Raw genomic sequence first — 115,343 nt, forward strand, 5'->3', positions numbered from 1 at the left:
CAACATGATTAATTTTACTTCAACTAGAAATTTCAAAGTAATCGTACCTGCTTTTAGGCTATGTGCACCATTTGCACTTAATTAATACTTTTCACAAGGAGCTAATCCTGCTATTCATTACAAGTTTTTTTGTGTCAAGCTAATTTTGCTAGCACTAAAAAGAGCTTCTTTGGGTCGCTTTTTTAGCACTGCAAAAATAGGCTTTCCACTTCAAAAAGCTTTTCATTACTATCAGGGCTATACCTTTCAAAGTAACACCACGAGGATTTAGATTACTTTAAAAAATGTCAAATCTTTAAAGAAACCTTTGTACTTTTGTTTAAAGTTTAAAAAACAAGACAACACTATTTTTAACCCAATAAAAACATCAATATGTTAAAAGGATTTTTTCACGTACCCAACGCAGTAAACGAACCCGTAAAAAGTTATGCACCAAACTCACCTGAGAGAACAGCAGTTTCAGCAGCATATGCCGAAATGTGGAACGCTACAGTAGACGTTCCTCTTTATATAGGAAACGAAGAAGTTAGAACTGGAGACACTAAAAATATGTCTGCACCTCATGACCACCAACATATTGTAGGGGTATATCACCAAGCTGAAAAAAAACATATAGAAGCTGCAATATCAACAGCACTTGAAGCTAAAGAAGACTGGGCAAAAATGGCTTGGGAGCAACGCGCTGGAATTTTTTTAAAAGCAGCCGAGTTACTAGCAGGACCATACAGAGCTAAGATTAACGCAGCTACTATGATTGCGCAGTCTAAAACAATATACCAAGCAGAAATTGATGCCGCTTGTGAACTTATTGACTTTTTACGTTTCAACGTACAGTACATGACACAAATTTACAACGAGCAACCCAAGTCAACATCAGACATGTGGAACCGCGTTGAATACAGACCTCTTGAAGGATTTGTATACGCTATTACTCCTTTTAACTTTACAGCAATTGCTGGAAACTTACCTACAAGTGCTGCCTTAATGGGTAACGTTGTGGTTTGGAAACCTGCAGCTACTCAAGTTTATTCTGCTAATTTATTGATGCAAATTTTCAAAGAAGCAGGTTTACCAAATGGTGTTATCAATATGGTTATGGGAGACTCAGGAATGATCACCGAAACCTTATTGGCTAGCCGTGATTTAGCTGGAGTTCACTTTACAGGATCTACTGGGGTGTTCAATGATATTTGGGCAAAAATTGGTACTAATATCAGCAAATACAAAACATATCCACGTATTGTAGGTGAAACTGGTGGTAAAGATTTCATCATTGCACACCCATCTGCTCACTCAAAACAAGTTAGCACAGGTATAGCACGTGGTGCTTTTGAGTATCAAGGTCAAAAATGTAGCGCTGCTTCACGCGTGTACATTCCGCAAAGTTTATGGCCAGCTGTACAAGCTGAATTAGAAGCTGATTTAAAATCCATGAAAATGGGATCGCCACAAGATATGAGCAACTTTATCACTGCGGTAATCTCTGAAGGTTCATTTGATAAATTGGCTAAAGCCATTGATCAAGCCAAAGCTGATGCAGATGCAGAGGTAATTATCGGTGGAAATTATGACAAATCAAAAGGATACTTTATAGAGCCAACAGTGATTCTAACTACCAATCCAAAATACGCAACAATGGAAACCGAATTATTCGGACCAGTCGTTACTATTTACGTTTACGAAGATGCTAAATGGGCAGAAGCATTGGAACTAGTAGACACTACATCAGAGTACGCTTTGACAGGTGCAGTTTTCAGTCAAGATCGTTATGCTATTGAAGAAGCTACCGTGAAACTACAAAACGCTGCTGGAAATTTCTACATCAATGATAAGCCAACAGGAGCTATTGTAGGGATGCAACCGTTTGGTGGGGCAAGAGGATCAGGAACTAATGATAAAGCAGGATCTATGCAAAATTTATTGAGATGGACTTCTGCAAGAACCATCAAAGAAACTTTTGTAACTCCAGTTGATTACAGATACCCATTTTTAGGAGAGTAGTTTTTAGTCCTAAAGTTCGAAACCCCATAAGAATCAGAATTGATTTTTGTGGGGTTTACTTTTATCGATAGAAAATCCATCATTAATTCAAAATTTACTTATTCAAATAATTTATTGAATTTAACTTTATTAATCTTTTTACATTTGGTAGAACATCAATTAAATGCGAACTATCTAAAATTAAATTTGTAATAATATACTCCTCGTTATCAATTAATTTCAATTTTACAAAATCATATTCACTTGTCAAATTTTGAGTACTCTTTGTAGAAATATTAAATTCTAAACTTTTTAAATTTTGATCATCGAAAATTTTTTCTTTCCCTGATTTAATATCTTTAATTATTATTTTGTGTAAGGAGTAATCTATATAAATTTCATTGTTTTTATCATGAATATAATATTGAAAAAATAGCTTAAAAAAAGTTCCAAAATAAAGCAAAGCATATAAAGAAAGTAGTAAATATCCAACACCAATAAATCCTTTACTCTTATCATTTCTAAAAAAACCGCTTAAAGCTTCTATCGTAACAAAAATTATTATCAATAGGATTAATAACAACAAAAGATTCAATAAGGATTTAAAAAGTAACTTCCATTTTGAAATCTTAAAAGACCTTATTGTAATATTTAAATCAGACATTGACTCCTTTTAAGATAATTTTTAATTAGTAAACTTCAACGGCAAGTGTACCACTTTCTTAGTCTCAAAAAACTCATCCTCAAAAAAATCAGCTAAGTTGTACTCGGTAGCCTTTGGGAAATCTTTTAACTCTTCGGTTAAGTCGCCTCCTTTTAGGTAGAGGATTCCGTTTTTCAATTCGTGTTTGTTGTTCTTTTTGATTTTGGTTTTTACCCAAGACACAAAATCAGGCATATTGGTTACCGCGCGACTCACGATAAAATCGAAATCACCTTTTACATTCTCAGCACGCATTTGCTCTGCTTTTACGTTTTTCAACTCTAAACCTTCGGCAACAGCCTGAACCACTTTTATTTTCTTGGCAATAACATCAATCAAATAAAATCTAGTTTCCGGAAAAAGAATCGCCAATGGAATTCCTGGAAATCCACCGCCAGTTCCCACATCTAAAACGTACGTTCCAGGTTCAAATTTCATTATTTTAGCAATTCCAAGTGAATGTAAAATATGTTTGGTATATAAAGAATCAATATCTTTTCTCGAAATCACATTGATTTTTTCGTTCCATTCGTGGTATAAAAAATCGAGCTTTTCGAACTGTTCCTTCTGAAGATCACTTAAATTAGGAAAATACTTTAGAATCTCGTCCATCTATTATTTTTTTAACAAAAGTAATACTTTATGGTTAAAATATTTATCTCAAATTTGTATACCAAAAAATTTTTAATAATTACCTTTGAACCTTATCCTCATTATATGAATAACAATGCCCCTACTTTTGCTAAGCAAGATAGCCTAAAATTTTTTAGAACACTTAACTCTCGGGTTAACAACTACTTCAAAGAGAACAACATTCAAAAAACAGGCAACTGGCAATTATACCTGAAAACGATTATTTTATTTTCTGTTTTTCTAGCACCTTACTTTTTAATTCTCACCCTTGGTATGCCATTTTGGGCACACTTATTATTGACAATCGTCATGGGAATTGGTATGGCGGGTGTTGGAATGAATGTGATGCATGATGGAAATCACGGGTCGTATTCAAACAAATCATGGGTTAACAAATTCATGGGCGGAACGATATACGTACTAGCAGGTAATGTGTACAACTGGCAAGTTCAACACAATGTTTTGCACCACACCTACACCAATATTCCGGGACATGATGAAGATTTAGATGCTGGTCGTGTTATTCGTTTTACCAAAGAAGCCAAGTGGTACAACTTTCACCGTTTTCAACAATACTACTCTATTTTCTTGTACGGTTTATTGACTTTCAATTGGGCGATTACTACCGATTTTAAGCAAATGCGCAACTACTTAAAAAGAAAATTATCTTACGGAGAAGCTAAGAGCCCAAAAATACTTTGGACAACGCTAATTATCACCAAAGTTATTTATGTTGCTATTTGGATTGTATTACCAATCGTAATTGGAATCACTTGGTGGAAAGTACTAATCGGATTTTTTGTGATGCATTACACTGCTGGTTTGATCTTGAGTGTTGTATTCCAACTAGCGCACGTAGTAGAAGAAACTACAAATCCTACACCAAACGAATTAGGCGAAATGGACAATACTTGGGCTATTCACCAATTGTTTACCACGACTAATTTTGCACCAAAAAACGCAATTGTAAACTGGTACACTGGCGGATTAAACCACCAAATTGAGCACCATATTTTCCCTAATATCAGCCACGTACATTACGGTAAAATTGCAAAAATTGTAAAAGAAACTGCTGCAGAATGCAACCTCCCTTATTACGAATACAAAACAATGAGAAGTGCCGTGATTGCTCATTTCAAACATTTAAAAGATTTAGGACAAAATCCAGCATTAACCGCATAAAAAAAGCCTTTCATGGGCTAGTAACATATTAAAACTAACTACAACTTCATACAAATGAATCCATTATCCGATAGAATAAATAATTTATCTACTTCACAAACCTTAGCCATGGCGGCTTTAGCCAGAGAATTAAAGGCGCAAGGCAAAGACATCATCAGTTTAAGCCTTGGCGAACCTGATTTTAATACGCCTGATTTTATCAAAGAAGCAGCAAAACGTGCTATTGATGAAAATTACAGCACTTATTCTCCTGTTGAAGGATACTTAGAACTTAAAGAAGCCATTTGCCGAAAGTTTAAAAGAGATAATAATTTAGACTATAAACCCACACAAATTGTGGTTTCTACCGGAGCGAAACAATCGTTGTACAACATTGCCCAAGTAATGCTAAATGATGGTGACGAAGTAATTTTACCAGCACCGTATTGGGTTTCGTATTTCGAAATTGTAAAATTATCAGGAGGTGTTCCTGTTGAAGTTCCTACATCTGTAGAAACAGATTTCAAAATAACACCAGCACAATTAGAAGCTGCCATTACACCAAAAACTAAAATGATGTGGTTTTCATCGCCATGTAACCCATCAGGATCTGTATACAGCCGTGAGGAATTAACAGCACTTGCTGCTGTATTAGAAAAATACCCACACGTATATGTAGTTGCAGATGAAATTTACGAACACATCAATTTTTCAGGAACTTTTTGCAGCATTGCATCCATCCCGGGAATGCTAGAAAGAACCATTACTGTAAATGGTGTGGCCAAAGCTTTTGCCATGACAGGTTGGAGAATTGGATACATAGGCGCTCCAGAATTCATTGCAAAAGCGTGTACAAAAATTCAAGGACAAGTAACCTCAGGAGCCAATTCTATAGCACAACGCGCTACAATTACTGCTGTTGATGCTGACCCTAGTGTTTTAAAACACATGGTAGATGCATTCCACAGCCGTAGAGATTTAGTTGTAGGATTACTGAGAGACATTCCAGGGATCAAAATCAACGTTCCAGAAGGTGCTTTTTATGTATTTCCAGACGTTTCATCGTTCTTTGGAAAAACACTTAAAGGAACTTTTATCAAAGATGCCAATGATTTTTCTATGTACCTTTTAAGCGAAGCTAATGTAGCTACTGTAACTGGTGACGCCTTTGGGAATCCAAACTGCATTCGTTTTTCTTACGCTACTAGCGAAGAATTATTAAAAGAAGCATTGCGTCGCATTAAAGAAGCAGTCGCATAAAACTAGTATTGAAATATTTAAAATACAATGCCTCAAGATTTATTTCTTGGGGCATTTTTTTATACTTTACAGTAATGAAGCTATCATAAACAACTGTAAATCAATAGCAACAGGGTCGATTTCGATAACAAAAAAGTCACAAACATTAGCTTTAATTCTGTAACAATTTACTAAGCCAATAGCGCCAACTTTGAAGTAATTATTAATAAAAAATATTTGCTATGACACACACAGATGAAACCAGAAAAGAAGCCATCGATACATTTGAAGGACTTATATCGATTCTAGAAGACGGAAAACTAGGCTACACAAATGCAGCTGAACATGTAGACAATCAGGCTGTAAAAACCGATTTACTAGGGTATGCACGAGAACGCGACCTCTTTATTGTAGCCATGCAAGATGAAATTAATAAACTTGGAAAATCTACTGATACAGCTGGCGGTGGACTTTTAGGGACCTTACATCGTACTTGGATTGACATTAAATCATCTTTAACAGCAGGTGACTCAGAGGCAATTTTGAATGCCTGCATCACAGGAGATGAAGCTGCAGTTATGAGATACCAAAAAGTATTAGAAAAAAATGGTCTTGAAGCTACGCAAATTGCTATAATTGCTAAGCAATTAAAAAGCATTCAACACACTTTGATGGAGATAAAAGCCAAAAAAGCACACTAAACACCATTCAAATTTAGATGTTAAAACCACTTTGTTCTATCGCAAAGTGGTTTTTTATTTAGTATCGAAGATTTCATATGTTATTCTAAAATAGCTCTTTTTTAGTAGGACAATTTAAATCCGAATGGACTACTTCTTTTATTTCTAAAAAATCATCTATTCATTAGAAATCTTGAATAATTTATTAGACCTTTGCTCACTTTTTTTTTGGAACCACCAAAAAGACTAAAGTGTTAAAAAACAACTAATTTATCATCAAATCGATGAAGAAAAAAATAGAAATTCTAGCACCTGCCAAAGATTTAATTCATGGTATGGCAGCTATCAATAGTGGGGCTGATGCCGTTTATATTGGTGCACCACAATTTGGAGCCCGTTCTAATGCTACCAACTCTATCGAAGATGTGGCTGCTTTAGTAGCGTATGCACACCTTTTTAATGCACAAGTTTTTGTTGTAATCAACACGATCTTGTACGATAACGAGCTAGAAACTTGCCGCCAGATGATTTGGCAATTGTATGATATTAAAGTTGATGCTTTAATTGTACAAGATATGGCCATCATGGAAATGGACTTGCCTCCTATTGTGCTACACGCGAGTACGCAAGCCAACAACCGTGACCCTCATAAGATTAAATTCTTGAAAGATGCCGGAATGAAACGCGTCGTTTTGGCTCGTGAATTGAATTTACACCAAATCAAAGAAATTGCAGATACAGCTGATGTGGAATTAGAATTTTTTGTAACTGGTGCGCTTTGCGTGGCGTTCAGCGGAAACTGTTATATGAGTGTGGCCAATGGCGAGCGTTCGGCTAACCGCGGTTCCTGCGCACAAAACTGCCGTTTGCCGTACAACTTAATTGATGGTAATGGCGAAACTTTAATCAAGAACAGTCACTTACTTTCTATAAAAGATTTTGATGTTTCGGATCAAATTCCAAATCTTGTTGAAGCCGGCGTGATGTCCTTTAAAATCGAAGGGCGTTTAAAAGATATCGTGTACGTAAAAAATAATGTTTCTTATTTACGTCAAAAATTAGATGCTTTCTTGGAAGGGAATGAAAACTACACCAAAGCTTCTTCTGGAAAATGTACTTTTACTTTTGACTCTGCTTTGAACAAAAGTTTCAATCGTGGATACACCGATTATTTTGTAAACGAAAGACATCAATCTATCGGTTCTTGGGAAAGCCCAAAATCAAAAGGGCAATACATCGGAAAACTAATTCGTACTGTAGGTAACGCTTATGAAATAGAAAACGGCGAATTACTCCACAACGGCGATGGTTTGTGTTATATCAATGAGAACAACGAGGCTGACGGAATTTATGTAAACAAAGTCGAAAATGGCTTGGCTTACCCAAATGTATTAAAAGAACTAAAAGAAGGCACTTTTATTTACCGTAACAACGACGCAGCTTTTATCAAAATTGTAGAACGTGAAGACAGTGCGGTTCGTAAAATAAGTACCACTTTGCAATTATCCGAAACAGAAAATGGATTTGAACTAAAAGCTACTGACGAAGATGGTAATGTGAGTAAGGTTCAATTGGCACACCCAAAAGAAAGAACCAAGAACAACGAGTCGATTGAAGAAAACTTCAAAATTAACTTGGCCAAAACAGGTTTCACGCCCTACATAGCCGATGAAATTACAATTGCATTTTCTGAAAATTGGTTCCTACCAATATCCAAAATCAACGAAATGCGACGAACGGTTTACGAACAGCTGTCGGAAATTCGTTTGGCTAATTACAAAGTTGAGGAACACCAATTGGTTAAAACATCGCATCCTTATCCTGAGACCAAACTGGATTTTATGTACAATGTTTCAAACAAACTAGCCCGTAAATTCTACGAGCGTCACGGCGTTACCGAAATCGAAAAAGCCTTTGAATTGCAATGGGATCCTGGGAAATCACGTGTGATGACGACGAAATATTGTATTAAATACGAATTAGAACGTTGCCCGAAATACCATCGAGAAAATATGGACAAAAAGGTAAAAGAACCTTTGGTATTAAAACAAGGCGAATTAGAATACAAACTCAAATTCAATTGCAAACCCTGCGAAATGGAAATTTGGGAAAAAGATGCTGAATTCGAAATTGAAGAAGATCATTTTCATTAAAACACAAAACCGATGCTTTATTAAAAAAAGGCATCGGTTTTTTTATTAAATTTGGGCGTGTTCGCCGCGGCGAGCGGGCTATACGCTATATCTTTTGTTCCGCTATCTCTTCACAAAAGGATGCCGCTTCTATCCCTCACGCAAAAAAACTTGTAATGAATTACTCAAACAAAATAAATTCTGAAGGTTTTGAGATTATTGACAATATTTATTCAGATTTTGAAATAAACCAAATAATTTCATTTATAGACCAAAAAACATCACAAGAACAATCCATTTCAACCTTTAGAAAATCTAAAGAATTATTTGCAATTCGACAATTTCATAAAGAAATTCCCAAAGTACTACCACACATCTTCAATCAAAACTTGATCAACATAATACATGCTACTTTTGGGAAAGATTATTTTATAACAAAATCTATATACTTTGATAAACCAGAAAAATCAAATTGGTTTGTAGCTTATCATCAAGATCTAACTATTTCTGTTGACAAAAAAATTGAAGTTGATAATTTCGAAAATTGGACTTTAAAACAAAATCAATATGCGGTTCAACCTCCTAAAGATATTCTAGAAAAAAATTTCACCATTAGAATTCATTTAGATAAAACAACCAAAGAAAATGGAGCACTAAAAGTTCTAAACAAATCACATAAAAATGGCATCGTAAGAGTTGAAAATATAGAATTTAAAAACGAAACAGAAAAGATCTGTGAAGTTGAAAAAGGCGGAATAATGATCATGAGACCTTTACTTTTTCACGCATCAAATAAAACAACTAATAACGAAAGACGCAGAGTAATTCATATTGAATTCAGTAATAAAGAATTACCAAACGAACTAGAATGGAGTGAGAAAACAAATTTGAATCTGAATTAAACTACTAACTTCTATCCAAATTACTAAACTCCTCAAATAACTAAATACCAAATTATTATTTCTGTATAGAATTAAATATACCAAATCTGCAAAAAATACTCGGGAATAAAATCCATTTTTTATCTTTACTCTCAAAACCAAATGTAAATGAAATCACAAAATAGCATTACTAGAAACTCTATAATCGCTGGTTTTTTTATTTGCTCCATTTTTCCAATATTAATCTTTACGAAAACATTATTTATTGAAATCTTAATAGCAGTAGGTGACTTTGGATTATTCGGAAATCAACTTTTTTGGGGAATTCTATTCCCCCTATTTATTATTTTTATTTTTTGGAATTCAGCCAAAAAAATAAGTTTATCAGTAAGACAAGCATCTTACTTTCAAACTTGTTCTCAATTTTCATTTCAAGTAAGTGCAAAACTTATAATAACTTTGTTCGCAACATATATAATAGGACTATTTATTAATGGCACATCTGTTGTGTTAGGGTCACAGATTTATTCTCAAATTATATTTTCAATACTAATGATTCTATTTTTATCATTCCTATTAATGATTTTGACGTTTATTAGTAGTTTAATAATTGTAAAACGGAGTCAAAATTCTCAAAAACAAACAATTTAAAAAAATGAAAATACTACTCCTCGGCTCAGGCGAATTAGGTAAAGAATTTGTAATCTCTGCACAACGCATCGGGCAAACTGTAATTGCAGTAGACAGTTATGAAAATGCACCTGCTATGCAAGTAGCGCACGGTTTTGAAGTCATTAATATGCTTGACGGCGAGGCATTAGACCGCATCGTTGCTAAACACCAACCCGATTTTATTGTTCCCGAAATAGAAGCCATTCGTACCGAACGTTTTTATGATTACGAAAAACAAGGTATAACCGTAGTGCCATCAGCAAAAGCAGCCAACTTTACGATGAACCGTAAAGCCATTCGTGATTTGGCAGCCAAAGAATTAGGACTCAAAACTGCCAACTATCGATACGCCACCACTGCCGAAGAATTGACAAAAGCAGTAGCCGAAGTTGGAATGCCATGCGTGGTAAAACCATTGATGTCTTCGTCTGGAAAAGGGCAATCCACTATCAAAACGGAATCTGATATCGAAAAAGCTTGGCAATACGCCGTTGACGGTTCTCGTGGTGATGTAGTTGAAGTAATTGTAGAAGCTTTTGTAAAATTCAATTCGGAGATTACATTATTAACCGTTACCCAAAATAATAATCCTACGCTTTTTTGTGCCCCAATTGGTCATAGACAAGAACGTGGCGATTATCAAGAAAGCTGGCAACCTGCCCTAATATCCGACAAAGACTTATACGAAGCCCAAGATATGGCTGAGAAAGTTACCGAAGCTTTGGGAGGCGCAGGACTTTTTGGAGTCGAATTTTTCTTGGCTGATGATGGTGTTTATTTCTCAGAATTATCGCCAAGACCACATGATACAGGAATGGTAACTTTGGCGGGAACGCAAAACTTTAACGAATTCGAATTGCATTTACGTGCTATTTTAAGCTTGCCTATTTTTGAAATTACACTAGAAAAAGTGGGTGCTAGTGCCGTTATTTTAGCGTCAGAAAACTCTGAAAATCCAAGTTTTACAGGAATAGAAAAAATTGCTGCTTTACCCAAAACTGATTTTAGAATCTTTGGCAAACCCACTTCAAGACCTTACCGACGTATGGGTGTGGCTTTGGTAAATGATAGTCTTGAAACACCAATTGACATTGTTGTAGAAAAAGCGAAGAAAGCGGCAGCACAAATAACGGTTCACCCATAAGTGCATGCATTAAAACGTTAGACAAAAAATCTAAATATTTGCCAATATGAAATTTAAAAACACCCTACTCTTGCTATCTAGTTGCACGCTCATAATAAACAGTACCTTATTAATCCTTGAAGTGACTTTTATAAAGCCTAATTATTTGTATTTCATTAATACTGTTTGCAGTTTGTGTATTATTTATGTGGTACTAACAAAGAAAAAACAAAACATTTCCACCAAAAACTAATTCTTGGTGGTTCTAAAATTACTTGGAGTTATTCCCGTATGTTTCTTGAACAATCGGGTAAAATACGAGTAATCTTCATATCCTAAACGTAAAGCGATTTCGTTTACCGTAAAATCTTTGTCAAACAACATGCGTTTGGCCTCGAGTAAAACTCTGTCCGTGATAACCTCAGTGGTGGTTTTTTGGAGTCTTTCGTTGCAAATTCTATTTAAATGTTTCAGCGTTATGTGAAGCTGGGCTGCATAAAAAGAGGGCGCTTTCTCTGTTTTGTAATGCTTTTCTAATTCGGTTTCAAAAGCTTTAATTTTCACATTGTAGGCATGTGCTTGATGCAAATTCGATTTTTCATACTTACGGGCAATTTGAATATGAATGCAGTCCAAAAGATTCAAAATGAAATCCTTTTGCCAAGGCTGAGTAGATTGTGACTCCTCGATAAGTCTTTCAAAATAAGGCACGATGGTCAGTGTTTCGGCAGTTTGTAAAACAAGCTCGGGTTTATTGTCCACAGCAGAATAAAAAGGATAGTCCGCAATGTCTTTTTGTCCAAAGTAAAGATTGTAAAATTCCTGCGAGTAAAAAACAACATATCCCTCGACATCCTCGGATAAATGCCAATGGTGAATTTGTCCAGGTTGCATAAAAAACATGCTTCCTGGCTTAATATCAAAAATATCAAAATCAATCTCATGCGTCCCCGAGCCTTGTGTAAAAAACACTAAAACATAAGAGTTATGACGGTGTGGCTCCTCTACAAAACTGTGCGTAATTAAATGATTTTTAAAGGTATTGATGTACAAACTACTATTGACTGCATTGCAATTAAACCGCTGAATGTTGTAAATGGGATACTTAGCCATGATTTCTAAATGTCTTTATTGTCCTAGAAGTAGCGAAGATAGAAAATACTACGCATAGCAATAAGAAATACCTTTGATAAAAATAAATATCATGTCACACGCTATCGCTCATATCCTAAATAATGATTGTCCTCAGTGTCAAAAAGGTAAGGTTTTTAATGAAAAAAGTATCTTTTTCACTTTTGGTTTCCCTAAAATGAACGAATACTGCTCGCATTGTCATTACAAGTTCGAGAAAGAACCTGGCTATTTTTTTGGAGCTATGTATGTCAATTATGGATTAACAGTTGCGCAAAGCATAGCCACTTATGGTATTGCTCAGTTTTTCTTTCAGGAAAAATTTGATTTGAGAATCATACCTATTATTGCCTTTGTGATAATCGCCTTAGCTTCGTTCAATATTCGTTTGTCGCGACTGTTGTGGATTTACATGTTCAAAAACTATTCGATGTAAAAACAGGTATCTTTGTTTTCTATAACTCTATTACCATGAAAAAAATACTTTGTTTAGCGCTTCTATTTATGGCTACACTTGCCAGCGCTCAGGATAAGAAAGAAAACCAAAAAGCTAAAATTGTGGAAGCTTCTTGTGGTCAATGTCAATTTGGAATGACGGGTCACGGATGCGATTTGGCCGTTCGCATAGACGGAAAATCCTATTTTGTAGACGGCAGTTCTATCGATTCTCACGGAGATGCACATGCCAAAGATGGCTTTTGTTCCGCTATTAGAAAGGCATCTGTACAAGGCGAAGTTGTCAACAATCGTTTCAAGGCAACTTCCTTTACACTTTTGCCAAAAGAAAAAAAGAAATCCTAAAAAAACACCCCAAAGAGTAGTGAACTTTTTGGGGTGTTTTTTACCTTAAATTATTCTTTCTATTTACCTTTTGAATTTGGCTTCAAAGTTATATTAGCGAATGTAGCCACATCAATCACTTCTTCCATATCAACATCAAAAGAAATCATAACGCTATCGCCCACCATGGTCACAGGCAGTTGATTGGATATTTGCGATGAGCCTACAAAAATATTAGGATAGTCTTTAACTTTGAAATAATAAAAGCTATTTCCATTTTTTACGTCATTTTGAATGCGCGTCACAATAGATTGTACTGATTTTTGAGTCGCAGCACTGTTGGGATTAATTTTATTGTCTGCCATATTGTAGACATTTTTAAACGAAGTCAGCGTTTCACGCATGGTATTTCCAACACCTACAATGGTATAATCAGAAATCGCAACCATAGCAAACATTTTAACTAATCCGCCTTTATCTTTCAAAGTCATCACATAGGTTGGAATGTTATTAATGTTGTAAGGAATAGGCAAAGATGCTTCATATCCTTTTTCTTGAACTTTTCCTTGGGCAGAACTCTGGGCAGCAAATTCAGTTGCACCTCCTTGTTTATAAAAAGTAGTTTCTTTTGTTCTGGTATCCACCAATACAAAACCCACAGCAGATTCGTCCTTTCCTACTGATGTCAAACCCGTATACCAGTATGATTTGTTATCGTTTCCGTAAACCAATGTCAAACCTTCGGTAATTTGAAGTTTATTCGCATTCGAAAAATTCCAATATCCATGTACGTATTCGCCCCAATCATTCAACTGATCTTCGATAAAGGCTAAAGGCTGAATTCTATCCACCCATTTTGGTGTTTTTCCAATAGTGTATTCTATAATAGCTCCAGTTTGTGCATTAACAACAGCTACACCAATAGCTTCTTTACCTGAGAAACCTATTTTTTTAGCATATTTAGTTACAATCCAAAACGGATTTCCAGCATCGTCAATTTCAAAACTAAAATCAGTCAAACCTACTGTGGCATTTCCGTTAAAATAGATATGCCTGTGAATATTACTTTGAAAAAAAGCTCCTTGCTGGTACTTAATTTTAATTGCTTTACCCGCTACGTTTTGTACCAATTTTACATCACGCTCATTGGTTGCTGAAACCATAACATATCCTGCTGTTCCTTCTTGATTGTTGAACCATTTAAAAAAACCAGAGTGTAACAAAGGTGCTACCCAATACAAACTATTATTTACTTTTTGAATACAAAAATCACCTAATTCTACTTGGCTACCTAGAGCCGGTTGCGAACCTAAGATTTTCTCACCCAGCAGATGTGCCAATTCTTCATCAACAACACGAATTTTATCTATTGCAATTGGAGCGATGTGATTGGTTATTTTGTCGCCATTTTTGACCTCTCCAAGCAACTTTTGGTACGAGTCAGAGCGAAACATTTTCAAACTAGTTACAAAGGGCAAAATCGTGCAATACCCCAAAACCACAAGAACTATATATACTAAAAAACGAGGAGGCTTCGAGACCACTTTTAACTGATTATTGGAACCTGAAACAGCAAATCCCGTCGAAAACAGCAAGGCCAAAACGGCTAGAATCAACAAAATAAAAGCGAAACCTGTAAAACCATAATTGAGAACAGGTAAATTGTTATAAAACAATAAAAACCCTAAAATCAGTAAGAAAATAAAAGTAAATGTCTTTTTCATTTTGAAAAGTTATTTGTGTACCGAATTAGTCTTCGTACATCAAAAAGCGTTACAGTACTATTCCGAAAAAAAGGAAACTATTGTCGCTTGTAAAAAAATAGTATTTTTGCAAGCTGATTGAATTAAAATTTCAATCCCTAGTAATTTTCAATCTTTAAAATAAATACATGAAAGCATACGTATTTCCCGGTCAAGGCGCACAATTTACAGGTATGGGTAAAGACTTATACGAGAGTAATCCACTTGCAAAAAAATTATTTGAAAAAGCCAATGAAATTTTAGGATTCCGCATCACCGATATCATGTTTGAAGGAACTGCCGAAGAATTAAAAGAAACCAAAGTAACTCAACCAGCTGTATTTTTACACTCTGTAATATTGGCTAAAACTCTAGAAAATTTCACTCCAGAAATGGTAGCGGGTCATTCTCTTGGCGAATTCTCTGCACTTGTTGCTAATGGAGCTTTGTCTTTTGAAGACGGTTTAAAACTAGTTTCTCAAAGAGCTTTGGCCATGCAAAAAGCTTGCGAAATTACTCCTTCAACTATGGCCGCTGTTTTAAACTTAGACGACAAAATTGTTGAAGACATTTGTGCTTCTATAGATGGAGTTGTGGTTGCTGCTAATTATAACTGTCCGGGACAATTGGTGATTTCTGGTGAATACAAAGCTGTTGAATTAGCGTGCGAAAAAATGAAAGAAGCGGGTGCCAAAAGAGCTTTGATATTACCAGTAGGTGGTGCTTTCCACTCTCCGATGATGGAGCCAGCTCGTGAAGAATTAGCAGCAGCTATTGAAGCTACAACTTTTTCAACGCCAATATGTCCAGTGTATCAAAACGTAACTGCAAGTGCCGTTTCGGATCCGAACGAAATCAAGAAAAATTTAATCATACAATTGACTGCTCCTGTAAAATGGACTCAGTCTGTACAGCAAATGATTGCTGATGGGGCAACCTTATTTACCGAAGTTGGTCCTGGAAAAGTACTTGCTGGATTAATTGGAAAAATCAATAAAGAGGCAGTAACTGCGAATGCTTAAGCTCCTATTCAATCTTAGAGAAAATCCTCATAAAACTATGTTTATGAGGATTTTTTTATATCTTTAAATCATACAAACCCATAAATTAAATGATTATGAAAAAAATAATTTTAGGAATTGCCCTATTAGCTTTAGCTACTGTTTCTTGTAAAGAGGAAACCAAAGAAAAATTAGACGAAGCTAAAGATGCCGTAGGTACTGAATTAGAAGCAGAAATAGATACTGCCACTGTAAAAATGGACAAGGCTGTAGATACCTTACAATCAAAAACTGGCAAAGTACTTGAAAAAGGTGCCGCAAAATTAGATGAAGCAGCTGCAAAGATGAAAGAAGCAGCGAAAAAATAAATTAAAAAAGGCAGTCTACAATAGACTGCCTTTTTTCAATTATGCTCTTACTTTCTTTTCCCATTTCCAGGCACTTGCCATGGCTTCTTCTAGTGTTGATTGTGCTTTCCAACCTAAAACTTCATTAGCTTTTTCGGTACTTGCGTAAGCTGATGTAATGTCTCCTTCTCGTCGACCTACAATTTTATACGGTAACTTATTTCCGCTTACTTTCTCGAAAGTTTCAATTACTTCCAGAACCGAACTTCCAGTCCCGGTACCTAAATTGAACGTCTCTACTTTGGTTTGATTTTTCTTATTCAATAAGCGCTGCAATGCAATAACATGGGCTTTCGCCAAATCGACTACGTGAATATAATCGCGAATGGCAGTACCATCAGGTGTAGGATAATCGTTGCCGTAAACTGATAATTCTGCACGCAATCCAATTCCTGTTTGCGTAATAAAAGGGACTAAGTTTTGTGGCACTCCTAGTGGCAATTCCCCAATTTCAGCTGATGGATGCGATCCAATTGGATTGAAATAACGCAATAAAATAGCGTTGATATTGGTGACTTTGGCCGTATCGGTGATAATCTCTTCCCCTATTTGTTTGGTATTCCCATAAGGAGACATGGCTGTTTGAATGGATGCGTTCTCAGTAATCGGCATCGTTTCGGCTTGACCGTAAACCGTACAAGAGGAACTAAAAATAAAATTTGCTTCCGGTTTTTGTTGTAATTCTTGCAACAAATAAATCAAAGCACTGATGTTGTTTTCATAATACAACAACGGATTTTCAACACTTTCGCCCACCGCTTTTGAAGCAGCAAAATGTATGACACCTGCAATATCATCATGTCTTTTAAAAAAATCTTGAACTTTATCTTTCTCTCTTAGATCAATTTTTTCAAATGCGGGTTTTGCTCCCGTAATGTTTTGAATTCCATCTAAAACATCCAACGAAGTGTTCGATAAATTATCTACAACCAGTACTTCAAATCCTTCATTTTGCAATTCAACAACGGTATGTGATCCTATAAATCCTAAACCTCCTGTTACTAGTATTTTCATGTGTTATTAATTTTTATAAAAAATATCTTACTGGCTCGTTTTGTTTCATAAAAAAGACGCTAATCAAAGCGTCTTTTTTACTTTATTTTAAAAATTCTAAAACACTCGATGTAATGAATTCTATTTGTTCATCGTCTAATTCTGTGTGCATTGGTAACGAAAGCACTTCTTTCACTAATTGATTGGTTACCGGAAAATCCTCTTCTTTATACCTAGCATCAGCGTACGCTTTTTGCGAATGCAATGGAATTGGGTAGTAAATGGCGCAAGGAATCCCTTTGTCTAACAAATGTTGCATTAAACCATTACGATCTGCATCTATAATTCGCAACGTGTATTGATGAAACACATGGCAGTCGCAAATATCACAAATGCTAGGTGCAATTATATTTTTGTGCCCTTCAAAAGCTGCTGAATATTTACGTGCTGCATCTTGTCTGGCTTTTCCGTATTGATCTAACAATGGTAATTTAGCATTTAAAACTGCTGCTTGTATGCTATCTAGTCTTGAGTTTACACCTACGACATCGTGGTGGTAACGCTCGTACATGCCGTGATTTACTATTCCGCGTAGTTTGTGAGCCAAAGCATCGTCATTCGTAAAAATTGCTCCACCATCACCGTAACATCCTAAATTTTTAGAAGGAAAAAATGAAGTAGCCCCTACGTGACCAATTGTTCCTGCTTTCTTTTTAGTACCATCAGAGAACTTGCAATTAGCACCAATAGCTTGTGCGTTATCCTCAATCACATACAAATTATGTTCTTTGGCAATAGCCATAATCGCTTCCATATTGGCCGCACGTCCAAATAAATGAACTGGTACAATAGCTTTTGTTTTTGGAGTTATGGCTTTGCGAATCCCATCAATTGAGATGTTCATGTTGTACATGTCTACATCTACTAATACTGGAGTTAGTTGCAATAACGCAATTACTTCAACAGTAGCTGCAAAAGTAAAATCGGCAGTGATGACCTCATCGCCAGGTTTTAAATCCAATCCCATCATTGCAATTTGCAAGGCATCAGTACCATTGGCACAAGGAATTACGTGCTTTACATCTAAATATTCCTCTAGTGATTTTTGAAATTCATGCACTTTAGGTCCGTTGATATACGTATTGGTGTCTAACACTTCCTGAATAGAAGCATCAACAACATCTTTTATTTTTTCATATTGACTTTTCAAGTCAACCATTTGGATTTTTTTCATTTCGATTTTCAGTTTAATGTTCGAAAGAGAAGCCTGCTATTGTATTCTTGTTCCTTTCTTAAAACGAAGAACAAAAATAGCTATTTATGTCTTGATACCAATACAACGTTTCTTAAAAAACAGGGAATACAATAAAATAAACTGCGCTAACTTTAAAATTAAAAAAAATGATGCGTTAGAAATTCATTTAAAGAAAACGTATTTTAGCCCAAAATTTTCAACCATGCTTTTTATCTACAATTTATTAGTTTTATTTGCGAGTTTTCTTTTGAAGATTGTGGCACTTTTTAGTCCAAAAATGAAACTTTTTGTAGACGGCAGAAAAGGTGTTTTTACGCAACTTGAACAGCAAATAAAACCAACCGATAAAACCATTTGGTTTCACGCAGCATCGCTAGGGGAATATGAACAAGGCTTGCCTGTGATTGAAAAAATCAAGCAACAGTTTCCTGGTCATAAAATAGTGCTTACTTTTTTTTCCCCATCAGGTTACGAAGTCCGAAAAAACAATGCTGTAGCTGATGTTACGGTTTATTTACCAATGGACACAAAGGATAATGCAAAACAATTTCTTGACATCATTCATCCTGAAATGGTATTTTTTATCAAGTACGAATATTGGCCGAATTACTTAAACGATCTTAAAAAACGCGACATAAAAACCTACTTGATTTCTGGGATTTTAAGAAAAAATCAAGCCTTTTTTAAATGGTATGGAGGTTTTTATAGAAAAGCGCTCGATGCTTTTACTTACTTTTTTGTTCAAAATGAAAGTTCTAAAAAACTCCTGCAGCAGTTAGGTAAAAGCAATGTTATCGTTTCTGGTGACACTCGCTTTGATCGCGTGACTACCATTTTAGAAAAAGACAATACTCTGGATTTTATTGCTCAATTTAAGGACAACACGGTAACAATTGTTGTGGGAAGTTCGTGGCCCAAGGATGAGGATTTCATTGTGAACTTCATTAATTCGACTGCTTTAAATGTGAAATTTATAATTGCTCCACACAATATTAAAGACGATCAAATTCAAAAACTCAAAAACAGCATCAGCCGAAAAACTGTTTTATTCTCTGAAAAAGAAAATAAAAACCTAGCAGATTTTGATGTTTTTGTCATTGACACTATTGGAATTTTGACCAAAATTTACAGTTATGCTGATATTGCTTATGTTGGTGGAGGCTTTGGGAATCCTGGCGTGCACAATGTTTTAGAACCTGCTACTTTTGGTGTACCAATTGTTATTGGTTCCAATTATTCACATTTTGCAGAAGCAATCGCATTAGTTAACATGGAAGCGTGTACTGCCATAAACAACCAAAAAGAACTCAATGAGGCTTTTGAAAATTTGATTCGAAATGAAGACATCCGTCACGAAAAAGGACATATGTGCAGCACTTTTGTACAGATGAACAAAGGCGCAACGCAAATGATTGTGAGTCGAATTTAAGCTCGAATTCAAACCAAAAAAAAATCGTTTTTTAATTCTGCTGAACTTGTTGCGGCTACAAACTGAGCTTGTCTTTGAAATTGCTCGCTTGTCTTCGGGAAATTTCCACTTTAATATCTTTTGGAAGTTCTGCTAAAAGATTTCCGCTAAACCAGGTTTCAATTTTACCAATGTATTGCACATTTACAATTTGGTTTCTATTGGCTCTAAAAAAATATTTCTCGGGAAGTTTTTCCTCAATTTGGTTTAATGATTTGTTGATCGTGGCTTTTTCATTTTGAAAAAATACTTTGGTGTAATTGCCATCAACTTCAAACAAAAAAATATCTGAAATTTTTACCAACCAGCATTTTTCGCCATCTCTGATAAAAATCTGATTGTCTAAAGCTAGTTTCTTCTCATTTTTTTCGGCTCTTTCGATCAAGTTGGTATTTACTTTTTCTACCGCTTGAGCAAACCTTTTTAGATTGATAGGTTTTAATAAATAATCGAGCGCATTGTATTCAAAAGACTTGATGGCATACTCATCAAAGGCGGTTGTAAAAACCGTAATAGGTACATTATCGAGCATTTCAAGCAAGGCAAAACCATCTTTTTCAGGCATGTTGATGTCCAGAAAAAGCAAGTCGGGTTGAGTGTTGTTGATGAGTTCAAAACCCAAATCTACATTTTCGGCTTCACCAATTATTTGAATTTCAGGGTGATTTTTAATTAATTCCTTTAGCTCATTTCGAGCCAAACGAGAATCTTCGACTATGACAGCTTTTATTTTTTTCATCGGTTACTAAGAAATAGGTAGTGTTATTTTAGCAATGACTTCATTTTCAACTTCATTTAGTGAAAAAGTAGCGCTTTCGCCGTAAATCAATTGCAATCTTCTTTGAATGTTTTTAAGACCTAATTGTGTAGTTCCTGTTTGTTGAGACAAATTTCCTGTATTCTTAACTTGAATATGTAAATCGGTATTTTCTTTTTTGATATTCAACAGTAAAATACCGCCGTGTTTTAGTTGCGAAATTCCGTGTTTTATGGCATTTTCAATCAACATTTGAATGACCATAGGCGGAATTGGCAATTTTAAAGTCTCCTCTTCTATTTCTGAAATAAATTGCAATCGATCTTCCAATTGAATTTTTGAAATGGCGATAAAATTTTCAACCATTTCAATTTCTTCCTCAAGTGCAATGGTATTGATTTCACTTTTTGTCAAAGAATACCGCAGCATTTCAGACAATCGCGTAATCATTTCCCTTGATTTCATTGGATTTTCCAGAATCAAACCGCGAATATTATTTAAACTGTTAAACATAAAATGCGGGTTAATTTGCCCTTTTAAAGCATTAATCTGTGACTCTTTAAGGGTCGATTCTAATAATAATTTTTCTTTATCAAAATTATTGACTTTTTCTAAAAACTCCATATTACTGTAAAAAAAATACCATACAGACAATACAAAACAATTTGTATAAAAAGTTAAAAAAATATTTGACATTTTTAACATTTCTATCCAAGCCATTTCAGTAAAATAGGTAACGGGAAAATATAAAGCTAACCACAGTGCAATAGTTACACAGCTACTTATAAATAATAATTTTAAAAAGACAACAAACAAAACCTGTCCTTTATTATTATTTAATGACAAATAGTACAAATAGTTAAAGACAACCCCGAATAAAAGCCATAATAAAAATTCAGAAACAAACAATTTGTAATGTCCAAACTTGATCATGTTTTCGATTTTACCAAAATATGTCAGCGCCAAACAAAGAAACCAAACAATTGGTATAAAGTATTTAGAATTTTTAATAATTGAATTCATTATCTTTTATGAAATTAAACTGTTTAGCAAATCTGCAAGTTGTATTACCAAAGTCAAAATTAGTTTTACCATCATTTTAGGTTTTAAATTAAACTACTCCTTTAAAACTTTTGGCGAAGTAAAACTACTCCGCCAAAAGTAAACTTTTTAAATTAATTTTTATTTTTTTAGGTATTGAGCAAAAAAGCCAAGCATTGATTTATAGAGCTCAATTTGATTTTCTTCTCTGCCAAAACCATGTCCTTCATTGTACTTGACCATATAAGGAACGTCAAATCCTTTTTTTCTTAAAGCAGTCACAATTTGATCTGATTCTGCAATATTAACCCTTGGATCATTTGCACCTTGAACCACAAATAAAGGCTTTTTGATTTTATCTACGTGATAAAAAGGCGATACTTCTTTGGCAATTTTAGCCTCTGCAGGATTGTCTAAATCATACCAAATTTTCTTTCCCGCTTCTTTATAAGGTTTCCAATATTCAGGAAAAGAACTAAAAAAAGTTTCAATGTTTGAAATTCCCACATAATCCACTCCACACGCATATAAATCAGGCGTTTTTACTAATCCCATCAAAGTAGCATACCCTCCGTGACTTGCGCCATAAATGGCAATTTTATCTTTGTTTATCCATCCTTGTGACAATACATATTGCACTCCATCCTCTAAATCATCCATCACTTTACGACCAATTTGACCATATCCTGCTTTCAAAAATTCTTTTCCGTATCCTCCAGAAATTCTAAAGTTTACATGTAAAGTTGCATAGCCGCGACTCGCAAACAATTGTGCTTCCTGATTAAATCCCCAACTGTCTCTTACCGTTTGTGGACCACCGTGTGGATTAACAATCAAAGGCACCTTTTTTCCGTCTAAAGCCTCTTTAGGCAGGGTGATGTAACCGTGAATTAAAATTCCGTCGCGACTTTTAAAAGAAATCGGCTTCATTACAGACATATCTTTTTGTTCTAGTTTTGGCATTAAATCGAACATGTAGGTCATTTTATCCAACTTTGAATCGTACTGATAATATTTCCCGTAAAATTTATCACTAGAAACAATGATCAGCATTTTTTCTTCATCATCACTTTGTGAAACAATTGAAAATTGCGCATCTTTAAATTCCTTTTGTATGTTATCATAAATCTTTTTAAAAGGTTTACTTATCGGAATGATTGTGTTTTTTTCTCCGTTAAATCCAACATAGTCCACTTCAAAATTTCTATTTTCAGAAAGCCATAGATAATTGGAATCAAAGGTCGGGTTAGAATAAATTTCCTTTATCATTTTATTCTGCTTCAAATCATACAAAACAATTTGTGTTTTATCAGATTCTAAATTTGATATTACATAAGCATCATCTGGATTAGGAGTTTGGTAATTTAAAGAAACAACACTGAAAGTTTCTGTTGATTCAAATTCTTTTAACAATTTAAAATCGCTAGCGCCTGCAGGTCTATAGTAGTACTGCATGTTAATCCCGTTAACCAGTCTTGTAAAGCCTATTAGATTGCCATCTTTATCAAAATTATAGGCCAGTATTGGGTTTTTGAGATCCGTATTGGTATATAATCTTTCTATCGCTCCTGTCTTGATATTGATTTTATAAGGCTCCTTAACTTGTTTATTCTCTTTATTCATCGTAACGATAATAAAATCCCTTTGATTTTTTAATACCGTATTAATTTCTGCCTGAACACCTTCAAAAGGAGTTAAATCAATTGGAGCAGAACCATCGATACCAGCAGAATAAACATGTATGTTTTCATTCCCTCCTTTATCCATAACATAAACTAGCCGCTCGTTATTCAACCAAAAATATGTTTTGATAAGTTCTTCTTTTTCCTCTATTACAAGCGAAACTTTGCCTGTTTTAATCTCTTTTACATACACATTGGTTTTGCCATTATCCATTTTTTGAAAATAAGACATTCGTAATCCGTCAGGTGATAATCTAAATGCCCTTGCTTTTGGTTTTGTGTAGAAATCTTCAACGGAATATTTGTAATTTCCATTGTCAAAAGAGGCTAATTTTTCTAGCGCTCCTTTTGAAGAAGGCAGCGATACATCGCCGGGTTTCTTTGTTTCTGGTTGAGCTGTTTGTGCATTCGCATTTGACAATCCCATTATTGCTAGCGCAAGCACTATGATATTTTTTTTCATGATTTAAATTTATTTGATTGATTGATAGATTTGATTGATTTGATTGATGATATATTTTTTAAGCCATTATTAATTTCATTAAGTAAACTAGTAAAAAACCTATTATAAAACCAAAAACTGCTTTTAAAATAACTAACCCTTTTTTTGAAATTTCTGTTTTCATATTTTTGATTGATTGATTGATTGATTGATGATAGAATTGCTTACGCCAATTTCAATTTAGGCAATTAACATTTTAACGTTCTGGCGCTTGGCGAGGTTGGGGATTAAAGATGTGGGATTTTTCGGTTAAACACAAATTTTCCAAACACAAATCTATCCTTAAATTCAGCCCAAAACCCCAATCACGCCAAACGGCTGTTAGCGGTTCGGGCATTTTTTGTGCTTCTTTTGTCATTTTATCCTGCTGATACAATAATTGTCATATAGTAATTTATGCAGTGCAATATTGTAAGTATTAATAATTCCTTATTGTCAAACTTGTCGAAGTTTTGGGTTGTTTCAATATTATAGTCATAGTTAAGTTTATTCCATTTAAAATCAGTTTCAGCAACCATTAACTCTCTTTTGTCTGTGTCAATTAAAACAAACTTACTACTCAAAAGTCCGTTAAGTTTTAGTAAAAAAGTATCTTCTTTGTTATCAAAAAAGGTTTTGATAATTATTCCTTTCCAACCCATTTTAAATTCTAATAAAGCTTTTGTGCCGTCTTTCAACTCAATTTTAGAGTCCCAAAAACCTTTTGGTTCAAGTTGATATTTTGCACCGTCAGACATTAAAATTTTAGCGTTGAAAGAATACCATTTTTCATAAATTAGTTCCCCAATTTTCTGATTGTCAAATGTTAAATTGAAATTTTGAGAATTTATTGAGTTTGCCTTGTATTGTCCCATAGATGTTACTTGATTGATTGATTGATTGATTGATGATAGAATTGCCTACGCCAATTTGAGTTTAGCCGATTAACATTTTAACTAGATAATACAGCGCAAAGCCTACTATAAAACCTAATACTGCTTTTACTACAACAAACCCTTTTTTTAAAATTTCTGTTCTCATTTTTATTTGTTTTAAATTGTTTTTATTTGTTTTGATGAGACAAATATAGAACGGCTTCTGCTGTTGTTTTGCCGAAAAATGACGAACGGTTGTAACGAAATGACGAACGGTTATGGCAAGACCAAATTCGATATTAACTACATTTACGCTACTAAATAGAACAATATGATTCACTTTAAACCAATAGATAAACAAGATGTAGATACTGTGAGTGCTTTGATGGTTGATTTTTACGCCATTGACGGTTATCCTATTGCTACAGAAAAGACAAAAGAATTACTAGATCAATTTATAGACAATCCAGAGTTAGGAAAAGCTTGGTTGATCTATAGCCAAGAGCAAGTGGTAGGTTACCTTATTCTAACCTTTGTGTTTAGTTTTGAATACAAAGGAAAAATTGCTTTTTTAGATGAATTATTCGTCACAGAAACAGCTCGAGGCAAAGGCATTGGCAGCAAAGCCATAGATTTTATAAAAGCCGAAAGCCCTAAATTATCGTTAAAACTGATCTATCTTGAGGTAGAACCACACAATACAAAAGCACAAAAATTGTATCTTGCCAGCGGTTTCGAAATGCATAATCGAAAATTAATGCGTCTTAAAACCGATTGAAATTGCTAATAAAATAATCAAACACGGACTTTTTAAAAGTTTTACTAAGCCGATTCGTTTTTAGAAACCTTTTCAAAGTTAGTTTTACTTTTAAAAATGAAGCGAATCTATTGAGCTAATAAAATGAAAACCAAAATATGTGAAATTTGCTCTATAGCAGCCGATACTATGTTTCGGGTTCAAATTAAAGCAGGAAAAAATTGGATTTTCGTTTGTCAATCTTGCTGCGAAAAATCAAAATCATTGCCCACTTACAGATATGGTGGCACGTGGAAAGGAAAACGCCACTAAAACACTTTTTAATTACATTATCGTTCCTATTAATAATCAATTTGTATCACACTTTTTTCAAACTAAATTATATACTAATGAAATTTTTAAAATTATTCTTATTACTATTTGTCATTCAAACACAAGCACAACAAGGCGGCATGTGGATTCCCTCTTTATTGAAAGGAATGAATGAAACCGAAATGAAGAATCTTGGCATGAAAATGTCAATAAAAGACATTTATGATGTAAATCAGTCTAGTATGAAAGACGCAGTACCGCATTTTAATGGTGGCTGTACTTCTGAAGTGATTTCCCCAAAAGGCTTATTACTTACCAATCACCACTGCGGTTATTCTCAAATTCAATCGCACTCATCAGTTGAAAAAGATTATTTAGCTGATGGATTTTGGGCCTATAAAATGGAAGACGAATTGCCAAACGAAAATTTGACTGTTACTTTTATGGTAAAAATTGAAGACGTAACTACGCAAATACTTGAAGGTACAGCAACACTAGCAAACGAAGCTGACAAACAAAAAAAGATTCAAGAAAACATCACCAAATTAAGTGCCTCTTTCCCGAAAGAATCTTGGCAAGAAAACAAAATTCGTACTTTTTATGAAGGTAATCAATACCTTCTTTTTGTAACAGAGACTTTTTCTGATGTGCGTTTGGTTGGTGCGCCGCCTACATCAATAGGGAAATTTGGGTCTGACACCGACAATTGGGTTTGGCCACGTCATACTGGCGATTTTTCATTATTCCGAATTTATGCTGATAAAAATAATCGTCCCGCAAAATACTCCAAAGACAATTTCCCTTACACTCCAAAACACTTCTTACCTATTTCTCTTGACGGTGTAGCCGAAGATGATTTTACGCTTGTTTTTGGTTACCCAGGAAAAACCAATGAATACCTACCATCTATAGCCATCGAACAAATTGTCAACGAACTTAATCCTGCAAAGATTGAAATACGCGATAAAGCCTTAAAAGTAGCCGACGGATTCATGCGTAAAGACAATGCTATTAAAATTCAGTACGCCTCTAAATATGCTAGTATTGCTAATTACTGGAAAAAATGGATTGGCGAAACCCAAGGACTTCAAAAATCGAATGCTGTAGCAGTAAAAAGAGAGGCCGAAAAAGCTTTTCAGCAAAAAATTACTAAAGCAGGTAAAGAAAAAGAATACGGTACACTCTTAGCTGATTTTGATAAAAACTATAAAGCAATTGCTCCTTACGCGCTAGCTAGAGATTACTTTATGGAAACCGTACAACGCAATACTGAACTATTGAGTACCGCCTTCAGATTGTATCAATTAGAACAAGTATACAAATCAAAAGGGGAGCAAGCCTTTACAGATCGAAAAAACAATTTAGTTATAGGCTTGACTGATTTTTATAAAAACTTCAATGCTACCGTTGACGAAAAAGTTTTTGAACAATTGATAGCATTGTACGCTACAAAATCCCCAAAACAATTTTTACCGAAAAGTTTAGAAAATATTGACGCCAAAAGTCTAGCTACATCAATATACACCGATTCAAGATTAACTAGCTTCAACGGCTTAAAAGAAGTGTTAACTGGAGACGCGCCAACCGTTTTAGCGAATTTAAATAAAGATCCTGGATATCTTTTAGCAAAAGAACTTGCAGATAGCTACAACACACTTGTAGCTCCTAAGTATGACGAAATCAACCAAACGATTACGGCATTGCAACGCATGTATATGAAGGCGCAATTAGAACTTAATACCGATAGTAGAATTTTCCCAGATGCAAACAGTACCTTACGTGTTACTTATGGAAAAGTAAAAGGCTACGAACCCAAAGATGCTACACTGTACACCCCAATAACGTATTTAGATGGTGTAATGGAAAAATACATTCCTGGTGACTACGAGTTTGATGTTCCAAAAAAACTGATCGATTTGTATCAAAAGAAAGACTATGGTGAGTATGCTGAAAACGGAAAAATACCAGTATGTTTCATAGGTACAAACCATACTACTGGAGGCAACTCAGGAAGCCCTGCTCTAGACGCTAGTGGTAACTTGATAGGTTTGAACTTTGACCGTGTTTGGGAAGGTACAATGAGTGATATCTATTACGACCCAAGTATCTGTAGAAACATCATGGTAGACATCCGCTATGTGGTCTTCATTATGGATAAATACGCTGGGGCGAAAAATCTAATCAATGAGTTGAAACTGGTACACCCAAAAAAAAGTAAAAGATTGACAACAAAAAAGTTAAACACAAAATAAAGTCAAATTTTGCTCAAAAATTAATAACAAGAAAAACACCGTTTGTTTTATTAAAATTGGCACAAAAATTGTAATCAAATACAGTGTTGGTAAAAAGTATATTATTTTTCAAAAAAAAAATAAAAAAATATTTTACATATTAAAAAATTTATATCTTTGCCACGAATTAATAATTAACCTTTATATTAAATTAAGATGAAAAAAGTATTTTTAAGTTTAGCTGCTGTTGCTGTATTAACTGTTGTTTCTTGTAAAAAAGCTGATGCTCCTGCTGAGGATGCTGCTGCTGTAGTTGATTCTGCTGCTGCTGTTGTTGATTCTGCTGCTGCTGTAGTTGATTCTGCTGCAACTGTTGTTGATTCTGCTGCTGCTACTGCTACTGAAGCTGCTGAAGTTGCTACTGAAGCTGCAAAAAAATAATTAGAACTCAATTCTAAAAATTTTAAGAGCCATCCGCCTTGCGAGATGGCTTTTTTATTGGAGTACAGTCATAATTAAAAAGAGCGCTTGGATTTGATTCCAAGCGCTCTTTTTTAGTTTACAATATTTAGTTTAATCTTCTAAAAATATCAAATCATTCGACGTAAAATCTAACGTCTCAGATACCGATGCGTAGCGTACAATTTCATCAATACCTTTCTGAAGACGCAAGGACGTGGTATACTTTCTACTTGTTGCAAAATGACTCCCCTCAAGCATGAGCTTAAAATAAAATTTACCTGACGTAGATTTGAACTTTAAAAAATCAGCAGTATCACTTTTAAGTTTAAATTGCTCAATGGTTTCCTCACATTCAAACTTCAACTCATAACTCAAACTTGTAAAAACTACCTTCCCTTTTCTAGAAGTAAAAACAAATTTATACTCCTCATTATACCGCTTACTAATTACAAAAGCACCCATACATATTATTAAAAAGATAAAAAACAATTAACCCACTAACAACTAAAACCACAGATAATCAGCAATAAAAAAAGGTCATAAAAAAAGCCCCTTCAAACGAAGGAGCTTTGTACTCAGAGCGGGACTTGAACCCGCACGAACATTGCTGTTCACTGGATTTTAAGTCCAGCGTGTCTACCAATTTCACCATCCGAGCATTAAGAGGTGTTCGAGCGAAAAACGGGGCTCGAACCCGCGACCTCGACCTTGGCAAGGTCGCGCTCTACCAACTGAGCTATTTTCGCATTTTGTATTTAAAAGAACCGCATTACTTGATTCGTATTGCGGTTGCAAATTTAACACATTTATTGAATTAAACAAGCCTTTTTTATAAAAAAATTAAACCAAAAATGTAATGCACTGATTTACTATTTTTTATAAACAAAAATAATTAATCCTGACGTATTAACCATAATGTATCTAAAGAGCGGGAAAAGTACAACTTTGTCTATTATCTAATTTATGGAGCTAAAAAATGAAATTAATGAGTTTGAACATGAAGTTACAAATACATATTGTTGTTACATTTATAAAGCTTTAGATAATCGAACTATTCTTGCAATAAAATCAGAATAATTATACCTGTATTCTTAATTTTAAGTATTTTAGCTATTATAGCCAAAGCTGTTAATTTAAAGAATACCTGTTGCAATTATAAAATTTTAAACTATCCCAATGAAAAAAGTAGTGCTAATAATCCTGTTTTTCATATCAATGCCAACGAGTTTTTCTCAAACATTGAGAGGAATTTACATCAATCAAACTCTTGAAGGTGTGGGAGACGATTCCAAATTAAGTGAAACTTCAAAAATACCAAAGGTGTATGAATATGTTTTTCATGATAACAAATCATCACAAAAATTAATTAACAGCCGTGGCACTACTGTAGATACCCTAATTCAAAAATATGAAAAATATGACATTCTAGTAGAGTCTACTATCAAAACCGTAGGGATTTCTAAGTCAACAATAATAAAAGACTTTAAAGCAAATACTTACCTAAGAAATTTTGAAAGTGATGGCACAGAAACCTATACTCAACAACCAATACCATTGTACGAGTGGACTATAACCAATGAGACAAAGATGATCAACGGTTTTAACTGTAAAAAAGCCACAACAAATATGAATACTGGAAGAAGAACATTTAATGTTGAAGCTTGGTTTTGTGAAGACGTACCTATCAATGATGGACCTATATCACTGAATGGTCTGCCTGGTTTTATATTTGAGGCTTCATCTGGAAAAATATTTAACTTTAAATTTAAAAATTTCACCTTTAGTGAAACAGAAAAAACAATCATAGAACCCATAAAAACTGTTGTAAAACTTGAAGTTTTAAAGAATTAAATTTTAAAAATGAATTACAAATCAGTATTTTACATCTTTATTTTTTGGCTTTTTTATCATACCGCGTTATTTGCACAAATTAAAATTCAAGGTACTGTTGTAGATGATACCAATCGCGTTATTGAAAATGCGAATATAATTATTAAGGAAGTGAATTCAGATGCAATTTTACAATTTACAAAATCTAACAACAATGGTGTATTTCAACTACAAAACTTAAAAAAATCAACTAATTATCTACTTAAAATAAGTCATTTAGGTTTAAAAACATTAGAAAAAAGAGTTGAAGTACAACAAGAAAATATGATCCTTCCCGTGATAACACTTTCTAGAAACGCTCAAGCACTAAATGAAATTATTTTGGAAGCAAAAAAAAGCGCTATAAAAATAAGTGGTGACACAACAAAATACAATGTAGATTATTTTAAAAACGGCACAGAAAATAATCTTAAAGATCTTCTTAATAACATTCCTGGAATTAAGACCAATAGCAAAGGTAAAATAGTTGTGAATGGTCAAGAGATTAATGAATTACTCATTGACGGAGAAAATTTATACAAAAAACAACATCAATTAGCTACCGAAAATTTAGCATCTGATGCTGTAAAATCAATAGAATTATATAAAAACCACACCTCATTTGATCAATTAAAAACCAATCATCCATCTGGTGCAACAGCCTTAAATATATTACTTAAAGATAGTTATAAAAATAAAATTAAAGGCTCTATACAAGCTGAAAGTAATTCTCGAGATCGTAAACAAATCAGTTCTAACCTTTACAGTTTTACAAAGAAAAATAAATTTTCATTAATACAAAATAGTAATAACTTAGGCAAAAAAGGAATTGGAGATGATGATTATTTCTCAATTACAGAGGGAGATGATGAACAACTAAAAACTAGAGAAAGCGGCGTTGTCTATGCAAATTCTACTGATTTACCTCAGTTTTTAAAAATTGGAGAAAATGCAGTAAAATTAAATACTAACTTTTTTAATCTCGCTAATATTTATAGTCCAACAAAGAAAACGAAAGTTTCCTTTTTTTCCATATTCAATAATTCTGATGTAACTCAAAAAATAGTTACACAACAAAGTTTCACAGATTCAAAGCTGACCTTTACTGAAAAAATAAATTCTTTTGAAAAAAATAATTTTGGCGTAGCCAATTTAAAACTTGTTCATAAAAGAAATGAAAACACTCTCTTTAAACTCGAAAACAGATTAATTCATGATGCCATACAAGGTAATAACGATATTAATAATCTAGAATCTGAAAACAGCATTAATCAAAACAATGAATCGAATAAAATTTTATTTAAAAGCAACTTTAGTCTTTTAAAAAAAATAAAGAACGATTTTCTTACCGTAAATACATTTTTTAATACTAATAACTTGTCAACTGCAGGGCAAATTTTTTCTAATCAATCTTTTCTTAATTTAAACTTTGAAGATGACTTTGTTTTTAAACAAAATGGTAACAATCGTTATCAAAAATCTGGTTATGATGCTACCTACAACCTAAACTTAAAAAAAGTTTCTATTGATTTAAAAGCGGACTATGCTATTCATAAACACAACTTTAAAACTTTGAGCACCACAAACCCTGAATATTTTAATAGTTTTAAAAATACTAGCGAACAAGCTTCTCAAGAAATAGGATTGACCTATCCTGTCTTTACAAAAGCTCGACTTTTATTCCGTTTAAACAATAATCAGATATTACATACCATCAATGATAATGAAAAATTATCTAATAATTTCATAGGCTATTCTACGTCATTTAAACTAAAATTCAATAGTAATTCTACCTTAGAACTGTCTAACTCATTTAACAATAGCGTTACAAATCAGGAAAATATTATACCTGACTACATTATAAAAGACTATCGAAGCATCCTAGAAAATGAAAACCTAAAACCTAACACCTTATTCCCTTCAAACAAATTTAATATCAACTTTTTTAAGTTTAATGTTAGTAAAAACACAGCCCTAATTTTAAACGCAAGTCACACCTACAGTAACAAAGCGTTAAGTTCTAATTTGATTTATAAAAATAATTACACCATATCTCAATTTACAACAAGTCCAAAAGACAAATTAACAACAGTAATGCTATTTTTTGACAGAAAAATTAAAACTTTTCATGTAGATTTCAATATCAATTTTACAAGTGTAGAAAAAGAATTTTTTATAAATTCTATTCTTTCAAAATATAGCTCAAACTATTTTTCTAATTCTGTTAACTTAAAATCTAATTTCAAACATTCACCTATTCATTTAAAAATAGGCTGTAATTATTCCTTTTCAGATTTTACTAATAACGGTTTAAAAAACAAACAATACACTTTACAAAATTACATAGGTTTAAATGGTATGTTTAAAAAAGACTTTTATTGGAATTTAGCAGCTACAAATACAATATTTAAATTAGATAGTTCTGAAAGAAGAATGCTTCAAATATCACCTAACATACGATATTCTAGTAAAAATTCAAATTGGGAATTCTACTGTAATGCTCATAATATATTAAATATCAACAATGCGGAAATACTTACTAATAGCAACAATATAGGATTCAACACAGAAACTATCGTTTCAACATTAGCCGGTTATATCAATATTGGTGCTAAATATAAATTTTAATTGCTACCTACTCAACATTCTTTTAATTTCATTGAGTTTCATTAACGCCTCCATAGGCGTTATGGTATTAATATCAAGACTAATGATCTCTTCTTTTATTTCTTCAAGTAAAGGATCGTCAAGATTAAAGAAACTCATTTGCATTGGCTCCTCTGGTTCTCCTTTTAGTATTGATCCCTTCTTTGAGGTTTTAGTACCATTTAAGGCATCACTAGAATGGTTGCGCTCTAATTTCTTGAGTAATTTTTGGGCTTTTAAAATGACTATTTGAGGCATTCCAGCCATTTTGGCTACATGAATCCCAAAACTGTGTGCACTTCCTCCTTTTACTAATTTTCGAATAAAAAGAACATTGTCTTTTAATTCTTTGACAGCCACATTGTAATTTTGTATACGTGTTAATGATTCACTCATTTCATTCAATTCATGGTAATGCGTAGCAAATAAGGTTTTGGGCTGAGATGGGTGTTCGTGTAAAAATTCGGCTATGGCCCAAGCAATCGAAATTCCGTCATAGGTGCTGGTTCCTCGACCAATTTCATCTAATAGAACTAAACTTCGATCTGAAATATTATTCAAGATAGATGCCGTTTCATTCATTTCAACCATAAAAGTAGACTCACCCATAGAGATGTTATCACTTGCCCCTACTCTTGTAAAAATTTTATCTACAATTCCCATTCGTAAACTTTCGGCAGGGACAAAACTTCCCATTTGCGCCAAAAGTACAATTAAGGCGGTTTGTCTTAATATTGCTGATTTACCAGACATGTTAGGCCCAGTGATCATTATTAATTGCTGTGTCTCTCTATCCAAAAAAACATCATTTGCAATATAAGGCGTACCTACAGGCAATTGTTTTTCTATCACTGGATGTCTTCCGTTTTTGATATCCAATTCAAAACTATCATCAAGTTCAGGACAAACATACTTATTCTCAACAGCTAACTGAGTAAATGAGCACAAGCAATCAAGTTGTGCAATTAAATTCGCATTCATTTGAACTGGTTTGATGTACGTTGCAATCCAACTCACCAATTGCTCAAATAATTCGACTTCTATTTTATGAATTTTTTCCTCGGCGCCTAGGATTTTAGTTTCGTATTCTTTTAGTTCTTCCGTAATATACCTTTCTGCATTGACTAGTGTTTGTTTCCTGATCCATTCGGTAGGCACTTTATCTTTGTGCATATTACGAACTTCAATATAGTAGCCAAAAACATTATTGAATGAGATTTTCAACGATGAAATCCCCGTTGCTTGTGATTCGCGTTTTTCAATACCCTCTAAAAATTCCTTGCCTGAAGTTGAAATGGCTCTCAACTCGTCTAGCTCAGCGTGAACTCCTGGCGCAATAGCATTTCCTTTGGCAATAGCCACTGGAGCATCTTGATTTAAAACGGATTTAATTTTTTCGCGAAGCAAATCGCAACTATGCAAGCTATCCCCTATTACTTTTACTGCTTCTTGCTGACTTTGTAAAGCAAGTGTTTTTATGGGAATTATGGCATCCAGAGATTCTTTCAAGTAAATCACTTCGCGTGGCGAAACTTTGCCAGCAGCAATTTTAGAAATCAATCGTTCTAAGTCGGATATTTGTTTGATTTGATTTTGAATGTTTTTTAAAACACTCTGATTCTCTTTTAGATAAGAAACCACTTGATGCCTGCCTTTTATTTTATGACTGTCTTTTAAAGGCAAAGCTAGCCATCGTTTGAGAAGCCTTCCACCCATTGGCGAAAGCGTTTTATCAATCACATCAAGCAAGGTCACCGCATTTGGATTGTAACTGTGGTACAGCTCTAAGTTGCGAATGGTAAAGCGATCCATCCATACATAAGCATCCTCAGCAATACGCTGTATAGACGTTATGTGTTGTACCTTATTATGTTGTGTTTCGGACAAATAATACAATATCGCTCCAGATGCAATGATTCCTTCGTTCAAATCTTCAATACCAAAACCTTTTAAAGAAACGGTTTGAAAATGTTTTGTGAGCGTTTCAAAGGCATAATCTTCCTTGAAAACCCAATCTTCCAGATAAAAATTATGAAAGTCCTCGCCAAAAGCTTCTTTAAATTCCCCTTTTTTATTTTTTGGAATCAAAACTTCACTTGGACTAAAATTTTGAAGCAACTTATCGATATATTCGGCGTTGCCTTGAGCGGTTAAAAACTCTCCTGTTGAAACATCCAGAAAGGAGATCCCTATGATTTTATTGGCAAAATAAATTGCCGCAAGAAAATTATTTGTTTTGGATTGCAAAACCTCATCGTTCATTGAAACTCCTGGCGTAACGAGTTCGGTAACACCACGTTTTACGATGGTTTTGGTCATTTTAGGATCTTCAAGCTGATCGCAAATTGCTACACGCAAACCTGCTTTGACAAGCTTAGGCAAATAGGTATTCAAGGAATGATGTGGGAAACCAGCAAGAGCCGTTTCAGTCTCGGAGCCTGCGCCACGCTTGGTCAAAACAATTCCAAGGATTTTTGAAGCCCGAACTGCATCTTCGCCAAAGGTTTCATAAAAATCACCCACACGAAATAGCAAGCAAGCATCTGGGTACTTTCTTTTTATCTCGTTGTATTGCTTCATCAATGGTGTTTCCTTGACTATTTTATCTTTTGACGCCACTTTTTTTGAGGTATTTGGTAATTAAAATTTAGGCGAATTTATAGATTTTTAAATAAAATTGAACGCAATTCAAACTAAAGTATTCATTTTAATATAATTTTAGATGTAACATATAATTTTTTAATTAAATTTGTACTTACAATTAAACATTATACTGACATGAAAAAAATAATTGCTTTAGCTATGCTAGTTACCTTTGGGATAACAGGTATGAACGCACAAGAAACTACAAAAAAATTGAAACCGGTAAAAGCTAAAATTGCTAATACGAAAGTAAATGGAGCAGGAATGCTTTTTGTAAGCGAAACCATTGATTATGGTACTGTTGCTCACAATTCTGATGGAAGAAGAGAATTTGTATTTACAAACAACGGAAACAAACCATTGATCATTACAAATGCTCAAGGATCATGTGGTTGTACGGTTCCTACTTATCCTAAAGAGCCTATTGCTCCTGGAGCAAAAGGAGTTATTGGAGTTAAATATGATACTTCAAGAGGAGGACAGCCGTTTACAAAAACAATCACGTTAACATCAAACGCAGTTGTTCCTACTAAAACTCTTACTATAAAAGGAAACGTTTTAGCAGCTGAAACATCAAAAAGCTAATTCTTTTTACAACAAATACTTTAAAGCTTCCTGTAAAATTGGAAGCTTTTTTTTTGAATAATTCCACACCATGAGAAAGTTAGAAAACAGTGAACTAGAACGTAAATCAATTGAAACCTTTAAAAAATCTACAAAAACACCCCTGATACTGGTTTTAGATGATATTAGAAGTTTACACAATATCGGATCTGTATTTCGTACCGCGGATGCTTTTTTGATTGAAAAAATTTATCTGTGCGGCATTACAGCCACTCCACCTAACAAAGAAATTCATAAAACAGCACTAGGCGCTACAGACACTGTTGCTTGGGAACATTACGATCGCGTCTTGGAAGTTATAGAGAAATTAAATAAAGAAAATGTGATTACTCTAGCTATTGAACAAGTAGAGCATGCTGTTTTTCTTCAAAATTTTGAAGTTGAGAAAGACAAAAAATACGCTTTAGTTTTTGGCAATGAAGTCCATGGCGTTTCACAAGAAGCGGTGGGATTATGTACTGGTTGTATTGAAATTCCTCAGCTAGGAACAAAACATTCCTTAAACATATCTGTGAGTGCTGGGATCGTTGTTTGGGATTTATTTAAACAGTTCCAGTATTGATTTTCATTTGAATTTCGCTCAAGATAAACAAGTAGTCTTCTTGATTTTTAACAAAATCTCTATCAGACACATCAATGATCAAAACATTGAGATCGGTTTGAGATTTAATGTAATCTAAATAGCCACTATTTATTTTATCTAAATAATCGGCAGGGATTTTTTGCTCATAACTGCGTCCTCTTTTCTTGATGTTCTGCAACAGGCGTTCTGAATTTTGATATAAATAAACGTATAAATCTGGCTTAGGCATTTCTTTGTAAATGATATCAAACAAGTTGCGATACAAGCGGTATTCATCTTCAGCGAGTGTAATCTTGGCAAAAATTAACGATTTAAAAATATGATAATCAGCAACTAAAAAATCTTTAAACAAATCAAATTGCGCCAAGTCATCTGATAATTGCTGATACCTATCGGCAAGGAAAGACATCTCTAGTGGAAAGGCATAACGGTTTTGATCTTTATAAAATTTGGGTAAAAAAGGATTATCAGCAAATCGCTCTAAAACTGTTTTAGCATTAAAATCTTCCGCTATTTTTGATGCTAAGGTTGTTTTTCCTGCGCCTATATTCCCTTCAAAAGCTACATAATTATAGCGCTCTAGCGGAATGTTACGCAACGGTTCATCAAGATCTTGTACGTATACACAAACGCTTGTATCTGGAGTACATGCCAGCAACTCCGGAACATTTTTATGTAAAACAGGATGTTTCCAATCCAGATTCAGATCCAAAACGGGAACCAAAACAAAATTCCTATTTTGCATTAAAGGATGTGGCACCTGTAATTTTTCAGTAGCAATAACATCATCATCAAAAGCAACAATATCAATATCAATTACTCTAGATTGGTATTCAGATGATAGATTAGGAATACGTCCCAAACGTTTTTCAATTTTTAAAACCTGATTCAAAACTTTATGCGCCGCTTGATACGTGTGAATTAGTACGGCACAATTATAAAAGGATTCACTCTCAAAACCCCAAGCGGGTGATTCATATAACTTAGAGGTTTTGATAATTGTACCAACCTCTTGATGTATTAAGTGCAGGCATTGCAAAATATTTTCCTTGCGATTTCCTTGATTACTTCCTATGGATAATATGACTTGATGTTGTGATTTCATAATGGGGTGCAAATTAACTAAAAGAATTTTAGAATTATATCAAATTGAGCTATGCATAAAATAATAAACATAAAAAAGTCTCCCATTTGTGTAACAATACGATGGTTTCAGAGACTTATTAAAAAAATATAAGTATGAAATTTTTAGGAAATGTATTAGCTACCATCATTGGTATTTTTGTGTTTTTCATGTTGTTTTTCTTTGGTATTGTTCTCATTGGAGCCATTTTTGGTGGTGAATCTGAAGGAGTTGTAGTTGAAAATAATTCAGTTATCGAGTTGGATCTAGGAAACATACAAAATGATTATGCAGGTAAATACAAAGACCCTTGGGTTACCGTTTTCTCAGAAAATAAAACCATAGGCTTGATTGACATATTAAATGCTATTGAAGAAGCAAAAAATGATGACGATATTAAGGGAATATCTATTCTGAATAGCAATTCTGGATTGGGTATGGCACAAAGCAAAGCCTTGCGCGATGCACTAGAAAGTTTTAAAAAATCAGGAAAATTTGTTATGGCTTACGCCAATTCATATTCTCAAAAAGAGTACTACATCAACTCTGTTGCGAGTCCTATTTACATCAATCCTGTTGGAGAAATGGACTTTAAAGGTCTTTCATCGGAAATTATGTTTTTCAAAGATTTCCAAGAAAAATCAGGATTAAAAATGGAAGTAATCCGCCACGGAAAATATAAAAGTGCCGTAGAACCTTTTCTTGAAAACAAGATGAGTGACGCCAATAGAGAGCAAACTACAGCTTTGTTAACCTCTGTTTGGAATTCTGTTGTAAATGACATTTCAAAAAGTAGAAATATTCCAGTGGCAAAACTAAATGAAATTGCCAATGGCCTGCAAGCTAGAACACCAGAAATGGCAAAAGCACAAAAACTGGTAGATATTATTGCCTACGAAGATATATATCATGATGCCATTAAGAAGATTTTGAAAGTAGATAAAGATAAAGATTACAACACCATATCTATTGTTGATTATGCACAAAAAGTAGCCACAACCTCCCTCTCAAAAGATAGTTCAAATGAAATTGCAATTATTTATGCTCAGGGAGAAATTATGGGTGGCGAAGGAGATGTAACAGTAATAGGTGAAGGATCTATGCGTCGCTCTTTGCAGGAAGCCAGAAATAATAAAGACGTAAAAGCAATTGTTTTACGAATAGACAGTCCAGGTGGAAGTGCATTAACGTCTGATTTGATTTGGAGAGAAATTGAATTGACCAAAAAAGTAAAACCTATTGTAGTGTCCATGGGGAATTATGCAGCATCTGGAGGATATTACATTGCTTGTAACGCCAATACCATTTTTGCTGAAGAAAACACCATTACGGGATCTATAGGAGTTTTTGGAGTTTTACCAAATTTTACGCCACTGGCAACAAAGATGGGAATATATACCGAGCAAGTTAAAACACATACTAATGCAGCTGATTACAGTCCATTTGTACCATTAGACGAAAACTTTAAAGCCGTTACTCTTGAAGGAGTAGAACACATCTACAAAACATTTGTAACGCATGTAGCTACAGGAAGAAAAATGACATTTGCTCAAGTAGACGCCATTGCGCAAGGAAGAGTATGGACAGGATCTGAAGCACTAAAAATAGGCCTTGTAGATAAAATAGGTGGTCTTAATGATGCTATTGCAAATGCTGCAAAGCTGGCCAAAATAAAGACTTACAGTACTCAAAATTATCCAGAATACGAGAAAAACTTTGAGGATTTATTTGCTGGATTCCCATTTGCGACATCAAAAGCTGCTTTTATCAAAGAAGAAATTGGAGAAGAAAATTACCGTGTGATGCAGGAAATTAAAAAACTTCAAAACCGCAAAGGTGTACAAGCCATGTTGCCGTATGAAATCAACATTAGGTAATTAAAAAATCAAAAGCTTATAAAATCCGCTTGAGTATGATGCTCGAGCGGATTTTTTTATTTTCAAATAATAAAGATTTTTGGGTTTTATGAAAACATTACATACAATTTACCTAATAAACCATTATTTTTGTATTGAGTTGACCAAAATTTTCCTTGGTCTTATCCCATTAAAAACTAAAACATTATGGTAAAGAAAATTTTAAAAATCATTGGAATCCTCTTATTGCTTTTGGTAGTAACGCTATTTGCTGCACCGTTTTTATTCAAAGACCAGATAAAAGCAAAAATATCTGAGGCTATCAACGCCAATGTAGATGCCAAAGTAACCTTTGCAGAAGCAGATTTAAGTCTTTTTAAAAATTTTCCAAATGCAAATGTAACCTTAGAAAAATTAGTCATAATCAACAAAGCTCCCTTTGAAGGGGATACCCTTGTTTCATTGGGAGAAATCGACTTGAAAATGTCTATCAAAGAACTTTTTAAGGATAAGAAAGAAGCCATTGCTATTGATGGTATTTACTCTAAAGATGGTTTAATTAATATCATTTTCAATAAAAATGGAATTGGCAACTTTGATATTGCTCTCAAAGATCAAAAAGCAAAAGAAGAAGGTCCAAGTAGTCCATTACTTTTAAAAATCAAAGATTATAAAATTGAGAACTTTCAATTTCGCTATTTTGATGAAAGTTCTAAAATTAAAATGGTCATTGATAGTCTTAACCATGAAGGGACAGGAGATTTTGCTGCACAAAAATTAGATTTAGACACCAAAACTACAGCCAAAATTTCTCTCAACCTGGACAAGGTCAACTACATGAATAAGGTTGCCTTAACACTAGATGCCGTTTTAGGTATTGATTTGGCGCAAAGCAAATATACGTTTAAGGAAAACAAAGCCTTAATCAATCAATTGCCGTTAGAATTTGATGGTTTTATACAAATAATGCCAAACGGACAACAATATGACTTAAAGTTTAAAACACCTACATCGTCCTTCAAAAACTTCTTAGGAATTATCCCTGAAGCCTACGCCGCTAGTTTAGACAATGTAAAAACTACTGGAGATTTCACCATAGTTGGTTTTGCAAAAGGGTTGTACTCAGAGACTACTGTTCCAAAGTTTAACATAGCCATTGCCTCAAACAATGCTTCGTTTCAATATCCGAACTTGCCAAAATCAGTTGATAAAATTGTAATAGATACCAAAATCATCAACGAAACGGGGATTCTTAATGACACCTATGTAAACCTAGACCAACTATCATTTCAAATTGATCAGGATGTATTTAATGCCAAAGCCAATATTAGAAATGTTACGCAAAACGCACTAGTTGATGCCGCATTAAAAGGAACTATTAACTTAGCGAATCTCTCTAAGGCCTATCCTATAAAACTTGACAAACCTTTATCAGGTATTTTAAAGGCTGATGTCACTACAAAATTTGACATGCAATCTGTTGAGAAAAGCGACTATGAAAAAATAAAGAATGCCGGTAACATGAGTTTATCAGGTTTTAAATACGCGGACGAAAACGGAAAAACTATGAACATAAGCACGGCAGTGGTTCAGTTCAATCCTAGCCAAGTAAATTTAAAACAATTGAATGCTACAACAGGAAAAAGCGACATTAGTGTAAGTGGAATTTTAGAGAATTTTTACGGATTTATCTTTAGAAATCAAGAACTAAAAGGAAATTTCAATATGATTTCGAAGCAAATAGCTGTTGATGATTTTATGACGACAGGCGAACCTGCAAAAACCGAAGCAGCTACAGCTAAAAAAGCCGATGCCATGAAGATTCCTGCGTTCTTAAATTGTACGCTTACCGCAAAAGCTACTACGGTTTTATATGACAACCTTACGCTGAGAGATGTCTCTGGAAAATTATTTGTTAGGGATCAAAAAGTTACCCTTGAAAACGTAAAAACATCTATTTTTGGAGGAACTATTGGCGTAAACGGTGCCGTTTCTACTAAAGGGAAAACACCTGTTTTTAACATGGATTTGAAATTAAATCAAGTAGATATTGCACAATCGTTTACGCAGCTGGACATGCTGAAAAAAATTGCTCCTATTGCAGGTATCATCAACGGGAAGCTGAACTCTAGCATTAAACTAAACGGAAATCTAGATGCAACTGAATTCACACCCGATTTAAAAACACTTACCGGAGACTTATTGGGCCAACTGTTGTCATCAACTGTAAACTCAAATAATTCTACTTTGCTCAAAGCAATTGGGTCTAACATCAAATTTATTGATGTAAACAAAATCAATTTGAATGACATAAAAGCAGCCATCACGTTCAAGGACGGAAAGGTAAATGTGAAGCCATTTGATATTAAATACAAAGACATCAAAGCTACTGTGGGCGGAACGCATGGTTTTGACCAAAGCATGAATTACACCTTAAAATTTGATGTGCCAGCCAAATATTTAGGCTCCGAGGCCAATGCGTTACTAGCTAAACTGACACCTGCTGATGCTACCAAACTAGAGAATTTACCTATAAATGCATCTTTAGTTGGTAGTTTTACAAATCCGAAAATTACAACTGATGTAAAGACAGCGGTTACTAAGCTTACAACGCAACTGGTAAACCAACAAAAAGATCGATTGGTTAAAAAGGGAACCTCAGCAATTACAGATTATATCAACAAAAATAAAAAACCAGGTGATACTACAAAAACGGCTACGCCAAGTACACCTGCTACAAAAGAAGAAGTAAAAGCAAAAGCAGCCGATTTGCTCAACGGACTGTTTAAAAAGAAAAAGAAAGCTGTAGATACTACCAAAGTAAATTAAGAAGGTTTTATAAAATAGTAAAGAGGAATTCACTAAGTGAAATTCCTCTTTTTTTTGTTTGTAATTTTAGTATAGTTCCTAGTGTAGGCGTGCTGCTGCAACGGGTTCACGTGCGTAAAGGATGGCAGCGGTATCCTTTTATGGAGCCCAAGCGAAAAGATATAGCGAACAGCCTGACCTTTTTTTAAAATTTTTTCAATTTTAAAAAAAGGATACGCCCAAGAACTTTTTATACTGCAAGAGAAACTACATACCCCTCTGAACCACGGATGTTAAATACGGTTCCGTTTTCAAAAAGCAAATATTGCCCTTTTATCCCAGTAAGTTTTCCTTTAAATTGTGGCGTTTTATCTAAGCTTAAACTGTTTACTTTAGCGGGATAGTCTAGAACGGGATAATGCATTTCATACAAATCATTTTTTTGAGCATGAAAATATTCCTGAACTTCATTTGGAATTAGATTTTCAACTTTTAAACGTTCCGCAACTAAGTCAATTTGCTCAATATTATTGGTTAACATTTTTCGCCAATTGGTTTTATCAACATAATGGTTCTTGAGCGCTACTTCGGTAATTCCGGCTAGATATCTATTAGGCACTTCTACGATTGAAATGGCTTGGTTGGCACCTTGATCTATCCATCGGGTTGGGACTTGCGTTTTGCGAGTCACTCCTACTTTTACTTCGCTAGATAAGGCCAGGTAAACAATATGCGGTTGCAATTGCACTTTTTGTTCATAGGCTAAATCCCGGTCTTGAATCCCAAGATGCGCAGTACTTAACTCGGGTTTCATAATCCAATCGCCCACGGCTGGGCTAGAATAAAAACAATCGTAACAAAAACCTTGACGGAATATTTTTTTCTTTTTGCTACAATTTAAACATTGATAGCCTACAAAATTGATCTCTAGCTCTTTATTTAGTAACTGATTCACGTTCAAAAAACTATCTTCAAAAACCAAGTAATATTGAATGGGATTACCCAATTCGGTTTGCATTTTTGCAAGTACACCTTCGTAAGTCATGCGCTTTAAAGTTTCGGGTTTAACACAAGTTGTTAAACAAATTTTGTTATTTTTGGTAAAGTTATCATTCGTAATTCATAATTCATAATTTAAAAATGCCGCTAACCATAATCAATTCGTTTGCTTCTTGGGTTCTTAAACAAAGGATTCATCAAATCGAACTTTTCTTGAAATACCCTAATGAAGTTCAGGAAGAATTGCTTATGCACTTGATACAATCCTCAAAGAATACAGTTGTTGGCAAAGAATATGAGTTTACATCTATACAAAACTACGCCACGTTTGCAGAACGAGTTCCTATATCTAGCTACGAAGAATTGCAACCCCTTATTGAACGAACGCGCCAGGGAGAACAAAATGTTTTTTGGGAAACACCCATAAAGTGGTTTGCTAAATCAAGCGGCACTACAAACGCTAAGAGTAAATTTATCCCAGTAAGTAACGAAGCATTAGAAGATTGTCATTACAAAGGCAGCAAAGATTTACTTTGCTTGTACTTGAACAACAATGAAGACTCAGAACTGTTTGTGGGGAAAAGTTTGCGTTTAGGTGGCAGTTCCCAAATTTACGAAGATAAGAATACGTTTTTTGGTGACTTGTCGGCAATTTTAATAGAAAACATGCCTATTTGGGCGGAGTTCAGCAGCACACCAAGCAGCAAAACCTCATTGATGAGCGAATGGGAAACTAAAATTGCTGCCATTATCAACGAGACCAAAAATGAAAATGTTACTAGTTTTGCAGGAGTTCCTTCCTGGATGTTGGTATTAATGAATAAAATGCTGGAGGAAACCGGCAAAGGGAATTTATTAGAAATTTGGCCCAATTTAGAAGTGTATTTTCATGGTGGTGTCAATTTTGAACCGTACCGCGAGCAGTACAAAAAAATACTTCCCAAAAAAGATTTTAAATACTACGAAATTTATAATGCCTCCGAGGGTTTTTTTGCCATTCAAGACTTGAATTATTCTAGTGATTTGTTGTTAATGTTGGACTACGGGATTTTTTATGAGTTCATTCCGATGGATACCTTTGGCACGCCAAACCAAAAAGTAATTCGACTGGCAGATGTAGTATTGTTTAAAAACTATGCTATTGTCATTACTACCAACTCTGGTTTGTGGCGCTACATGATAGGTGACACGGTGCGTTTTACCTCCTTAAATCCTTATAGAATAAGAGTTACAGGCAGAACCAAACATCATATCAATGTTTTTGGCGAAGAATTAATGGTTGAAAATACGGATCAGGCTATTTCCAAAGCCTGCAAAATCACCCAAACCGAAGTGGTTGACTATACTGTGGCACCCATTTTCATGGATGGCAAAGAGAAAGGCGCTCACGAATGGATGATTGAGTTTAAAGACAACCCTACTGATGTATTGCAATTCCAGAAAGTATTAGATGAATCCATACAAGCGCTGAACTCTGACTACGAAGCAAAACGTTACAACAACATGACCTTAACCCCATTGGTGATCAATGTAGCTCGTAAAAATTTATTTTACGACTGGTTAAAAGACCGAGACAAACTAGGCGGGCAACACAAAATACCAAGATTATCCAACCAAAGAGACTATCTGGAGCAATTGAAGGAGTTGCAGTAAAAAATAAATATACGTGATCGACATAAATAAAAACTTACTTTAAACCTAAAGTGAAGCCGAATTAAAAATTGAAAAATAACAATAATGCATTTATTTTAAAGCAACAGATGCCTACAAGCTATAATCCATTAAGAATGTAAAAGTATTTGAAATATCTATTTGAGCGCATAATACATTATTCTATATTAGCATTTTAAAATGCTATTCATTTAATGACAACACATAACCTTCTTCTTGTAGACGATCATCCTATTACTATTGATGCCTATATCAATATATTATCCCGACTTGAAAACGCTACTATTCCAAAACATTTTACTACCGCATTTTCATGCCAAGAAGCATACAACAAAATAAGGGATAGGAATCATTCTCAGCTAACATTAGACGTAGCTTTTTTAGACATTAGTTTACCTCCTTATGAAGACAGAAACATTCAAAACGGTATTGATTTAGGAATTCTTATCAGACAGTACTTTCCTAAATGTAAAATAATTCTACTAACTATGCATAGTGAACCTCTACTCTTACACAATGCAATTGAGAAAATAAATCCCGAAGGTTTTATTTTAAAAAATGACATTAACGCACAATCCCTGATGACCGCTTATCAAGAAATAGTCGTTGGGCAAAAATTTTACAGCACCACCATTCACAAAGTGTTACGCCAAGACATTATAAAAAAACTTGATTTTGATACCATTGATTGTGAAATATTGGCCTTACTATCCCGCGGCATAAGGACTAAAGACATGACAGACCAACTTGAACTGTCCTTGAGCACTATTGAAAAAAGGAAGTCAAATATTAAAATCCAGCTTTTAGTTGATAAAGGAACCGATAAAGATATCATAGACGAAGCAAAAAAAATAGGAATCCTCTAATCCAAAAAACCGTAAAATTTTAACATAAAAACCGTAAAATTAATCCAAAATCTTACATTAGATTTGCAATGTAGAAGTTTAAAAAACAGAATTCCCCCAATTTTCTGTTCTATTAAGCGTTTGTTAAAAATTGAAAGCACTAGATTGATTTTACGCTAATCATACTAATCTGACGAAGGACCTACTACTTCTTTCAGGATTAATTTTAGGAGTATATAGTTATTTTTTTTAAGAAATTATAAACTAAAAAATCAGTATTCTAGTGCTATCAAACAATTTGTTGAGATGATTTATCCATCTCAACTTGAAATAATGACACTGTTAACAGTTAACTATTTCAACCATCTATTGATACTATTTTTTGATTTATAGCCATCACAAAATACATCATAGATTTTTTTTTGAGTTAAGCACTCGTGAATAACGAGTGCTTTTTTTTTTGAGATTTTCTAGAAGATTAATGCTCCATCATATCAATATGCCTGTCATGGTATCCTAACAGGTATAAAACACCATCCAGACCCAAACTAGAAATAGCACTTTCTGCCTTTTCCTTAACAGTGGGTTTCGCGTGAAAAGCAATTCCAAGTCCAGCAAGATTTAGCATTGGTAAATCATTCGCACCATCACCTACCGCAATGGTTTGATTGATATGAATACCCTCTTTATCAGCAATGGCTTGTAAGTATTCGGCTTTCTTTTTACCGTCAACAATCTCACCTATGTAATTGCCTGTTAATTTACCGTTTTTTATTTCTAGTTCGTTTGCATGTACATAATCAATTCCCAATTCTTTTTGCAAATAGTTCCCAAAAAAGGTAAAACCTCCAGACAAAATAGCTGTTTTGTATCCGTAATATTTTAAGGCCTTCATCAAGCGATGCGCGCCTTTTGTGATAGGCAAATTCTCAGCCACAGTTTGCAGTACTTCTTCACTCAAACCCTCTAACAAAGCCATTCGTTGCTTAAAGCTTTCGCTAAAATCAATTTCTCCATTCATTGCAGCCTCTGTAATTGCTTTAACTTGCTCGCCTACTCCTGCAAGTTCTGCAAGCTCATCAATAACTTCGGTTTGAATTAAGGTCGAGTCCATATCAAAACACACTAGACGCCTATTTCTGCGATACATATTGTCCTCTTGAAACGATATATCCACATCTAGCGTTCTCGAAATTTCCATAAAACTAGCGGTTATAAAAGACTTATCAACGATTGTTCCCGTTACCGAAAGCTGAATGCAAGCACGAGGAAATTCTTCTTTTTCAATAATGGAAACACGTCCTGTCAATCTCTTAATGGCATCAATATTCAAGTTTTGATTGGATAAAATCTGGGTCACAGCAGCAATCTGGACCGCTGTTAATGTTTCCCCTAAAATATTGATCGTATACCGTTGTTTTCGTTGCCCTTTGACCCAAATCTCATATTCGGCAATAGATATAGGAATAAATTTGACTTTAACCCCCAATTCGTAGGCTTTGAATAACAAATCTTTTAAAACCGGCCCTGATGTTGATCCAGCCTGAATTTCAAATAATATACCCAAGGACAGCGTATCATGAATATCAGCTTGACCAATATCTAAAATAATAGCATTGTAATTGGCTAAAATTGATGTTAAACCAGCAGTTACCCCAGGCTTATCTTGTCCTGAAACTTTCAATAATATAACCTCTTTGTCCTCTACTTTCATGTGACATAATTAAATTGTACTAACAAAAATCGATATTCTAAAGTTGATATTAAATAAATAGACGTGATTTTTTAAAACAATAACAAATACTGTAAAAACTGCATAAAAAAACCTGTTTATATCAATAAACAGGTTTACAATTTTAAGAAAACTGCAATCTAAGAGATTCTCGGATTTGATTAAATCCTACTTACTATTTATCTTATAGCACTAAACTTCAACGTTGCTATTTTTAAAACTTTTATAGAGTTGAATTTTCGACATGTTTTTTAAAATTATCTAAAATTGCCTGCCATCCATTTTTTTGTAATTCTTCCGTATTCTCTGTTTCTGGGTCAAAACTTTCTATTATTTTTATCCTATCTGCTTCCTTCTCAAAAACAATTATCACTTTTCTACCATCTGCCAGTTGGTACTCTATTAAAGAAAGGTTCTCAACTTTAGTATAAACTCCTTCAAATTCAAATTGCATTGCACCATCTTTTGAAGCCATCGTATATTTGAATTTACCGCCCACTTTTAAGTCATTTTCTGCAAAAGGAGTATGCCAATCATCAGAGGCATTATTCCATTTCATAATGTGGTGTGGTGTGGTCCATTTTTCCCATACTTGTTCTATGGGAGCATTTATGGTGTTTTGGACTGTTATCATTTGAAGTTGCTTTTATCAATTAGAATTATAAAATTACAAAATAATTAAAATCTGTTCTCATTTTTAAAACCAATAAAAAAACCTGCTCAAATGAATGAACAGTTTTTTTTTGAGAAAACTGTAATCGGAGAATATTCTAGTATTTGTTTTAATACTAATTATTCTTCATCTCTATTTTTTATTAGCTCTTTTCATTGAATTTAAAAGGTTGAATATACCCAATCAACTTCGTATTTTAGCAGCGTACTTTTATTAGTTTTTTCTAATACAAGTATTTTGAAGTATTTATGATTTCTCGACAAAGGCATTGAATTTGGTATTGGTCGTTTTATTTTAGTTTCTTTTTGAAATACAGATATCTTTTTTTTAAAATAAAGATACTCATTATCAGTTAAGCTCCTTGGATTTTCTAGTTTGTACTTTTTAAGATTATCAAAAGTACAAGTGACTTTTTTATTGATTTTAGAATCATAAATAAAAGTTTCTCCACCTATGTAAAAATAGATTGTATTATCAACTTCTTTTTTAATATCTCCTGAAGAGCTATCAAAAAGGACATTTTTCACAGGTTTCTTATACTTATTCCCACCTTTATAAAAGTTGAAAAAATCACTTTCTTTTGATTGCCCAAATAGGGAAAATGAAATACATAATATTAAAATACAAAATATTTTTTTCATGATTAGTTGCAATTTGAAGGTCCGTTATAAAAATTTTCTGATATTAGTTTGTTAATTGCTGTTTTCTCTTCCGAGGTTAAGTTGTCCCAAGCAATTGTTGTAAGTCCTTTATCCTTGTCTAAAACACCTAAACCAACCCAAGAAACAGCTTCATAGGTTGAACGGGGCAATCTGTTGTTGTCAAATTTTTGAATGATATCAGCAATTGTTGTTCTGTAATGATTTGCCATCATTTCATGATTCCAAGTGGATTTAAATCTTTTCTCGTAATAGTCATAAAGACCAGGGAAACTATCTTTGAGAGAGTTAACTAGATTTATTTGCTCAGTAACAGTTTCGGAATTAAGTGTTCCTCTTTGAGCAGCTGATAGCATTTTTCTATATATTTCGGCATGAATTATTTCATGTGCAAATACAGTAGCTTTCCCCAAATCTGATAAACTTTGTAATGCGGTATTGCTTATTTGTACTTCTGTTATATAATTTTCAGGAGGATAGGTTTTACCGTAAACATTTGCTTCTAAACTGTTATTTATAGTTAATTTTAAATGACTTACAGGGAATTCTCCGTCAAACTTTTTAATTGCACTTTCAAATCCCGAACTAGAATTTTTTAATTTTTCAAAAATACACTTTGCTTTCCCGGTAAGTGCATCAATAATTTGAACTGGTGTTGGTGCTGAAATAGCTCCTCCAGATCCTCCTCCTCCCACATGTGGCGGATATCCTCCATTATCACTTGGGTCACCTCCTCCACCAAAACAGCCAATTAACATCAATGGTTCAAAATCACCGTCCTAATATAGCCATCCCAAATAAACACATGTAGGCGCAGCCATTTTACCAGTTATACTGGGTTTTAATAAAAAACTATTTTTAAAACTACTAAACTGTACTACTTCATTCTTTTGATTAACTACTAAAACGATTCCATCAAAATCATCTGTTATTTGATAAAAATTAAATGATTTATTAGTATTGTCAAAAAATTTATTCTTTGTCAATATCTGAACATGATTATAGGTAAAGCCATCTCCCGATTTCTTCATTAATAATCGATGGTGACTTAAATAAGGTTGTTCTCCTACTTTTATTTTCAAACCTGATTGTACCGTAAAAGGAACTTCTATTATTTCTCCATGTTCTCCGGTAGTAACAATTGCATTATTCCAGTCAATTTTTTGAGTATATTTTAATACTTGAAATTTTTCGGAAGTAACATTAGTATTAAACCATTCTTGAGCTTCAACCGCCTTTGGTTTGACCGATTCTTCTGTTGTACATCCAGTAAAAAATAAAATGCACACATTTAAGATAAAAAAAAGTTTTTTTGACATAAATTCTATGAGTTATTTGTTAACGTTGCTAAATATACAATTAAGTTATGAATTTATTTACAAATAATAAACTTTAATATAATTCAAATCTTACTTTAAAGCAAGTTCAAAATTTTTAATACATTCCTTTTAACTTCTCCCCAGCCCCTCTCCAAAGGAATGAAGAGTAATTAATTTATTTTAAGGTTTAGTATCATACAAAAAAACCTGTCCAAATGAATGAACAGGTTAGTGTTTTTGAGAAAACTGTAATTTAAGAAGCTATTTCCAAACGCTTTAATAAGTTTTTATTCAAGGTTTCCTCAGCGTATTCTTGATTTATTTCAAGTACTTTGTTATCTGAACTTGGTAATTCGTACATGGCATCGGTTAGGATCGCCTCGCATAAGGAACGCAAACCACGTGCACCTAATTTGTATTCTAAGGCTTTATCAACAATAAAATCTAAAGCTTCATTGGTAATGGTAAAAGTTACCTCATCCATCAAAAATAACTTTTCATATTGCTTGATTAACGCATTTTTAGGCTCTGTTAAAATAGAACGTAATGTCGCTCTATCCAAAGGATCCATGTGTGTCAATACTGGTAAACGACCAATGATCTCCGGAATCAATCCAAAATCTTTGATATCCTTTGGGATTATATATTGCAACAAATTGTCTTTATCAATATTATCTACATTTTTGGAGGTAGAATAACCCACGGCTTGACGGTTCAATCGTTTCGAAATGATTCTTTCTATTCCATCAAAAGCACCACCGGCAATAAACAAGATATTTTGGGTATTTACCTCCACGAATTTTTGGTCGGGGTGCTTGCGTCCTCCTTTTGGTGGGACATTCACAACGGTTCCTTCTAGTAATTTAAGTAAGGCTTGTTGTACTCCTTCACCAGACACATCACGCGTAATAGATGGATTATCACTCTTACGAGCAATTTTATCAATCTCATCGATAAATACAATTCCGCGTTCTGCTTTGGCTACATCATAGTCAGCAGCTTGTAACAAACGTGTTAAAATACTCTCTACATCTTCTCCTACATAACCTGCCTCTGTCAATACCGTAGCATCTACAATAGCCAAAGGAACGTCAAGCATTTTCGCAATGGTTTTAGCTACTAATGTTTTTCCTGTTCCAGTTTGACCTACCATGATGATGTTACTTTTTTCAATCTCTACCTCATCGTCTTGTTGCTGTTGCATCAAACGTTTGTAGTGATTGTAAACTGCCACAGACATCACCTTTTTAGTTTGGTCCTGACCGATAACGTATTGATCTAGGAAAGCTCTAATTTCTTTTGGTTTTTGTAAAACTAAATCTCCTACTAGTTTAGAACTACCAGTTGTTTTTAATTCTTCAAGAACAATTCCGTGCGCTTGCTCGATACATTTATCACAAATGTGCGCATCAATACCTGCTATTAATAAATTAGTTTCTGGCTTTTTCCTTCCACAAAACGAACATTCTAATTTTTCTTTCGCCATTCTTTTTAGTCTAATGTCATAAAGTCAAAAGTCTCAAAGTCTGCATAATGCATTCGACTTTAGGACTTTTGACTTTCGACAAATTTTTATCCTCTTCTCAATACTTCATCAATCATTCCGTATTCTTTTGCCTCATCTGCTTTCATCCAGTAATCGCGTTCAGAGTCTTTGTGTACTTTATCAAAAGTTTGCCCGGAGTGGTGTGAAATGATGTTGTATAATTCGTCTTTTAATTTCAACATTTCTCTCAAGTTAATTTCCATATCAGTTGCCACACCTTGTGCTCCTCCTGATGGTTGGTGAATCATTACTCTTGAATGTGGTAATGCCGAACGTTTTCCTTCAGCTCCTGCACATAATAATACTGCTCCCATTGAGGCAGCCATACCCGTACAAATTGTAGCTACATCAGGCTTGATGTACTGCATGGTGTCATAAATTCCTAAACCTGCATAAACACTTCCTCCTGGAGAGTTCAAGTAAATTTGAATATCCTTAGAAGCATCTGCACTTTCTAAAAATAACAATTGTGCTTGTACTATGTTTGCAATTTGATCATCGATTCCTGTTCCTAGAAAGATAATTCTATCCATCATTAATCTTGAGAAAACGTCAAGTTGCGAAATGTTTAACTGGCGTTCTTCAATGATATAAGGAGTCATATTAGTAGGATTCATTGCCGCAACGATTTTATCGTAATACATGGCATTTACTCCTTGGTGCTTTGTAGCAAACTTTTTAAATTCTTTACCGTAGTTCATGTGTATGTGTTCTAAGTTGTACTTTATCTCTAGTTCTATAATCGGTATTGCAAAGGTCGTTCCGCTTTACAGATCGTGTCAATATGTCTTGCTTTTTAGCCCAGATAGTAGTGGAAAGCTTTTTGAAAGCTGTTTTTTGATTTTATAATTAGGGAAAAGCGACCAAAGGAAGCTTTTGCAATAATTGTATAAAATCTAAACAGATAAAAAAACTTGCAACGAAAAGCTGGATTAGCTCCTACTTGCTAAAATAACAAAAGAGCGTCAAAAAAATAAATTTCTGACGCTCAAATATAGGTAATTTTTATTGTTTTGCATTTGTAATAAAATCTTAAAATTTGAAACAACTAACGAAATTGTTTTCCGTTTTTTCAACTTTTGACTTTATGACATTTGACTTTACGACCAGAATTTATTCTCCGTAAGATGCAGCAATAAATTCTTCGTAAGTCACTTCTTTAGTAGTAGGATTTGCTTTTTCTTTGAATACTTCTAATAATTTTTCAGCAACTACTTGATCCGAAAGTCTTTTTACTTCGTCTTGGTTTGACAAAACGCGTGCTACAATTCCTTGAACTTCTTCCTCAGTAGGATTTGTTTGTCCGAATTGTGCCATTTGCTGACGGATATTTTTTGTAGTGAATGTTTTTAAGTCTTCAAAAGTGATTTTGATATCAGATTGTGCCATAGCTCTACCTTCAATCAATTGAAAACGCAATCCTTTCTCAGAACGTGCATACTCAACCTCAGCTTCTTCTGGAGTTAATTTTTTCTCACTTACCGTTTGTAACCATTTTTTCAAGAACTCAGCTGGCAAATCAAATTTTGTGTTTTCGATTAAGAACTCAGTTACATCACCCAATAATTTTTGATCTGCTTGAGCAGCAAATTGGCTTTCAGCATCCTCTTTGATTTTTCCTTTCAATTCTTCAAGTGAAGAAATTGTTCCAGCACCAAACAATTTATCAAACAATTCTTGGTTCAATTCAGCTAATTCAGCAGTGTTGATTGCTTCGATAGTGAAGTTTACATCAACGTCTAAACCGTGAACATCGTCGTGAGCCACTTTCATGACATCCATTAACTGGTGATCGTCTTCAAATAAACCTTTAGTATTTACAGTTACCACATCACCTACTTTTTTACCAATGAATAAATCAAAAGTCGCTTTGTCTTTAAAAAGATCAGCAGCAATAGTAGTGGCATTATTGATTCCTTTTTCTTCGTTTGAGAATGTTCCCGTAACATCTGAATCAGCAGCAACAACTTCTTGAGGAATTGCAGTTCCAAATTGTTTTTGGATTCTTTCTACTTGACCGTCGATTAATTTATCATCAGCAGTAACCACATATTTTACGATGTCGTTTTTAGCTTCTAAGTCCAATTCGAAATTAGGAACCAAACCGATTTCATATTCGAAAGTCAATTCTTCAGCACTCCAATCAAAGTTTTCATTCACTTTAGGAAGTGGAGTTCCAAGAAGATTCAATCTCTCAGACTGAACGAAACGCTCAAGTGCTAAATCTACAACTTTCTGAACTTCTTCTTGTTTAATAGCTTTACCGTATTGTTTTTCAACAAGGTCTTTTGGCACAGCACCTTTTCTAAAACCTTTAACAGTTGCCAAAGGCATTTTTTCGTTTATTCTTTTTGCTACTTGACCTTTATAATCCATATGAACAACTGTCATTACAATTGTTTCATTTACAGCGTCTATTGCTACTCTTTTAATATCCATCTTCTTCTTTAATTTACATTATAAATTCGGAATGCAAAATTATAAAATTTTTATAAGCCAACCAAGCTTTTTATCGAGACCCTTTTTACCCAATTTCTTCCTTCAAAATCTTATAAAAAGACCATTTCCTGAATATAAATTCTTGAAGTGATTGTTCTTTACCTTTTTGCTACAAGCTTAAGGAATCCATCTATAGATTTCTGACTCTACCCAAGTCAGGAAACGCATAGATTTTCTTAAACAAAAAAAGCCTCGATTTTATCGAGGCTTTTAGTTTGTGCGTGAATTATTGACCTAATACATCAAAATTGAAAGTTTGTAGCCCGTAGCGGAATCGAACCGCTCTTACATGGATGAAAACCATGCGTCCTAACCGATAGACGAACGGGCCTGCTTTTATTTCGGGTGCAAAAATAGAAACTATTTTTTAAAATCCAAAAAAAAATTGCTGCTTTTTATAAAAAAATAAGAATTACATGGAACAAAACTCGCAACTGTTTGATTTATAATCACTAAAAATTTAAGCAATTTATTTAAAAAATAGGGTTCAAAACAAATAAGAGCTCTTAGACTTGATCCTTTCTAAAAAAATAAACATTAAAAAGCAGTATCCAAGTAAAAGCACAATCCAGTTCACTAAAGAATCAACTGAATTGTGCCTCTTTATTTTACTTTAAAATATTAAAAAAATTATACTCTAAATTAAGGTAAACACCATTAGGAGCTGTTCTCATCATAGAACTATACAATTCATATCTATAAGCAAGGTCAATCCTTGCTTGACTGTTTATTATAAATTGAACAGACGGCACTACATCTAGAAATGATTTTCCATTTTTATTCAATGTTTGTCCTAAAAACTCAATCATTGTATTAATGTTGGTCTGCTTAAAATTAGTGTATTTCTTAGGATACATCAATCTACCAATAGAAAATGTGTAATTAGTAGCATAGTCACTTAAGTTCTCTGGAAAGTTATAATTAGGTTTGTTATCATACGCTTTTTCAAAACTTAAACTTGAACTAAGAGCTACTTTTTTGATGAGCTGCGTGGCTACCAATCCAGTTTCAAAACCTGTGTTTTGTCCTTGAATTTCAATTTGCTCTTGATGAATCTCAGCCTTATTAAAACTATAACGTCCGTAAACTGCCATCCTAAAATGACTTTGCACATCATCAGTTGAAAGAAACCTGTATTTAGCATAAATACTGGCTCCTTCTGTGTTTAATTGATTTTCTCTACTGCTCACAAAAAGCGTTGTACGAACCATCACATTTTTATTAATTCCTAAGGTAGCCTCGGGCATCATGTGGTAGTTGTATCCTGACTCCATTTGTTTTTTAAAAATAGATTGTCCTAAACGAATTCCTAAAGAACCTGCAGGTACGTTACTTGCAGGATCCGTGACAACAAAAAGCTCTTGAGCATTAATAATCGTTACAAACAGTAGTAATACCGCACTAAATAACTTCATTATAAAACTCTTTTAATATGATAATCTTCTTCATTATCAAGTGCATAAGTAGGGACTTTTGAAAATGTTTTTTGCATTTTTTTAAATTCCTTATGCGTTAAATATCCTTTGTCATAGACTTTTACCTTAGTATCCGTTGTGCTATTCGATACGTTTTCATCTAGTATGATGTAACTTGACTCTTTCTTTTTGAGATCATCTGGCGAGAGCACCACCTCTAGCGAACCTATAAAAAAACCTGCTTTTTCAACAGCATCTTTCAACATTTTTGGCGTAATGGCATTGTTGTTTTCAAAGGCTACAAAAAAAGAATTTGTATTTAAATCCGTACTTATATTGGCTACTCCATTCATCGCTTTTAATTGCTTATTTATAGCATTCGAACACATTGAGCATGTTAAACCTGTCGCTTTAATTTCGGCTTTTTGCATCTGAGCCAAACTGGTAAAACCGCATAGCAGAACTAAGCCAATAGACATGATTGCTTTTAAATTATTTCTAAACATCTTATTATTTTTTTAAAAAGGTTAGAATAATTTCCTCTGTTGGGTTTGTTGCTACTAATTTACCTGAAACATCAAACAAATAAGAACTTGGCAATCCCTCTACTCCAAAAAGCAATGCTGTTTTTGCATCAAAACCTTTTGCATCTATCAATTGCGGATAGGCCAATTTATCTTTTTCGATAGCCGCAATCCATTTTGCCTTATTGGTATCCAATGAAATCCCTACTATTTCAAAATTTTCAATTTTATGAGCATTATAAAAAGGTACTAATTTTTTATTGGCTTGTCTGCATGGTCCACACCAAGACGCCCAAAAATCAACTAAAACTACTTTACCCTTAAATGATTCAAGAGTTACTGCAACGTCCTTATCGTTGTTTAACTGTACATTTGGCAACGCATCACCGGTTTTAATTTGAGCATTGGCCGTAGCCAAATTAAAAACTATACTGAGTATTATTACTATTTTTTTCATCTTGTTTACGGCTTAAAACAGACCTACTTATTGAGCAAAGCATGGCTTAACAAGTAGGTACTTGTTTGAATTAATATGTTTTATTCTTGCTTTTTAGCAACTCGATCGTATTGACAACATCCGTGAAGACCATCATAAGCTGCATCTGGAGCTTTGTGATTATCACTATCATAACCAGCTGCAGCAATTCTTTTTAAGATTTCTTCTTGGTTTGTTTTGGCAGGATTGAACACTAATGTTGCCATTTTAGTCTCAGTATCCCACTGCACCTTTGCTACGTTTTTTTGACCACCAGCCGTTTCTATATTTTTTTTGCACATACCACAGTTTCCGTAAATTTTAACTGTTTTGGTCACTTTATTAGTACTTTGTGCACTTACTGTTACTGATAACATTATTACTAAGGCAACTAAAATTTTATGAATTGTTTTCATCTTGATTTATTTTTTGAGATATAATGCCGCCAAATACATCAGCACTACATAAAAATGTATTGTTGAATAAATGACACGACAAATTTTGGAATTAATTTAAGCTAATTTTTTTTGACAAGACAGATTTTTGGCTGTCACCAATACAATTATGCTATTTTTGGCGGAAGCCAGATGGATCTATATCCTGAGGATATGAAGATCTTAGAATAATAAAAGTCCTGCTTTTTTGTTGAAAAATCAAATAACGGATTATTAAATTCCAATTGAATACTATTTGTCATTCCTAGATAAACGAAAGAACCTCCGCATGTAATGCTTTTACAAGCGCCATTACAACCTTCGTGAGATTCTTTTTTAGAGGATTGTTTTTTAGAACAACAATCTGTTTTTTCTTTTTTGACTATGCTTTTTTTAGCACAGCACGCCATCTCCCCTTTTTTATTACAAGCCATAGTTGTTGTTGGACTCAAAAAGAATCCAAAAACAACTAAAAGTAATATGTATAGGTTTTTTGACATTTTTATTTATTATCGAATACAAAGATATTTTATTAACCAATTACAATAGAGCATATTATTGCTAAATGAGTGTTAAATTTTAATTTTTACTTGCTAATCCCTAACAATCCATTCATTATTGACTGAGAAACTGATAATAACACACTAAAAATTATTGCCGTAAGAAAGGTCTCTACCTTAAACCCGTCCACAATTTGTGAACACAATACAATCATAAGCGCATTAATAATCAACAAGAACAATCCTAATGTAAGCACTGTAACCGGTAATGTTAGAAGAACAAGAATAGGTTTGATAAAAATATTTAACAATCCTAAAACCACCGCTACAATCAAAGCTGTTGTAAATCCATTTACGTAAACGCCAGGTAAAAAGTTTGCAAGAATTAAAACTATTACTGATGTGATGATAATTTTTAGAAGTAAATTCATGGGATAAATGGTTTTTAAATTAAATTAAAAGTAATAATTTTTACAGATTTTTGAAACTATTCCAAGAAAGAAATTACTTTGTCATAAAACATTGCAGGGTTTTCGGCATGCAGCCAATGCCCCACTTTAGGTATTGTTTCAACGGTTGCCATAGGAAAATGATGTTCTATGGTACTAAAATCAGTGTCCAAAATATAATTTGAATCACCTCCTCTTATAAACAAAGTAGGCTGCGTAAATATTGCATTTTCTGGCAACGGCTGGCCTATTTGGTCTAAATTTTGATTAAAAGCTTCCAAATTAAATCTAAAAGCCAATTGACCAGGCTCTTTCCAATACAAGTTTTTCAACAAGAACTGTCTTGTACCAAAATCCGGAATGAATTTTTCAAGAATCGTCTCGGCATCATTACGAGTTGGTTTCTTAGAAAAATCAACAGCGTTTAAGCCCGCTAAAATAAGTTGATGATGCTGAGGATACAGTTTTGGACCTATGTCTGCAACGATTAGCTTACTAATCAATTGCGGTTGTGTTGTAGCCAGTGTCATAGCTACTTTGCCACCCATACTGTGCCCAATAATAAAAATAGAGGACAACTCATGCGCTTGACAATACTCAAAAACATCTTGTGCCATGATTGCATAACTAAATTCACTAGAATGTAAGCTTCTACCGTGATTGCGAAGATCTAGCGTGTGAACTTGAAAATGAGCTGCAAATTGCGTTGCCAATGATTTCCAATTGTCTGACATGCCCAAGAATCCATGCAGAATTAAAAGCGGTTGCCCTGAACCTTCTATTTTTGAAAAAAGCATATGCTATTATTTTTTAAACTTAATTGACTCTTATTTACTTCAACTTTCTTAAATACATATTCACCACATTATCAAATCCTAAATAAAGAGATTCCGAAATTAAGGCGTGACCAATGGAAACTTCCAGTAAACCCGGAATATTCTCTTTAAAAAACTGAATATTATCTAAACTTAAATCATGACCCGCGTTAATCCCTAATCCCAGTTGGTTAGCAATTTCAGCCGCTTTAATGTAAGGGTCAATTCCTTTTTTGTTCCCCAAACTGTATTGGTGCGCAAATTCCTCGGTGTATAATTCTATTCTTTCGGTTCCTGCTTTTTGAGCGCCTTCAATCATGGCAGCAATGGGATCTACAAAAATAGATGTTCGAATGCCGTGACGCTGAAACTCCTGAATTACTTCTGTTAAATAGGATTGGTTTGCAATCGTGTCCCAACCTGCAGATGAAGTAATAGCCCCAATAGCATCTGGAACCAAGGTTACTTGTGTAGGCTTACACTCTAATACCAAATCGATAAAGTTGTGCTGTGGATTTCCTTCTATATTATACTCTGTATGAACAACTGCTTTTAAGTCACGTGCATCTTGATACCTAATATGGCGTTCGTCAGGTCTAGGATGGATTGTTATTCCTTGTGCACCAAAATTTTGTAGATCTATGGCTACCTGTAAAAGATTAGGCACATTACCACCGCGAGCATTACGTAACGTAGCTATTTTATTAATATTCACACTTAACTTTGTCATTTATATCGCTTTTGTTTTGATAGTTATATTTATGATTACAAAAATACAAAGTAAAACTTAGGAGATTTTGCTAATTTTTGATTATTTTGCAAGAAATATTGCGGATTGATTTATGACAGAAATTACAGAGTTTATAACCAACGATTTTAAGGCTATTGACAAACAAGAATTTATAGCTACGGTTCAGGATTTTTTTAGTGAGCTCCACTACTCTCACTTTCCTGTTGTAGATGAGGGTGTATATATAGGTAGCATTCCATCAAAGGATATAGAAACATTTGATAGCACTAAAAAAGTAGCCGATTATCGCTTCACCCTTGAAGGTTTTTTTACAAGAACTAATATGGTGTGGCTCGACGTACTTGAAGTTTTTGCTAGAAACAAAACAAATTTAGTTCCCGTTCTAGATGAAAACAATACTTATGTTGGGTATTATGAAATGGAGGATGTTATGCGTTATTTTCACGACACCCCATTTTTAAAAGAACCAGGAGGAATCATTGTAGTAAAAAAACCCGTGCTAGAATACTCGATGAGTCAGATCACTCAAATCGTAGAAAGCAATAATGGTAAACTGCTTGGCTTATTCGTTTCGGAAGCAGCAGTTGATAGCATTGTGGTTACTTTAAAAATTTCTTTGGGCGCTATGAACGAAATCATTCAAACCTTTAGACGATATAATTACGAGATTTTATCAGACCACCAAGAAGACAATTACATCAACAACTTAAAAGAACGCTCTGATTATTTAGACAAATACCTCAATATCTAGAGAAAATTTCACTTCAAAAAGGGCTATACCTATTATTCCATAAAACGATTATTCAAAAAATATGAAAGTTGCTATCTACGGTCAATATTATCAAAACAGCACAGAACCAATTATCAATGATATCTTTGATTTTTTCAATAAAAAAAAGGTTGAAATGGTTATTGAAGCTCAATTTTTAAAAACATTAAACGATAAGAAAATTGTAGAAAAAACATACAATACCTTTAGCAAACACACTGAATTAGACACTAGTTTTGATATGTTGATAAGCATAGGTGGAGATGGAACCATATTAAGAGCTGCTACACTAGTGAGAGACTCTGGCATTCCAATATTAGGTATAAATGCGGGCAGACTAGGTTTTTTAGCTACAGTACAAAAGGAAAATATTGCAGCATTTATGCAATTTGTAATTGATAAAAAATATACCATTTCAAAAAGGACTCTATTAACATTAACCTGCACACCCTCAAACGAGGCCATAGAGGAAATTAATTTTGCAATGAATGAAATAACAGTGAGCAGAAAAGACACCACTTCTATGATCACTATTGACACGTATCTAAACGGAGAGTTTTTAAATTCATATTGGGCAGACGGCCTCATTATATCAACCCCAACTGGATCAACTGGATATTCATTAAGTTGTGGTGGACCAATATTAACTCCTGATGTAAAAAGTCTTGTCATTACACCAATTGCACCACACAACCTCACGGCACGACCACTTGTAGTTCCAGACGAAACAGAAATCAGACTAAAAGTATCTGGAAGAGAAGAAAATTATTTGGTTTCATTAGATTCAAGAGTTACCTCTATAAAAAATGAATCGATATTAACCTTAAATAAAACACCATTTCAAATTAATATGGTTGAAATACCCGAAGAAACTTTCCTAAAAACACTTCGTAACAAATTACTTTGGGGTCAAGACAAGCGCAATTAAATCATTTTACTTAAAAGGCTATACGATTTTATCAGTTTTTTACGTTTAAAAGAAACAAACGCCTTGTTTAAAGAACGTTACTATGTGAATTATTAAAAAAATACACATTTAACAGATTGGGCATTGTATCGAATTGATAATTATTATATTTGCACGCAATTTTTGAGTTAATGAAGAAGATCTTTTATTTATTATTATCTATTATTCCCTTTACTGAAGTACAATCTCAAATACATGAGGTTGGTGTTTTTATGGGCGGTAGCAATTACGTAGGTGATGTAGGTACAACAACTTATATTGCACCAAATGAAACTGCTTTTGGTTTTTTATACAAATGGAATAAAAGTCCTAGACATTCCTACAGGTTTTCATACAATCAATCTCATCTTACTGCTAGAGACCAAGATTCTAAAGAAGGAAGTAGAACTAACAGAGGTTATGATTTTAAAACAAATATTCAAGAACTATCATTAGGTCTAGAGTTCAATTTTTTTGACTTTAATCTTCATGAATCATCTACTAAAATTACTCCGTATGTGGCATCAGGTATTAATTATATCTTTGCTGATTATGACTTAAACAACAGTAATACCGGCTTAACTGTAAATGGACGAACAGAAAGAAAAAAGTCTGTTGCAATACCAATGATAATAGGTGTTAAATCAAACATTACACCACATATCATATTAGCTTTTGAAACAGGTGCTCGATACACCTTTACCGATAATATAGACGGTAGTTTTAATCAAAATTTTGGGAATATAAATAATAACGATTGGTATGTTTTTACAGGAGTAAGTCTTACATACACTTTTGGACAAAAACCGTGTTATTGCACAGAATAAAAATGAATTTATTAGAGAATATAGACACCACTAGATTACCCAAACACCTAGCCATCATAATGGATGGTAACGGACGCTGGGCAAAACAACAAGGATTTTTACGCGCTTTTGGTCACGAAAGCGGTACTAAATCAGTAAAAGTTATTATTGAAGCTACAGCAAAATTAGGCATTGAGTGCCTAACATTATACGCATTCTCTACTGAAAACTGGAATAGACCTAAGCTTGAGGTAGAAACCTTAATGAAGGTTCTTATAAATTCCTTAAAGAAAGAGTTGAACACACTGCAAAAAAACAACATTAAGCTTAACGCAATAGGCAACTTAGAAAAACTCCCTAAAACAGCTCAAAAAGAATTACTTGACGTTATTGAAAAGACCAAAAACAATACTCAAATGACTTTGACTTTGGCGCTAAGCTATGGTTCAAGAGAAGAACTCGTTTCGGCCGTAAAAAACATCTGTAGTAAAGTTAAAAATAATATAATTTCAATAGACAATATTGACGATTCCATTATTAATGAGCATCTTTACACGCAAAATTTACCAGAGGTAGATTTATTAATACGAACAAGTGGAGAACATAGGATAAGTAATTTTTTGTTGTGGCAAATAGCCTATGCAGAATTATATTTTACTGATATATTGTGGCCAGACTTTAAAGAACAAGATTTATATGAGGCTATCATTAGTTATCAAAAAAGAGAACGCAGATTTGGAAAAACAAGTGAACAAATTAAATAATTTTTTAGTGTTAAAAAAAAGCATACAATTAGCCCTTAGCGTATTAATTTTCGGGTGTTTTACACAAGTAAAAGCGCAGGAAAGAGTTCCTTTTGATCAAGGAAAAAAATACATATTAGCTGATGTTACCGTTGTAGGCGATATTAGTTTTAACAGTCAGACTGTAGTTACTTTTACAGGACTACAAAAAGGTCAAGAAATTACAATTCCTGGAGAAGAAGTAAGTACTGCTATAAAAAAACTAGGCAAGCTTGGCTTATTTGATGAAATCTCTTTTTATATAAATAGAATTCAAAACGATAGTATTTACCTTGATTTAAACATTGTTGAACTACCAAAACTAGGTGAAGTAAAAATTGTAGGTGTTAAAAAAGCTAAAGTAGAAGAACTGATCAAAGACAACTCTCTTACAAAAGGGAAAGTTGTTAATGAGAATTTAATAACAACCACTAAAAATTATATTGAAAATAAATATAAGAAAGATGGTTTTTATAACACTAAAGTTAACATCAACACCATAAAAGACACCACGACTATCAATCAAGTGAATATGCTTGTAAACATTGATAAAGGTGACAAGGTAAAAATAGAAAGTATTGATTTTGTAGGAAACACTAAAATAAGTGACAAAAAACTACGAAATGCAATGAAAGATACAAAACAAAAGAAATTGACTCGTCTTTTAAAACCTTCAAAATACATTAAAGACAAATACAAAACAGATCTTGAAAAAGTAATAGCTTCTTACAAAGAAAAAGGTTTTAGAGATGCTAGAATAGTATCTGATTCTATAGTGTACAATAAAGACAAAAACCTCTTAAACATAAAAATTAATGTTGAAGAAGGAAATAAATATTACTTTGGAAACATAAAATTTCTTGGAAATACGGTCTATACTGATCAAGGTTTAGCTAGAGTTTTAGGAGTTAAAAAAGGAGATACATACAACGGCGTTTTACTTGAAAAAAGAATTGCTGACAAGTCTAAACCAGATGCTGAAGACTTAACAAACTTATATCAAAATAATGGTTATTTATTTTCCAATGTAAATGCTGTTGAAGTTAAAACGGCAAACGATACCATTGATTTTGAGATTAGAATCACCGAAGGACCTATTGCTTATTTTAACAAAATTTCAGTAGTAGGAAATGACAAAACTAATGACAGAGTAATTTACCGTGAGTTAAGAACCAAACCAGGGGAAAAGTACAGTAAAGACGAATTAGTACGTACGGTTCGTGAAATTGGACAATTAGGATTTTTTGATCCTGAAGCTATTGATCCGAAATTTAAAAATGTAGATTCAGGAGCAGGAACGGTAGATATTGAATACAATCTTGTAGAAAAAGGATCTAGCCAAATTGAACTTCAAGGTGGTTATGGTGGTGGTGGTTTCATAGGTACACTTGGACTATCATTTAATAATTTTTCTGCTCGAAATATGTTTAAAAAAGAAGCATACAAGCCATTACCTATGGGAGACGGACAAAAAGTTTCACTGCGTTTGCAAGCTAGTACCTTTTTTCAAACATATAGTGTATCATTTTCAGAGCCTTGGTTTGGAGGTAAAAAACCAGTATCTTTTAGTTCATCACTATCATACAGTAAACAATTTTTGAACAATTTTATTACACAAAGAGCAGATAAAACAAGAAGTTTTGATATCCTAACATTATCTGTAGGTCTTGCAAAAAGACTTACTGTGCCAGATGATTTCTTTGTATTATCCCAATCTGTAAGTTACCAGCACTATTCGTTAAACAACTACAACACTGGTTTGTTTACATTTGGTAACGGAACTTCAAGAAACTTATCATACACTATAGGACTTACAAGAAACAGTAAAGGTGTAAACCCTATTTTCCCAACATACGGATCAGAGGTTAGCCTTTCAGCAAAACTGACACCTCCTTATTCTTTGTTTAATGGAGTAGATTATGCTAACCTGGGCAATCAAGAAGAATACAAATTAAAGAATACAGTAGACAGACAAAATGTACCCGATGCTAATGGAAACATAGTAAACATTGGCGATTATGTTGATGCTAATGGTAATAAAGTAACTGATTTTAATTTGGCTGCAGCCGATGCAAGTAAAGTTGACCAAAAAAGGTTCAACTGGTTAGAATACTATAAAGTAAAATTCAAAGCTGATACGTATACCAAAATTTATGGTAAATTAGTATTGCGTTTATTAACAGAGTTTGGATTTTTAGGAAGCTACAATCAAGATCGTGGAGCAGTTCCGTTTGAAAGATATTATTTAGGTGGAGACGGATTAGCAAACTTTGCGATGGATGGACGTGAAAACATTCAATTACGCGGTTATCCTAACAACTCTCTTACACCTACAAATGAAAGAGGAGAACAAATAGGTGGAACAGTATTTAACAAGTTTTCAATGGAACTACGTTACCCTATCACATTAAAACAATCAGCATCTATATATGCACTTGGATTTTTAGAGGCGGGTTCAGCATACAAAGATTTTAAAGCCTATAACCCATTTTCTTTAAACAGATCAGCGGGTGTTGGATTGCGTGTTTTCATGCCCGCATTTGGATTATTAGGAATTGATTTTGGTCATGGATTTGATGCACTTCCAGGACAAGCCAAAGCAAATGGATGGGAAACGCATTTCATTATAGGCCAACAGTTCTAAGCATCATTTTTTGCAACTTAAAATAGTACCATTATGAAAAAACAATTTATAGTCGTTTTTGTAGTATTTGCATTTGTTTTCCACGGATTGAATGCACAAGTCAAAGGAACAAAACTTGGGTACATAGATATGGAGTATATTTTACAAAATGTACCCGATTATATTGAGGCAAAAAATCAATTGGAACAAAGAACTCAAAAATGGAAAATTGAGATTGACACCAAAAGAAATGAAATCAACACGCTTAAGGAAGCATTAAAAGCCGAAAAAACATTATTAACAAAAGAGCTAATTGAAGAAAGAGAAACAGAAATTCGGTTTCTTGAAAATGAAAATTTAGAGTATCAGCAAAAGAGATTTGGTCCCAACGGAGATTTAATAGCTCAAAAAGAAACACTGATAAAACCAATTCAAGATCAGGTTTTCACAGCAGTCCAAGATATTGCAGACCGATTGAAGTATGATTTTATATTTGATAAATCTTCGGACCTAACCATGCTTTTTGCCGCAAAAAAATTCGATATTAGCGATCAAGTTTTAAGAGTACTTACACGTGCTGAAAAAAGAGAGCAACTCACAAAAAAACAGCTTAAAGATGCTGAGGCAAGGGAAAGTAAAGAAGATGCCGATGCTGATAACGAGCTTGTTCAAGAGAGAAAAAAAGTTCTAGAGGAGAAAAAGACGGCTCGAGACAAAGCTTTTGAGGAGCGCAAAGCATTGCAAGAGCAAAAGAAGAAAGAGTTCGAGGACAACAAAAAAAGAATTCAAGAGGAAAGATTGGCTAAAAAAAATGGCACGGTTTTAGCAAAACCAACTTCAGATGACGCAACTAAAACCGCAACAAATGAAGCAACTAAAACGACCCAAAAAACGGAGGAAGTAAAATTAAATTCAGCCGAAGAGAAAAAGAAAATTTTTGAAGAGCGCAAGAAAGCTTTAGAGGATAAAAAGAAAAAAATCCTTGAAGATCGAGAAGCTCAAAGAAAAGCAAAAGAAGATTTACAAAAGAAGAACACAAATAACAATTAATTACTTAATATTTTAAAACCGATGAAACAAATCAAAACTCTATTAATTGCTGCACTATTAATGTTAGGAGCAAACCAAACCGTTAATGCACAAGCAAAGACAGCTCATGTTGATGTAAGTGAAATTATGACAAAAATGCCAGCAGTATTAGATGGTCAAAAACAATTAGATAAATTGAGTGGTACATACGATGCTGAATACAAAAAAATGGTAGAGGAATACCAAGGGAAATTAAAAAAGTACGAAGCAGAAGCTGCTACAGTAACTGAAGCTATAAACGGTGAACGTTCAAAAGAAGTACAAGACATGCAAAAAAGAATTGTTGATTACAGAGACAATGCTCAAAAAGAATTGCAACAAAAAGAATCAGATATCATGAAACCACTTATGGAAAAAGTAAGAGCTTCAATCCAAAAAATTGGTAAAGCAAAAGGTTTTCAATATATCGTTGATGGATCTTCTTTATTACTTGCTGACGGACCAAACTTGACAGCTGATGTTAAAAAAGATTTAGGTTTCTAAAAAAATCAAGCTTTAAATTATAAAAACTGCTCCTACTATTAAAGTTTGAGCAGTTTTTTGTTTCAATACAGTATTGCAATATTAAATTTAAGCACATAACTTTGTTACTATGGACTACAACAATCAGCCGATAGGAATTTTTGACTCAGGAATAGGTGGCACCTCTATATGGAGTGCTATACACGCATTACTTCCAAATGAAAAAACAATATATCTTGCCGATAGCAAAAATGCTCCCTACGGTCAAAAATCAAAATCAGAGATTATTGCCTTGAGCATGAAAAACACTGATTTTTTAATAGATATGGGTTGTAAATTAATAGTAGTGGCTTGCAATACCGCTACCACAAATGCCATTCAAGAATTAAGAGCCAAATATACTATTCCGTTCATTGGCATAGAGCCAGCTATAAAACCAGCTGTTACGCATTCAAAAACACAAGTAATTGGCATTTTAGCAACACAAGGGACTCTCAATAGTGAGCTCTTTAATAAAACAACTGAAAAATATCAGGATACAAAAATAATTGAACAAGTAGGACACGGCTTGGTTCAATTGATAGAAAACGGGCAGATAAACTCCCCAGAAATGACTCTTTTACTAAAATCTTATCTTGCACCAATGATTCGAGAAAACATTGATTATCTTGTACTAGGTTGCAGCCATTACCCCTATTTGATTCCGCAAATAAAAAAAATACTTCCTGATCACATTCAAATTATAGATTCAGGTCAGGCTGTAGCCAAACAAACTCAAAACGTACTACGAGAAAAAGTAGGTTTTACTTCTAGTTCAGGGTCTGAAAATATATTTTACACGAATACGAATCCAAAAGTGCTTCAAGAAATTATTGGCAATAATTTTACAGCCATTAGCAAAGACTTTTAAAGGAAGTTACTCTTCTTTGAACCAGCTTGAGTACATCACATAATTATTAGAAATACGTTCAATTTCGCCAGCAAAATCAGACTGATCAATATCCTTAACTTTCTTGGCTGGTACTCCCGCCCAAATAGAGCCCGAAGTTACAACTGTGTTTTGAGTAATCACAGCCCCTGCAGCTACAATAGAGTTACTTTCTACAATACAATTATCCATAACTATAGCTCCCATACCTATTAAAACGTTGTCGTGTAAGGTACAACCGTGCACAATAGCATTATGCCCTATAGAAACATTATTCCCTATAATTGTGGGGTGCTTTTTATAGGTACAATGAATAACTGCACCATCTTGAATATTTACCTTATCTCCTATAGTAATAAAATTTACATCACCCCTAATTACAGCATTAAACCAAACACTACAATTTTTTCCAAATTTCACATCGCCTACAATGGTAGCGTTTTCTGCAACATAGCAATCTTCAGGTATAGCAGGAGTTTTTCCTAGAACCGATTTTATGATCATAAAAAATTAGTTTATGGCTGGACAATTACATGAATATTTAGCTGGCTTACAAAATAAATCAATCCCTAAGGTAATTTGATGGTAACCACCGTTATCAAACTGCACGGCTCCCGAAAGTTGAGAATAGGTATATGCAAACATAAACTTATTAACATTCAACCCCACAATTGGGGTAATATATTGTAATTTTTGGGTTCCAATGACACCGTTATCATTGAACTGTGCTCCTTCTAAACTACGTCTGTACGAAAGACCACCCCACAAACGTCCAAAATCAATGTTTTTATAAACTTTCAAATTTAAATCTATTGCTTTTTCATTTGTAGCTTCTACTTGTTGATACAAAACAGATGGTTCCCAAAGCAATCCTTTTGGATTACCAAAATTATAGCCTGCACTAATCATATATTTTCTTAGATTGTCACTTTCGTAATCACTATAAATTGCTCTTTTAGATTCGATGGCGTTCTTTACAGTAGCATGAGCATAAAAATCAAGATAATTATAAGATAAACCAATATCGGTATTAAAATATGCCTCTTTAAGGATCACAGTTCCATCTACAGAGGGATCACTTTGTCCTGGCTCTAAAAAAGAGGTTTGGTCTAGTTGACTTTGAATAAAACCCGCACTCATACCAAAAGACAGTTGATTAAGATCTACTTCATCTCTAGAAAACATCAAATGATAAGCATAAGTAAGTTTCACACCCTTTTGAGAATGAAATCCATTTTTATCATTAAAAACAATAATACCTGCACCAGCATTATCACTTATTCTACCATTAAAACTGAGTGTTTGTAAAGCAGGAGCATCTTCCTGATCAAACCATTGTTTACGAGCAGTAAGTCTTATTTTTGAACAATTTGCGGCACCTGCCATAGAAGGATGAAGAAGGTAATAATTATCAGATAGATAATCGGAATAAACAGGAATTCCCTCTTGAGCAAAAGAATATTGGCAAAAGAAAAAAACAAGTAAAACAGTAAGTTTTTGATACATCGAAAATAATTTAATTCACCAAATGAATTCACTGGCTATAATTGCGTAAAATCAAATCTTGAAACCATAAACTAGACAACAAAAGTTAATTTCTTCTTTAAAAAATCAAATATAGGTATTCATAGAAAATAACTTTAGTAAATTTGTAAAAATTTCAAAAATCATGAGCAAAATCACCATAAAAGAAACGCAAAACCCAACTATACTAAAATTTGAGTTTGAAGATTTTATAACACAAAATGAAAATTTTGAGTTTAAGAATATTGACGAAGCTAAAGATTCGCCATTGGCTCAAAAATTATTTTATTTACCCTTTGTAAAAACCGTATATATCTCCGGTAATTTTATTGCAATCGAAAGATTTAGCATTGTAGAATGGGATGATGTCAAGGACGCAGTAGCAGAGCAGATTGAACAATTTATAATAGACGGAGGCGTAATTGTAACTAAAAGTGAAACTACTACAAAAAAGCAACCTGTTAATGTTTATGGAGAAACTACTCCAAATCCAGCTGCATTAAAATTTGTAGTTAGTAAAATGTTGACCAAAAATGCTGTAGAATTTAAAAATATAGATCAAACTAGTGCTTCACCTTTAGCAAAGGAATTATTTAAATTTCCTTACGTAAAAGAGATTTTTATTGATGAAAATTATATTTCAATTACAAAATATGATATCAATGAATGGCAAGAAATCACATTAGAACTGAGAAGTTTTATCAAACAATATATTGAAAACGGGGGTATTGTACTAGATGAAAGCTACATTGCAAGCACTACTGAAACAGAAACTATCAAGGCGCAAGAGTTTGATAATTTAGACACCACGTCGCAACAAATTATAAATATTTTAGAAGAATATGTAAAACCAGCTGTTCAGGCTGATGGAGGTAATATAGCTTTTGACTCGTACAATGAGGAGGAAAAACTGGTAAAAGTTATTTTACAAGGAGCTTGTAGTGGTTGTCCATCATCAACTTTTACTTTAAAAAGCGGTATCGAAAACATGTTAAAAAGCATGCTAAATGACGAAAGTATCAAAGTAGAAGCCGTTAATGCATAAGTACTTTTACTATGGTTTAGCATAGATTAAACCCTAGAGTATTATAAACTTTATTTATTTAAAAAAGCGTTTCTATCGAAGCGCTTTTTTGTGTTTTATATAGAATATAAAGTAGTGGCACGATTCAAATTCTCATTCCAATTAAAATAAAAGGTCTGGTTATTCCCAAAATCAACATCCTACAAAATGAGTAAAATCAATACTTTTGACAAATAACATACATTTCACAACTGATTTTCAATAAATTATTAATAATAGGTTAAACTATAATTGAAAAAAAATCACTAACATTGTAGGACTAATCAAATAAAAAATACCATGGGACTAACCTCTTTTTTTAAAAATTTATTTGGCTCTGCCAAAGAAACCACGACTGAATTGGCCAATAAAGCCGAAGCAACACTAGAACAAGCAAAAGCAAATGCTGCACCTTACCTAGATAAAGCCGAAGATTTTATTGAAGACAAACTAGAGCAAGCCAAAGAAGCTGCAGCTCCTTACCTTGAAAAGGCAGAAAACTTTGCCGAAGAAACCATTGATAAAGTTAAAGTACACGCAGCACCTATTGTTGATAAAGCAGAAGAGTTTGCTGGACAAGCAAAAGAAAAAGTAGCTGAATTTGCTGATAAAGCCGAAGAAACTTTAGAAAACCTTACGGATACTGTAAAAGAAAAATTGAATCACACTAGCGATGCAATTGCTGACGGTACCGAAGATGCCAAAAAAGCGATTGAAAATACAACTGAGAAAACTGTAGCTTTAGCTGACGACGGAAAAGAAATTGCTAAAACAGAAATAAAAGAAGTTGTAAATAAAATCGAAGAAGACGCAGATTAATTTAATAAAAAGTAAAATAATTGTATTTTTGACCCACAAATCCAACCTTCTCGTATTGAGAAGGTTTTTTATTTTACAAATATGAATCTAGACCCAAACCAAATCACTAGCTACGCCAATACTTTTGCGCAAGTATTAATTGATTATTCCCCAAAATTAATATCGGCATTTATTATCCTAATTGCTGGATTATACATCATCCGATTAATCAATCGATTTATCAGGACCTTAATGGTCAAGAGAGACCTAGACCCCACTCTAACACGGTTTTTAGCTGATATTTTACTTTGGGTTTTACGAGTAATTTTGTTTGTATCGTTTATCTCTAAATTAGGGATTGAAACATCCTCTTTTGTTGCAATTTTAGGAGCCATGGGACTTGCCGTGGGACTGTCATTACAAGGATCTCTTTCAAATTTTGCAGGTGGAATGTTGATAATTCTATTCAAACCCTTTCGTGTCAATGACACAATAGAAGCACAAGGTGTAACAGGAACTGTAAGTGAAATACAAATTTTTGTTACCAAATTAATTACAGGTAACAATCAAACTATTTTTGTTCCTAACGGTGCCTTATCAAATGGAAATATCATTAACTATTCTATGGAAAAAATTAGAAGAGCTGACTTAACTATTGCAATATCCTATGACACCAATATTAAAATTGCGAAAGACATCATAACTAAAGTTTTGGAAAACAACCCTAAGGTTTTAAAAACACCAGAAGCCGAAGTTGCTGTCAAAATATTAACAGACAATGCAATTCAACTTGCTGTTAGACCATGGGCAACAAATGAGGATTTTGGAAATGTATGTGCAGAAACGCTTCAAGGATGCAAAGAAGCCTTTGATATTGCCGGAATTACTATGCAACCGTTTGTTAAAGAGTCTTCGTTTACATCAAACACTGCAACCTAAAACTAGTGAGCATAATTTACTTTTTTTTAGGAGTAGTTATCATAAAGTCTTTCAAATAATAGGGTTCAAAATAAGCGACATCAACAATGTCGTTTATTTTGAATTTTTCAAAACTAAGAAAACTCATTTCGTTAGCCGAAGGAAAAACTAAAGTTTCTAGAAAAAAATGATTGCTTTTATTGAGTACGCTCTTGCATTTTACAGTACAGTCTCCCACAAAATACAAATCATCTTGAAGCTCATTAAATGAATTCTCATCTATTATTTGAGCTTGAACTTCCCGCTTTTTTTCAAGTTTTGAATCAAAAATTGCACTGTATACTTCCATTCTTCGGGCATCAATCATCGGAATAATTAAACCCTTATTAATTTTAGCTTGTGCCGCAAGAGTTTCCAGCGTATCTATAGCTATTAGTGGAATATCTAGTGCAAAACACAATCCTTTTGCAGCTGATACGCCTATACGCAAACCCGTATAAGAACCTGGACCTTGACTAACTGCAACGGCAGATAAATCTTTGATATTATAACCTGATTCTTTAAAAATTTCTTCTATAAAAACATGTAGTCGCTCTGCATGTGAGTATCCTTCTTCTGCAATTTCTTTACAAAGGATTGTTACGCCATCTTTTGCTAATGAAACAGAACAATTCTTAGTAGCGGTTTCAATGTTTAGTATATAACTCAATTTGGTTTTTGTTTAAATTAAAAATCACAATCACAAAATTAGATTTTATGATTGTGATTTCAAAATGGTAAGGATAATGATTACTTCTTATCCTTGTCCTTTTTATCTTTATCAGTAGCAATTGCCACTTTATCTCCTGAGTTTAGTTCTTTTGTAACTGTGGCATAAGGCCCTGTAATAATTACATCTCCTTTTTTTAAGCCAGTCAGGATTTCAATATTAGTATCGTCTTGAATTCCAGTTTTTATGATTCTAATTTTTGCTTTATCTCCTACTTTAACAAAAACACATTCAAATTTTTTATCGCTTTTTGGGGCAGCATCTTTTTGATCCTCACTTGTATCCTCAACTTTTATTTCTTTTACGGCAGCAGTATCTGATTTTACTACAACTGCACTAATTGGAACAGCAAGTACATTGCTTCTTGTTTCAGTAATAATATCTACCGTAGCTGTCATTCCTGGTCTAAAAGGAGAGTACGTATTTGGTTTCCCTTCTAATAAATCTTCGTACGATTCTTTCAATATTCTTACTTTAACTTTAAAATTAGTTACTTGATCTGCTGTCAAGGCTGAACTTGCTGAATTTGAAATGCTTGTAACAACACCTTTGAATTGTTTTTTTAGATATGCATCTACTTCAACATTAGCCTCATCTCCAACTTTAATTTTTACAATGTCATTCTCATTAACATCTACTTCAACCTCCATATTATTCAAGTTGGCCACTCTCAAAATTTCGGTTCCTGTCATTTGTTGTGTACCTAAAACACGCTCTCCTAATTCTACATTCAACATAGAAATAGTTCCGTCAGCAGGCGCATAAATAGTTGTACGTCCTAGATTATCTTTGGCTTCATTTACTGTCGCTGAGGCGCTTTGAACGTTGTAATAAGCTGATTGTTTTGATGCTTTTGCAACTTCAAACGAAGCAATAGCCTTGTCCCAATCCGACTTTGAAATGATTCCTTTATCAAACAATGTTTTGTTTCTATCGTAATTTGCTTTTGATTCTTTGAATGAAGCATCTGCTTGACTTAAACTTGCTTTAGTTCCGGATAAGTTAGATACTGATCTGTTGTAACCAGACGTGTATAAATCTGGATTGATCTTCACTAGTAAATCTCCTTTTTTCACTACTTGCCCTTCTTTTACATTTAAGGCTATGATTTCTCCCGAAACTTCAGAAGAAATTTTAACTTCAATTTCTGGCTGTATTTTTCCAGTAGCAGATACCGTTTCAATTATTGTAGATGGAATTACTTGTGCGGTTTCTATCTCAGTACCTACATCTTTTTTACCTATAACCCCAGACTTAGAAAGAGCAATTAAACCCGCAATAATTACTACTGCCCCACCTATTAGAATATAAACTGTTTTTTTTGACATAATAATTAGTTTTTGATAAGAGGAATTCCGAAATAGAATTCTAATATTTTAATTTTAAAGATATAATCGTATTTGGTTCTCAATACTTCAGATTGTGCATTAGTAAGCAATGTTTGGGCTTGATTGTAATCAAATGAGTTCATTAACCCAACATTATAACGTTCTTTAGCATAATCAACCGCTCCTTGTCTAGCCTCAACAGCAATTACAGCAGATTCGTATGACTTTAAGGCGCCTTTAGCATCAGTAAATGCAGTAAAAACATTTCTTTGCAAATCCAAATCTTGTTGTTCTACGGCAATTTTCGATCGTTCTAAACTCACTTTGGAACGCTCTACATTGTTTCTAACAGAAAACCCATTAAATATTGGTATTGATAATTGTGCTCCAAAAGACTGTCCTTTATTATCGCTAAACTGATTGAAAAATGGGGCTGCATTTCGGGTACCAGTTATATTTCCCATGTTATTAAAAACAGGAACATCAGCATATGAAACCCTACTATTAAAACTGTAGAAACCCTGTAAAGTAGGCTGAAAAGCTCCTTTTGCAATGTCCACATTTTTTTGGGCAATCTCTAAGTTAGTTCGAGCAATTTTCAATTCTGTTCTGCCTTCTATCGCTTTATTATAAATAGCACTTGGAGTTTGAGCCATAATATTATTCTCATCTCTCATATTAGTGTCATCTACAACATCAAAATTTTCAAAATCTTTAAGCTGTAGTAACTGCGCTAAACTTAATTTTGAGATCAATAAAGCATTATCAGCAACTATAACATTCTGATTATTCTGAGCAACGGTAGCTTTTATATCCAATAAATCTCCTCGAGGAATAGATCCAGCTTTAACTAATTCTTCTGAACGTGCATATTGCTTTTCATTGATTCCCAATTGTTCCTTTTGTACTTTTAAATTTTCTTTATTAAAAAGAACCTGCAAAAAAGCATTGGCAACATTCAAAGCGATATCCTCCTGCATTTTTAACAATTGATATTTGGCTGCCACTATGGAAAGATTGGCTTTACGAAGCGTGTTCTGATTTTGCAATCCTTTATAAATATCAATACCTACATTAGCACCAGCTGAAGTAAACTGGGTTGTTTGATTTCTCAATAAACCAGTGGTAATATCCTGATTCAAACCAATGTTCCAAGAGTGAGAAGCACTGGCATTCAATGAAGGTAAAAAATTACCAATAGCACCTCTCTTATCAATCAATGCCGTTTTAGTATCTAGAGCGGATTGTTTAATTGAGATGTTGTTTTGAATGGCGTAGTTCACACATTCTTGCAATGTCCACTTTTTGGCTTGTCCCTGAACAGACAATCCTACAAGAACAATGAATAAACTAAAAAAACTCTTTTTTTTCATATTTTTTTAAATAATTGTCTGACTTATGGGTCAAACACATTTAACTTAGTTTAATTACAATCTCTGAAACTCCAAAGTATAGCCTTTCCAAATCAATAATTAAACAATAAGACTTTCGTTCGTAGCATTTGTTACAAAAAATCATAAAAAAAGAATTGTTTTACTAATTTTGTTTTCTAAAATAAAATAAATGTACGCATTCTATCGAATCATTTTCGTTTTTACAGCTATAATTTCATGTGGATCTTGCGCTACTACAAACAAGATAAATGCTTTAAAACCCGAGCCAGATGATGCTGTACCATTGGTTTATGAAAACAATCCTTCTTTTATTAATCTTCCTATTTCGGTCAAGTTAAAAGATATAGAGAATCAAACCAATACAGTTTTAACAGGATTGATCTATGAGGACAACACCATTGAGGACGATGACATTGAAATGAAAGTTTGGAAACAAGCCCCAATAACAATTACATCTGAAAAAGGAGAAAAAATAAAAACAATTCTTCCTTTAAAAGCTGTAATAAAATACCGAATTGGCACCAAAAAAATGGGGATAGAGCTCTATGATACTAGAGAGTTTAATTTAGATGGCGTTGTGACTTTATCTAGTGATGTTACCTTAACAAATTGGAAACTAAACACTAAAACCGAATTAAAATCACTTGATTGGAACGAAAGTCCCACCATGCTTGTCTTTGATAAAAACGTACCTGTAACCTATCTAATCAATCCTGCAGTCAAAATATTTAAATCAAAAATTGAACGTAAAATTGACGAAGCCATAGGGAAATCAATGGATTTTAAACCAAATGTCTTGAGTGCATTAGAAAAAATCACCACTCCTTTTTTAATGAATGACACGTATGAAAGTTGGTTACGAATTGTCCCCTTAGAGATTTACAGTACCAATGCGACATTAAAAAACGATGCCTTACTTATAGAAATGGGAATGAAGTGCAATATGGAAACTTTTATAGGGAAACAACCTGAATCAAAGTTTAACGCCTCTAAGATTGCTCTTAAACCGGTTACCAAAATTCCTAATGATATAGATGCAAACATTATTGCTATTTCATCCTATCAAGAAGCGTCTAAAATAATGACTAAGAATTTTAAAGGTCAAGAATTTGGATCGGGTTCCAAAAAAATTCAAGTACAAAACGTGGACATTTGGCATAAAAAAGGAAAAATGATTATTGCATTAGATGTTTTGGGTAGTGTAAATGGCACCTTGTATCTATCAGGAATACCTCAATATAATGACAAAACCAAAGAAGTTTATTTTGAAGATCTTGACTATGCCTTGGATACAAAAAACAAATTAATGCGAACCGCAAACTGGATGGCTCAAACATTGATCCTGAAAAAAATAAAACAAAGTTGCAGGTATTCTATTCAACCAAACCTTGACGAAGGTCAAAAAAGTATGCTGGGTTATCTAAAAAACTATTCACCCATGCAGGGCGTATTTGTAAATGGAAAAATAGAAGAAATAGAATTCCAAAAAATACAACTTACAAATCAAGCTATTATAGCATTTGTAAAAGTAAAAGGAAAAATAAATGTTTCTATCAATGGTTTAAAATAAACATTGATAGAAACATCAAATTACGAAGCCTTATTTTTCTTCATTTTATAAATCAAATATCCAATAATTGCAACTAGTAAATACGGAATAACCATTAAGTATACAATTCCATCATTTACAGCAGCAGCTTGAGTAGTATTATCACCACTAGTAAGGGCAGCTCTACACATAGCACATTGTGCATTTACGCTAGCACTCCAAACAAAAGCTATAAATAGGAACCAAAACTTACTCCCGCTAGGATTAATTAACTTCATCTTTCTAACTGTAAAATTAATAACTATAATAAGGCGCAATCATCAAATAGACAATAACACCCGTTACTGCAACATAAAGCCAAATAGGGAATGTGATTTTAGAGATTTTTTTATGAGCAACAAAATCCTGCCCTATTGCTCTAACATAAGTAATCAATACCATTGGTATGATAGCTATAGACAAAATAATGTGAGTGATTAAAATCAATATGTACACAATACGTAGAGATCCAATACTAACTTTTTCAGACTCTTCCAATAAGCCATTATGGTTACTATCACCAAATACAGTAGAATCACTAGTCATGTGATAAGCAACATACATCACTAAAAAAGCAAGCGATAAAGCAATGGCTGTTGTCATGAAATACTGATGCCATTTTCTATTACCGTTTTTAATAGCTACTACAGCAGCTACCAATAAAACAGCCGTTAAACCGTTTGTAGTAGCATATATTGGAGGTAAAAAGGACAATGGAGCTACATCAATTCCAAAATTTTTTAGTTTAATTTTAAATAAAATAGCTACCACCACAGGAATCACTATAGATACCGCAATGATGTATTTATTGAATTTTTGTTCTAAGGAATTGTTTCTCATATTTATTCTTCTAGTAAAATATTAATATCTTGTTGTAGGTTTCTCACCCCTTTTTTATCGAGTCCATCGTAATATAAAATAGGATTACCAAATTCATCATTACGACAACGGATGTTTCCGTTTTTATCAATCAATGCAAATAAACCCGAGTGTTCAAATCCTCCAGCTACTTTTTTATTCTCACCAGCATACAAGTTAAAGCCTTTGTTAGCCAATTTAAAAATATAATCTTTCTCTCCTGTTAAAAAATTCCAATTTTTAGATCGAACTCCTAACAAATCATAATGTGCCTTTAATGCCGCAGGTGTATCCGTAACAGGATCAATCGTTATAGAAGCAATACCAAAGTTAGGATTACCAAAGAATTTTTTTTCAATGAGCAACATACTTTCATTCATTTTTGGACAAATGGTAGGACAAGTAGTGAAAAAGAATTCTAAAACATATACTTTACCCTTATACGTTTCGTTTGTAATTTTTACATTATCTTGATTTGTAAGTTCAAACTTAGGTGCAGCTCCAATTTTTAATAACTTCCCTTCCTCAGCAACTTCAGCATTAACATTATCTAGTCTATCACCTTGGACAATTTTATCGTTTTTAATACGATCCACAATCTTAGGTATGGCATAAATACCAAATACCAAAATAATAAATGAAATACCGATGTAAGATTTATTTTTAAACATCACAATTAAATTTTTCTTGTAGCATTGTTATTTTTCTTGAGTGCAGCTCTGTATTCATATAGAATAACTTTAAAATCGTCTAGCATTTCATTGCTCAATTCAGCTGGATGAAACGTATTATATCCTTCCATAACATCTTTTACTAACTTGCGCCCACGTAAATTTCTTTTTTTATCAATGATGTAAACCTTTGGAGTCCCCAACTTATCATCAAGTTTTTCCACCAGCTTTAATTGGTCATAGTATGCTGATATTTCTTCGGGAGAAGCAAAAACAAATCTCCATTGAGCAACATCTGTAAAAGCACCTAAAGCATCAACTACTTTTTTAGCATCACTTTCAGTTCCAGCAGGACACAACATTACAAACTGAACATCCTTAAATTCGTGATAACGTTGATAAATTTTTTGATTAAGATTAAAAAGATTACCTCTGTTTTTAAGTAATTCTGTACCGCAAAAGCCCAAAATAGTTACTTTCCCATTTAAAGTTAAAGGTTTACTATCTAAAGTTTTCCAAGCACCAAAATCTGCCGTATTAGGAGTAACAATAGGTAATTTAGTATAACCATTAACTCCAGAAGCAAAAAACAAATAAGCAACTATTGGTAAAATAAAGAGAACAAAAAGGACAATATTTTTTTTCATCACATTTTAAATATATAGTACAAAAATAAAAAAAGGTACGCAATGCGTACCCTTTTATTGAATTAATATCTTGTTAAAAATTCCATTTAATTGTGGAATTTTTAAAAACCTCATAAATATAATCCCCTTCAGTCAAAAAGATAAAAAGAATGTATAATATCAGAAAAATAAGTGGAAAAACAACTGCATTTCGCAATGAGCTCTTTTCACCTTCCATGTGCATGAAAGCCCAAACGATATAATATGCTTTGTAAATGGTTAGCAAATAAAATATCCAGTTTAGTAGGTTCATACCCATTAGACTATTCATGTGAAGGGCTTCTGGTTTAAAAATACCCAAAAATACTTCTAATATAGTTACAGCAGATAATATTCCGAATACTTTCCAGATTCTACCTACATTTGATGCGTGTTCGTGTGACATGATAATAATTTTTTTTAGAAATTAAACTAGATAGAAAACTGTAAATACAAATACCCAAACTAAATCTACAAAGTGCCAATATAGACCTACTTTTTCTACCATTTCATAACTTTTTCTTTTATCATATGTACCAAGTAGTACATTGAAAAAGATAATAATGTTAATTATTACTCCAGAGAAAACGTGAAAACCGTGAAAACCAGTTATAAAAAAGAAGAAATCAGCAAATAATTTACTCCCGTATTCATTTCTAATTAAGTTAGCACCCTCTACAACATAATGTGCTTGAGAAAGTCTAGTTTCTGATTCTTTTCTAGAAAGAATTGTTTTTTGTTTGTTCGCATTGACAATCTCTGTTCTAATCAATAAATCTGGATGAGCTTTGAAACCAGCTTGTACCTCTGCAACAGAGTAAGATGGCAACTCCCCTTCTTCCATGAACCATTTGGCTTTGTTTCTTTTAAGCTGTTCACGCTCTTCAGGTAAAGTCACTGCAAAATCAGCAAGTGCAACACGTTTCCCGTCTTTATCAACAAACTGAAGTAAACTACCTCCTTTTGTTTCAATTGCTCCGTACTCTCCTTTGATAAAGTTTTTCCACTCCCAAGCTTGAGAACCAACAAAAATAAAACCTCCAATGATGGTCAAGAACATGTACAAAACCACTTTGTCTTTTTTCATTTGGTGACCAGCATCTACGGCTAAAACCATAGTTACCGACGAGAAAATCAAAATAAAAGTCATTAATGCCACATAATACATTGGCGCTGAAACTCCGTGTAAAAACGGAAAGTGAGTAAACACTTCATCAGCCAATGGCCATGTTTCAATAAATTTAAATCTAGAAAAACCATACGCCGCTAGAAATCCAGAGAACGTTAAAGCATCTGACACGATAAAAAACCACATCATTAATTTGCCATAACTTGCTCCCATTGGCTCATTGCCGCCTCCCCAAGTTTTTTCTTCACTATTTGCAGTAGTAACTGTCGCTTCCATAAAAGTTATTCGTTAAAAAGTTCCCAAATTTACGTTTTTTTCTTATTTAAAGAAATATAAAAACAAAAACAAATAAACCCACAATAAGTCCAGAAAGTGCCAGTACATTGCACCTAGTTCTATACCAAGGGTTTGAGATGAGTTGTATTTTTGTTTAAAATGATTATAAATTATAATTAAAAGCGAAATCACACCACCAGCAAGGTGAATTAGGTGCACAACCGTTACTACATATAGAAATGTAGTCGTAATTGAACTCCCGCTTCCAGTAAAATAATAACCACTTTCTACTATTTGTCCAAAACCTACAAATTGTAAAATTACAAATAAAATACCAAGTCCCAATGTAGCTAAAAGATACATAGTTGTGGCGTTATTATTGTCCTTTTGTATTGCTTTTTTAGCCAAATGAAAAGTTATACTACAGCCGATAATAGCAGCAGTACTGTAATAAAATGCAACAGGCAGTTGAAAATCTTTCAACCAGTCTGCTCTTGATTTACTCACTACAAAAGCACTTGTGAGTCCCGCAAACATCATGGTCATACTTGCCATTGCGAACAAAAGGATCAATTTATAGGATCTATTTGTTCTGGATTTTTGTTCTTCGGCCGTCATTGTCATTTCCATAACTATCTTAAAAATTTATCAAATATGTATACTAACTGTAATAATGTAATATAGGAAACACTTACAAGCATAAGTGTTCTAGCTGCTTTTGCAGTTCTTAATTGATATAACTTAACACCATAAAACAACATCCATAATCCTAATAAGAAAATAATTCCTGCTGCGATAGGAGTCACAAACAACCTTCCCGTATATCCAAAAGCTGGTAACAATGAAGCTAATATGAGCCAAATGGTGTATAAAATAACCTGCAATGCTGTTCCTTTATCTTTTTTTCCCGTTGGCAACATAAAAAAACCTGCTTTTTCATAATCTTCATACAAGAACCAACCAATAGCCCAAAAATGAGGAAATTGCCAAAAAAACTGAATTAAAAATAAGGTTCCTGCTTCGATACCAAATTCACCAGTTGCAGCAACCCAACCTAACATAAAAGGGATTGCTCCTGGAAAAGCACCAACAAAAACAGACAAAGAAGTCATTGTTTTTAATGGTGTATAAACACTAGTGTATAAAAATATAGAAATAGCACCAAACATTGCTGTTTTTCCATTTATCGTATACAACAACACAAGTCCTACTATGGTCAAGAACGCAGCTATAAATAGCGCTGTGGTTTGTGTCATTCGTCCTGCTGGAACAGGCCTGCCTTTTGTACGATCCATTAAAGCATCAAGATCTTTCTCAATGATTTGATTGAAAGCATTTGAAGCACCTACCATACAATATCCGCCAATTGCCAGTTTTAATAAAACCATCCAATCTAAAGACTGAAAATCATAAATACCCAACATAAAACCCGCAACAGACGAAAAAACGACACTAACCGCTAATCGTGCTTTTGTGATTTCTCTGAAGTCTATATAAACTGTTTTTAATGAAAGTGTACTTTGTGATGCGCTCAATGCTACTATTTATTTTATTTCTAAAAACTTATGCAAAAGTAGGCTATCAAAAGGGATTTGACAAAAAACAATTCACAAAAAAGTATAAAAATAAATGACCTTCTATTAATAGTCAAAATACCAATTGAAAATATCGGTTCTAACACCTAAACTAAACCAACTTGTATTTTGATTTTGTGCAACTATAGTAGCTGCTGTTGGATCAAATGATCTGTAGATATAACTTGCAAATATCTTTAAGTTTGTCAAAGGATTAACTATGTAACCAGCTTGGAGATCTGCAATAAAAACTGCTGTTTTATTACCTTGACCTACTTTTACATCTGAATCAAAAGGCCTTTTCTCGTCGTAATCTTTATAGATATTGCCTCCATAATTAAATCCATTTGTGGCAGTGTCAAAATCAAAACCTCTGGTTCCCATTGTAAATTTTGCGTCAGCGTAATATCGTTCTTTTCGATAACGAGCTAAAAGGATTAACTCACTAAAATTTGCTCCCCATTGATGCCCCAAACTTTGATTGTTGTGTGCGTAATTTGTAATTGGCATACTATGAGAATAGACATACGGCCTCACATGATTGTATTCTAATTGCAATGTTAAATTCTCAACATCAAAAGCATTGTAATACTTTGCTCCTAACTGATACCCATACTTGTTTTTCCAGCTGTTGTTTCGCTCCTTCACATCATTCAATGAAAATTCATCTAGGATAAACTGCCCATAAAAATTGATTTGGTTGTTCCATTTGTATTTAAAAGTTAAACCCAAAACCGCATTCCCACTTCTTGCCGAAGACGTAAACTCGACTGATCTGTAAAAAATTAATGGATTAACAAAATTCACATCAAACCCCCTATCATTTGTATTTGTCCATACCACCGATTCAAAAAAACCTAAATTCAACTTGTTTGACACGTTCCAACTCAAATAATGATTGGCCATGAACTTAGTTGCATAGGTACGCTCAAGAGTCACCTCAGGACGTACGTCTTTGAGCCACATATAGGTATTGGTATACTTTATCTTCCAGAAATTTGTATTCAATTTAAAATACGGGTATGGACTAGCGCCATCACTTTCTAGTAATGACCTGTATCCATCGCCAATGAAATTTCGGCCATAGCCCAATTGCATATCAATATGCTTGCTTGGTGTAAATGTTAAATTAGCATCTGCGGAGGGAAAATCGAAACCTGTTGTTTTAAAATCCTTAGCAATTCCTATTCCAGGAATTATGGCGGGATTACCACCTGCCGGCTTTATAGAAGCCGCATAAGCATTATAATAAGGAGCAAAACGCCCTTGACTTTCAAAAACAGTTGTTGTAAAATGAAGATTTTTCCCTAGAACACCTCTAAAATTAAGTCCTCTTGTGTTTACATAAGTGTACGCATCACTGCTTTTACTAGCCTTCCCCAATTGCAAATCTACAATAGGATTAAGTGTAAACCAATATCCTTCTCCTTGTATAGCAACCATGTTCTCATTCCATAATTTTCGAGACCACCAGCTTGAAGTTTTCTTCATTAGAGACGCTTGCACTGCTTTGAGATTGTAATATTTAGATACTTCTGCATATGTAAATGGCTTTGAAGCTGTATGATTATTACTCCCCATTTGATTTAGTGCTGCATCAAATTGTGCATAATAACTATGTGAAAATGGAATATTCAATTGACTTTCTAATTCTGGATTATCGAATTTTTCATATACGATGCTATCAAGTTCTGACAAAGTTTTATCTTTTGTAATACTGGGCTTGGCTTTCGCCAAAGAGATATCGTCAATTATGACGTTGTTTACCAAAGGAATTGCAATTGTATACGTAAATCTTGAATAAGTGGCATTCCCATAATATGTTGCAGGCTGAATTTTAGGTATTTTACTAAAAACACGCTTGGTTTCTATAATAAGTTTCTCATCATTAGCGTCTACATGAATCACTTTAAAGATTCCGTTTGAGTCTACTTCAAAAAGAACTTTTATATTCCCTTTGAAATTAGAAGAAACTAATTCTTCAGGCACATTAAAATTAGAAGTAATATAGGTTTGCACTTGGTTGTAAAAACAATTTTCTAGTTCCTTGGATTGTTTAGAATTACACTCCGCAAACACAGGGAAACGTTCTGACGTATTGACTGGACGGTTTCCATTATTAGAGTTGTCTTGTGCAGTTGCACTAAAAATATAAAATAAAAATAGAAGTGTTATTAGTAATTTGTTCATCCTTAATATTTGTACAATTTAGTATCCGTTTGTGGCCTTTTGACCGTCGGAAATTATTTTAGCTCCTGAAGTCCCTATTCTTTTCACACCAAGATTTATCATTGTTACCGCCTCTTCATGAGTACGCACGCCACCAGCAGCTTTTACAGGCAAAGGTGAAGCGTTATCTAACATTATTTTTATGGTGTGTAAAGTTGCACCATTTGGCACACCTATCTCAGTCTCATAAAAACCTGTAGATGATTTTACAAAAACACGTGAAAATTGTTCTTGACTAAAAGCAGTCACCACTACATTTTTAATCAAACTAGAAATCTGAATAATCTCTTTATCTGTTAAAGCTGCCACTTCAATTATCCACTTAACCACTTTATTATGATCTAAACCAAGTTGTGTACATTCAAATATTTCTTGCTTGACAAGATCTATTTCACCATTTTTAAACGCTTTATAATTGCACACAAAATCCAAATCATCAGCTCCATTTTGAATGGCTATTTGGGCTTCTTCTAATTTATCTTCAACTGAAGATTCGCCATTAGGAAAATCAATAACAGTTCCTACTTGCAAAACCGCATTAGCATCAATAATCATTTTTTTTGCTAGTGAAACCATATCTGGCCTTATCATCACTAGTTTAAAACCCTCCTCTATTGCTTCCTGAACATTTTTTTTAACAACAACTGTATTTTCTTCTGGAGTAAGGCCAGCTTGTTCCGCAGTTTTTAAATAGGTTGCATCTAAATATTTCTTAATATCCATAGTCGTCTTGATTATTGATTTTACTAAACTTGTTTACAAAAATACATTTTATCTCCACACTAAGGACACTTAAAAGTTACAATTTGAAAGGGGTGCTATAAATGCTCCAGAACTCTATTTTAAAAAAAATAGAATGACTTCACTTCAAAAAAAAATCCCACTAGTGTGAGATTTTTTTTGATTCTGATGATAGTATTTTATTTGAAAAGTAAATTAGTAGTACCGCAATAGTTGCTCCAGTAGTATTTGCTAAAACGTCATAAATATCAGCATGACGTGTAGCTGTAAATTTATCTTGAACAATTTCTATTACTATTCCGTACAGCACCGCACAAAAAAACGATAATGCCATTGCTTTAAAACTACTCGTATTTGAGAAGCTATTTTTAACAGAAAGGTAAAACAGAATTGTAAATATCAAATAAAAAAATGCATGAACGATTTTATCTAAATTAGAAACGCTTCCTAAGGGCACACTATTGAAGGTTGCCAAACAAAAAAAAGTTATAGTTCCTATCCAGAGTATTAGCGCCCATGGATATATATTTTTAAGCACCTATTAATTCTTTATACGCTTCTTCTGACAATAAAGAGTCAAAATCAGCAACATTCGCTACTTTTACTTTGATCATCCATCCAGCTCCATAAGGATCTGAGTTTACACTTTCAGGATTGCTCTCTAAGTCATCATTAAAAGCGATGATTTCGCCAGCAAGAGGAAGAAACAAATCCGAAACTGTTTTAACTGCCTCTACAGTACCAAAAACCTCATCTTTATCAAGTGTTTGATCTAAAGTTTCTACTTCTACATAAACAATATCACCTAATTCTTTTTGAGCAAAATCAGTGATTCCTATTGTTGCGATATCGCCTTCTATACTAACCCACTCGTGGTCTTTTGTATACTTTAAATTTGCAGGTATGTTCATTTAAATTGTAATTATTTATTAGTTTTTATTTTTTTTGAATTTATTGACAAATGTAACAATCTTCTTTTCAATTACCGATTAGAATTTAAAAATTAATTTCCAAAATTATAACGCAATGTAAATCCAGATCGTATATTGGTAAGTGGAAAAGCAGTTGATATAACAGCCTTAGAGAAAGAGTGATCGTAATAAAAAATGGCCGTCAAGTTTTTACTAAATGCATAGTCAGCCTTAACTTTTACGGTCCAAATGTTTTGTCCACCTGCCAACTGATTGTTATTATAATCCAAATAACGCACTATCGTTTCATTATTTCTATACGTAACATCTGCAGAGAGATTGATATCACTTTTTATTACTCCCGTTGGATTATCAGCCAATCTTGATGAAAAAATTACATCTTTAAACCTGTATCCAAGCCCAACAACATATTCAAGTCCCTTAACCTCTGTCAATAAATTGTTATCAAAACTCATTGATAGTGCTCTATCTTTCTTAATTTCAGTAAGTACTTTTAGCGAACTTTTAAGCTCAAAATCCATTCGAACCAAAGGATTGAATTGTTCCACTAAATTGATGTTAGACATAATGGTTTTATTAAAAAAATTGCCACTAGCATCAATACCGTTTGGATCTTTATCATATTCAAAATTAGAACGAAACGCATTAATAGTATAGGAAGCCCTATAATTGTGTAATAATGAAAAACGTTTAAAGTTCTTCTTGAACGGAGCATAACGCATTAATCCGTTGTATTTTACAGACCAATTGGGTAACGGCAAACTCCTAAAAATACCCAATGAAGCACCTCCTGCATCATTCCCAGAATAAGCAGCAAGAAAAGCAGGTAACAAAACGGCTTGATTGTTTTTTCCAAAACCTTTAGGAAAACCTTCACCGTCAAGATTTGCAGGATTATTGATATTTATTCCTCTCGCAGTAGCTAATCTATTTGCAATTACAAGTCTGTTTTCTCTAAAATCATCAAATGCTTCTGCCGAATTTTGATCGCTTGTTGAAAAGGAAGTTTTAATTAATACGGTAGAGATTGAAAAAATTCCTGTGCTAAATGGTGATCTAGCATTATACATCCCGTTAGTGACATCATATTGCTCTGAATCATTTTGAGACAATGCTCTATCAAAGGTTAAATCTATTTTCATATCAGGAAACAAATCTACATTGGCCGTAGCCTTCAAAATTTTATTGTCTACTTGCGTATAATTTTGGTTAAAGTCTGGGTAGTTTGTCAACCATCCCTTTTTTGCTGCTTCAAAACGTATATCATCTTGGCTTCCAAAGATAAACCCTAGTGAAGGTCTAGAAGAACCTAGAAAACCTAAACCCGGAGTATAACCTGGTAAAACAGTACCACTATTGTGCGTGTAGTTTACCTGTATATTTTTGACACTAGTAAGTACTCCTAATAATCCATCTACAAAAGGACCTTTTTTTGCTGTGGCTGCAGCAACATTTGTATTTACAATTTTCTCACCCGGTTTTGGCGGACCTGTTTTTGGCTTAGGAGCAGCTTTTGTACTGGTTTTTGAAATACCTAAATATTTGTACAGCGTTTCCATGGTCAAACTTGCATTCAAATTACTTGAACTTGCATTTTGAATGGTATTTCCTAAATTATAATCTTGTCCTCCTATTGAAATTTGTGACAAAGCATTGGAAGTACGCTGCCAGCTGTAATCACCCGTATAAGAATAGGTTGCTTTTATAAAACTAAACAACGGAATCTTGTTAATAGGCAATTCATAATTTACAACCAATTGTTGCATGTGCTGGTTAGGGTCACCCATATCCCAATAACTGTCCCATATTGTAAAACTGTCAATAGGTTCATTATCCTCATTAAGATAACTCTTCACAATATTACTGGAAGAAGCTGTGTAATTTAGCTTTAATGATTTTGTAAGGTTGTAATTAAAACCATATTGATAATTGAATGCAAAATTTCTTCTAAACAATGGATCAAGTCCAATACCCTCTACCTCAACTTGACGAAATTGTTGACGGTTGTATTGTCTATTGATATTAGTATTAAAAGAAATGGTTGACGGCAAATAATTAAAATTAAAATCGCTTAACATTTTCCAATAATTACTTTTCTTTAAAAACTTTGATTTTTTAAAAGGTTCAACAGGTTTTGGTTTAAAAGTGTAGGCATAATCTACCGCAGAATTAGCATGTTGATCTACATAATCCTCTATCTCAAAATCATGACGTTCTACTTGATTAAAAGACTGAGAAAAAGTGAAATTCTCAGGATCGTACACTCTTTGTTTTTGCTCTGGTTGACGTTCTTTTTTTACTCCAATAAAATTGATGCTTGTTCTTTTTGTATAATCAATTGCTCTGTTTGCAATATTATCTTTCTCTTTTTGATTTGTGGTGTTCTCTAACAATTGTTTCAACTTAATGTCTTGGTTGAACGGATCATATTCTGGAGTGATAGTTTCTTCACCTACTGAATAGTTAAATGGTAAGTTCACACCCCATTTCTGAGGCAATAGTTTACCTAGATTTACATTGGTTACAATATTGTATTGTTGCGTATCTTCTCTACTTCTCTCATTTGGTCCTTGTTCAAGGGAACCAAAACCTATAGTGGTTTTTCTACCCGATGCAGAAACGGTAGCAAAATCAGCTAGATTAGTGTCAATATTTAAAACGGCAGCCATTCCGCCTTTGTTATCCATATCAGCCAAACGTAATTCATTAAACCAAACCTCACCTTTTATATCATTTAGAGGATCATTGTTTTTTATACCTACCATAAGTGTTCGTACCAAACCAAAGTTAGGATTTCCTTTAATCCCTAACTTAAGCGTAGTTGATTTATCTCCATCAGGAAGTGACGCATCAGTATCCGGATAATAAATCCCGTCTAGCGGAAGTGTATTTGGATTTACTTTCATGGCTAAAATTTTCATTCTAGTCAATAATTCAAGAGGTAAGTCTATTTCGTTTTCGGATGGCCAAACTAGTTCTGGACTCAAAGGACCACAATCTGAAGTGTTACCACCAGAGGGTAATGTGACTTTTAATGGAATCTCTATTTGATAAAAATTTTGATTAAAATCGTTTCCAAAACGGATAAAACCTACCATTTGATTGTCGCTTAGTGCAATCTCATTAGGTAGTGATTCAGCATGTAAAAACATTTTCAATTTATTAAATTGTCTCATGTCTATACTTACATTTTTAAAAACTGCTCTAGAATCTTGTGGCTCTAATCCGTCTCCCGAAGCACGTAACGCAAGTGATTGCTCGTTTTGATTGATTACCGTGTTGTTATTGAATAATTGTTCCCTTTGAACCGCTGGTGGTGTTACATAATTTACGGGGCATCGCTCGTTGTTTTCTTGAATATTAACAGCAAGAACATCCAGATTAGTACCGTCATCATCAGGATTAGTATCATTAAAATCAAGTGCATTAGTGTAACGTCTCCATTCTCCGCGCACAAGGTCAAGTGCACCAAAACGTACTGTAACCTCATCATTAAAACCTGTCATAAACATTCTCATAAATCGAATAGATCTAAAATCAGAGATGGAACCTATAACATTTTCAGGCTGAGAAACCGGTATTTTAAACTGCAACCATCTAGCCTCAGTAGTTGAACCATTTGGTAAGGTAACTTGTGTGTTGCGAATATCAGTAATATAATTTTGTCCAATATCCATCCCTGGACGCATATCAACACTGTACTCATAGTAGGCATTGATAGTATTCATGGTATTATCTCTATTGATATCTTCAACATCAGGTACAGTACTAGAACCTCTATTTGCTGTATTAATATCTACTGGAGAATTATTCTCTACACCATTATAATTTTTATATCGGTCTATTATTGAACCATTGGCATTCAAATAAAAAGCATAATCATCGGCTGCTGGATCAAGCTCTGATGCAAAATTAGTATAAACAGACCCTTCATTAGAATTTGACAAACCATCAAGACCAATATCCTGATTTTGCCTGTTATTTACATTCGTATCAAATGCATAGATCAAGGATTGTGATGCAGGAACATCTCCCCAAAGTGGCCTTGGATTTACTACAATTTGATCCGGCCCAAGACCATTTTCATATTGTTTCCTTCCATCTTTTAAAATGTCTTCGGAAATTTCACCTAGGTTAAAATAGATCTTTCCTATATTTGATTGTGGGGCTGGGCCATTACCCACATACGGATCTAAAACCCAAAACTGAATGTACTCAACATTTCCTTGCTCAAAATTTGTTGAATTCAAAGAACGCATAATTCCGCCAAAATTTTCAGTAGGATTAGCTCCCACAGCGCTATTGTTATTGTACGGTCCTCGCTCCGATGGGAAATAGGTTAAATCAAGCGTACTTATTACCTGTGTTTGCCCTTGTGCAATATCAGTTAAGGGATACAATTCCCTACTAAAAACCCTTCTTGTTTTATTGAATGACAAATCAGCATCAGAAACTCCAGGTGGTTTTTGGGTATAAAAAATAGGGTCAATAGCATACCAAGCCAGTTTTGCCCGTTTGAACCCATAGCTTAAATCAGTTGCGCTACCATTAAAATTATAAGTACTTGCTGCTGTTCTTTCTGGTGTTGATGACAAACTCCAAGCCATTGGTGAACGCATGTCAATTGTTGATTGAGACCCTTCAAAGTCATCTACATAAATAGTTGATTCACCTTGAAATTGATCCGCTTTTGGGGTATCCGGTCTTAAAAATGCAACTTCACCTCTTATGGATAAATTAGATGGTACATCAGTATCTAAATTTGGTAATTTGTTAACAAGACGTGTCAAGAAAGGAACCTGAGTAGAGTAATTTGTATTCAATCCAAAAACAGTATTATTTACAGACTCTTGACCAAAACTTGATTTCTGTGTAAAAGGTCTCTCGGTCATTTTTAAAAATGTTCCGCCTACCACAAAATTATCTGATATTTTATGCTCAACGTTTAAGCCTATGAAACGCCTGGTTTGTTGACCAAAAACAGAATTGTTTTCTAAAGACACTTCTATAGGTGTATTTGAAGCTTGAAGCGATGGATCTAGAATTTGTACACGCCCAAATTGATAATTAACACTGTAATCTACCCCTTCAACCAAGCGTCTACCTGCGGCTGTAACTACTACTGATCCCTGTGGAACATTGAAAGCTCCAATAGGAATTCCATCACTTCCACTAGATTTGTACTTTCCTCTCAACAAAAACTTATTTTTATCACTGTCTTGTAATGCGCCTGCTTGTGTATTGCGGTACATACTTTGAAACACATATTTACGCTGGTTGTCATTATAAGTAGATGGATTTCTATAATCTTCAATAGCAGTGTTAGACAATTTAGAAAATAATAATTCCCCAAAAGGCTCCTTAGTTGTAAACATGATACGACCGTTTTGCGCATCAATAGTCAAATTAGGTAAAAAATCAAAAAAACCATCTCCACCAGCTTGAGGATCATTATTGAAATTTAATTTATCTAAATTAAAAACTTTTAATAAAGGCGTTTCTGCCACTTTTGAATCGGGATCAGGATTTGTTGGAAATGGAGTTCCTGAAACTTCCGTAATATAATTTAGCGGAGAAGGATCTGTGTACAAAATATTAAATCTAAAATCCTCTTGTTTCAATTGATATCCTCCTTGAATTTGATAGATGTTTTTCATCATCAAGTTCCAAATGGGATTTTTAACATTGGTCAAATTGCTTTTCAGCATTTTCAAAATCAAACTTTGAGAAATGATGGCTTGTGTAGCGGGCGTGTTGCCTGTAACCACAGTAGCATCAACACCGTCATTACCAAACTCCCCTACTTGATACACTTGGTCCCCAATGGTGTATTGATAAGCCACTGCTAAAACCTCATCATTTGCCAAACGTTGTTGCAAAGAAATAAATCCTAGTTGTGGGTTAAAAGTATACTCATTTGGGTTTAATTTTCGAGCATTTTCCAGTTTAGAATAATCTTGGCCTTCACTTACGGTAGTATTAAAACCCGAATTTGAAGTTGCAATTTCTCTAATATTAGTATTTAATAATCCTGTCCCAGCAGCAATTTGAGCTGGATCATAATCGTTATTAGCATTATTTGAGGGAGTATTAGCTGGAGCATTAAAGATTCCGGTAGACGGGTCTAGCACAACAACTTCATTATCTGGAATACCTGTGATCTGAGCTTCACCAAGATCTTGAAGTGCAATAATATTCCTTAAATTATTATTGGTTGTAGTTACCCTATTTTGTCTATTGGTAACCCAAATTTCGATTCTAGAGATTTGAACTCTACTATCAATAAAAGGATAGTTTGCTAGAGATTTATCATACCTGTCTCTAAAATATTGCGATAAGAAAAAGTGACGGTCACTGTCGTAATCCAAAGCAAACATTTCAAAGTTTTCAATGGTTCCTCCGCCTTGTGCTACTAAGCTTTTTGTTTGTGATTTTTGTTCTGAGAATACCCCTGTGAAAGTTGTTTTACCAAATTGCAATTGGGTTTTGAAACCAAATAAACTTTGGGCGCCACGAATTAGAGAACTGTTTAGTGGCATGCTCACATTTCCGACTTCAATTTTTTGAATGATATCGTCCTCAGTGGGTGCGTAATCAAGTTTTATTAAGTTTTGAAATGCAAATGTAGATTGAGTATCATAATTAGCATTTACATTAAGTCTTGTTCCCACTTTCCCCATCAAACTCATGCTGATTCTTTGGTCAAAATCAAAGGAAAGATTAGACCTGTTTCTAGGAGAAAATGAAGGATTATCTTGTTTTGTAAAACGCAAACCTAAATCCATTTCAATAGATCCTGTAGGCTTTACATCGATGGTATTACTACCAAAAATAGACTCAAACAAACCTGATTTAATTACATATCTCGGTAATAAATCTTTTTTTGCTAGTTCACTCCCCTCTTTTTTACCGTCAATTGCATCTACTTTTGTTTTAAAATAGTTGCGCATTGACTCTTTCAAAACTAATTTCTCATATTCCTTAGGAGTCAATATGATAGGGTAATTTATAGATAACCCGTCAAAAGAACTTGTGTACACATACCTATCAATAGCTGGATCATACGTATATGATGAAAGTATACTTGGTGGGTTTTTAAGCTGTAATTTCCCCTTAGAGAAACCCTTACTTACCGTATCCTGAGTTCCCTCTTTAACTTGAGCATGCAATATGTAACCACACAATAGAACAAGCCAAAAAATACAATTTTTATGCATATAACTCCTGTTTCTTAAATCCCTTTTAGAGGTTTTTTAAAGCTTGTTTGATAATAGATTCAACGGTAGCATCTGGATTTTCTTTGACGATTTTTTCGATAACTTTTTCTGAACTTTTTCGTACAAAACCTAATACTTCCAATGCTGATAACGCTTCATCTCTATTTGTATTGCTTTGAGACATAGAAACTTCGTCTAAATCATAAAGTTTTAATACTTTTTCTTTGAGGTCAAGTATCACCCTCTGTGCTGTTTTACTACCAATTCCCTTAATAGATTGAATAGTTACTACATCTGCAGATCCTATTGCATTTGTAATTTGTTTTGGATCAAGTGAGGACAACATTGTTCTAGCAATGCTTGCGCCAATACCTGAAACAGATAATAAGAGTCTGAAAATTTCTCTTTCAGATTTTTCAATAAACCCAAAAAGTGTATGCGCATCTTCTTTAATTTGAAGATGCGTATATACTTTTATAAAATCGGTATTGGGTAATAATGAATATGTATGTAAGGAAATATTTATATGGTAGCCTATGCCCCCACAATCAATAACAATATGTGTTGGCGATTTTTCTACGAGTTTCCCTTGTAAGTGTGCTATCATGATGTATATAAAATAGTTCCAAATATAACAAAATTTGTACACGCATAAATTTCTGATAAAAAATTACGATACAATTTGTTTACAATGCATTAAATTAAACTTGTTTGGCTTTCTTAATGGCTTTTTCTTGAGCGTCAATCACTGCAATTGCTGCCATATTTACCATTTCCTCAACACTTGCACCTAATTGAAAGATGTGCACTGGCTTACCCATTCCTAACATGATCGGTCCTATGGAATCTACCTTGTTAAGTTCTTTCAATAGTTTATACGTAATATTTGCCGATTCTAGATTTGGGAAAACCAAAGTATTTACTTTTTTACCAGCTAATTTAGAGAATGGAAACTTCTCTTTTAACATTTCAGGGTTTAAAGCAAAGTCGGCTTGAATTTCTCCGTCAATGATCATGTCCGGATAATTTTTATGCAAAAAGGCTACAGCTTCACGAACTTTTGAAGCATTCTCATTTGATGAAGATCCAAAATTAGAAAACGACACCATAGCTATTACTGGTTCAACTCCAAACATTTTAGCCGTTTTAGCAGTCATGATTGCAATTTTGGCTAAATCATCTGCTGACGGGTTGATGTTTATTGCAGTATCTGATAAAAACATTGGCCCACGAGCCGTCATCATCATATTTGTTGTAGCAATTATTGAAGCGCCAGCTGCTTTATCAATCAGTTGTAACATAGGTTTCACTACGGATGGATAACTTCTAGAATGTCCTGTTACCAGTGCATCGGCTTCATTTTCATTGACCATCATAGCTGCAAAATAATTTCTTTCGCGCATGAGCTTTTGTGCATCAAAAAGTGAAATCCCACGACGCTGTCTTGAAGACCAGTATGTTAAGGCAAATTTATTTCTTCTCGCCTCTTCTTCTTTAATTTTTGGATCAATAATAGGCACATCAGCATCAAAGCCTATTTCTTCTTTGAGTTCCAATATAATTTCTTTGTTTCCTAGTAAAATTGGGAAACCAATACCTTCTTCGTGTACTATTTGAGCTGCTTTTAAAACATCAAGATGATCTGCTTCGGCAAAAACGATTCGTTTCGGATCCATCTTGGCTCTATTGGTAATCAAACGAACCATTTTGTTATCGTTACCCAAACGATCATTCAATTCTTCTTCGTATTTTTTCCAATCTGTAATTGGGTTTAATGCTACGCCAGACTCCATAGCTGCTTTGGCTACAGCCGGTGCAACAATAGATATCAATCTTGGATCAAAAGGTTTTGGAATGATGTAATCTCTACCAAAATTAAGTTTTGTAGCTCCATAAGCCACATTCACTTGTTCCGGAACAGACTCCTTAGTCAATAAAGCAAGTGCTTTGACAGCAGCCATTTTCATAGCCTCATTAATTTTGGTAGCACGTACATCTAAAGCACCTCTAAAAATGTAAGGAAACCCTAAAACGTTATTAACTTGGTTAGGAAAATCTGATCTTCCCGTGGCCATAATCACATCTTTACGGGTTGCAATTGCTACATTATAATCAATTTCTGGATCCGGATTTGCCATTGCAAACACGATAGGATTATCAGCCATTGCAAGCAACATCTCTGGTGACATTAGTCCGCCAGTAGACAACCCTAGAAAAATATCAGCACCTACTAAAGCCTCGGCAAGAGACATTGAAGGAATGTTTTTTGCATATTTTAATTGCAGTTCAGACAAACTCGGGTTGTCACTTGTCAACAAACCTTTGCTGTTGAACATGAAAATATTCTCAACTTTAACGCCCAATAAAACATATAGATCAGCACAAGCAAGTGCCGCCGATCCTGCTCCTGAAACCACCATTTTTACATCTTCGGCTTTCTTGTCAGCAAGTTCAAGCGCGTTCAACAATGCAGCTGATGAGATGATAGCCGTACCATGTTGATCATCATGCATTACAGGAATATTCAGCTCCTCTACCAAACGTCTTTCTATTTCAAAAGACTCTGGCGCTTTGATATCCTCAAGATTGATTCCTCCAAAAGTAGGAGCAATATTCTTAACCGTTTGGATGAATTCTTCTATATCTTTCGTTCCTATTTCAATGTCAAATACATCAATATCTGCAAAAATTTTAAACAACAAACCTTTTCCTTCCATTACTGGTTTTGAGGCTTCGGGACCTATATCCCCTAAACCCAAAACAGCAGTACCGTTTGTAATTACGGCTACTAGATTTCCTTTGGCAGTATATTTGTAAACGTTATTGATATCTTTTGCAATTTCTAAACATGGCTCAGCAACTCCTGGAGAATATGCTAGTGACAAATCTCTTTGTGTGGCATATTTTTTTGTTGGAACAACTTGAATTTTCCCCGGAGTAGGCTTTGCGTGGTATAATAATGCTTCTCTTCTTTTGTTATTTTTATCCATTTTTTTGCTTTTATTCTAGATCACAAAGATAGAAGACTTGGTTTAAAAAGTCAGCTTTTATACTATTCTTTTCCAATTTTGGGCTAATTTATTAACTTAGAAACAAAAATAGCCGCATATAAATGCAGCTATTTCTTTATTATAAAATATTAATTTACTGTGTAATATAAGTGTTTAAATGTTGAATAGTATCTTTTTGCAACTCTATTATTGCTTTTACAACATCACTTATGGATATAATTCCTATTACAATATCATTCTCTAAAACGGGCAGGTGACGCACTCTTTTTGTACTCATTAATTCCATACAAAAATCCAAATTATCTGTTGGTTTTACGGTCACCACATTTGTCTCCATAATTTCATGAACTAATGTTTTCTTTGAGGATTTAGCTTTTAAAACAATTTTCCTTGCATAATCCCGCTCTGATAAAACTCCTTTTAGTTCTGTATCTTCAATAATGAGGATGGCTCCAATGTTTTTTTCACTCATAATGGTCAGAGCTTCGTAGACTGTATGGGTTGATAGTATAGAGAATACTTCTTTCCCCTTTGTGCTTAAAATTTGGTTTACTGTCATAATCAATTCATTTAGTGAATGATAAAGTTATAAAAAATAAACATAAAAGGATATAAATTGCAATAAGAATATCTTTGCGCAATTAGCTAATCTAATTCTATAAATGAACCAATATCAATATTAATAGGAAGTCTACCGACATTTTGCAATTTCAGAACTGCAAGTTTTTGAGCTATCGTAATAGTATCATTAAAATTTTTATTCAAAAGTTGCGCATATAAAAAGCCTGTCCAAAATGCATCACCAGCACCCGTGGCATCTTTTATCTCTATAACTGGAATTGATTCTTGATGAAAAAGTCCAAACTCTTTGTCTGATAAAACTACTCCTTCTTTTCCTTTTGTCAAACAAATGGTTGAAGCACCTAGGTTATGAAAATATTCAAAAATAAAATCTTCGGTTTTTGCTTCTGAAAATAGCCTGTAGCAATCATCTTCACTTAGTTTTACTAATGGATCCGTAGCTAAATACTCTTTCAACACCGATTTAGCTTCCTCTCTATCCTTCCAAATTCGTTCCGAAAAATTAATATCGATACTTGTTTTCAATCCCAATTGCTTTGCTCTTTTAGCGCTTTCAAGAATGGTGGTGCGAGCAGGTTCTTTACTTAATGCGAAACAAGTTGTATGAAAAATTTTAGCACTTTCAAGTAAATCATCTGTAATCTGGCTTGGGTCAATTTGAGAGTCAGCTTCTCTAAAAGGAATAAAATCGGGGGTTCCCGTAGATTTAGAAACAAATATTACCGAAGTTGGCTTATCATCAATTTTTTTAACGTAGGAAGTAATGACATTATTAGCCTTCAATTTACGAACGATATACTCTCCTAATCCATCTTGACCACAAGTGGCTACTAAAGCTGATTTCAAGCCTAATCTTGTTGCATTAACAGCAACATTTGTAGGGGATCCACCTAAAAATCGATGGAAATCTTTAGTTCTATTTATTGAAGTGTCAATTTGATGACCTATAAAATCAATAACAACTTCCCCAATACAAATTATATCAATAGATTTTTTCATTTTTTTAAACTAAATATTTAAAATCACTGTAAATACTTTGATGCAACATTACGGTTGCAGCTGCGCTCCATGTGCAATACAAAACCCCATTAGGCAATTGGGTTTTACTATTGAAATTTTCGTAAAAACTATAATTATCAATTTTATTAATAGCATTTATAGCTTGAAGTATTTCTATAGCTTCTTCTTTTTTTGAAGAAGATAATAAGGCGAGTCCATAAAAACCATTAACCATAGACCAACTTCCACCATTATGAAATTCGTTTGGAAAGTTCCTAAATTCGTATTTATAATTATTTTTCAGCAAGTTCCAGTCAGGGTCATTCTCTTTTATTGGCGGCCAGAAAGCAGGCAGTAACTTTAATGGCATTTTGTTTTTCAAGCCTAATGAATACGACACTACATCTTCTTGAAGTGCTGTTGTTCCAATCTTTAAGAGTAACACTAGGGAATTAGCAAAAGCATCAAACTGCATTTTATAACCTGCTGGCGAAAACGAACAAGGCATGAAATCTTGAATGTTAGCTTCCTTGTATGCTCTTTCATGGTATTTCTCTCCTAATGAATCAGGACAAAAATTAATTACTATCTGTTGCGTTATTTGTTCAATTTTACTTGCTACCAAATCACTTTTACTAAAATAATTATAACTTTTTAGAGCCCATACTCTCAATAATTGATCATAAAGCACATATCCATCTGTAATGTATTCATCAGCCCAATTACCAGAAAGAGGCACATAAAGCAAATGTTTATTATTAAATTCCCAAGCTTCTAAAAGCTGTAAACACTTTTGAATATTACTCTCATATTTTTGAATAAATGCCTCGTCCTTTTTATAAAAAGCGTATTGACAAACACCAATAATAAACCATGTCACTGCGTCAACCCTACCTGCTAAACCTCCATAGCTCACTTCTACAACATCTCCATCTATCATTACATTTGAAGGAATTGCACCGTTATAATGCTGATTTTTCGCTAATGTTTCTAATGTATCAGCCAAAGTCTCAATCAATTTTTCATCGGCAGAGGCTAATGCTGCTAAACCACAAATAACTCCATCTCTAGCCCAAACTCTTTTGTAATTTGAAATGTTTTGAGCACTTGCTAAAAATCCTTCTTTAGAAGAAGCATTATGTAATAGTTCAATTGCTTTTTTATAATCTATATTTTCCATTATACTATAGCTTCTTTTCGGTTTTTAACAGTTATAAAAAGAGTGAAAATTGCACCTAAAATTAAAAAGACACCTGCTAGTTTAATCACATTTAATGGATTCCTTCCTAATAAATCATACACAAAGTATTGCATGGTCAAGACTTGAATCGTCATTGGTATTACTATAAACATATTGAAAATCCCCATATAGATTCCCGTTTTATCTGTTGGAATAGAACCAGCCAAAAGCTGATAAGGCATAGCCATCATAGAAGCCCAAGAAATTCCTAAACCAAATGAGTATAAAAAAATGGTTGTTACGGCTACGTTTTCTCCAAACGGATTGTGCATTACAAATAGAACATCTACATTGTTTAAAAATGGAATGCTCAATAAACCTATTCCGCCTAATAATAAAGCGAAAAAATGAACTCCTTTTGCCCCGATTTTAAGTGCTAAAGGAACCAGTAAAAAAGCAACCATAAAACAAATGATATTATAGGTCCCATTTAAACTGCCAGTCAACAATTGGGCTTGAGAAAACCCTTGTGATGCCTTATCTGTAGTATTATAAATAGATATTGAAAGTGTGGATGTGATGTATTGCCAGTAACAAAACATGGCGTACCAAGTAAAGAATTTCACCGGTATTAATTGTTTCATAGTTAAGGGCATTGTTTTGAAAGCCTTTACAATGTCTACTAAAACCGTATTAAAAATATTTTGTTTTTTCTTCTCAATAATCAATGCTAACTCCTCGTCAGTAGGCGGATATTCTTTTGTTGTAAAAACTGAAATCAGAACCGATGTAATGGAGGCAAATGCTCCAATGAAAAAAGCCCAATAAGTATACGTTGGAATTCCATTTGATAATTTATCCGTAATTGCTAGAATTCCAAAAGCTACTAAAATAGCAGGGGTAAAATTAGCCAATGTTATACCTAATCCTGTAAAGAAACTTTGCATCAAAAAACCTAATGATTGTTGTTTTTGATCTAATTTATCAGCTACAAAGGCACGATATGGCTCCATGGCCAAATTATTTGCAGCATCTAAAATCCACAGCAAACTTGCTGCCATAAAAATAGAATTAGAAAAAGGCATAACTAATAATGCCAAACTAGATAGTAAGGCTCCAATAAGGAAAAATGGTTTTCGACGACCAAATTTTGGTGACCACGTGCCGTCACTAATCGCTCCAACAATAGGCTGAATTATCAAACCGGTAATAGGACCAGCAAGCCATAACATCGGTAAACTGCCTTCGTCAGCTCCTAGATATTTATAAATTGCACTCATGTTACTTTGTTGCAACCCGAAACTGAATTGAATTCCAAAGAACCCAAAATTCATGTTCCATATTTGCCAAAAATTAAGTTTTACCTTTTTAAACATGCTCCTATTCTTTTTTTAAATTAAAAAAAACAACTCCTACATTGAAAAATATAGGAATTGTCTAATCACTAATTAATCATGAAACATTTCATTAAAATCTATATGACAAAGCCATAGAAATTGATCTTCCAGTCAATGACCTTGCTCTTACATAGTTTACTGTATTCTCAGTTATACTTCCTTCTTCTGACTCCGTAATTGCTAACGAGTTAAAAATGTTATTACCAGATAGATTCACTGATAAACCTTTTGTCAAACCAACTTCTACAAAACCATTTACAATTACAAAACCATTCATTACAAGTTGATTTGAGTCTTGAGCAAAAGCTTTAGTCTGACCAATAAAACTTAGACCTAAAGTATTTTTCTTATCCATAAATTTAAACGTTGGCATTACACCATACATCAATTTAGGCTGTCTTCTTGGCTCATTTCCTTTATCTGCACCTGATGTTATTTCTGCTTTAGTATACGTCATTGACCCTCTAAGGTTCAAATTGTCTGATAAATCATATGCTGACTCTAATTCTAAACCTAAAGATTTGTAATTATTTTGTCTAATCACATTTGCACCAGCCTCATAACCTGCTTGCTCATCAGTTTTAGAACTAAAAGCTGTTGCATAAACATATCCTTTATTAAATTTTTGTTTGTATCCAATTTCTGATTGCATTAAAAAATCCAAAGCGTTGATTTTATCTCCATCTAAATAATCCAAGCCATTAAATAAAATTCTATCAGCCTTTGCAGATGCTCCTCTACTAACTCTAGCAAATAATGATTGTTTCGCATTTAACAAATAGTTCCCTCCTAACGTGTATGAAAAATAGTCGTAAGTATAATTAACTGGTGTATCATTTGCAGTATTCACAGCAAAGACATTGTTCTCCGGTGCTGATAATATTCCGTCATTATTGATATCGTAACTTGTTGCTGTCCCGCCTGTAAAAGAACCTGTAACTTTTCCGTTATCATATCTCACCCCACCTTCAAAAGATAGGTTTTTAGATAAATCAAATGAAACATTTACGTAAGGTGCAGATACGTTATACTGCGTATCGTAATTTCTGGCTAAATTACCCCAAGCAGGAGTTCCATAAGCATAGAGTCCGTTTTCAGATAATAGATTTCCGTTAACATCCTTTACATTAATTAAACGCGGATTATTGTCTGATACTTCTTGTAAGTAAGAGTTCCATAACCAAGACATTGAAACATTTTGCATCGATTTGAAAAATCCAAAAGTGACACCTAAGTTATCTATTTTCTTTGTCAATCTCAAATCATTCATAAAATTACTCATGTCGTTCAACTGTGTGTCAAACATATGAACTCTAGCAACTAATCCATTTGGAGTATTAAAAACTGTCCCATCATTTGCATAACTTAGCGTAGAACCTGCACCAAAAGAATTTGCAATAGCTGAGGCCGTTCCTAATTCAGCAGGAAAAGGAGATATAAAGCCACCACTGTTGGCAGAGTAACGTAAATTATCTGAAACTTTCCAATTATTATCTAAATCAAAAGTAGCATTTGCACCTATGGATTTTGAAATAGGGTGCATTCCATTTGCAACTTTTTCTCTTCTTACATTTCCTTCTGTCCCAAGTCCTACATTATGATTTAAATAAATAGATTGCATGGCACCTCTTGTAGCATCATAGCCATCTACGCTCGTCCACTTTGGATTTGCATTTGTTCCAGAAACCTGAACAGGCATTGGCATATATGCTACTGCTCTATCATTTAAAAATTTAGCATAAACTGTTACTGATCCTTTTTCAAACTCTTTTGTAATATTGAATTTTACTTGACCACCATTATTGCTATTAAATCCTGTTTTTCTAACGCCTTCACCTGTTCTATAAAAACCACCTACATGAAAATATAACCCATCACCTATTTTAGCCCCGTAATCAATATCTGTTCTGAAATTTTCATAATCTAGTCCAAAAGTAGTACTCATAGTTCCTCCTTCAGTTTTCCCAGTTTTACTAATGAAATTGATAATTCCTCCAGGAGAATTAGAAGATAATGTTGAAGCTGAACCTCCACGAATAGCCTCTATTCTTGCCACATTACCATCAAATCTTGTAAAGATATCAGCCGTTGCAAAAGCAATATCTCCAAATAATAATACCGGAAGACCGTCTTCTTGAATTTGCAAATATTTAGAACCTCCAGACGATATTGGTACACCACGAACTGATATATTAGAATTTCCTTCTCCTCCGGATGACTCTGAACGTATTCCTGGAATTGTTCTAAAAATCTCAGCAGTAGATCTTGGTGCAGACTGCTCTATTTCTTTTGTATTTATCGAAGTAATAGAAACACTAGATTTAATTTTTGTTCTAGGATTAACTACACCTGTAATAATAACATCATCAAGCACATTATTATCTTCGGTTAAAGTTATATTCTTAATCACATTACCATTTACTTCTATTTTAAACATAACATTTTTATATCCAATGTATGAAGCAATAAAATCAAAAGTTCCATTTTTAAGATTTGAAAAATTATATTTTCCATCGATATCTGTAACAACTGACTTTGAGGAATCTTTAATTAAAATATTAACACCTGGTATTGGTGCTCCATTAACATCCGAAACAACTCCTGTAACGGTCGAATTTTGCGCAAAAGAAAGATTAAATAGTAGTAATGCTACAAGAACCCCTATTTGCCTGATGAATAAAATAGACTTTTTCATGGTTTTAAAATAAATTTAGTTAATAAATTTTAGTTGGTTTAATTATCAAATGTATAATTATAAAGAAACAAAATAACGAATCACACAAACGAAAACGTTTTCGAATTACCGAAAACGTTTTCGATTTGATATAAAAAAATATTTCACCATATTTGTTTAATGAAAGAAGCTACTCTTAAAGAAATTGCAGAAAAATTGGGCATATCCATCACCACTGTTTCTAAGGCATTAAAAGACTATCCAGACGTTAGTTTAAAGACAAAAGAAGCGGTTATTTCATTAGCAAAAGAACTTAACTACAGTCCAAATTCTTTTGCTGTCAATCTAAGAACAAAAGAATCAAAAACCATTGGCTTAATAATTCCGGAAATTGTTCATCATTTCTTTTCAAATGTCATAAACGGGATTGTTGCTGAAGCTGAAAAAAATGGCTATCTAGTCATCATTCTGCAGTCAAATGAATCATTAGAATTAGAAAAAAAACAAGTTGCTTTACTTATAAACAAAAGAGTTGATGGAATAATAATCTCACTCTCAAATGAATCAAACGATGACAGCCATCTTATGGAAATTATAGCACGTAAGATACCGTTTGTACAATTTGACAAAATTGCAAAATTGATACACAGTTCTAAGGTTGTTATTAATGATCAAATTGCAGCCAGAAATGCGGTTCAACATTTAATAGACAACGGATACCGAAAAATTGCACATATAAGAGGGCCTTTAAATCCTCAAAATGCCATTGACCGTTTTATTGGTTATAAAAAAGCATTAGAAATAAACAACATCCCCTTTGATCCTTCTTTAGTGTATACTTGTGAAAAAGTAACTTTTCAAGAAGGAATAGATTTCGCAAAACAAATTATGGCTGACCATCCTGATGTTGATGGAATATTTGCCATTACAGATCTTGTAGCTGTAGGAGTACTTTCTTATTTTAATGATATAGGAATAAAAATTCCAGAACAAGTTGCCGTAATTGGGTTTAGTAATTGGTTTATGTCTCAGGTACTAACTCCTAAACTTAGTACTGTTGATCAACCTAGCCATGAAATGGGAGTAACATCTTTTAAATTATTATTAGAAGAAATGAATTGCCACAAAAAAGAAATTCCTTTTTCGCCTAGAACTATTGAACTCGAAACAAAAGTTATTGCAAGAGAGTCTACTTTTAAAAAAAATAATATCTAATATAAAAAATCAATATTTCTTTTTATTCCTTCAAACTTTGTACGTTTAATAGGAGAATTTTTGAAAACAACTTTAAATGTTTCTTCTGTAATTTCTATCCAATCTTTTTTAGACATCGCCAATACATCTGGATTTGGATTAAAAAGAGGTTCACTATGTGGCTTTGAAAATTTATTCCAAGGACAAACGTCTTGACACACATCACAACCAAAAGCCCAGTCATTAAACATTCCTTTAAACTCCGTCGGGATATTCTCTTTTAATTCAATTGTAAAATAGGATATACATTTACTTCCATCAACTACATAAGGAGCTACAATAGCATTAGTGGGACAACTATCAATACATGCAGTGCAGGCACCACAATGATCTGTAGTGGGCGAATCATACTCTAATTCTAAATCTATTATTAACTCGGCAATGAAATAAAAGGAACCTACTTTTTTAGTCAATAGGTTACTGTTTTTTCCTATCCAACCTAAGCCACTTTTAGCTGCCCAAGCCTTATCTAAAACAGGAGCTGAATCTACAAAAGCACGTCCAGAAACGGCACCAATATTAGTTTGAATCGAATGAATAAGCTCTCTCAATTTTCCTTTTATGACGTCATGGTAATCAATACCATAGGCATATTTCGAAATTTTAAAACTCTCTTGGTTTTGAAATTCACTAGGATAATAGTTAAGCAATAATGAGACAACACTTTTTGAATCTTCAACAAGAAGAGTAGGATCTAATCTTTTATCAAAATTATTTTCCATGTAAGCCATCTTTCCATGATGGTTTAAATTTAGCCATTTTTCTAGACGTGGAGCTTCTGTCTCTAGAAACTCAGCTTTAGAAATACCGCAGGACATGAAACCAAGCCTAGAAGCCTCGTCCTTAATAAAATTTGTATAATTCGATCTAGTTTGAATAATTGTAATTTTAAAGAATTCTAAAATAAACCACCCTGAATATTCGTTTTAATTTTACCCAAATGTCTATACGCTTTATCAGTAACCTCTCTACCTCTTGGAGTCCTCATAATGAAACCTTCTTGAATTAAAAAAGGTTCATAAACCTCCTCTATAGTTTCACTACTCTCTGAAACTGCAGTTGCCAGAGTACTCAAACCAACAGGACCTCCTTTAAATTTATCAATAATGGTATTCAAAATTTTATTATCCATTTCATCTAGTCCAAAAGCATCTACATTCAATGCTTTTAAAGCATAACGCGCGATTTCAATATCAATTGAACCATTTCCTTTTATCTGAGCAAAATCACGTACACGTCTCAGCAATGCATTGGCTATACGGGGTGTGCCTCTACTCCTACCTGCAATTTCAATAGCCGCTTCCATAGAAATTGGCATTTTAAAAATTGCAGCACTTCTTTCAACAATAGTAGTAAGCAATTCTGTAGTGTAATATTGCAAACGAGAGGATATTCCAAATCTAGCCCTCATAGGTGCCGTAAGCAGCCCAGAACGTGTAGTTGCACCAATAAGGGTAAAAGGATTCAAATTGATCTGTACCGTGCGCGCATTGGGCCCAGATTCAATCATAATGTCAATTTTAAAATCTTCCATTGCAGAGTATAAATACTCTTCAACAATTGGAGAAAGCCTGTGAATTTCGTCGATAAAAAGTACATCACGCTCCTCTAGATTTGTAAGCAAACCAGCAAGGTCTCCTGGCTTATCAAGTACAGGTCCAGAAGTGATTTTTATTCCAACTTGAAGTTCATTCGCAAGTATATTGGCAAGAGTAGTTTTTCCAAGTCCCGGAGGACCGTGAAAAAGAGTGTGATCAAGAGCTTCATTTCTTTGGTTGGCTGCCTGTACAAAAACCTTTAGATTTTCTAAAACTTGATCTTGTCCAGCAAAATCATCAAAAGATAGAGGACGAAGCTTTCTTTCTATATCGAAATCTTCAAGATTATAATTATTTGCAGTAGGATCTAGATTCTCATTCATAATACAAAGATAATAAAGAGGACCATTGAGAATACACTTCACCAAATAAAATGAACAAAAAAAAGCCCCTACAGAGTAGAGGCTTAAATTTTAGTGATGAAGAGCCTGTTCTCCAGGTTTCATTGGTACATTTTGTGGTACGAAATCCTCTTCATGATTAGGATTACTGTAGTCATATGGCCAACGGTGAACTTCAGGAATCTCACCTGGCCAGTTACCGTGGATATGTTCAACTGGAGCAGTCCATTCTAATGTATTAGATTTCCAAGGATTCATTACAGATTTTTTACCGTAAAAAATACTACTGAAGAAATTATATAAGAAAATCAATTGAAAAGCACCACCTATAAGAGCAAACGTTGTAATTAAAACATTCACGTTTTGTAAGTCATCAAATAAAGGGAAGTTAGTATTAGTATAATAACGTCTTGGTAAACCAGCCAAACCGATAAAATGCATAGGGAAAAATACACCATAAGCACAAATAGCAGTAACCCAGAAGTGAACATAACCTAAGTTCTTATTCAACATTCTTCCAAACATTCTTGGAAACCAGTGGTAAATACCAGCAAACATTCCGTAAAGAGCACTAATACCCATTACTAAGTGAAAGTGAGCTACTACAAAGTAAGTATCGTGCACGTTAATATCTAGCGTACTATCTCCTAAAATAATACCAGTTAAACCACCAGTAATAAAAGTTGACACCAACCCTATTGAAAATAACATAGCAGGATTAAGCTGTAAGTTACCTTTCCACAAGGTAGTAATATAATTAAATGCCTTAACAGCAGATGGAATTGCAATCAAAAGAGTTGTAAAAGTAAACACAGAACCTAGGAAAGGATTCATCCCTGAGATAAACATGTGGTGACCCCAAACTATTGTCGATAAGAAAGCAATTGCAAGAATTGACATAATCATCGCTCTGTAACCAAAAATTGGTTTACGAGAATTTGTTGCAATAACTTCAGATGTAATACCTAAAGCAGGTAATAAAACGATATAAACTTCAGGATGTCCTAAAAACCAAAACAAGTGCTCAAATAAAACTGGAGAACCTCCTTGGTAATGCAATACTTCACCAGCAATGTATATATCAGATAAGAAGAAAGAAGTACCGAAACTTCTATCAAAAATTAACAACAAAGCAGCTGACAAAAGTACTGGAAAGGAAACAATACCAATAATAGCGGTAACAAAGAAAGCCCAGATAGTCAAAGGCAACCTTGTCATAGTCATACCTTTAGTTCTTAAGTTAATAACCGTAACAACATAATTTAAAGACCCCATCAAAGAAGAAGCAATAAACAATGCCATAGAAACTAACCAAAGTGTCATACCCATACCAGAACCAGGAATAGCTTGTGGTAAAGCACTTAATGGCGGATAAATTGTCCATCCAGATGATGCTGGACCAGCTTCAACAAACAAAGAAGAAATCATTACAATACTAGAAACAAAAAACAGCCAGTAAGAAACCATGTTCATGAAACCAGATGCCATATCTCTTGCACCAATTTGAAGTGGTATAAGAAGGTTACTAAAAGTTCCACTTAACGCGGCGGTTAGTACAAAGAAAACCATTATGGTTCCGTGTATGGTAACAAGAGCTAGGTAAATATCATTTGCCATAACTCCATTAGGAGCAAATTTATCACCTAATAAAATATTAAATATTTTAAAAGATTCTTCTGGCCATGCTAGTTGCATTCTAAATAACATCGACATACCAACACCAATGATACCCATAATAATACCTGTTATCAAGTACTGCTTGGCAATCATTTTGTGATCTATACTAAAAATATATTTAGTAATAAAAGTGTCTTTGTGGTGGTGTTCGTGTTCGTGATCTATAGCGTGATCGTGACCTTCTGCTGACATATATTTATACTTTAAATTTTCTTAATAATTATTTAGCTGCCATTACAGCAACATCATCTTTTTTTGCACTACTACTGTCAATTGATTTTGCATCACCAGTTGCAGCTGGAGCAGCTAATGAAGCTTTAACTTCATTTACTACTGTTGCTTTATCTTTTAACCAAGCTTGATAATCTTCTGGAGTATCAACAATAATCTTCATTTGCATATTGTAATGTGATGCACCACAAATTTTATTACATAATAAAAGATAATCAAAAGTGTATGGATCAAGAGCTGGTTCACCTTTGGCAACTAATGCCTCACTTTTCTTAGCTCTCAAAGCATTAATATTAGCAACTTTTTCTACCATAAAAGGTAATTCTCTGTACTCTGCAGTCGTATAAATAGGCTCAAAAGCAAATTGTGTAACCATACCAGGAACGCAATTCATTTGAGCTCTAAAATGTGGCATGTAAGCAGAGTGTAATACATCTTGAGATCTCATTTTAAAAAGTATCTTTTTCCCCTTAGGAATATGCAATTCAGTAACTACGATATCATCTTGTGAATAAGAATCTGCTAAGTCAATTCCAACAGTATTTACACCTTCAATATAGCGAACATTAGCTTTACCAAGAACGTTATCTTCACCTGAATATCTTGCTTTCCAGTTAAATTGCTGAGCATAAAGCTCAATAACAACTGTATCTTCGTCCTCATCAACAAACATTATATTTGTCCACGCATACAATCCATACAAAATTAAACCAGCAAGAACTACGGCAGGAATAATACTCCATACAGCCTCTAACTTATTATTATCAGCAAAAAACAAAGCTTTTTGACCTTCTTTACCTCTATATTTAAAAGCAAAATAATGAACTAAAACCTGTGTAATAGCTTGAACAATAAATATAAGTATCCAAGTAATGTTCATTAAATTATCAACTTGACCACCATGTGCTGAAGCAGGAGTATGCAGTACTAAAGGACCCCATTTTATTAAACCGTAAATGGTGAAAATATAGATAAAAGCTAAGAAACCAAACATTAAATAACCTTGAATATTGTTATCCTTATCAGTTGCGATTTCTGTATTATCTGAAGTAGATCCAACTTGCGTTAGGTCGAAGATTTTAGTCAATTGCCATAAAGCAATAGCTAATAAAACTAAAACTATAATTACTAACAAACTTGTCATCTGTTTTTTTCTTTAAAAATTAATAATGAAAATGTTTACTTTCCTCAATAAACGGATTTCTTTTTGCTAGCAGAGGGGATTTAGATAAAGCAGTGAAAACTACATAAATAAATAAACCTAGGAAGAAAAGGATTGAAGCTATTTCAGATACACCTATAAACCAACTGTCACCAACCGTACCTGGCATAATCATATTGAAAAAATCTAAATAATGACCCATCAGGATTATAACACCAGCCATAACAATTACCCAAGATATTCTCTTGAAATCTGTATTGATCAATATTAGCAATGGGAATAAGAAATTCATAACTACAGCTCCAAAGAATGGCAAATTGTATAATTGAATTCTAGTTATAAAATATGTCACCTCCTCAGGAATATTAGCATACCAGATTAGCATAAACTGTGAAAACCACAAGTAAGTCCAAAAAACGCTTAGACCGAACATAAATTTAGCTAAATCGTGTATATGGCCATTATTAACAAATTCTAAATAACCTCTTGACTTTAAATATAAAGTCACCAAAGCTATTGTAGTAACACCACTAACAAAAAAACTTGCAAAAACGTACCAACCAAACAAAGTACTAAACCAGTGCGGATCTATTGACATAATCCAGTCCCAAGACATTATTGATTCAGAAACAATAAAAAACACAAGAAACATTGCTGAAAGCTTAAAGTTTTTCTTGTACAACAAATCATCTGACGCCTCATCTTGTGCAAGACAATTTTTTCTTGAATAGAATTGATATAAACACCAACCTGTCAAAAATATAGCAGCTCTAACAATCCAAAAAGGGAAATTTAAAAAACTTGTTTTATTAGCAATTAATTTGTCCGTAGCAACGACTTCAGGGTCTAACCATATAAACATATGATTAAAATGTAAACCACATAAGATTAGCAAAACAAAGAAAATAGCAGCTCCCACAGGTAAATAAGATGTAATACCTTGCATAACTCTGAAGAGAACAGGAGACCAACCCGCTTGTGCCACTTGTTGGATTGCATAAAAAACTAAAACACCTAATGACACAAGCATAAAAAATATACAGGCAACATACAAAGCAGACCATGGTTTATTTTGCAATTGATGCAATACATGATTTAAATGTTCAGTGTGTTCATCATCAGATGAAACTTCATGTTTTGGTGAAGAAGAGTTCGTTTCAGCATGATTTTCCTCTGTTGAACCATGCGCTTCATGAGAATTTGATTCACTTGAACTTCCATGTTCTTTTTGAACAGCGTGTGTACCATGACTATCAGCAGCAAGAATTTCTTCAACTTCTTTAATATCTTTTGGTGCAGTGTAAAAACCATAACCTATACCTAATAAACCAATGGCCATTAAGACAAAAGAAATAGTTTTTAATTTACTTGAAAATGTATACATATCTATTACGATCAGTTTGTTCAACAATTATAATTCACTTTTTAATTTCAGAACATAGTCAGTAACTAACCAACGCTCTTGGGGACTCAACTGATTTGCATGTGAACCCATTGAATTCAAACCATAAGTTATAACATGAAATATACTACCCTCAGTAATAACTCTGTCTTTATAACTAGGTACACCTAGGAATTTTTCACGCTCAACTAATTTACCCTTACCGTTACCAGATGCACCATGGCAACTAATACAATAAATTTCAAATAGTGCTTTACCTTTCTCAAGATCTCTACCTAAAGAATCAAGAGGAGATTTCAAATTGGCTTTAGCCAATTCATAACCAGCTGTAGTATTTTCATACTCATAAGGTACAAAACCTCTATTCAATGAACCTTTTGCAGGTAATTGTGCTTCTTGACCATTTTTAAACGCATCAGACTCTGAATAGGTCTCATAACCTAAAGACTCATACATATTTGGAAAATACTGATAGTTCGGTGCCTTATTATCATGGCAAGATGAAACTAAAATTACGATACCAAATAATAGTGCTATTTTATATATGCTTTTCATAACTATAATTAATGCTTATCTATTACTTTAACTTCAACCGCACCTGTATTTTGAAAGAAAGAAACTAATTCTTCTTCGTTATCATGTACAGCAACTTCCATTAAAAAATGGTCATCTGTAGTTCTTACATCTGGATTCTCAGCTTCTTTAAAAGGCCATAATTTACTTCTCATATAAAAAGTAATAACCATCAAGTGAGCTGCAAAAAATACAGTAAGCTCAAACATAATTGGCACAAATGCAGGCATGTTTTCAATGTAACTGAAGCTAGGCTTACCTCCAATATCTTGTGGCCAATCTTGAATCATAATATAATTCATCATAGCAGTTGCTACCGAAATTCCAACACATCCATACAAGAAAGCACAAATAGCTAATCTTGTAGGGGCTATCCCCATAGCTTTATCCAAACCGTGAACAGGAAATGGACAAAAAACTTCTTCAATATGATGATGAGCTGCTCTAGTCTTCTTTACTGCGTCCATCAAAATATCATCGTCATTATAAATGGCGTATATTACTTTATTACTCATGATGTGAATCTTTATTTGCTTCTCTTGCGCGTTTGTAATTATCTCCAGTTGCTTTTAAAATTGTTTTAACTTCAGCTTGTGCAATAACCGGGAAAGTTCTTGAATAAAGAAGGAACAACACAAAGAAAAAACCAATTGTACCAATGAATATACCAATATCAACAAAGGTAGGTGAAAACATAGTCCATGAAGATGGTAAATAATCTCTATGTAAAGAGGTAACAATAATTACAAATCTTTCAAACCACATTCCAATATTTACAACAATTGATATTATGAATGAAAACATAATACTTGTACGTAATTTTTTGAACCACATAAACTGAGGTGAAAACACATTACAAGTCATCATTGCCCAATAGGCCCACCAGTAAGGTCCAGTAGCTCTGTTTAAGAAAGCATATTGTTCGTACTCTACTCCTGAATACCATGCTACAAAAAGCTCAGTTATATAAGCAACACCCACGATAGAACCCGTAATCATGATTACTATATTCATTAACTCGATGTGCTGTACTGTAATGTATGCTTCTAAATTTGAAACTTTTCTCATAATGATCAACAACGTGTTAACCATAGCGAAACCTGAAAATACAGCCCCAGCAACGAAATATGGAGGAAATATAGTGGTATGCCAACCTGGAATAACCGAGGTAGCAAAGTCCATCGATACAATAGTGTGTACTGACAATACTAGAGGAGTAGCTAAACCAGCAAGAACAAGAGAAACTTCCTCAAAACGTTGCCAATCTTTTGCTCTACCACTCCAACCGAAACTCAAAATTGAATAAACTCTTTTATTAAAAGGAGTTACAGCACGATCTCTAAGCATTGCAAAATCTGGTAATAAACCTGTCCACCAGAAAACTAATGATACAGATAAATAAGTAGAGATTGCAAATACATCCCAAAGTAATGGTGAATTAAAATTTACCCATAATGATCCAAATTGATTTGGTATTGGTAAAACCCAGTAAGCCAACCAAGGACGACCCATGTGAATGATTGGAAATAAACCTGCCTGAATAACCGAAAAAATAGTCATTGCTTCAGCAGAACGGTTAATTGCCATTCTCCATCTTTGACGGAAAAGTAAAAGTACAGCTGAAATAAGTGTACCAGCGTGACCAATACCAACCCACCAAACGAAGTTAGTAATATCCCAAGCCCAACCTACTGTCTTGTTTAAACCCCATGTACCAATACCTGTAGATACAGTGTATACGATACACCCAAGTCCCCAAAGGAAGGCTATTAATGCAATTGAAAATACAATCCACCAATGTTTATTTGCCTTACCTTCAACAGGTGCGGCTACGTCTACAGTTACATCATGATAAGTTTTATCACCTATAACTAAGGGTTTTCTAATGGTTGCTTCGTAGTGAGACGACATAATCCTTTATATTGATTCTTAATTAATTTTTTTTGTACTAAGTATTTCTAACTTTAACATGATAAATCACATTAGGTTTAGTTCCAACATGTTCTAATAAATGATACATTCTATCATCAGCAGCAAGTTTTGCAACTTCAGCATCTTTATCATTTACATCTCCAAAAATCATAGCTCCTGTAGAACATGCATTTGAACATGCAGTTTGGAATTCGCCATCAACAATTGTTCTTCCTTCTCTTTTGGCTTTAAGTATAGTTGCTTGTGTCATTTGAATACACATAGAACATTTCTCCATAACACCTCTTGAACGAACATTAACATCAGGGTTTAAAACCATACGTCCTAAATCATCATTCATATGATAATCAAATTCACTGTTTTTGTTATACAAGAACCAGTTAAAACGACGTACTTTATAAGGACAGTTGTTAGCGCAATAACGTGTACCAACACATCTGTTGTAAGCCATGTGGTTTTGACCTTGACGAGAGTGTGAAGTTGCAGCAACTGGACAAACAGTTTCACAAGGCGCATGGTTACAGTGCTGACACATAACTGGCTGGAAAGAAACTTGAGGATTATCTCCTGCTTTTTCCATTTCATTAAATGTAGACAAAGAACTTGTTAAACCAGCAATATTTTCTTTTCTCTCATTATCTCCCTCAAAAGTACTTTCTGATGAATAGTATCTGTCAATACGCAACCAGTGCATATCACGACTTCTTCTAACTTCAGATTTACCTACGACAGGAACGTTATTTTCAGCATGACAAGCGATAACACAAGCTCCACAACCAGTACAAGCATTTAAATCAATTGAAAGATTAAAATGATGACCTGTTGAACGATCAAATGAATCCCATAAATCTACTTTAGTTGCCTCAACTTCTTTATGATCTAAAGAAACCATCGGTTGTTCATTCCATATGTGAGCATCTTTTGTATTGAATATTTCAAGAGAAGTTTCTTTAATAATATCACCTCTACCCATTAATGTCTTTTGACCTTGAACACAAGCAAACTCATGTTCTCCATCAGCTTTAGCTAATGTAATAGATTGAACATTATTGAAACCTTTATATAAAGAGTAAGCGTTTAAACCTACCATCATTTCTTCTTTCAAAGCAGCTTTGCGACCATAACCTAAAGCTAAACCTACAGTTCCAACAGCTTGACCAGGTTGTACAATTACAGGTACATTTTCAAGTTTTAAACCATCTGCAGTCGTAATT

103 protein-coding genes and 3 tRNA genes (2 of these 106 cut by a window edge) are annotated in these 115,343 nt (G+C 33.7%); 38 read left to right on the plus strand and 68 right to left on the minus strand.

The window, feature by feature from the left end; translation table 11 throughout:
* Both apaG and pruA read left to right on the plus strand, forming a co-directional pair.
* Positions 1 to 85, plus strand: partial view of a Co2+/Mg2+ efflux protein ApaG gene (gene apaG / locus IQ05_RS02180; protein ID WP_144889398.1) — the 3' portion only. Its footprint begins 302 nt before the window's first position; only the last 85 of its 387 coding nucleotides appear in the window; the start codon falls outside the window, past its left edge; it ends in the stop codon at positions 83 to 85.
* Between the two features lie 287 nt (positions 86 to 372).
* Complete coding sequence (gene pruA / locus IQ05_RS02185; protein ID WP_144889399.1) at positions 373 to 2,001, plus strand: L-glutamate gamma-semialdehyde dehydrogenase; 1,629 nt, start codon at positions 373 to 375, stop codon at positions 1,999 to 2,001.
* A 94-nt stretch (positions 2,002 to 2,095) separates the two neighbouring features.
* Here pruA and IQ05_RS02190 read toward each other — a convergent pair whose 3' ends face one another.
* Positions 2,096 to 2,644 carry a hypothetical protein gene (locus tag IQ05_RS02190; RefSeq protein WP_144889401.1) on the minus strand — a complete coding sequence of 183 codons (549 nt, stop codon included), beginning with the start codon at positions 2,642 to 2,644 and terminating at the stop codon, positions 2,096 to 2,098.
* A gap of 21 nt (positions 2,645 to 2,665) precedes the next feature.
* Positions 2,666 to 3,295, minus strand: coding sequence for a 16S rRNA (guanine(527)-N(7))-methyltransferase RsmG (gene rsmG, locus IQ05_RS02195; RefSeq protein ID WP_144889403.1), 630 nt, complete (start codon positions 3,293 to 3,295; stop codon positions 2,666 to 2,668).
* Positions 3,296 to 3,400: 105 nt separating this feature from the next.
* On the opposite strand from rsmG, the gene IQ05_RS02200 reads away from it, so the two are divergent.
* From IQ05_RS02200 to purT, 7 genes are all read left to right on the plus strand, one after another.
* Positions 3,401 to 4,498, plus strand: coding sequence for a fatty acid desaturase family protein (locus IQ05_RS02200; protein ID WP_144889782.1), 1,098 nt, complete (start codon positions 3,401 to 3,403; stop codon positions 4,496 to 4,498).
* Between the two features lie 54 nt (positions 4,499 to 4,552).
* Positions 4,553 to 5,737 carry a pyridoxal phosphate-dependent aminotransferase gene (locus IQ05_RS02205; RefSeq protein WP_144889405.1) on the plus strand — a complete coding sequence of 395 codons (1,185 nt, stop codon included), beginning with the start codon at positions 4,553 to 4,555 and terminating at the stop codon, positions 5,735 to 5,737.
* A 221-nt stretch (positions 5,738 to 5,958) separates the two neighbouring features.
* Positions 5,959 to 6,417 carry a ferritin-like domain-containing protein gene (locus IQ05_RS02210; protein ID WP_144889407.1) on the plus strand — a complete coding sequence of 153 codons (459 nt, stop codon included), beginning with the start codon at positions 5,959 to 5,961 and terminating at the stop codon, positions 6,415 to 6,417.
* 263 nt (positions 6,418 to 6,680) lie between these two features.
* On the plus strand, positions 6,681 to 8,549 hold the full coding sequence (locus IQ05_RS02215; protein ID WP_144889409.1) for a peptidase U32 family protein: 1,869 nt from the start codon (positions 6,681 to 6,683) through the stop codon (positions 8,547 to 8,549).
* 155 nt (positions 8,550 to 8,704) lie between these two features.
* Positions 8,705 to 9,430, plus strand: a complete 726-nt coding sequence (locus IQ05_RS02220; RefSeq protein ID WP_144889411.1) for a phytanoyl-CoA dioxygenase family protein — start codon at positions 8,705 to 8,707, stop codon at positions 9,428 to 9,430.
* A gap of 147 nt (positions 9,431 to 9,577) precedes the next feature.
* Complete coding sequence (locus IQ05_RS02225) at positions 9,578 to 10,060, plus strand: hypothetical protein (RefSeq protein WP_144889413.1); 483 nt, start codon at positions 9,578 to 9,580, stop codon at positions 10,058 to 10,060.
* Positions 10,061 to 10,064: 4 nt separating this feature from the next.
* On the plus strand, positions 10,065 to 11,225 hold the full coding sequence (purT, locus tag IQ05_RS02230) for a formate-dependent phosphoribosylglycinamide formyltransferase (protein WP_144889415.1): 1,161 nt from the start codon (positions 10,065 to 10,067) through the stop codon (positions 11,223 to 11,225).
* A 228-nt stretch (positions 11,226 to 11,453) separates the two neighbouring features.
* Here the strand turns inward: purT and IQ05_RS02235 are convergent, their stop codons facing one another.
* Positions 11,454 to 12,317: an AraC family transcriptional regulator gene (locus IQ05_RS02235; RefSeq protein WP_144889417.1), complete on the minus strand. Its 864-nt coding sequence runs from the start codon at positions 12,315 to 12,317 to the stop codon at positions 11,454 to 11,456.
* A gap of 91 nt (positions 12,318 to 12,408) precedes the next feature.
* Between IQ05_RS02235 and IQ05_RS02240 the strand changes: the two genes are divergently transcribed.
* Entirely contained in the window at positions 12,409 to 12,771 is a 363-nt protein-coding gene (locus tag IQ05_RS02240; RefSeq protein ID WP_144889419.1) for a DUF983 domain-containing protein, read from the plus strand.
* A gap of 35 nt (positions 12,772 to 12,806) precedes the next feature.
* Complete coding sequence (locus tag IQ05_RS02245; RefSeq protein WP_144889421.1) at positions 12,807 to 13,136, plus strand: DUF6370 family protein; 330 nt, start codon at positions 12,807 to 12,809, stop codon at positions 13,134 to 13,136.
* Positions 13,137 to 13,195: 59 nt separating this feature from the next.
* Here the strand turns inward: IQ05_RS02245 and IQ05_RS02250 are convergent, their stop codons facing one another.
* Positions 13,196 to 14,839 (minus strand): hypothetical protein, encoded by a 1,644-nt coding sequence (locus IQ05_RS02250; protein WP_144889423.1) that lies wholly within the window; start codon positions 14,837 to 14,839, stop codon positions 13,196 to 13,198.
* A gap of 167 nt (positions 14,840 to 15,006) precedes the next feature.
* Here IQ05_RS02250 and fabD point away from each other — a divergent pair, with 167 nt between their 5' ends.
* Positions 15,007 to 15,879 carry an ACP S-malonyltransferase gene (fabD, locus tag IQ05_RS02255; protein WP_144889425.1) on the plus strand — a complete coding sequence of 291 codons (873 nt, stop codon included), beginning with the start codon at positions 15,007 to 15,009 and terminating at the stop codon, positions 15,877 to 15,879.
* 95 nt (positions 15,880 to 15,974) lie between these two features.
* A complete protein-coding gene (locus IQ05_RS02260; protein WP_244289515.1) occupies positions 15,975 to 16,226 on the plus strand; it encodes a hypothetical protein in 252 nt (83 codons plus the stop codon).
* Positions 16,227 to 16,265: 39 nt separating this feature from the next.
* Here IQ05_RS02260 and galE read toward each other — a convergent pair whose 3' ends face one another.
* Together galE and IQ05_RS02270 are read right to left on the minus strand one after the other, a co-directional pair.
* Entirely contained in the window at positions 16,266 to 17,279 is a 1,014-nt protein-coding gene (galE, locus tag IQ05_RS02265; protein WP_144889427.1) for a UDP-glucose 4-epimerase GalE, read from the minus strand.
* Positions 17,280 to 17,361: 82 nt separating this feature from the next.
* Positions 17,362 to 18,492: a DegT/DnrJ/EryC1/StrS family aminotransferase gene (locus tag IQ05_RS02270; RefSeq protein ID WP_144889429.1), complete on the minus strand. Its 1,131-nt coding sequence runs from the start codon at positions 18,490 to 18,492 to the stop codon at positions 17,362 to 17,364.
* A 223-nt stretch (positions 18,493 to 18,715) separates the two neighbouring features.
* On the opposite strand from IQ05_RS02270, the gene IQ05_RS02275 reads away from it, so the two are divergent.
* Positions 18,716 to 19,942 carry a 3-deoxy-D-manno-octulosonic acid transferase gene (locus IQ05_RS02275; RefSeq protein WP_144889786.1) on the plus strand — a complete coding sequence of 409 codons (1,227 nt, stop codon included), beginning with the start codon at positions 18,716 to 18,718 and terminating at the stop codon, positions 19,940 to 19,942.
* Positions 19,943 to 19,997: 55 nt separating this feature from the next.
* Here the strand turns inward: IQ05_RS02275 and IQ05_RS02280 are convergent, their stop codons facing one another.
* The 5 genes from IQ05_RS02280 to IQ05_RS02300 all read right to left on the minus strand — a co-directional run bounded on the left by IQ05_RS02280 (position 19,998) and on the right by IQ05_RS02300 (position 24,817).
* A complete protein-coding gene (locus IQ05_RS02280; protein WP_144889431.1) occupies positions 19,998 to 20,720 on the minus strand; it encodes a LytR/AlgR family response regulator transcription factor in 723 nt (240 codons plus the stop codon).
* A 6-nt stretch (positions 20,721 to 20,726) separates the two neighbouring features.
* Positions 20,727 to 21,761, minus strand: coding sequence for a sensor histidine kinase (locus IQ05_RS02285; protein WP_144889433.1), 1,035 nt, complete (start codon positions 21,759 to 21,761; stop codon positions 20,727 to 20,729).
* A gap of 159 nt (positions 21,762 to 21,920) precedes the next feature.
* Positions 21,921 to 23,924 (minus strand): S9 family peptidase, encoded by a 2,004-nt coding sequence (locus IQ05_RS02290; protein ID WP_144889435.1) that lies wholly within the window; start codon positions 23,922 to 23,924, stop codon positions 21,921 to 21,923.
* Between the two features lie 58 nt (positions 23,925 to 23,982).
* Positions 23,983 to 24,087: a DUF3395 domain-containing protein gene (locus IQ05_RS15560; protein ID WP_140344594.1), complete on the minus strand. Its 105-nt coding sequence runs from the start codon at positions 24,085 to 24,087 to the stop codon at positions 23,983 to 23,985.
* Positions 24,088 to 24,322: 235 nt separating this feature from the next.
* The gene (locus IQ05_RS02300) at positions 24,323 to 24,817 is read right to left on the minus strand and encodes a hypothetical protein (RefSeq protein WP_086455140.1); all 495 of its coding nucleotides are present in this window, start codon (positions 24,815 to 24,817) and stop codon (positions 24,323 to 24,325) included.
* A gap of 331 nt (positions 24,818 to 25,148) precedes the next feature.
* Between IQ05_RS02300 and IQ05_RS02305 the strand changes: the two genes are divergently transcribed.
* From IQ05_RS02305 to IQ05_RS02315, 3 genes are all read left to right on the plus strand, one after another.
* A complete protein-coding gene (locus IQ05_RS02305; protein WP_144889437.1) occupies positions 25,149 to 25,595 on the plus strand; it encodes a GNAT family N-acetyltransferase in 447 nt (148 codons plus the stop codon).
* A 368-nt stretch (positions 25,596 to 25,963) separates the two neighbouring features.
* Complete coding sequence (locus IQ05_RS02310) at positions 25,964 to 28,138, plus strand: S46 family peptidase (protein WP_144889439.1); 2,175 nt, start codon at positions 25,964 to 25,966, stop codon at positions 28,136 to 28,138.
* 195 nt (positions 28,139 to 28,333) lie between these two features.
* The gene (locus tag IQ05_RS02315; protein ID WP_086455137.1) at positions 28,334 to 28,558 is read left to right on the plus strand and encodes a PG1828 family lipoprotein; all 225 of its coding nucleotides are present in this window, start codon (positions 28,334 to 28,336) and stop codon (positions 28,556 to 28,558) included.
* A 132-nt stretch (positions 28,559 to 28,690) separates the two neighbouring features.
* On the opposite strand, the gene IQ05_RS02320 is transcribed toward IQ05_RS02315, so the two are convergent.
* The 3 genes from IQ05_RS02320 to IQ05_RS02330 form a co-directional block, all read right to left on the minus strand.
* Positions 28,691 to 29,041: a DUF1508 domain-containing protein gene (locus tag IQ05_RS02320; RefSeq protein WP_144889441.1), complete on the minus strand. Its 351-nt coding sequence runs from the start codon at positions 29,039 to 29,041 to the stop codon at positions 28,691 to 28,693.
* Positions 29,042 to 29,151: 110 nt separating this feature from the next.
* Positions 29,152 to 29,237 (minus strand) — tRNA-Leu (locus IQ05_RS02325).
* Positions 29,238 to 29,252: 15 nt separating this feature from the next.
* A tRNA-Gly gene (locus IQ05_RS02330) sits at positions 29,253 to 29,325 on the minus strand.
* Positions 29,326 to 29,755: 430 nt separating this feature from the next.
* Between IQ05_RS02330 and IQ05_RS02335 the strand changes: the two genes are divergently transcribed.
* Positions 29,756 to 30,430: a GLPGLI family protein gene (locus IQ05_RS02335; RefSeq protein ID WP_144889443.1), complete on the plus strand. Its 675-nt coding sequence runs from the start codon at positions 29,756 to 29,758 to the stop codon at positions 30,428 to 30,430.
* A 9-nt stretch (positions 30,431 to 30,439) separates the two neighbouring features.
* Complete coding sequence (locus IQ05_RS02340) at positions 30,440 to 33,076, plus strand: TonB-dependent receptor (RefSeq protein WP_144889445.1); 2,637 nt, start codon at positions 30,440 to 30,442, stop codon at positions 33,074 to 33,076.
* A gap of 3 nt (positions 33,077 to 33,079) precedes the next feature.
* On the opposite strand, the gene mutS is transcribed toward IQ05_RS02340, so the two are convergent.
* Positions 33,080 to 35,713 (minus strand): DNA mismatch repair protein MutS, encoded by a 2,634-nt coding sequence (gene mutS, locus IQ05_RS02345; protein WP_167496923.1) that lies wholly within the window; start codon positions 35,711 to 35,713, stop codon positions 33,080 to 33,082.
* A gap of 159 nt (positions 35,714 to 35,872) precedes the next feature.
* Here mutS and IQ05_RS02350 point away from each other — a divergent pair, with 159 nt between their 5' ends.
* Complete coding sequence (locus tag IQ05_RS02350) at positions 35,873 to 36,322, plus strand: DUF1573 domain-containing protein (protein WP_144889447.1); 450 nt, start codon at positions 35,873 to 35,875, stop codon at positions 36,320 to 36,322.
* 70 nt (positions 36,323 to 36,392) lie between these two features.
* On the plus strand, positions 36,393 to 36,923 hold the full coding sequence (locus tag IQ05_RS02355) for an RNA methyltransferase (protein ID WP_144889449.1): 531 nt from the start codon (positions 36,393 to 36,395) through the stop codon (positions 36,921 to 36,923).
* On the opposite strand, the gene folK is transcribed toward IQ05_RS02355, so the two are convergent.
* Positions 36,904 to 38,049: a 2-amino-4-hydroxy-6-hydroxymethyldihydropteridine diphosphokinase gene (folK, locus tag IQ05_RS02360; RefSeq protein ID WP_144889451.1), complete on the minus strand. Its 1,146-nt coding sequence runs from the start codon at positions 38,047 to 38,049 to the stop codon at positions 36,904 to 36,906. The genes IQ05_RS02355 and folK overlap by 20 nt on opposite strands.
* 134 nt (positions 38,050 to 38,183) lie before the next feature.
* Between folK and sppA the strand changes: the two genes are divergently transcribed.
* A complete protein-coding gene (sppA, locus tag IQ05_RS02365; RefSeq protein ID WP_144889453.1) occupies positions 38,184 to 39,944 on the plus strand; it encodes a signal peptide peptidase SppA in 1,761 nt (586 codons plus the stop codon).
* Positions 39,945 to 40,130: 186 nt separating this feature from the next.
* A complete protein-coding gene (locus tag IQ05_RS02370) occupies positions 40,131 to 42,752 on the plus strand; it encodes an AsmA-like C-terminal region-containing protein (RefSeq protein WP_144889455.1) in 2,622 nt (873 codons plus the stop codon).
* A gap of 229 nt (positions 42,753 to 42,981) precedes the next feature.
* Here IQ05_RS02370 and IQ05_RS02375 read toward each other — a convergent pair whose 3' ends face one another.
* Entirely contained in the window at positions 42,982 to 43,776 is a 795-nt protein-coding gene (locus IQ05_RS02375) for a DUF2797 domain-containing protein (RefSeq protein ID WP_144889457.1), read from the minus strand.
* A 95-nt stretch (positions 43,777 to 43,871) separates the two neighbouring features.
* On the opposite strand from IQ05_RS02375, the gene IQ05_RS02380 reads away from it, so the two are divergent.
* The gene (locus tag IQ05_RS02380; protein ID WP_144889458.1) at positions 43,872 to 45,383 is read left to right on the plus strand and encodes a GH3 auxin-responsive promoter family protein; all 1,512 of its coding nucleotides are present in this window, start codon (positions 43,872 to 43,874) and stop codon (positions 45,381 to 45,383) included.
* Between the two features lie 212 nt (positions 45,384 to 45,595).
* Entirely contained in the window at positions 45,596 to 46,267 is a 672-nt protein-coding gene (locus tag IQ05_RS02385) for a response regulator (RefSeq protein ID WP_144889460.1), read from the plus strand.
* A 457-nt stretch (positions 46,268 to 46,724) separates the two neighbouring features.
* On the opposite strand, the gene serB is transcribed toward IQ05_RS02385, so the two are convergent.
* The 17 genes from serB to IQ05_RS02470 form a co-directional block, all read right to left on the minus strand.
* Positions 46,725 to 47,960 carry a phosphoserine phosphatase SerB gene (gene serB, locus IQ05_RS02390; protein WP_144889462.1) on the minus strand — a complete coding sequence of 412 codons (1,236 nt, stop codon included), beginning with the start codon at positions 47,958 to 47,960 and terminating at the stop codon, positions 46,725 to 46,727.
* A 241-nt stretch (positions 47,961 to 48,201) separates the two neighbouring features.
* Positions 48,202 to 48,612: an SRPBCC family protein gene (locus IQ05_RS02395; RefSeq protein WP_144889464.1), complete on the minus strand. Its 411-nt coding sequence runs from the start codon at positions 48,610 to 48,612 to the stop codon at positions 48,202 to 48,204.
* 200 nt (positions 48,613 to 48,812) lie between these two features.
* Positions 48,813 to 49,292 (minus strand): hypothetical protein, encoded by a 480-nt coding sequence (locus IQ05_RS02400; RefSeq protein ID WP_144889466.1) that lies wholly within the window; start codon positions 49,290 to 49,292, stop codon positions 48,813 to 48,815.
* A gap of 2 nt (positions 49,293 to 49,294) precedes the next feature.
* Positions 49,295 to 50,068: a hypothetical protein gene (locus IQ05_RS02405; protein ID WP_144889468.1), complete on the minus strand. Its 774-nt coding sequence runs from the start codon at positions 50,066 to 50,068 to the stop codon at positions 49,295 to 49,297.
* Positions 50,069 to 50,089: 21 nt separating this feature from the next.
* Positions 50,090 to 50,629 carry a hypothetical protein gene (locus IQ05_RS02410; protein WP_144889470.1) on the minus strand — a complete coding sequence of 180 codons (540 nt, stop codon included), beginning with the start codon at positions 50,627 to 50,629 and terminating at the stop codon, positions 50,090 to 50,092.
* Between the two features lie 253 nt (positions 50,630 to 50,882).
* The gene (gene clpX, locus IQ05_RS02415; RefSeq protein WP_144889472.1) at positions 50,883 to 52,115 is read right to left on the minus strand and encodes an ATP-dependent Clp protease ATP-binding subunit ClpX; all 1,233 of its coding nucleotides are present in this window, start codon (positions 52,113 to 52,115) and stop codon (positions 50,883 to 50,885) included.
* Positions 52,116 to 52,201: 86 nt separating this feature from the next.
* Positions 52,202 to 52,876: an ATP-dependent Clp endopeptidase proteolytic subunit ClpP gene (clpP, locus tag IQ05_RS02420; RefSeq protein WP_144889473.1), complete on the minus strand. Its 675-nt coding sequence runs from the start codon at positions 52,874 to 52,876 to the stop codon at positions 52,202 to 52,204.
* 412 nt (positions 52,877 to 53,288) lie between these two features.
* Positions 53,289 to 54,614, minus strand: coding sequence for a trigger factor (locus IQ05_RS02425; protein WP_144889475.1), 1,326 nt, complete (start codon positions 54,612 to 54,614; stop codon positions 53,289 to 53,291).
* Between the two features lie 319 nt (positions 54,615 to 54,933).
* A tRNA-Glu gene (locus IQ05_RS02430) sits at positions 54,934 to 55,005 on the minus strand.
* A gap of 277 nt (positions 55,006 to 55,282) precedes the next feature.
* Positions 55,283 to 56,089 carry a hypothetical protein gene (locus IQ05_RS02435; protein ID WP_144889477.1) on the minus strand — a complete coding sequence of 269 codons (807 nt, stop codon included), beginning with the start codon at positions 56,087 to 56,089 and terminating at the stop codon, positions 55,283 to 55,285.
* Entirely contained in the window at positions 56,089 to 56,595 is a 507-nt protein-coding gene (locus IQ05_RS02440; RefSeq protein ID WP_144889479.1) for a heavy-metal-associated domain-containing protein, read from the minus strand. The genes IQ05_RS02435 and IQ05_RS02440 overlap by 1 nt, the downstream gene beginning before the upstream one ends.
* Before the next feature lie 4 nt (positions 56,596 to 56,599).
* The gene (locus IQ05_RS02445; protein WP_144889481.1) at positions 56,600 to 57,070 is read right to left on the minus strand and encodes a TlpA family protein disulfide reductase; all 471 of its coding nucleotides are present in this window, start codon (positions 57,068 to 57,070) and stop codon (positions 56,600 to 56,602) included.
* A gap of 80 nt (positions 57,071 to 57,150) precedes the next feature.
* Entirely contained in the window at positions 57,151 to 57,504 is a 354-nt protein-coding gene (locus tag IQ05_RS02450; RefSeq protein ID WP_144889483.1) for a heavy-metal-associated domain-containing protein, read from the minus strand.
* A gap of 146 nt (positions 57,505 to 57,650) precedes the next feature.
* On the minus strand, positions 57,651 to 58,022 hold the full coding sequence (locus tag IQ05_RS02455; protein ID WP_144889485.1) for a hypothetical protein: 372 nt from the start codon (positions 58,020 to 58,022) through the stop codon (positions 57,651 to 57,653).
* 86 nt (positions 58,023 to 58,108) lie between these two features.
* Positions 58,109 to 58,453, minus strand: coding sequence for a phage holin family protein (locus tag IQ05_RS02460; RefSeq protein ID WP_144889487.1), 345 nt, complete (start codon positions 58,451 to 58,453; stop codon positions 58,109 to 58,111).
* Between the two features lie 56 nt (positions 58,454 to 58,509).
* Positions 58,510 to 59,268, minus strand: coding sequence for an alpha/beta fold hydrolase (locus tag IQ05_RS02465; RefSeq protein ID WP_144889489.1), 759 nt, complete (start codon positions 59,266 to 59,268; stop codon positions 58,510 to 58,512).
* 34 nt (positions 59,269 to 59,302) lie between these two features.
* Positions 59,303 to 60,016 carry a pyridoxine 5'-phosphate synthase gene (locus tag IQ05_RS02470; protein ID WP_144889492.1) on the minus strand — a complete coding sequence of 238 codons (714 nt, stop codon included), beginning with the start codon at positions 60,014 to 60,016 and terminating at the stop codon, positions 59,303 to 59,305.
* Positions 60,017 to 60,128: 112 nt separating this feature from the next.
* Here IQ05_RS02470 and IQ05_RS02475 point away from each other — a divergent pair, with 112 nt between their 5' ends.
* From IQ05_RS02475 to murI, 8 genes are all read left to right on the plus strand, one after another.
* Positions 60,129 to 60,788: a CBS domain-containing protein gene (locus IQ05_RS02475; RefSeq protein WP_144889494.1), complete on the plus strand. Its 660-nt coding sequence runs from the start codon at positions 60,129 to 60,131 to the stop codon at positions 60,786 to 60,788.
* A gap of 61 nt (positions 60,789 to 60,849) precedes the next feature.
* Complete coding sequence (locus tag IQ05_RS02480) at positions 60,850 to 61,734, plus strand: NAD kinase (protein WP_144889496.1); 885 nt, start codon at positions 60,850 to 60,852, stop codon at positions 61,732 to 61,734.
* A gap of 170 nt (positions 61,735 to 61,904) precedes the next feature.
* On the plus strand, positions 61,905 to 62,579 hold the full coding sequence (gene porG, locus IQ05_RS02485) for a type IX secretion system protein PorG (RefSeq protein WP_144889498.1): 675 nt from the start codon (positions 61,905 to 61,907) through the stop codon (positions 62,577 to 62,579).
* Positions 62,580 to 62,581: 2 nt separating this feature from the next.
* Positions 62,582 to 63,322, plus strand: a complete 741-nt coding sequence (locus tag IQ05_RS02490) for an isoprenyl transferase (RefSeq protein ID WP_144889500.1) — start codon at positions 62,582 to 62,584, stop codon at positions 63,320 to 63,322.
* Positions 63,255 to 65,984: a BamA/OMP85 family outer membrane protein gene (locus IQ05_RS02495; RefSeq protein ID WP_144889502.1), complete on the plus strand. Its 2,730-nt coding sequence runs from the start codon at positions 63,255 to 63,257 to the stop codon at positions 65,982 to 65,984. Before IQ05_RS02490 ends, IQ05_RS02495 begins: the two co-directional genes overlap by 68 nt.
* Before the next feature lie 33 nt (positions 65,985 to 66,017).
* On the plus strand, positions 66,018 to 67,013 hold the full coding sequence (locus tag IQ05_RS02500) for an OmpH family outer membrane protein (RefSeq protein WP_144889504.1): 996 nt from the start codon (positions 66,018 to 66,020) through the stop codon (positions 67,011 to 67,013).
* 21 nt (positions 67,014 to 67,034) lie between these two features.
* Positions 67,035 to 67,535, plus strand: a complete 501-nt coding sequence (locus tag IQ05_RS02505) for an OmpH family outer membrane protein (protein ID WP_144889506.1) — start codon at positions 67,035 to 67,037, stop codon at positions 67,533 to 67,535.
* A gap of 109 nt (positions 67,536 to 67,644) precedes the next feature.
* On the plus strand, positions 67,645 to 68,424 hold the full coding sequence (gene murI, locus IQ05_RS02510; RefSeq protein ID WP_144889507.1) for a glutamate racemase: 780 nt from the start codon (positions 67,645 to 67,647) through the stop codon (positions 68,422 to 68,424).
* A 6-nt stretch (positions 68,425 to 68,430) separates the two neighbouring features.
* Here the strand turns inward: murI and IQ05_RS02515 are convergent, their stop codons facing one another.
* Both IQ05_RS02515 and IQ05_RS02520 read right to left on the minus strand, forming a co-directional pair.
* Entirely contained in the window at positions 68,431 to 68,946 is a 516-nt protein-coding gene (locus IQ05_RS02515; RefSeq protein WP_144889509.1) for a gamma carbonic anhydrase family protein, read from the minus strand.
* 6 nt (positions 68,947 to 68,952) lie between these two features.
* Complete coding sequence (locus IQ05_RS02520; RefSeq protein ID WP_144889511.1) at positions 68,953 to 69,948, minus strand: PorP/SprF family type IX secretion system membrane protein; 996 nt, start codon at positions 69,946 to 69,948, stop codon at positions 68,953 to 68,955.
* Between the two features lie 163 nt (positions 69,949 to 70,111).
* On the opposite strand from IQ05_RS02520, the gene IQ05_RS02525 reads away from it, so the two are divergent.
* From IQ05_RS02525 to IQ05_RS02535, 3 genes are all read left to right on the plus strand, one after another.
* On the plus strand, positions 70,112 to 71,011 hold the full coding sequence (locus IQ05_RS02525; RefSeq protein ID WP_086452912.1) for a NifU family protein: 900 nt from the start codon (positions 70,112 to 70,114) through the stop codon (positions 71,009 to 71,011).
* Between the two features lie 318 nt (positions 71,012 to 71,329).
* Entirely contained in the window at positions 71,330 to 71,848 is a 519-nt protein-coding gene (locus tag IQ05_RS02530) for a YtxH domain-containing protein (RefSeq protein ID WP_144889513.1), read from the plus strand.
* Between the two features lie 81 nt (positions 71,849 to 71,929).
* Complete coding sequence (locus IQ05_RS02535) at positions 71,930 to 72,766, plus strand: mechanosensitive ion channel family protein (RefSeq protein WP_144889515.1); 837 nt, start codon at positions 71,930 to 71,932, stop codon at positions 72,764 to 72,766.
* 16 nt (positions 72,767 to 72,782) lie between these two features.
* Here IQ05_RS02535 and tsaB read toward each other — a convergent pair whose 3' ends face one another.
* The 3 genes from tsaB to IQ05_RS02550 all read right to left on the minus strand — a co-directional run bounded on the left by tsaB (position 72,783) and on the right by IQ05_RS02550 (position 76,215).
* Positions 72,783 to 73,454 carry a tRNA (adenosine(37)-N6)-threonylcarbamoyltransferase complex dimerization subunit type 1 TsaB gene (gene tsaB / locus IQ05_RS02540; protein WP_144889517.1) on the minus strand — a complete coding sequence of 224 codons (672 nt, stop codon included), beginning with the start codon at positions 73,452 to 73,454 and terminating at the stop codon, positions 72,783 to 72,785.
* Positions 73,455 to 73,534: 80 nt separating this feature from the next.
* A complete protein-coding gene (locus tag IQ05_RS02545; RefSeq protein ID WP_144889519.1) occupies positions 73,535 to 74,842 on the minus strand; it encodes an efflux RND transporter periplasmic adaptor subunit in 1,308 nt (435 codons plus the stop codon).
* Between the two features lie 5 nt (positions 74,843 to 74,847).
* The gene (locus tag IQ05_RS02550) at positions 74,848 to 76,215 is read right to left on the minus strand and encodes a TolC family protein (RefSeq protein ID WP_144889521.1); all 1,368 of its coding nucleotides are present in this window, start codon (positions 76,213 to 76,215) and stop codon (positions 74,848 to 74,850) included.
* A 190-nt stretch (positions 76,216 to 76,405) separates the two neighbouring features.
* Between IQ05_RS02550 and IQ05_RS02555 the strand changes: the two genes are divergently transcribed.
* Complete coding sequence (locus tag IQ05_RS02555; RefSeq protein ID WP_144889523.1) at positions 76,406 to 77,806, plus strand: DUF4403 family protein; 1,401 nt, start codon at positions 76,406 to 76,408, stop codon at positions 77,804 to 77,806.
* Between the two features lie 20 nt (positions 77,807 to 77,826).
* On the opposite strand, the gene IQ05_RS02560 is transcribed toward IQ05_RS02555, so the two are convergent.
* The 20 genes from IQ05_RS02560 to IQ05_RS02655 form a co-directional block, all read right to left on the minus strand.
* Positions 77,827 to 78,063 carry a hypothetical protein gene (locus IQ05_RS02560; RefSeq protein ID WP_144889525.1) on the minus strand — a complete coding sequence of 79 codons (237 nt, stop codon included), beginning with the start codon at positions 78,061 to 78,063 and terminating at the stop codon, positions 77,827 to 77,829.
* Between the two features lie 16 nt (positions 78,064 to 78,079).
* Entirely contained in the window at positions 78,080 to 78,664 is a 585-nt protein-coding gene (locus IQ05_RS02565; RefSeq protein ID WP_144889526.1) for a DUF420 domain-containing protein, read from the minus strand.
* A 2-nt stretch (positions 78,665 to 78,666) separates the two neighbouring features.
* The gene (locus IQ05_RS02570; protein WP_144889528.1) at positions 78,667 to 79,353 is read right to left on the minus strand and encodes an SCO family protein; all 687 of its coding nucleotides are present in this window, start codon (positions 79,351 to 79,353) and stop codon (positions 78,667 to 78,669) included.
* A 5-nt stretch (positions 79,354 to 79,358) separates the two neighbouring features.
* Positions 79,359 to 80,000: a hypothetical protein gene (locus IQ05_RS02575; protein ID WP_144889530.1), complete on the minus strand. Its 642-nt coding sequence runs from the start codon at positions 79,998 to 80,000 to the stop codon at positions 79,359 to 79,361.
* Positions 80,001 to 80,073: 73 nt separating this feature from the next.
* Positions 80,074 to 80,424 carry a cytochrome C oxidase subunit IV family protein gene (locus IQ05_RS02580; protein WP_144889532.1) on the minus strand — a complete coding sequence of 117 codons (351 nt, stop codon included), beginning with the start codon at positions 80,422 to 80,424 and terminating at the stop codon, positions 80,074 to 80,076.
* 21 nt (positions 80,425 to 80,445) lie between these two features.
* Positions 80,446 to 81,423: a cytochrome c oxidase subunit 3 gene (locus tag IQ05_RS02585; RefSeq protein WP_144889534.1), complete on the minus strand. Its 978-nt coding sequence runs from the start codon at positions 81,421 to 81,423 to the stop codon at positions 80,446 to 80,448.
* Positions 81,424 to 81,465: 42 nt separating this feature from the next.
* A complete protein-coding gene (locus tag IQ05_RS02590) occupies positions 81,466 to 82,053 on the minus strand; it encodes a cytochrome c oxidase subunit 3 (protein ID WP_144889536.1) in 588 nt (195 codons plus the stop codon).
* Between the two features lie 2 nt (positions 82,054 to 82,055).
* Positions 82,056 to 82,958 carry a heme o synthase gene (gene cyoE / locus IQ05_RS02595; protein ID WP_144889538.1) on the minus strand — a complete coding sequence of 301 codons (903 nt, stop codon included), beginning with the start codon at positions 82,956 to 82,958 and terminating at the stop codon, positions 82,056 to 82,058.
* A 105-nt stretch (positions 82,959 to 83,063) separates the two neighbouring features.
* Positions 83,064 to 85,187 (minus strand): gliding motility protein RemB, encoded by a 2,124-nt coding sequence (locus IQ05_RS02600; protein ID WP_144889540.1) that lies wholly within the window; start codon positions 85,185 to 85,187, stop codon positions 83,064 to 83,066.
* Positions 85,188 to 85,205: 18 nt separating this feature from the next.
* Positions 85,206 to 85,949 carry a deoxyribose-phosphate aldolase gene (gene deoC, locus IQ05_RS02605; RefSeq protein WP_144889542.1) on the minus strand — a complete coding sequence of 248 codons (744 nt, stop codon included), beginning with the start codon at positions 85,947 to 85,949 and terminating at the stop codon, positions 85,206 to 85,208.
* A gap of 160 nt (positions 85,950 to 86,109) precedes the next feature.
* On the minus strand, positions 86,110 to 86,505 hold the full coding sequence (locus IQ05_RS02610; RefSeq protein ID WP_144889544.1) for a VanZ family protein: 396 nt from the start codon (positions 86,503 to 86,505) through the stop codon (positions 86,110 to 86,112).
* The gene (gene gcvH / locus IQ05_RS02615; protein ID WP_086452894.1) at positions 86,498 to 86,878 is read right to left on the minus strand and encodes a glycine cleavage system protein GcvH; all 381 of its coding nucleotides are present in this window, start codon (positions 86,876 to 86,878) and stop codon (positions 86,498 to 86,500) included. Before gcvH ends, IQ05_RS02610 begins: the two co-directional genes overlap by 8 nt.
* A gap of 92 nt (positions 86,879 to 86,970) precedes the next feature.
* The gene (gene sov / locus IQ05_RS02620) at positions 86,971 to 94,116 is read right to left on the minus strand and encodes a T9SS outer membrane translocon Sov/SprA (RefSeq protein ID WP_144889546.1); all 7,146 of its coding nucleotides are present in this window, start codon (positions 94,114 to 94,116) and stop codon (positions 86,971 to 86,973) included.
* Between the two features lie 25 nt (positions 94,117 to 94,141).
* Positions 94,142 to 94,723 (minus strand): Holliday junction branch migration protein RuvA, encoded by a 582-nt coding sequence (gene ruvA / locus IQ05_RS02625; RefSeq protein ID WP_144889548.1) that lies wholly within the window; start codon positions 94,721 to 94,723, stop codon positions 94,142 to 94,144.
* 94 nt (positions 94,724 to 94,817) lie between these two features.
* Positions 94,818 to 97,106, minus strand: a complete 2,289-nt coding sequence (locus IQ05_RS02630; RefSeq protein WP_144889550.1) for an NADP-dependent malic enzyme — start codon at positions 97,104 to 97,106, stop codon at positions 94,818 to 94,820.
* Between the two features lie 154 nt (positions 97,107 to 97,260).
* Complete coding sequence (locus tag IQ05_RS02635; RefSeq protein ID WP_144889552.1) at positions 97,261 to 97,686, minus strand: CBS domain-containing protein; 426 nt, start codon at positions 97,684 to 97,686, stop codon at positions 97,261 to 97,263.
* Between the two features lie 86 nt (positions 97,687 to 97,772).
* Positions 97,773 to 98,708, minus strand: a complete 936-nt coding sequence (locus IQ05_RS02640) for a carbohydrate kinase family protein (RefSeq protein WP_144889554.1) — start codon at positions 98,706 to 98,708, stop codon at positions 97,773 to 97,775.
* A gap of 4 nt (positions 98,709 to 98,712) precedes the next feature.
* Positions 98,713 to 99,888: a glucosidase family protein gene (locus IQ05_RS02645; RefSeq protein WP_144889556.1), complete on the minus strand. Its 1,176-nt coding sequence runs from the start codon at positions 99,886 to 99,888 to the stop codon at positions 98,713 to 98,715.
* The gene (locus IQ05_RS02650) at positions 99,888 to 101,264 is read right to left on the minus strand and encodes an MFS transporter (protein WP_144889558.1); all 1,377 of its coding nucleotides are present in this window, start codon (positions 101,262 to 101,264) and stop codon (positions 99,888 to 99,890) included. The genes IQ05_RS02645 and IQ05_RS02650 overlap by 1 nt, the downstream gene beginning before the upstream one ends.
* Positions 101,265 to 101,355: 91 nt before the next feature.
* Positions 101,356 to 103,980: a TonB-dependent receptor domain-containing protein gene (locus IQ05_RS02655; protein ID WP_144889559.1), complete on the minus strand. Its 2,625-nt coding sequence runs from the start codon at positions 103,978 to 103,980 to the stop codon at positions 101,356 to 101,358.
* A 159-nt stretch (positions 103,981 to 104,139) separates the two neighbouring features.
* Here IQ05_RS02655 and IQ05_RS02660 point away from each other — a divergent pair, with 159 nt between their 5' ends.
* On the plus strand, positions 104,140 to 105,174 hold the full coding sequence (locus IQ05_RS02660) for a LacI family DNA-binding transcriptional regulator (RefSeq protein WP_144889561.1): 1,035 nt from the start codon (positions 104,140 to 104,142) through the stop codon (positions 105,172 to 105,174).
* Here IQ05_RS02660 and queG read toward each other — a convergent pair.
* From queG to IQ05_RS02705, 9 genes are all read right to left on the minus strand, one after another.
* Positions 105,171 to 106,091: a tRNA epoxyqueuosine(34) reductase QueG gene (gene queG, locus IQ05_RS02665; RefSeq protein WP_167496924.1), complete on the minus strand. Its 921-nt coding sequence runs from the start codon at positions 106,089 to 106,091 to the stop codon at positions 105,171 to 105,173. The two genes, IQ05_RS02660 and queG, sit on opposite strands and share 4 nt — an antisense overlap.
* A gap of 20 nt (positions 106,092 to 106,111) precedes the next feature.
* Entirely contained in the window at positions 106,112 to 107,134 is a 1,023-nt protein-coding gene (gene ruvB / locus IQ05_RS02670; RefSeq protein ID WP_144889565.1) for a Holliday junction branch migration DNA helicase RuvB, read from the minus strand.
* A 90-nt stretch (positions 107,135 to 107,224) separates the two neighbouring features.
* Positions 107,225 to 109,021, minus strand: coding sequence for a cytochrome c oxidase subunit I (locus IQ05_RS02675; protein WP_144889567.1), 1,797 nt, complete (start codon positions 109,019 to 109,021; stop codon positions 107,225 to 107,227).
* Positions 109,022 to 109,049: 28 nt separating this feature from the next.
* Positions 109,050 to 110,204, minus strand: coding sequence for a cytochrome c oxidase subunit II (locus tag IQ05_RS02680; RefSeq protein ID WP_144889569.1), 1,155 nt, complete (start codon positions 110,202 to 110,204; stop codon positions 109,050 to 109,052).
* A 19-nt stretch (positions 110,205 to 110,223) separates the two neighbouring features.
* The gene (locus IQ05_RS02685) at positions 110,224 to 111,606 is read right to left on the minus strand and encodes a cation-translocating P-type ATPase (RefSeq protein WP_144889571.1); all 1,383 of its coding nucleotides are present in this window, start codon (positions 111,604 to 111,606) and stop codon (positions 110,224 to 110,226) included.
* A gap of 27 nt (positions 111,607 to 111,633) precedes the next feature.
* Positions 111,634 to 112,179 (minus strand): c-type cytochrome, encoded by a 546-nt coding sequence (locus IQ05_RS02690; protein WP_144889573.1) that lies wholly within the window; start codon positions 112,177 to 112,179, stop codon positions 111,634 to 111,636.
* Between the two features lie 8 nt (positions 112,180 to 112,187).
* Positions 112,188 to 112,712, minus strand: coding sequence for a DUF3341 domain-containing protein (locus tag IQ05_RS02695; RefSeq protein ID WP_144889575.1), 525 nt, complete (start codon positions 112,710 to 112,712; stop codon positions 112,188 to 112,190).
* Positions 112,705 to 114,108 carry an NrfD/PsrC family molybdoenzyme membrane anchor subunit gene (gene nrfD, locus IQ05_RS02700; RefSeq protein WP_144889577.1) on the minus strand — a complete coding sequence of 468 codons (1,404 nt, stop codon included), beginning with the start codon at positions 114,106 to 114,108 and terminating at the stop codon, positions 112,705 to 112,707. The genes IQ05_RS02695 and nrfD overlap by 8 nt, the downstream gene beginning before the upstream one ends.
* A gap of 37 nt (positions 114,109 to 114,145) precedes the next feature.
* Positions 114,146 to 115,343 carry the 3' end of a TAT-variant-translocated molybdopterin oxidoreductase gene (locus IQ05_RS02705; protein WP_144889579.1) on the minus strand. The gene runs 1,859 nt beyond the window's last position, so only the last 1,198 of its 3,057 coding nucleotides appear in the window; its start codon lies beyond the right edge, outside the window; its stop codon occupies positions 114,146 to 114,148.

It is taken from the genome of Flavobacterium tiangeerense (genome assembly GCF_007830355.1).
Taxonomy (GTDB): Bacteria; Bacteroidota; Bacteroidia; order Flavobacteriales; family Flavobacteriaceae; genus Flavobacterium; species Flavobacterium tiangeerense.

Bases quoted from the DNA above. Each gene is read 5' to 3' on its own strand.
- sppA (WP_144889453.1), top strand. From the start codon at position 38,184: ATGAAATTTTTAGGAAATGTATTAGCTACCATCATTGGTATTTTTGTG.
- IQ05_RS02425 (WP_144889475.1), bottom strand. From the start codon at position 54,614: ATGGATATTAAAAGAGTAGCAATAGACGCTGTAAATGAAACAATTGTA.
- rsmG (WP_144889403.1), bottom strand. From the start codon at position 3,295: ATGGACGAGATTCTAAAGTATTTTCCTAATTTAAGTGATCTTCAGAAG.
- IQ05_RS02210 (WP_144889407.1), top strand. From the start codon at position 5,959: ATGACACACACAGATGAAACCAGAAAAGAAGCCATCGATACATTTGAA.
- IQ05_RS02275 (WP_144889786.1), top strand. From the start codon at position 18,716: ATGCTTTTTATCTACAATTTATTAGTTTTATTTGCGAGTTTTCTTTTG.
- IQ05_RS02340 (WP_144889445.1), top strand. From the start codon at position 30,440: ATGAATTACAAATCAGTATTTTACATCTTTATTTTTTGGCTTTTTTAT.
- IQ05_RS02560 (WP_144889525.1), bottom strand. From the start codon at position 78,063: ATGAAGTTAATTAATCCTAGCGGGAGTAAGTTTTGGTTCCTATTTATA.
- IQ05_RS02300 (WP_086455140.1), bottom strand. From the start codon at position 24,817: ATGGGACAATACAAGGCAAACTCAATAAATTCTCAAAATTTCAATTTA.
- IQ05_RS02505 (WP_144889506.1), top strand. From the start codon at position 67,035: ATGAAACAAATCAAAACTCTATTAATTGCTGCACTATTAATGTTAGGA.
- IQ05_RS02320 (WP_144889441.1), bottom strand. From the start codon at position 29,041: ATGGGTGCTTTTGTAATTAGTAAGCGGTATAATGAGGAGTATAAATTT.
- IQ05_RS02640 (WP_144889554.1), bottom strand. From the start codon at position 98,708: ATGAAAAAATCTATTGATATAATTTGTATTGGGGAAGTTGTTATTGAT.
- IQ05_RS02370 (WP_144889455.1), top strand. From the start codon at position 40,131: ATGGTAAAGAAAATTTTAAAAATCATTGGAATCCTCTTATTGCTTTTG.
- IQ05_RS02285 (WP_144889433.1), bottom strand. From the start codon at position 21,761: ATGAATTCAATTATTAAAAATTCTAAATACTTTATACCAATTGTTTGG.
- IQ05_RS02200 (WP_144889782.1), top strand. From the start codon at position 3,401: ATGAATAACAATGCCCCTACTTTTGCTAAGCAAGATAGCCTAAAATTT.
- ruvA (WP_144889548.1), bottom strand. From the start codon at position 94,723: ATGATAGCACACTTACAAGGGAAACTCGTAGAAAAATCGCCAACACAT.
- IQ05_RS02350 (WP_144889447.1), top strand. From the start codon at position 35,873: ATGAAAAAAATAATTGCTTTAGCTATGCTAGTTACCTTTGGGATAACA.
- clpX (WP_144889472.1), bottom strand. From the start codon at position 52,115: ATGGCGAAAGAAAAATTAGAATGTTCGTTTTGTGGAAGGAAAAAGCCA.
- IQ05_RS02525 (WP_086452912.1), top strand. From the start codon at position 70,112: ATGAGCAAAATCACCATAAAAGAAACGCAAAACCCAACTATACTAAAA.
- IQ05_RS02225 (WP_144889413.1), top strand. From the start codon at position 9,578: ATGAAATCACAAAATAGCATTACTAGAAACTCTATAATCGCTGGTTTT.
- IQ05_RS02400 (WP_144889466.1), bottom strand. From the start codon at position 49,292: ATGAAAAAAATATTTTGTATTTTAATATTATGTATTTCATTTTCCCTA.
- pruA (WP_144889399.1), top strand. From the start codon at position 373: ATGTTAAAAGGATTTTTTCACGTACCCAACGCAGTAAACGAACCCGTA.
- IQ05_RS02315 (WP_086455137.1), top strand. From the start codon at position 28,334: ATGAAAAAAGTATTTTTAAGTTTAGCTGCTGTTGCTGTATTAACTGTT.
- sov (WP_144889546.1), bottom strand. From the start codon at position 94,116: ATGCATAAAAATTGTATTTTTTGGCTTGTTCTATTGTGTGGTTACATA.
- IQ05_RS02600 (WP_144889540.1), bottom strand. From the start codon at position 85,187: ATGAACAAATTACTAATAACACTTCTATTTTTATTTTATATTTTTAGT.
- IQ05_RS02440 (WP_144889479.1), bottom strand. From the start codon at position 56,595: ATGTTTAGAAATAATTTAAAAGCAATCATGTCTATTGGCTTAGTTCTG.
- IQ05_RS02535 (WP_144889515.1), top strand. From the start codon at position 71,930: ATGAATCTAGACCCAAACCAAATCACTAGCTACGCCAATACTTTTGCG.
- IQ05_RS02550 (WP_144889521.1), bottom strand. From the start codon at position 76,215: ATGAAAAAAAAGAGTTTTTTTAGTTTATTCATTGTTCTTGTAGGATTG.
- purT (WP_144889415.1), top strand. From the start codon at position 10,065: ATGAAAATACTACTCCTCGGCTCAGGCGAATTAGGTAAAGAATTTGTA.
- IQ05_RS02235 (WP_144889417.1), bottom strand. From the start codon at position 12,317: ATGGCTAAGTATCCCATTTACAACATTCAGCGGTTTAATTGCAATGCA.
- deoC (WP_144889542.1), bottom strand. From the start codon at position 85,949: ATGGATATTAAGAAATATTTAGATGCAACCTATTTAAAAACTGCGGAA.
- IQ05_RS02245 (WP_144889421.1), top strand. From the start codon at position 12,807: ATGAAAAAAATACTTTGTTTAGCGCTTCTATTTATGGCTACACTTGCC.
- IQ05_RS02575 (WP_144889530.1), bottom strand. From the start codon at position 80,000: ATGAAAAAAAATATTGTCCTTTTTGTTCTCTTTATTTTACCAATAGTT.
- IQ05_RS02220 (WP_144889411.1), top strand. From the start codon at position 8,705: ATGAATTACTCAAACAAAATAAATTCTGAAGGTTTTGAGATTATTGAC.
- IQ05_RS02660 (WP_144889561.1), top strand. From the start codon at position 104,140: ATGAAAGAAGCTACTCTTAAAGAAATTGCAGAAAAATTGGGCATATCC.
- IQ05_RS02590 (WP_144889536.1), bottom strand. From the start codon at position 82,053: ATGGAAATGACAATGACGGCCGAAGAACAAAAATCCAGAACAAATAGA.
- IQ05_RS02565 (WP_144889526.1), bottom strand. From the start codon at position 78,664: ATGAGAAACAATTCCTTAGAACAAAAATTCAATAAATACATCATTGCG.
- IQ05_RS02515 (WP_144889509.1), bottom strand. From the start codon at position 68,946: ATGATCATAAAATCGGTTCTAGGAAAAACTCCTGCTATACCTGAAGAT.
- IQ05_RS02675 (WP_144889567.1), bottom strand. From the start codon at position 109,021: ATGTCAGCAGAAGGTCACGATCACGCTATAGATCACGAACACGAACAC.
- IQ05_RS02190 (WP_144889401.1), bottom strand. From the start codon at position 2,644: ATGTCTGATTTAAATATTACAATAAGGTCTTTTAAGATTTCAAAATGG.
- IQ05_RS02465 (WP_144889489.1), bottom strand. From the start codon at position 59,268: ATGCTTTTTTCAAAAATAGAAGGTTCAGGGCAACCGCTTTTAATTCTG.
- ruvB (WP_144889565.1), bottom strand. From the start codon at position 107,134: ATGAATGAGAATCTAGATCCTACTGCAAATAATTATAATCTTGAAGAT.
- IQ05_RS02685 (WP_144889571.1), bottom strand. From the start codon at position 111,606: ATGTATACATTTTCAAGTAAATTAAAAACTATTTCTTTTGTCTTAATG.
- IQ05_RS02655 (WP_144889559.1), bottom strand. From the start codon at position 103,980: ATGAAAAAGTCTATTTTATTCATCAGGCAAATAGGGGTTCTTGTAGCA.
- IQ05_RS02240 (WP_144889419.1), top strand. From the start codon at position 12,409: ATGTCACACGCTATCGCTCATATCCTAAATAATGATTGTCCTCAGTGT.
- IQ05_RS02305 (WP_144889437.1), top strand. From the start codon at position 25,149: ATGATTCACTTTAAACCAATAGATAAACAAGATGTAGATACTGTGAGT.
- IQ05_RS02680 (WP_144889569.1), bottom strand. From the start codon at position 110,204: ATGACAAGTTTGTTAGTAATTATAGTTTTAGTTTTATTAGCTATTGCT.
- IQ05_RS02545 (WP_144889519.1), bottom strand. From the start codon at position 74,842: ATGTCAAAAAAAACAGTTTATATTCTAATAGGTGGGGCAGTAGTAATT.
- IQ05_RS02645 (WP_144889556.1), bottom strand. From the start codon at position 99,888: ATGGAAAATATAGATTATAAAAAAGCAATTGAACTATTACATAATGCT.
- IQ05_RS02410 (WP_144889470.1), bottom strand. From the start codon at position 50,629: ATGTCAAAAAAACTTTTTTTTATCTTAAATGTGTGCATTTTATTTTTT.
- IQ05_RS15560 (WP_140344594.1), bottom strand. From the start codon at position 24,087: ATGAAAACAGAAATTTCAAAAAAAGGGTTAGTTATTTTAAAAGCAGTT.
- IQ05_RS02280 (WP_144889431.1), bottom strand. From the start codon at position 20,720: ATGAAAAAAATAAAAGCTGTCATAGTCGAAGATTCTCGTTTGGCTCGA.
- fabD (WP_144889425.1), top strand. From the start codon at position 15,007: ATGAAAGCATACGTATTTCCCGGTCAAGGCGCACAATTTACAGGTATG.
- serB (WP_144889462.1), bottom strand. From the start codon at position 47,960: ATGAAAGTAGAGGACAAAGAGGTTATATTATTGAAAGTTTCAGGACAA.
- IQ05_RS02695 (WP_144889575.1), bottom strand. From the start codon at position 112,712: ATGAGTAATAAAGTAATATACGCCATTTATAATGACGATGATATTTTG.
- IQ05_RS02455 (WP_144889485.1), bottom strand. From the start codon at position 58,022: ATGTCAAAAAACCTATACATATTACTTTTAGTTGTTTTTGGATTCTTT.
- clpP (WP_144889473.1), bottom strand. From the start codon at position 52,876: ATGAACTACGGTAAAGAATTTAAAAAGTTTGCTACAAAGCACCAAGGA.
- IQ05_RS02470 (WP_144889492.1), bottom strand. From the start codon at position 60,016: ATGACAAAGTTAAGTGTGAATATTAATAAAATAGCTACGTTACGTAAT.
- IQ05_RS02630 (WP_144889550.1), bottom strand. From the start codon at position 97,106: ATGGATAAAAATAACAAAAGAAGAGAAGCATTATTATACCACGCAAAG.
- IQ05_RS02475 (WP_144889494.1), top strand. From the start codon at position 60,129: ATGACAGAAATTACAGAGTTTATAACCAACGATTTTAAGGCTATTGAC.
- IQ05_RS02450 (WP_144889483.1), bottom strand. From the start codon at position 57,504: ATGAAAACAATTCATAAAATTTTAGTTGCCTTAGTAATAATGTTATCA.
- IQ05_RS02480 (WP_144889496.1), top strand. From the start codon at position 60,850: ATGAAAGTTGCTATCTACGGTCAATATTATCAAAACAGCACAGAACCA.
- IQ05_RS02250 (WP_144889423.1), bottom strand. From the start codon at position 14,839: ATGAAAAAGACATTTACTTTTATTTTCTTACTGATTTTAGGGTTTTTA.
- IQ05_RS02530 (WP_144889513.1), top strand. From the start codon at position 71,330: ATGGGACTAACCTCTTTTTTTAAAAATTTATTTGGCTCTGCCAAAGAA.
- folK (WP_144889451.1), bottom strand. From the start codon at position 38,049: ATGAAATCACAACATCAAGTCATATTATCCATAGGAAGTAATCAAGGA.
- IQ05_RS02310 (WP_144889439.1), top strand. From the start codon at position 25,964: ATGAAATTTTTAAAATTATTCTTATTACTATTTGTCATTCAAACACAA.
- IQ05_RS02215 (WP_144889409.1), top strand. From the start codon at position 6,681: ATGAAGAAAAAAATAGAAATTCTAGCACCTGCCAAAGATTTAATTCAT.
- IQ05_RS02585 (WP_144889534.1), bottom strand. From the start codon at position 81,423: ATGGAAGCGACAGTTACTACTGCAAATAGTGAAGAAAAAACTTGGGGA.
- IQ05_RS02445 (WP_144889481.1), bottom strand. From the start codon at position 57,070: ATGAAAAAAATAGTAATAATACTCAGTATAGTTTTTAATTTGGCTACG.
- IQ05_RS02490 (WP_144889500.1), top strand. From the start codon at position 62,582: ATGAATTTATTAGAGAATATAGACACCACTAGATTACCCAAACACCTA.
- IQ05_RS02395 (WP_144889464.1), bottom strand. From the start codon at position 48,612: ATGATAACAGTCCAAAACACCATAAATGCTCCCATAGAACAAGTATGG.
- IQ05_RS02495 (WP_144889502.1), top strand. From the start codon at position 63,255: ATGAGGCTATCATTAGTTATCAAAAAAGAGAACGCAGATTTGGAAAAA.
- IQ05_RS02690 (WP_144889573.1), bottom strand. From the start codon at position 112,179: ATGAAAAGCATATATAAAATAGCACTATTATTTGGTATCGTAATTTTA.
- IQ05_RS02335 (WP_144889443.1), top strand. From the start codon at position 29,756: ATGAAAAAAGTAGTGCTAATAATCCTGTTTTTCATATCAATGCCAACG.
- IQ05_RS02570 (WP_144889528.1), bottom strand. From the start codon at position 79,353: ATGTTTAAAAATAAATCTTACATCGGTATTTCATTTATTATTTTGGTA.
- IQ05_RS02460 (WP_144889487.1), bottom strand. From the start codon at position 58,453: ATGAATTTACTTCTAAAAATTATCATCACATCAGTAATAGTTTTAATT.
- IQ05_RS02385 (WP_144889460.1), top strand. From the start codon at position 45,596: ATGACAACACATAACCTTCTTCTTGTAGACGATCATCCTATTACTATT.
- gcvH (WP_086452894.1), bottom strand. From the start codon at position 86,878: ATGAACATACCTGCAAATTTAAAGTATACAAAAGACCACGAGTGGGTT.
- IQ05_RS02270 (WP_144889429.1), bottom strand. From the start codon at position 18,492: ATGAAAAAAATCCAAATGGTTGACTTGAAAAGTCAATATGAAAAAATA.
- IQ05_RS02435 (WP_144889477.1), bottom strand. From the start codon at position 56,089: ATGAAGTTATTTAGTGCGGTATTACTACTGTTTGTAACGATTATTAAT.
- IQ05_RS02580 (WP_144889532.1), bottom strand. From the start codon at position 80,424: ATGTCACACGAACACGCATCAAATGTAGGTAGAATCTGGAAAGTATTC.
- IQ05_RS02635 (WP_144889552.1), bottom strand. From the start codon at position 97,686: ATGACAGTAAACCAAATTTTAAGCACAAAGGGGAAAGAAGTATTCTCT.
- IQ05_RS02500 (WP_144889504.1), top strand. From the start codon at position 66,018: ATGAAAAAACAATTTATAGTCGTTTTTGTAGTATTTGCATTTGTTTTC.
- IQ05_RS02355 (WP_144889449.1), top strand. From the start codon at position 36,393: ATGAGAAAGTTAGAAAACAGTGAACTAGAACGTAAATCAATTGAAACC.
- IQ05_RS02375 (WP_144889457.1), bottom strand. From the start codon at position 43,776: ATGACTTACGAAGGTGTACTTGCAAAAATGCAAACCGAATTGGGTAAT.
- galE (WP_144889427.1), bottom strand. From the start codon at position 17,279: ATGAAAATACTAGTAACAGGAGGTTTAGGATTTATAGGATCACATACC.
- IQ05_RS02290 (WP_144889435.1), bottom strand. From the start codon at position 23,924: ATGAAAAAAAATATCATAGTGCTTGCGCTAGCAATAATGGGATTGTCA.
- IQ05_RS02520 (WP_144889511.1), bottom strand. From the start codon at position 69,948: ATGTATCAAAAACTTACTGTTTTACTTGTTTTTTTCTTTTGCCAATAT.
- IQ05_RS02405 (WP_144889468.1), bottom strand. From the start codon at position 50,068: ATGTTAATTGGCTGTTTTGGTGGAGGAGGTGACCCAAGTGATAATGGA.
- IQ05_RS02260 (WP_244289515.1), top strand. From the start codon at position 15,975: ATGAAAAAAATAATTTTAGGAATTGCCCTATTAGCTTTAGCTACTGTT.
- nrfD (WP_144889577.1), bottom strand. From the start codon at position 114,108: ATGTCGTCTCACTACGAAGCAACCATTAGAAAACCCTTAGTTATAGGT.
- IQ05_RS02650 (WP_144889558.1), bottom strand. From the start codon at position 101,264: ATGTTTAAAAAGGTAAAACTTAATTTTTGGCAAATATGGAACATGAAT.
- IQ05_RS02205 (WP_144889405.1), top strand. From the start codon at position 4,553: ATGAATCCATTATCCGATAGAATAAATAATTTATCTACTTCACAAACC.
- IQ05_RS02380 (WP_144889458.1), top strand. From the start codon at position 43,872: ATGCCGCTAACCATAATCAATTCGTTTGCTTCTTGGGTTCTTAAACAA.
- IQ05_RS02555 (WP_144889523.1), top strand. From the start codon at position 76,406: ATGTACGCATTCTATCGAATCATTTTCGTTTTTACAGCTATAATTTCA.
- porG (WP_144889498.1), top strand. From the start codon at position 61,905: ATGAAGAAGATCTTTTATTTATTATTATCTATTATTCCCTTTACTGAA.
- murI (WP_144889507.1), top strand. From the start codon at position 67,645: ATGGACTACAACAATCAGCCGATAGGAATTTTTGACTCAGGAATAGGT.